Genomic DNA, 111,891 nt, shown 5'->3' on the forward strand with positions numbered 1-111,891 from the left:
CGGCCGAGCACGAGAAGATCCTGACGCAGCGCCACCTGATCGAGCTCGAGCTGCAGGCGAATGATTTTGCCAGCGAATTGAAACTCGAATATCAGCCGATCGTCGAGTTGAAGAGCGGCCGCGTCGTCGGCTATGAGGCGCTTGCCCGCTGGGACAGCGCCCGCTTCGGCCGCATCAGTCCCGATGCCTTCATTCCCGCTGCCGAGCGCACGGCGGTCATCGGCCGGATGACGCGCATCCTTTTTGCCAGGGCACTCGAAGCGCTGGCGATCATTCCACGCCATCTCCGGCTCTCCTTCAATCTCTCGGCGCGCGATATCTGCGACCATGAGACATCGATGGCACTGCTTGGCATGGTCACCCGCTCCGGCATCGATCCCCGGCGCATCGAATTCGAGATCACCGAGACGGCGCTGCTTTCCGATTTCGACACCGCCGACCAGGTCATCTCAATGCTGCGCGCCGCCGGCATCTCGATCGCCCTCGACGATTTCGGCACCGGTTATTCCAGCCTCAGCCATATCCACCGTCTCGGCTTCGACAAGCTGAAGATCGACAAGGCCTTCGTGATGAATTTCGATCGCGACGCCCGTTGCATGAACATCACCCGCTCGGTCGCCAATCTCTGCCAGAACCTCGGCATAGCCTCCGTCGCCGAAGGCGTCGAAAGCGAGACGATCGCCGAGGGCTTGAAGGCGGCGGGCGTTCGTCTGGCGCAGGGCTATCATTTCGCGCGACCGCTGCCGCTGGAACTTGCCATCGATTACGCCGCCCGCTGCGAAGCCGCCGCCTCTGCCAGCAATTCGCTGTCGGCCTGACGATCGATCCCCGACCGATCTTAAATCGACTGGAGCGATGCCTCATCGTCGGCTATTCCTAGTGGTAACAGGTGAGGTGAACCATGCAGGACGGCGAAGTCATCATTGAGCGGCGGGGTACTGCCGGCATCATCCGGCTCAACCGGCCGCGGGCGCTGAACAGCCTGACGCTGCCGATGATCCGTGTGATCGCCGAGGCTCTTCATGGTTTTGCCGGGGATGGCGAGGTGGCGAGTGTCGTCATGAGCGGAGAGGGCGAACGCGGCTTCTGCGCCGGCGGCGACATCCGTGTCTTGCACGAGAGCGCCCGCGCCGGCGATGGTCTCGCTGACGCCTTCTGGCGCGAGGAATTCCGCCTCAACCATCAGATCGCCTCCTACCCCAAACCCTATGTCGCGCTGATGGACGGCATCACCATGGGCGGCGGCGTCGGCCTGTCGTCGCACGGCCGCCACCGCGTCGTCACCGAGCGCACCCGGCTTGCCATGCCCGAAACCGGCATCGGCTACGTCCCCGATGTCGGCGCCACCTGGCTGCTGCCGCGCGCGCCGGGCGAAGCCGGAACATGGCTCGGCCTGACCGGGCTCGATATCGGTGCTGCCGACGCGATCCATGCCGGCCTTGCCGACCTGCAGCTCGCTTCGTCGCGGCTCGGCGCGGTGATCGATGCGCTGTCTGTCTTGCCGCACGGCAGCTCGTCCAGCGATGTCGATGCCCTCTTGCAGGGGCTTGCTGAGCCTGCCGGAGAAAGCCGGCTCGGGCAGAATGCCGCGATGATCGATCGCGCCTTTCGTTTCGACAGCATCGAAGAGATCCTCGCAGCACTTGCCGGGGAAGAGGGCGACTTTGCCGCCGAGACCCGCCGGGTGCTGTCGACCCGTTCGCCGACCAGCCTGAAGCTGGCTTTGGCGCTGCTCAGAGCCGGCCGCCGCAGCGCCTCGCTTGCCGAATGCCTCGGCCGCGAGCTCGGCGCCTGCCTGCAGATGCTCGACAATCCCGATTTCTTCGAAGGCATCCGCGCCGCCGTCATCGACAAGGACCGCAACCCGAAATGGTCGCCGGCAAATGTCGAGGCGGCAAAGGTCGAGCGTTTCCTGAAACCGGCCGAGCCGCCGCTTTCATTCTGACTTCGTCTGGCTATCGCCACATGCCGCGCATGCGGGCGCCGACATCGATGCGAACCTGCCGCGCCTGCGCTTGAGCGGCGGCTCCGGACTTTGCCTGCGGCCAGCTGCAGGCCTCGAAGAACTGCAGCAGGGTTGCGGGAATGAAGCGGCTGCGGGAGGCGTAGACGTGCCGGTCGCCCTGTGAATTCTGCCCATAGGTGAAGAACCGTTGCGGCACGACGAGGTCGAGACCGTCGCGAGCGCGGGTCATTGCCACATAGAGCAGCCGGCGTTCCTCCTCGATTTCGGCGGTGGCGCCGACGGCGAGATCGCTCGGAATGCAGCCGTCGACGACATTCAGCATGAAGACTTTCGTCCATTCCTGGCCTTTGGCAGAATGGATTGTGGACAGGATGAGATAGTCCTCATCGAGCAGCGGCACGCCTGCCTGGTCGCTGGTCGCATCCGGCGGATCGAGCGTCAGCTCGGTGAGAAAACGCTCGCGCGAGGCATAACCGCCGGCGATCTGCTCGAGCTGCAGCAGATCGGCCTGCCGGGTCGCTGCGTCCTCGTGCAGCCGTTCCAGATGCGGCGCATACCATTGCCGCGCCAGGCCGATTTCTGCCGGCCAGCCGGCCTTGCCGGATTTCAGCTCCTGCAGTGTGGAAACGAAACCCGTCCAGTCCTCGCCGGAGCGCGGCGGCGCCGGCATCGCGGCGAGCGCCGATATCGGGCTCGCATCCTCGGCCATCAGGTCGAGCGCCTTCTGCGCCGTCGACGGCCCGACGCCCGGCAGGATCTGCATCAGCCGGAAGCCCGCCACCCGGTCGCGCGGGTTCTGCGCGAAGCGCAGTGCCGCCAGCATGTCCTTGACATGGGCGCTGTCGAGAAATTTCAGCCCGCCAAACTTGACGAAGGGAATGTTGCGCCGGGTCAGTTCAACCTCCAGCGGCCCGCTGTGATGCGAGGCGCGGAACAGCACCGCCTGCTGCTTGAGCGTCAGGCCTTCCTCGCGATTGTCGAGCACCATGTCGGCGACATAACGCGCCTGGTCGGCCTCGTCGCGCACCGAAACCAGGCGCGGCCGCTGGGCAGATTGCCGCTCGGTCCACAGGTTCTTGGTGAAGCGCTCCGAGGCGAGATCGATGACGGCGTTGGCCGCCGCCAGGATCGGCTGCGTCGAGCGGTAGTTGCGGTCGAGGGTGACGATATTGGCGGCCGGGCTGAAGGCGGTGGGAAAATCGAGGATGTTGCGCACCGTGGCGGCGCGGAAGGAATAGATCGACTGCGCATCGTCGCCGACGACGGTCAGCCCCTGGCCGCCGGGCTTCAGCGCCATCAGGATCGACGCCTGCAGCCGGTTGGTGTCCTGATATTCGTCGACCAGCACATGGTCGAAGCGGCTGCCGATATCCTCGGCGATCATGCTCTCGCCGACCATCTGCGCCCAGTAGAGCAGCAGATCGTCGTAATCGAGCACGTTCTGGCTCTGCTTGGCCTCGACATAACAGGCGAAAAGCTCGCGCAGCTGTTTTTCCCAGGCCGCGCACCAGGGAAAGGCGTCGCGCAGCACTTCATCGAGCGCGGTTTCCGAATTCACCGCCCTGGAATAGATGGCAAGGCAGGTACCCTTGGTCGGAAACCGGCTTTCCGTTTTGGAGAAACCGAGATCGTGCCGGATCAGGTTCATCAGGTCGGCGCTGTCTTCGCGGTCATGGATGGTGAAATCGGCATCGAGGCCGATCTGCTGGGCATAGTCGCGCAACAGCCGCGCGCCGATGCCGTGGAAGGTGCCGGACCAGTTCAGCGCATCGGCCATGACCCCGGCATTCGAGCCCAACACGTCGCGGCAGATGCGCTCGACACGCCGCATCATCTCGGCGGCGGCGCGCCGGGAAAAAGTCATCAGCAGGATGCGGCGCGGATCGGCGCCCTTGACGATCAGATGGGCAACCCGATGCGCCAGCGTATTCGTCTTGCCGGAGCCGGCGCCGGCGATGACCAGCAGCGGCCCGGCAATATGACTGCCGTCGGTGAGCGTGCCGTGCTCGACGGCCATGCGCTGCTGGGGATTGAGCTTTTCGAGATACATCCAGCCGTCCGGTCGGGCTCTCGCAGAATCACTGCGGAAAATTAGATGTTCCTTGAATGTTCGCGATTGCAGCCGCTGTCAAGCCTGCGGCTCCAGCGCCACGTCAATCGGGGAAGTCCGGTCCGATCACGCGCCGCACCAGCTTCAGGCTGCGGTCCGGCTGAAGAATGTAGGTTTCCTCCACCCGCTGGCCCGTCCCATTGTAGAACTGGTTATAAACGGCGCTGCCGACCGGCGACTTGGTGAGCTTCGTTCGCGGCTGGCCGCCATAGGTGATGCTGCCGGGAATCGGGTCCAGCGCCGGACTATCGGCTGACGAGCAGCCGGCAAGCAATAGCCCGGCAAACAATGCCCCGGGCAATAAGGCGGGCAGCAGCACTTTCATCGTCGTCATCCCTCTTTCGACTGCAGCCAGATATGGAAACCCCAGCACCTTTCGCCAAGGGTACCATGCCGGCTCCTGCAGGAATTGCTCGCGATTAGCCCCACGACCGCAACGAAATGCTTCGCTACGGCGTTACCCTACATCCACCAACATCAGGAGACGGTCACGGTGCCCAGCTTTCCAGCATTCACGGCCCATGAGGAGCCCGGCCGTCAGGGCCACAGCGATGCGGCGACCCGCGCCTCGGTGACGAGCGCCCTTCACGCGGCCGGCGATATCGAAGCCGGGGAAATCATCGTCGGCCTATCCGGCTCCTATGTCGTCCTGGAAGGTTTCGTGCGCCGGCGAGGCGACGTAGAGCGGGCAATCGAGGTCGCCGAGAGTATTGTCGGCCGGGGCTACGTCCGCAGCCGGCTGCTCCGACGCTGAAACGCCTGCAAATGAGAAACTGCGCGGCGCCGGTGCTCACTTACCCTGGCCACACATCAAGGGAACCAAGTGCTCTCCCGCGTGTTGAAATGCCGGATCGAAACGCTGGAGACCCTCATGCAGTCGCTTCCTCGCCTCTCGGCAATCACCTTGATATCAGCCGGTCTCTTCGCCGGTTCCGCCCATGCCTCGCTGGAAACCGGCACCAATTATTCCGCTCTGCCGAAGGACCAGATTGCTCTCAACGAATATACCGGGTCCGTCGCCTGCACGCCGGCCGAACCGCATTATCTCCCCTCTTTCATCCGCGCCGGCGATGGCACGATCATCGGCGTCGGTTATATCGAAGTCGGGGATGAGGGCGGCGCGGACTGCTGAAAATCAAGTCCCGCTCAAACGAGGCTCGCCTGCGTTTCCACAGAGGTGACGAGCCTCTGACCATCATCATGATGGCTGGGCGTCTTCTATGAACACACCTGTACCAGGCGCAACGCCCATTGCTCCAAAACCCGGCATAAGTTCGCTGCAGGGTTAAGCAAATTAAAGCCTTGTACCGTTCCGGCACGCTTCATTTACGGAAAAGCCGATACGGTCGGCAATGCTGACCGAATACCAGTTCAACGTGATCTAGCGCCTTTGCGCGTCCTGTCGACGCGCGGCGCGTCAATGCAGCTTCAGCTTTGCTTCTTCGGCAGCCGCCAGGAATTCGGCTCTTGCCTCTTCCACGCTCTTGCGCCCGTCGAGTGCTGCCCGGCAGGTGCTGCGCGCCTTGATATAACGCAGCCCGCGCAAGTTCGGCCAGAAATCCGCCAGGCATTTCAGCGCATCGAACGGCCCGTTGACCGTTCGCGCGTCGGCATCTTCGAAACCGACCTTGACCGGGCTGTTCCATCTTTCAGTTGCCATCAATGCTCCTCCACGATTGTCGACAGAAACAAAGGCTGCAGCGCGCCTCCATATTCCTCCGTGGAGACACCGCCATGATTGCTATTCTAGCGTGATTTTCACGGCCAACAATGGTGAATCGTTCGTTGCTGATGAGGCCAAATGTCAGCATGCTCAGGAGGGATCGCGGGTCCGCGCGCCAAACCATTTTTCGCAGTCGCAAACAAGTTGTATGGCGCCAGCGCGCTACCACCGCTACCATGCCGGGAAATGAGGGCTCGACATGAGTTTAAATCGAAAATTGACCCAGGCTGCTTTTCTCTGCGGGGCGCTAGTCATGCCGGCTCTCGCTTACGGCGCAGAGATATTCGCTGAAGATGCTTTCCTCGCTCGTATTTCCACTGAGGTCATCCCACGAATGCAACGGGAATATATGCAGACCGCCATACGCCACCAGACCGAGAGTGCGATGGATGTCGCGGCCTTTCGAGCCCACATGATATTGGAACAGACATTGGAGCAATTGTATCTTGAGGGTTTATATGACGGAGTTTCTGCGCGGTTAACCGCCGAGCTGTTTGAACGGTGGGAGTTGTCGCCATCCGTGCCTTATCATCTCGAAGCAACTGACATTCCCGAGTGCGCCGATGGGAGCGTACTGCTTCCCATTTGTCGCTAGCACTCGTCGAGCCCGTGCGAGGAGATATCTGATATCTGAGAGAAAACTGGTGCTGCCGAGTGGGATTGAACCACCGACCTCACCCTTACCAAGGGTGTGCTCTACCACTGAGCTACGGCAGCAGGACCAGGACCCGTGCGAGCCGTGTGGCTCAAATCGCGGGAACGGGGCGGCTATTGCCACAGCTTGGCGGCAAGCGCAAGCAGCAAATTCCAACTTCGCGTGGATTGGGACGCAAGGGCCTTTTGGATCGGCGCGAATTCGGCTAATCCTGTCACATGAATGACAAGACCGAAACCGGCCAGCAGAGCCGCAAAGAGGCGATCGAGGCACAGGCGAAACTGCGCCGCGAGCGTGCCGCCGAAAAACTCCGGGAAAATCTTTCGAAACGCAAACAGCAGGTGCGCGCCCGCCGTTCCGGGCAAGCCGACGAAACAAATGGACTGCCTGCCGCAAAAATGGACGAATCGTAATGTTCCGTCCGCGGCGAATTGAAGCGTCGCGAAAAATCCCTTAAACACCCCACTCCTATTCCAAGGCAGTACTTTCAGGAAAGGCGGGCGCGGCCCGTAAGCGCACATGGATCGTATCAGAATCGTCGGCGGTAATGAGCTGAATGGCATCATTCCGATTTCCGGCGCCAAGAATGCCGCACTGCCGCTGATGATCGCCTCGCTGCTGACCAGCGATACGCTGACGCTCGAAAACGTGCCGCATCTGGCCGATGTCGAACTCTTGATGCGCATCCTCGGCAATCACGGCGTCGATGTTGCGGTCAACGGCCGCCGCGAACGCCAGGAAGATTCCTATTCGCGCACCATCCATTTCACCTGCCGCACGATCGTCGATACCACAGCCTCCTATGAGCTGGTCTCGAAGATGCGCGCCTCCTTCTGGGTCATCGGCCCGCTACTGGCGCGCGAAGGCCATTGCCGCGTTTCGCTGCCGGGTGGCTGTGCCATCGGCACGCGCCCCGTCGATCTGTTCATCGACGGCCTGACGGCGCTTGGCGCCACCATGGAGATCGAAGCCGGTTACATCAACGCCAAGGCGCCGAATGGCGGCCTGATCGGCGCGCGCTACACCTTCCCGAAAGTCTCGGTCGGCGCCACCCATGTGATGATGATGGCGGCAACGCTTGCCCGCGGCACGACGGTGATCGGCAATGCCGCCCGCGAGCCCGAGGTCGTCGATCTCGCCAACTGCCTGAACGCCATGGGCGCCAAAATCACCGGCGCCGGCACGGCGACGATCACCATCGAAGGCGTTACCTCGCTCTCCGGCGCTCGCCACCGGGTGCTGCCGGATCGCATCGAGACCGGCACCTATGCCATGGCCGTCGCCATGGCCGGCGGTGACGTCGTGCTCGAGAATACCGATATGGCGCTGCTCGAAACCGCGCTGGAAACGCTGCGCCGCGCCGGCGCGGAAATCTCGTCGACCAACAACGGCATGCGCATCAAGCGCAACGGTGCCGGCATCAGGCCGGTCGATATCGTCACCGATCCCTTCCCGGGTTTCCCCACAGATCTGCAGGCGCAGTTCATGGCGCTGATGACCCGCTCATCCGGCATTTCGCACGTCACCGAGACCATCTTCGAAAACCGCTTCATGCATGTGCAGGAGCTTGCCCGCCTCGGCGCCCGGATCACGCTGTCCGGCCAGACGGCGAAGATCGAGGGCGTTCAACGGCTGCGCGGCGCGCCGGTCATGGCGACCGATCTGCGCGCTTCCGTCTCGCTTGTTATCGCCGGCCTTGCCGCCGAGGGCGAAACCACGGTCTCCCGCGTCTATCACCTCGACCGCGGTTTCGAGCGGCTCGAGGAGAAGCTGACCCGCTGCGGCGCCGTCGTCGAGCGCATCAGCGAGTAAGTAGCGCTCATCCCGGTTGCGTAATTGTCCGCAGCATCTTATTTCCCTTGTCTACGCATCGCCATTCCGGCGGTGCCTGCTGGGGATTAAGCCTGAATGACCGATCTGAAGCTTGTTGCGCTCGATGACGAGGACCTCGCGATCATCTCCGCGCATATGCAGGACAGCGTCTTCAAGGTCGGCGACATCGACTGGTCGCGGCGCGACGCGCAGTTCGCCCTTGCCGTCAACCGTTTCGTCTGGGAAGGTTCCGAGCGCAAGCGCAGAGGCTTCGAGCGCCGCCGGGCTGCCCTGGTGTTCAAACGGGTGCTGGCCGTGCGGTCTCTCGGCATCGACCGTGGCAAACGCGACGAGGTGCTGTCGCTGCTGGCGCTGCGTTTCGATAAGAAGGGCGACGGACCGGAGGGTACGATCGAGCTGTCGCTGTCCGGCACCGCCTCGATTGCGCTCGATGTCGAATGCATCGAGGTGCAACTCGCCGATATCGGCGGTGCCTGGGAGGCCTCCTCCAAGCCTCGCCACCTCTAACGTTTCTGACGTCGCTGACGTTTGCAGTTTGAACATCGCAGTTTCGAGTTGGGAAGGAATATCGGCCTTGGCAATCTGGCTGGATCAGGCGTCGGAAGGTTTCGAGCAGCATTTTGCCGCCTTTCTGACGACGAAGCGTGAAGTCTCCGAGGATGTGAACGTGGTCGTTCGGGCCATCATCGATGATGTCAGGGCTCGCGGCGATGTGGCGCTTGCCGAATATTCGCTAAAGTTCGACGGCATCGATTTCGCCACCGTGCCGATGCGCGTCACGCCGGAAGAGTTCGACGCCGCGATCGAGACAGTGCCTTCGGAAGTGTTGGGTGCGCTGAAGCTCGCGGCACTGCGCATCGAGAGCCATCATCGCCGGCAACTGCCGAAGGACGATATCTACGAGGACGATCTCGGCGTCGGTCTCGGCTCGCGCTGGACGGCGATCGAAGCGGTCGGGCTTTATGTCCCGGGCGGCACCGCGAGTTATCCGAGCTCTGTGCTGATGAATGCCGTGCCGGCCAAGGTCGCCGGCGTCGATCGCATCGTCATCGCCGTTCCGGCCACCGGTGGCACGGTCAATCCGGCGGTGCTTGCCGCCGCAAAGCTTGTTGGCGTGACCGAGGTTTATCGTGTCGGCGGCGCTCAGGCGATCGCGGCTCTTGCCTATGGCACCGAGACCATTGCCCCGGTTGCCAAGATCACCGGTCCCGGCAATGCCTATGTCGCTGCCGCCAAGCGCCATGTCTTCGGCACTGTCGGGATCGATATGATCGCCGGTCCTTCCGAAGTGCTCGTCATCGCCGACAAGGACAATAATCCAGATTGGATCGCCGCCGACCTCCTGGCGCAGGCCGAGCATGATGTCAGCGCCCAGGCGATCCTGATCACCGATAATGCCGACTTCGGCAAAGCGGTGGAGCAGGCGGTCGAACGCCAGTTGAAGACGCTGAACCGCGCCGAGACGGCGGCGGCAAGCTGGCGCGATTTCGGCGCGGTCATCCTCGTTGCCGATCTGAAACAGGCCATTCCGTTGGCCAACCGCATCGCTGCCGAGCATCTCGAACTCGCCGTCGTCGATCCGGATCGGCTGCTCGACGGCATCCGCAATGCCGGCGCGATCTTCATCGGCGCCCATACGCCGGAAGTGATCGGCGATTATGTCGGCGGTTCGAACCATGTGCTGCCGACGGCGCGCTCGGCACGCTTCTCATCCGGTCTTTCGGTGCTCGATTTCGTCAAGCGCACCTCGATCCTGCGCCTCGGCCCGCAGCAGCTGCGCACCCTCGGCCCGGCGGCGATCGCCCTTGCCGTTTCCGAAGGCCTCGATGCCCATGCGCGATCGGTCGCGATCCGCCTCAACCTCGAAAGGTGAGGGCATGGCGAAGGGCGATTTCCGGCTTTGCGACGTCGTCCTTGACGATACGATCGGCCGTTCGACGCCCGATGTCGAGCATGAACGCGCCGTCGCCATCTTCGACCTGATCGAGGAGAACAGTTTTGCCCCGCTCGGCCATTCCGGCGGGCCCTATCGGCTGAACATCTCGTTGGTCGATTCGAAACTGGTTTTCGCCGTCACCACCGAAGAGGGTGGCGCCGTCGCCACCCATATCCTGTCGCTCACCCCCTTCCGGCGGATCGTCAAGGATTACTTCATGATCTGCGAGAGCTATTACCAGGCGATCCGTTCGTCGACGCCGAGCCGCATCGAGGCGATCGACATGGGCCGGCGCGGCATCCACAATGAAGGTTCGCAGACGCTGAAGGACAGGCTGACCGGCAAGATAGAGGTCGATTTCGACACCGCCCGGCGCCTGTTCACCCTTGTCTGCGTGCTCTACTGGCGCGGGTGACGGCAATGGATCGCGCCGCCGACATCGAGGAAGGAAAGAGGCCGGGCGCCATCCTCTTCATGTGCGGGATGAATTCCATCCGCTCGCCCATGGCCGAAGCGATCGCCCGTAGTATTCTGCCTGGCAATACCTATATCAGGTCGGCCGGCGTGCGCGCCGGCGAGCGCGATCCTTTCGTCGATGTCGTGCTTGAGGAGATCGGGCTTTCCCTCGGGCGCCGCCTGCCGCAGACGCTGGAAGAGCTCGAAGACGATTTTTTCGATCTGATCATCACGCTGTCGCCGCCGGCCCACCATGCCGCACTCGAGCTGACGCGGTCGAATGCAATCGACGTCGTCTACTGGCCGACCATGGATCCGACTGTTGTCAGCGGAACACGCGAGCAGATTCTGGAGAGCTACCGCGAGGTCCGCGATCACCTGGCCGGCCTCATCGAAAGCCGGCTACTCAAACGAAATGGCATTGCCGCGCAAACGGCATGAAAACAAATAAAGGAAAGGCCGTTCAACAAGGTTCACAAACCTGCGTTGATTGTGTAGTTTCCGCCCAAATTTTAAAGGCGCGCGCTGCGCTGCCTATTCAACCCACAGGAAGAAAACACTTATATGCCGAAAGAAGAAGTCCTCGAATTCCCCGGTATCGTCACCGAACTTCTGCCGAATGCGACGTTCCGCGTGAAGCTCGAAAACGAACACGAGATCATCGCCCACACCGCCGGCCGCATGCGCAAGAACCGCATCCGCGTTCTCGCCGGCGACAAGGTGCTTGTGGAAATGACGCCCTACGATCTGACCAAGGGCCGCATCACCTACCGTTTCAAGTAAATTTGCCAAAGGTCTTGCAAGGGGTTTCTCCCCGTCTGCCGATGGTCGAGGTTCCATGGCGCTGAAATACAAGCTCATTCTGGCCTCGGGCTCGCCCCGTCGCGTTGACCTGCTCAACCAGGCCGGTATCGAGCCTGCGCGCCTGATGCCGATGGATATCGACGAGGCGCCGAAGAAGTCGGAGCATCCGCGTTCACTCGCCCGTAGGCTTTCGGCTGAGAAGGCCGAGGCAGCACTCGCCGCCATCAAAGGCGATATCACCTGGAAGGGCAGCTATATCCTCGCCGCCGATACGGTGGTCGCCGTCGGCCGGCGCATTCTCGGCAAGGCCGAATTTGCCGACGAGGCGTTGAGTTCGCTGCATCTCTTGTCGGGACGCAACCATCTCGTCTATACCGGCGTTTGTCTGGTGACGCCGGATCGCAAGATCCGCCAGAAGATCGTCGAGACCAAGGTGCGCTTCAAGCGCCTCTCCGGTTTCGAGATCGAGAACTACCTGGCCTCCGGCCAGTGGCGCGGCAAGGCAGGCGCCTACGGCATCCAGGGTCTTGCCGGCACCTTCGTGCAGAAGATGGTGGGCTCCTACACCAATGTCGTCGGCCTGCCGCTTTATGAAACCATTGTGCTTCTGACCGGCGAGGGCTTCGATGTGCATAGCCGGTGGCCGGAGGGCTGAAGCCCGACGACCGATTCCTGAATTAGGACGGACCGATTATGCCTGAAGACAACAAAGCCGCCGCCAAGGTCGAACCGCTGCGCAAGGCGCGCCCTTGCCCCGAATGCGGCAAACCCTCGCACCGCGAGCATTACCCCTTCTGCTCCAACCGCTGCCGCGAGGTCGATCTCTCCCGCTGGCTGACCGGCGCCTATGCGATTCCCGTTGCCGACGACGAGACCAAGGCCGAATATCCGGATGAGGAAAACTGACGCATGGCGCCAGGAAGCGTGCAGCTTCCGGGAGTACGAGATGCATAAACAACAAGCTAAAGCGCCCACGAAGCTCTTATTTTTCCTCATGAATCCGCAAAATCGGCAAGACCGTCAAAAAAGAGTCATTTGACCGCTTGCCATGGCCGAACAAGATGCTATAACCCCGCTCGCTTCCGGGGCGCACCAAAGCCCCGCGGTTCTTTTTTCGAAAAGCACCATCGTAAGCAGGTTAGCCCAGGTAGCTCAGTTGGTAGAGCAGCGGATTGAAAATCCGCGTGTCACTGGTTCGATTCCGGTCCTGGGCACCACTCAATTCCCTAAAACTAATCTCCATGCACAGTATTGGATAGCGGGCCCAGAAGCTGGCCAACAAACCCCCCGCATTAGAAGCTAATGCCGCCCTTTCGTTGTCTTCGCCAGCATCTCGCTCAGAGTTGCCGCCGAAAGCATGGATTCGGCCAGAAGCTTCTTGAGCTTCTGGTTCTCTTCCTCCAGGGCTCTTAACCTTCTGGCATGGAGACCGACATTTCCGGGCTGCAGGGATTGCCACCGATAGAAGGTCGGCTCGCTGATGCCATATCGGTGGCAAACATCGGCCACCGTCACGCCGGCCTGGTGCTCCTTCAGAATGCCCGTAATCTGGTCGTCGTCAAATTTTCGCTTGCCCATCACCGCTTCAGTCCTCACGAAATGCTCTGTTGAAACTGTCGAGAAGCGGTCTGAGAGCATAGAGCGCAACGCTGCTTTTGCCGGTTTCGATCAGTGTTTGTGCGGGCATGCCCGCGACCAGTTCGACATCACGCATTTTCGCCAGCCGCTCGTCCGTTACGCGAATTGTCGCGGCAAAGTAGGGTTGGCCGCTCTGCGTATCGGTGAGGCGGTCGGCGGACACATACTCGACCCGACCTTTCAGCAGTGGAACGCGCCGCTGATTGTATGGAAGAAGGTGCACCTGTGCCTCCAGCCCCGCATGGACAAGATTGATGTCCTCCGGTCTGACATGGGCAGACACGATCAGCCGATCGGAGCGTGGCAGAAGATCGACGAGTGGTTCGCCCGCGCCGATCACCCCGCCTGATGTGTGGATGCGCAGGTTCATGATCGTGCCATCTTCGGGAGCCCGGATATCGGTCCTTGAAAGCTGGTCGTCGATCGCCCGCAAGCGCTCGCGCAATTGCATGATCCGGCTTTCCGTATCGCGCATGCCCAGGGCGACTTCGCTCAACCGGTCGCTGTCAAGCTTTGCGAGATCGACCTGCGACTCGCTGATCACTTGGTAGGCGCGAGCGATCTGTGCCTCGACTTGGCCCTGCTGGCCGTCAAGGTCTGCTTTTTCGCGCTCGAGGTTGAGAAGCCTGCTCCTTCGCTCCAGTCCCTTGGCAGTGAGGACCGTAACCTGATCCAGTTCTTCCTGCGAGATTGCCGCTCTGTCGCCCAGTGCCGCCTTCTGGGCGCCAAGTCCGACGATTTCCTGCCGCACCTGCGCGATTTTTTCATTGCCGATCTGAATTTCCGCCTGCATGACCCGGCGGCGGGCCTCGAAGATTTTCTGTTGCCCTGTCAGAATCGCGCTGACCGAAGGATATTTGTCCATGGCTGCGCTGAGATCCTCGGGATAGGCGACATGGTCGCTGCCCGTCTGCTCCGCAACCAGGCGGGCGCGGCTTCCTTCCGCGTCCCAAAGCTGCCCTTGGATGCTGTCGCGCTCCGAGCGGGACTTGGTGTCGTCGAGTTCTATCACGATTTGCCCGGCCATCACCGTATCGCCGTTCCTGACGAGGATCCGCCGCACAATTCCGCCTTCCAGATGCTGGATGGTCTTGCGGCTGGTCTCCGGTTCGATGACGCCCGATGCGACCGCAGCGCTGTGCAGCGGTGCCAGAGCCGACCAGATTGCCAATCCGACGACAAAGACGAGGATCAGCAAGTTCCCCGTCCAAACGACGCCTCTGAGCACCGGCATGGGCGAAGGGGCGGCGGGTCCGCGCTGTTTCTGTTCGATCACCGGCGAATAAGCCGTCCGTTGCCTGGCTGTCGCTGTCGATCGTTGAGCGAAGCGCTGGTCCATCCTTGACGAATTCGAAAATCTCGCCGGCGGCGCGTCCAGTGGAACAAGGGTCATGGCAACGTCCCTCCCTAGGTTCCCGTTCGAGCCGGTGGTTGAAGATACGTTTCATAAATCCGCTCGCTGTCGCCGAAGGCAGCCACCGTCCCGTTACGCATGATGGCAATCTTGTTGGTGACCGGCAGGATTCCCATCCGGTGCGTTATGACAACGACGGTCATCCCCCTGGATCTCATGCGCTCGATTGCCGTGAACAGCATGCGTTCGCCGTCATAATCCAGGCTCGAATTCGGATCGTCGAGAACGATAAGAGACGGATTTCCATAGGCCGCCCGTGCCAGTCCCAGTTGTTGGCGCTGAGCCCGAAGGAGCAGATTTCCCCCTTCACCGATATCGGTCTCGTAGCCCTGCGGCAGCCGCATGATCGCGTCGTGCAATCCAACCAGCTTTGCGGCGTCGATCGCCTTGCCGGGATCTCCTCCGTCCAGCCGGCCGATCACATCCTTGATTGCTCCGCCGAAGAGTTCGATATCCTGCGGCAGGTATCCGACGTGGCAGGTCCCCCCGCAAAGGCGCAGAGCCGAGATATCGACCCCGCCGAGAAGCGCATATCCGCTCGTTGCCGGCACAACGCCTGCCATGATGCGGCCCAGTGTCGATTTTCCCGATCCCGACGGACCGATGAGCGCAATGCAATCGCCAGGTGCCAGGCGCAATGTGATATCGGACAATATCGGCCGATCGGCGAATGGCTTGATATAGCTGACATTATCGAGAAGCAGGCCATTGGGTTCCGGCGGCGGCACCATGCGGGCATCGCAGTCCGATGCAATTGTTATCAGCATTCTGTTCAAGCGATTGAAGGCATTGCGCGCAAACATAAAGGAGCGCCATGCTCCTATTGCGCCCTCGATAGGGGCGAGCCCGCGCCCGAGCAGCAGGCTCGCAACGAAGATGATTCCGGGACTGCCGCTGTTGACGAGCACCAGCCAGGTCGCCGATCCCATCATCAGGATCTGCGCCAATGTGCGGATCGATTTGGAGAAACCAAGGATGATCTCCGTGCGATGCATCGCGATGTCCTGGGCCCTTCTTGCCATTTCCGCATCGCGATAGACGATCAGCGCTGCGCCGTCCTGCATGCCCATGGCCCGGATCACTTCGATGTTTTTCAGCGCGGTCGCAAATCGCAGATAGCTCCGCGAAAGGGCAAGATTGGCGTGAGCAAGCGGCGCTCGCGTCGCCAGTTCCGTCACCAACGCAAACAGCAGCAGCGCCACTGCGCAGAAAAGACCGATGGTCCCAAGCAGCGGGTGAACAAGGAAGAGCAAAAGCAGGAATACCGGCGCCCAGGGAACGTCGAATAAAAGCGAGCTGGCCGGTGAATCGAGGAACTGGCGCAATGCGGCGAGATCCCTGTAGCACTCTGAGGCGGCTCCCGTATCGGCGCGAGCGGCATATTCGAACGATGCGGTGAGCACCATGGGTCGTAGCCTGTGGTCCAGCCAGCTGCCGATGCGCGAAAGAGCTGCCCTGCGCACGATATCCAGCGTTGACCCGACCAACACGGCGATGGCGATGATCATCGTCAGCATCAGCAGCGTGTCGGTGCTTCGGCTCGATAGGACCCGATCGTAGATCTGCAGGAGATAGATGGAAGGCGTGAGAAGAAAGAGATTATAGCCGCAGCTGTAAAGGAAGACCAACCCGAAGGCCCCGGCACAAGCTCGGAGCGCAACAACGAGCTGTGTCGGTGGTCGCGGCGGTTTTATGGAAATTGTTGTCATTATCAGATCTCGCTGCACTTGATACTGACAAGAAGAGGCTGCTTACCTTGAGGGCCGCCGGCCGAAACCAGCGGCCCTTGATGTCTGAGTTCAGGAGCCGAGATGGTCGACGTCGATATGGCCGAAGGCGTTGATGAAGTGATCGAGAGAATTGGTCACCGTCGTCGTTTCGGGATCCGTGTGGACCAATGCCGACGAGATATCGCCGCCATGCGCCATGTTTCCGTTGCCGCCGTTGCCGCCGACACCGGCGAGGATGGTGGCATGCTGATCGGCCATAAGCTGCGTATATTGTGTCGCGGTCGTCGCCGCAGCCACTGCAGCCGTGTCGCCGCCGCTTGAGTTTCCTTGACTGCCGTTCGAGTTGGAATCTCCGCCCGCGCCGCCGTCGCCGTGGTTCGAGATTCTCGCCAGGAAGCCGTTCTGGGCCTCGGTAAAGCCACCGGATCCGCCATGACCGGCGTCCCAATCGGCCGTCTGCCAAACGTGATCGCCGTTGTGCACATCGGTAGTGGCCCCATAGACCTTTTGCACGGGATCGACATATGCAATCGGGTTGTAGTTGATGTTGCCATCGTTGTGGCCATCACCACCGTTGCCGGCATTCGCGTCACCCGCATCCGGATGGCTGAGATGAATCGTGTCGGATATTTGTGGAATAGGCATTGATTCACTCCTTCTACTTGGTTTCGTGCGTGTTCGTTTTTACGGCGTCCCCCTGCGGCGTGCATTCCAGCATGTCACCGCAGCCAATACGACCGCGGACGAATATTGCCTGTGATTTAAACTTCGAACTACCTAGATATTCGGCGACATTCATTCGGATGTATTCTTGATGTGGTGGAGCGTTATTTGGATTGGTGTTCGGTGATTTGGCGCGGGGCGGCATGGTCATGATCATCTTCGACCTCGCCGAAGCGACGCCAGGCCCCTTAATTCAAAGGCCGATTAAGTGCTTGCAACTGGCCCAACGGGCGTTGTGGCCATGACAGCCAAACGGCTACAGAACTAGCCGAGTGGATGTAGACGAATTGCAGGCTCTGCTTTTCCGAGGTTCAGATGCACAATGCCTGAACAATTCAGACTGCATGGCGCCGCATGCTCGGTGGACATGCGGTTGACCGCGAACGGAGACGGTAATGGCGGAACCTCGTCCCTTATTGGAAGACCTGCCCAAAACAGGCACCGATCAACACCTCGCCTCCAATGTGGCTGCGGGGCATCTGGCACTGGTGCCAACCTGGCTTCCATTGGATGTCGCTTCCGGTCCAAGTCATAATTCAGCCGGGAGCGGTGGTGACGGGATAAGCGAAGGCGTGATCAGCAGCAATGCGTTGGCCGTCTTCATGCCGTCCAATGCGGCTATTGCGGGACCTCATTCGGCTGCCGACGCTTTCCAGGGCAACGATGCGCTCATCAATCAGCATCCCACCGAAATGGCCGGGATCGGCGGGAATGGTGGAAGCGGCAATGTTGCCATCGGCAGCGGCGATGGTGCCAGTCATGCCGGCACCGGCGGCAACGGGCTGTTTTATGGCGGACTGGTCAGCACCGAAGTTGCAGTCTTTGCCCCCGTCAATACTGCTGTGGCTGCCGGCCCCGGCGCGGAGGCTCACGCCGAGCAATCGAACAACGCAATGTTCCTGCAGGGCGCAACGCAGATGGGGGGCATAGGCGGCTCCGGCGGAGACCATAATGTCGCGACCCATGGCTCGTCGATGAGCCCGGGAACAGCGCTGACATTGACAGGCGACTATTATGCGGGCCACGGCGGCGATGGATATTTCGTCGGCAGCATGGTCGACGTGAGCATAGCCATTTTCTCGCCGATCAACATCGCCATCGGCGCCGCGGGCGGCTCGGCGGAGGCTCATCAGACAAACAACGTCATTTTCGATCAGGGCACTGTGCAGATCGCAGGCATGGGCGGTAATGGCGGCGGCTTCAACCTGTCGTCGGACACGATTTTTACCGGCAACCATGCGGGTGGCGGTGGCGGCGACGGATCGTCGACCGGCGCCATGGTCGACGTCAATTTCGGTTATTTCCATCCTATCAACATTGCCGTTCCCGCCGGTGGGACGGCGGACGCCCAACAGATCGATCATGTTCTCTATGATCAGCATGCGCTTCAGCTGGCCGGCATTGCGGGCCACGGCGGAGAGGGTAACCTCACGGACGCCCACTCGGCGCTCGTCGACGATATTCTGACTTTCATGCATAGCTAAAGCATGATGCCGAAAAGCGTGAGCGGTTTTCCCAGGCAAAGCGCGAAGCGCTTTTGCCGGTAGTTGCGTGAAATAATAGACTCCCCACTCGTATCGCGCGGGCTCAACTGCACGAGATTGTTCTTAGTGCCGTTTTTTCAAGCCATATGTTGAATCGCTTCCTCCGCCCGGTTTTCGACAGAAATACCGACCATTCCCCATGACCATATCGGCATTGTCGGCGCCGGCGCGGTTCCTGAATGAGAAACGATGCCTGCTGGTATTCATGCGTCATTAGAGCGCAGTTTTCAGTAATCAAAAAGGGTAGTCGGCGAACTCAGGCTTTTGTTGCTTTTGGCGTTTGTCGTTTTGCTGTCGAGGTCTGCGACTGCTATGAATTGAGAGAGAAATAAAGCTGCATCGATCGGTGGCTCCTTATATCCAGCAGCTTTTTGCTTAATAGGTCTATAGCAGATCGGTTGGCTTTTCAGCCTTTGGAAGCTTTGTTGACCCGCTTGCCGTACGTGAATTCGGCGAAGGTTGGAAAGTCTTCAGTGACAAGTCGAATCACCGGATCACGATGAACAAGCATTTCAATGTGCTCTGCGAACTAAATTATCTTCCACGCAATCTCATAGACTATAAGAATTATCATGAGAGGTCTGAATATTAATATCCGCAATACACTCGCTTTTTCTCATGACATGTAGTGAGAACAGGCATAATATGAACAGCTGTTGGGTTGCACATCTTCTGGGGAGCACGCGAGTGTCCGACAGTGCTGGAATAAAGCGCCGGCGCAATGCACCAACTGTGATCATTATTGAGCATTCTACGCTGGCGCGCACTACCGTGGTGAAGCTTCTTGAGCGTGAACTCACCGGGTGGAACTTTATCGATTTGATCTCGACCGAGAGTCTCGATCGGGCGCTTGGAGCCGAGGTGCGTTTGATCGCATTGGATCTGGCGGGCAGAGGTGTTGAGAGCGCCAGCCTGCGGGATGATCTCGCCGCAATCGCCGCACGTTTTCCTGAGGCTCCTATCACGTTGCTCTCAAGTACGGATGACGCGATCATCGCCCGTCAGGCGCTCAAGATCGGCATTCGCGGCTTTTTCTCGACTTCACTACCCATCGACATTGCTCTTGCCGGTCTTCGTCTCGTCCTGGCAGGAGGAACATTTTTCCCACAGCTTTTGGGGGCTGTCACAAACGGCTCAAACGAGCATAGTCCGGCCAGAAACGAGGCCGAAAAAAGCTTGGATGAGAGGACACAGTACTTGGCGCTTGCCGAGTTCACTCCCCGCGAAGCGGATGTCCTCGCAGAGTTGCAATCCGGCTGTTCAAATAAGGTCATTGCAGGCAAACTCAATTTGTCGGGGCATACGGTGAAGATGCATCTGCAACACATCATGCGAAAGCTGCAGGCGCAGAACCGTACTGAAGTGGTTGCCCGCTTGATCCAAAGAGCCGCAAGCGGGCCTGACGCCTCGCCGAGTTAGGCGGTGGATCAGTAGGACCGCCCGCGCGGCAGCTGGTGGTGCATCGAGGGGAGTCTTCATGTCAGCTGGTTTTATTTCGTGAATCCATGATGGGAACCGCGAGTCCGGCCGTCCGTTACTTTAGCGAACGGAGGACATGGACATGCGCAAGAAAAAGGCCATCGTCGAGGCGGCGCTCGAGTCCGAATATGAGCGCCAGCCGCTGGGGATCATGAATACGGATCAAGCGCTCGAGCTTGAGGATTCCGACGGTCTTGTTTTCAGTCACCCGTATAAAGAGGCCGGCGTGACGGATCATTTTGTCGATCAGGATCAATTGCGCCGATTGGTGCAGTAGATCTTTTGCGCGTTTGGAAAGACGCGACGCTGTCGACTTCACGCAATCATGAAGCCGCCGTCCACCGGCATCGATATCCCGTTCACCATCGCAGCCTGATCTGAGAGCAGGAAAAGAACGACGTCGGCAATATCGCTCGGCTCGGCGAAGCGGCCGACCGGAATGCGCTGCTTCATCCCGGCGGCCTTGTCGGGATCGCTCCATGCCTTCACCGCCATTGGCGTCAACGTCACCGTCGGGTGCACGCCGTTCGCGCGGATGCCGTGCGGCCCAAGTTCCTTTGCCATGACACGCGTCAAGCCGTCCAATCCACCCTTCGACGCACAATATGCAGCGTGGTCGGGGATGCCGATAAACGACGCGACCGACGAGACGTTGACGATGGCGCCCTTGCGGCCCTCCTTGATCAGGAGGCGGGCATATTCCTGCGCCACGATCATCGGCGCACGTGTGTTGACCGCCATAAGACGGTCGAATGCTTCGACTGTCGTCTCCAGGAACGGCTGCAATTCGGTCGTGCCGGCGCAGTTGACGAGGAAATCCGCCGGCAGGGCCGCAATCGCCGCCGCCCTGGTCGCATCGGCGTCGGCGAGATCGACCTGGATGGCGCGGCAGCCGGCTTCCTCTCGCAGGGCGTCGACGTCGGCGGCACTGCGGGTGAGGGCAACGACACCAGCACCCCGCTCGACGAGCATCCGGGCAATTTCGCGTCCGATGCCCTTTCCCGCTCCGGTAACGATGACGGTCTTTCCATTGAAGTCCATGGTTGCCTCCTTACAGTCTCTGGCCCGTTTCCCGATCGAAGATATGTGCACGGCGGGGATCGATGTGGAAATAAACCGTCCGTCCGGGATCTACCTCGATACGCTCACGGATCAAGGCGTCGATCGGCACACCTTGCGTACGGCCGAAGATCAATGTCTCCGAACCCGTGGGCTCGAACACCGATACCTCAACCGGAACGCCATCGTCGCCGATCGTGATATGCTCCGGTCTTATGCCATAGGTCACGGCTCTTCCGTCATCCGCATTGGTTTTGTCCAGGGGCAGGGCGACGCCCTGGTCGGTGACGACGACTTTCCGGCCGTCGCGTGTCGCGACACGGCCCTGAAGGAAGTTCATCGATGGGCTGCCGATGAAGCCGGCGACGAAGAGGTTGACCGGGAAGTCGTAAAGATCGAGAGGCTTGCCGATCTGCTCGACCCTGCCGTCGCGCATCACCACGATCTTGTTGGCCATCGTCATCGCCTCGATCTGATCGTGGGTGACGTAGACCGTCGTGGTCTTCAGCCGCTGGTGAAGCTCCTTGATTTCAACGCGCATGGTGACGCGAAGTTTGGCGTCGAGATTGGACAACGGTTCGTCGAACAGGAAGACCTTCGGATCGCGGACGATGGCGCGGCCCATCGCCACGCGTTGACGCTGCCCGCCCGACAATTGCTTCGGATAGCGGTCGAGATAACGTGTCAGGTCGAGGATCTCGGCCGCCCTGCCAACCTTCTCGGCGATCTCGGCCTTGGACCGCTTGGCCATCTTCAGCGGAAAGCCCATGTTCTCGGCCACCGTCTTATGGGGGTAGAGCGCGTAGCTCTGGAAGACCATCGCAATGTCGCGCTCCTTCGGCGGAGCGTTGGTGACGACACGGCCGCCGATCCGGATGTCGCCGCTGCTGACGGTCTCGAGACCGGCGATCATCCGCAGCAGGGTAGACTTGCCACATCCGGAGGGGCCGACCAGCACGACGAATTCGCCGTCCTCGATGTCGACGCTGACGCCGTGCATGACCTGAAGCGCGCCATACTTCTTGGTGACGTCGCTAACCTGTACGTTTGCCAATGTCGTTCCTCCCTAAAGCTGCACGGCTTCGTGTCCTTGTGGTGTTCCTCATCGGCTCATCCCTTCCAGACGACGTAGACGCCGAGGACTGCCGAAATTGCCGCCGCGAACCATACCGAAGGCCCGAACGGCTCGATGAACCGCATCCAGAACAGCGAGAGCGCGACCCAGATCACCACCGAGATGAAGAGCCGGTCGAACCAATTCGTTTCGATCGGCAGAAATCCCGGCTTGCGTTCGTTGTTTCCTGATCGAGACGTCATGGCTTCATCCTTTCACCGCACCGAAGGTCAGGCCGGCAACGATGTGACGTTGCACCACTGAAAAGACGATGAGCGCCGGAACCAATGTCAGCATCGAGATCGCGGCCATGATGCCCCAGGCCGTGCCTGTGGTCGTCACGTATTCCGACAGGCCGGTGGTCAGTGTCCGCGCATTGAAGTTGGTGAGGGTCGCCGCCAGCAGGTATTCATTCCACGCAAATACCCAGGTCAGGATCAGCGTCACTGCAAGTCCGGGCCGCGCTAAGGGAAAGACGATGTCGTAGAGGACGGTCCATGGGCTGGCGCCGTCCATATAGGCCGCCTCGTCCAACTCCTTCGGAATTCCTTCGACGGTCGGGCGCAGCGTCCAGATGGCGAAGGGAAGGTTGAAGGAGCAGTAGACCAGGATCATGCCCATCCGGGAATCGGCGAGCGAGAAGTCGCCGATCTTGTAGACCTGCGTCAGCAGCAGGAAAAGCGGCAGCAGGAAGACCGCCGGCGGCGCCATGCGGTTGGTGATCGTCCAGAAGAAGATGCTTTCCTTGCCCGCGAGGTCGAAGCGTGTCAGCGCGTAGCAGGCAAAAAAGCCGAGCGTCGTTACCAGCAGCGCATTGCCTGACGAAATGATCATCGAGTTGAGCATGTATCCGCGCAAGGTCGGATTTGTCAGTACGTCCTGATAGTTCTTCCAGAAGAAGCTGCGGAGAACGACATCGGGCGTCGAGAACAGGTCGAAGGGCTGCTTCACCGATATCACGAACAGCCAATAGATCGGGAAAAGCGTCGCGAGGCTTATCAAGGTCCAAAGGACGACCGGAAGCCAGGGGGTCTGAGTCTTCATTACCTCAACCTCTCTTCACGCGGGGCGCAATCAGGCCGACGTAGAGCAGCCAGCAGACGACGATGGTGAGGTAAAGGACGATGACGGAGATCGCCGAACCGTAGCCGTAATTCGTCTTGGGGAAGACTTCCTTGAAAATATGGACGCCGATGTAACGGGTCGATGAACCCGGGCCGCCTCCGGTCAGCATCAGCACCTCGTCGACGGTGCGCAGCGCGTCCATCAGCCTGATGAACACCGTGGCGAGCAAGGCCGGGCGGATCAAGGGGAGCGTGATGTGCCAGAAGATCTGGCTCTTGCCGGCGCCGTCAATCTGCGCCTGCTCGAACGGGTCTGACGGGAGCGAGACCAGTGCGGCGATCAGCGAGAGGGTGACGAGCGGCGTCCAGTGCCAGATGTCCATGATCACCGTCACGGTGAAGGCCGCGGCAGCACTCTGGCCGATGTTCAGATCGTAGCCGAACCAACTCCTGAGAAGATAGGGAATGATGCCGATCGACGGTGTGGTCATCAGCTTCCAGACGGAGCCGACGATGATCGGCGCCATGATCAGCGGCAGGGTGTGGATCGTGCGAAACACCGCTTTTCCAGGAAAATCCTTCAGCAGCGCCTGGGCGAGGATGTAGCCAAGGACCAGCTCCGAGACGACCGCGAAAAAGACGAATGTGAGGGTGATGCCGAGCGAGGCCAGGAATTGGGGATCGAAGACGAGCCGCCGATAATTGTCAGCCCAATTGAAGATCATGCCCGGATTGGCCGCGAACGGGTTCCATGCATGGAACGAGACCCAGAGGACGTAGATGAACGGAAAGATCCCGAACAGCCCCAGGATCACGATGGTCGGTGACAGCAACAGCCACCCGAGCTTCTGCGAATGCATCGCCTATCCCCCATTGAACGTTGTGTCGACGTCCGCCCCATCCAGGAAGCGAAAGATGACGGGTCGTAGGACACGACCCGTCAGTTGGGGAGGATGTTTATTTGCGATAGCCGAGCGATGTCAGTTCTTCTTCGGCCTTGGCCGCCATCTGGTCGAGGCCTTCATCGGCACCGATCTTGCCGGTCAGGATGTCGTAGAAGATCGGAGCGGTCGCTTCACGCACCTGCGCATGGAAGGGGTAGGGAGGAGCGCCGGCGAAGAGCTTGCCCTCATCTTTCAGCATGGTGTAGAAGCCGCCGAGCTTGATATCCATCTCCTTCACCTTCGGATCGTCGAACGTCGCCTTGTTGGTGATGCGTGGTGCGGCGATGGCCCAGTCGGGCTGCACTTCGTTCTGACCGATGAATTCGAGGAACAGCAGCGACGCTTCCTTGTTCTTCGAGGTGATCGGCACGCCGAAGGCGCCGCCATCGTAGTAACCGATGTAGCCCTTTCCGGCTTTCGCATCGTCCAACACGCCTGGCTCAAGCGGCGGCAGAGCGAATCCGACCTTTCCGACGACCTTCGACTGCGCGGCGTCGCTGGCAATCCACGCGGCATTCTCGCCGTAGATCAGCCCCTGGGCGACACGGCCGGCGGCAAAGGTCGTTGCGGTTTCCGTCCAGGTCGACTGGGTCGATTCCGGCGGTGCGATGTCGCGCAGGTGCAGCCAATATTTCAACGCGGCCTTTGCCTTGTCGCCGTTCATCGTGCCGCCGTGTTCGACCGTCGCCGCATAATTGTTCTTGGCGTCGATGCCCCAATTGTAGACGCCGAACGTCGGCACGATGGACTCGAAGAATTCATACCAGGACGCCGGATGGCCCGTATGGGCCTGAGCGGTCGTGCCCCAGAGCTCCATGCCGTTGTCCTTGCCGTACTTCGTGAAGAATTCGGCGATCTGAGTGTATTCCTCGTGGGTGGTCGCCGGCTTCAGGTCCTTGCCGGTTTCCTTCTTGAAGGCCTCCTTGATCTTCGGATCGTCGAAGAGGTCCTTGCGATAGAGATAGGTCTTCAGGAAGGCTTCCATCGGCGTGCCGAAGAGATCGCCGCTCGCATCCTTGAAGTAATCGGCGAAGCTGGTGAAGTTCGAGTCGTCGTAGGTTGGCGCCTTCAGGTCCGGCTGATCCTTCAGCGTCTTGTTGATGTCGACGAGGAAGTTCCTGGCCAGATAGGAGTAGATGATGTCCTGCTCGATATAGACCATGTCATAGATACCGGTCTTGGCTTCCATGTCCTTGATGGCCTTGTCGTACATCTGGTCCCAGGACGTCGTCTCGATTTCGACCTTGATGCCGGTCTTCTTTTCGAATTCCGGAGCGAGCACGTTCTTGATGTAGTTCGATGGCGGGGTGCTTTCGGTGACGCCGTGCAGTGTCACACCCTTGTATTTTGCGCCGGCGTCGGACCAGAAGTCAGCCCAAGCAGGCGAAGCGGTCGTCGCGAGGCCGAGCGTCAGCGCAAGCGCGCTAGCCTTCAAAGCATAGTGCATTTCCAATCCTCCCAGAGTGCAGCGAGATCATTTCGCCGGTGCTTTGTGTAGGCGAAAAAAATCGATAGCGCAATATTTGTTGTCTAAACATGCAAATAGATCGCCTATCCTATTGATTTTCGCGGGAACAAATTTCCCCGGCGACGTGAAAGCGACGGTTATGGGTATAAAATGCTGCATTGCAAAGAAATTTTGCGAAGCAACAAAAAGAGAGCGTCTTAATTTATTTGTTGTCTTGCCAAACTAAATGGCATAGCACTGGGCGAAATCACCGGCATATCGTGGAGGAAAAACCTATGCGTCGATTGGGTATTCATTCATTTGTATGGACAAACGGCCAAACGCAGGAAGGCCTGGAAATGGCCCTCAACAAGACGGCCGAACACGGATATCGCACCATCGAATTTGCCTATCTGCGCCCCGAGAAATTCAATCTCGATCGACTGGCAAAGCTTGCGCAGTCTCTCGATCTGGAGATTGGCGTGACCATGGGCCTGCCGCTCGACAAGGACGTGTCGAGCGAGGACGCCTCTGCGGTGTCCGCCGGCAGGCAGACGCTGGCGGACGCCGTTCGTGCGGTCCGCGATATCGGCGGCAACAAGCTCGGCGGAATTCTCTATTCCGCGCACACCAAGTACAATCGCCAGCCGACGAAGAAGGGATGGGACAACAGCGTCGCCGCGATCGCCGCAACCGGGGAAGTCGCCAGGCAGGCAAACGTCGACCTCGTGCTGGAGGTGGTCAACCGGTTCGAGACGAACCTGCTGAATACCACGGCGCAGGGGCTGAAGTTCATCTCCGAGACGGGATCGCAGCATGTTCGTCTTCATCTCGACACGTTCCACATGAACATCGAAGAAGCCAATCCGGCCGCCGCCATCCGCCTTGCCGGCGACAAGATCGGTTACTTCCACATCGGCGAAAGCAATCGCGGCTATCTCGGAGACGGCGTCATCAACTTCGATCTGATCTTCGACGCCCTGCTCGACATCGGCTACAACAGAGACGTGGTGTTCGAGAGCTTCTCGACGACGGTCGTCGATGAAGGCCTGTCACTTGCCTGCGCGATCTGGCGCGATACCTGGGAGGATAATGATTTGCTTGCGGCGCATGCGAAGCGCTACATCGAGCTGAAATATGACGAGGCCAAGCGTCGCCGCGCCACAAGCGCGCGGCCCTGATTATCCTTCTGACAGCCTGTTCCAGTCGTGTAAGGGTTGGGCGACTTGGAGGGAACTGAAATATGAACGACACCGTCTCCATCGGAAGTTCGCCGCGCAGGATCCGGCAGAACAATATCGTCGCCGCCTTGCAGACGATCTACGCCCACCGACGCCTCAGCCGGGCCGACCTCGCCCGCAAGCTCGGCATGAACCGCTCATCCTCGGGAGAGATCGTCGCCGAACTGACGGAGGGTGGGTTCGTTCAGGAGTCGGAGGAGAGCGGCAAGCAGCGCCTGGAGCATTCCCGCGCCGGTCGTCCCGGCATCATGCTCGAACTGGTTCCCGATGCTGCATTTTTCGTCGGGATCGAGATCGGCGTTGAACATATATCGGCTGTGGTTGTCGATCTCTCCGCCGAGGTTCGGGCATGCCGGAAAATGGCGTTCGACACACCGTCTTCGACGGTGGAGGAGGCCGTGGCGCAGGGTATCGAATTGATTATCGGCGCCATGGCGAAGAGGATGATCGACAGGTGCAAAGGCTTGGGCCTATCGACACCATCCCACGTCCGCCCGGATGGATTTGTCACGCTGGCGCCGATCATCGGCTGGCGAGACGTGCCGTTGAAGGAGATTGCGCGGTCAGCCTTCCCGTCCGCCGTGCCGATTGCGGTCGAAAACGATGCCAATGCGTTTGCGATCGGCGACAGCTATCGTCACGGCGTCGCAGGGGTGACCCTGTTCCTGCTGATGGAAACCGGCGTCGGCGGCGGCATCATGATCGATGGCAAGCTGTTTCGTGGCGGCCATGGTCTGGCGGGAGAAATCGGCCACACCCTGGTACCGGGAAGCGGCGGTCACAAGCTCGAACAGCTGATCGGTCGCGAGGTGCTCATCGGGCAGTATCGCGAGGCTATTGGACGCGACGACGCGGATCTTCAGGATTTTCTTGGCGACGTTCGTGATCGCGTCCCGGCCGCGGTCAATATCGCCGAAGCCTGGTCGCGCCATCTCGCCTATGCATTGCTGCAGGCCTGTCGTCTGCTCGACCCGGACAGGATCGTCCTCGGCGGCTCCGTGGCATCCCTCTACCCGATGGTGGCTGCCCGCGTGGCGGTCCATATGTCGGAAGGCCAGAACATCGCTTTCCCCACGCCGGAGATCGTCGTGGACGACGATGCCGAGTTTCGTTCCGCCTTCGGGGCGGCATGCATGTTGCACCAGCGCTTTCTGTCGCTGGAAAGCGAGGAGTTCGGCAGCGAGGACGGCGCGCCGGTCCCATCGGCGATGAGTTAACGACAACAGGGATCGAAAGCAGGATTGCAAATGGCTTCAATACTGGCTCCGGACGCGCTTGGTCCCACGGTTTGCGTGGGGGAGATCCTGGTGGAGATCGTCGCCACGACGGTTGGAGACGGGTTCCTCGAAGCCCAGCCGCTCGTCGGTCCGTTTGCGAGCGGAGCGCCGGCGATCTTCATTTCGCAGTGCGGCCGCCTCGGCGGTCAGGCGGCAATGGTCGGCGCCGTCGGCGATGACGATTTCGGCCGCGTCAATACCGATCGCCTCAAACGCGACGGCGTCGATATCTCGGCCATTTCGATCGATCCGGATTACCCGACGGGAAGCGCTTTCGTTCGCTACCGGAAGGACGGCTCCAGAGATTTCGTCTACAACATCGCCACCTCCGCAGCCGCGCGCTTCGGCTGGTCTGAATTGGTCGGCAATCTGATCAACCGGAGCGGACATCTGCACGTGATGGGCTCCGCCCTGTCGGTTCCGAGTGCGCGCGCGGTGATCGACAAGGCGGTCGATATCGTCAAGGCGCGCGGTGGAACGCTCTCGGTCGATCCGAACCTTCGCAAGGAGCTGAAACTGGACGAGGACACCGAGCGCCGGTTTTCCAAGCTTGTCGCCGCCGCCGATCTGCTTCTGCCGTCCGGAGAGGAGCTTGAGCGTGCCGCGGGTGTCGAAGGCGAGGCGGAAGCGATCCGGCACCTGTTCGAGATGGGCGTCAAAGAGATCGTGCTGAAGCGCGGAGCCGGCGGCGCGACCTGCTTCGCCAGCGGCGGAGACCGCATCGACGCTCCCGCCTTCGTCGTTCAGGAGATCGACCCTACGGGCGCCGGCGACTGCTTCGGCGGTGCCTATCTCACCTGCCGGCGGCTCGGAATGTCTCCAAAGCAGGCTCTGACCTATGCCTCGGCCGCCGGCGCCCGCAACGTCACGGTGCTGGGCCCGATGGAAGGTGCGGGCAGCCGCCGGGAACTCGATGCATTCATCGCGTCAACGGAAAGGCGGCCGTGATGGAGGTGTATCTCAACGAACTGGCGAGGCTCAGGATCGAAGGCCAGCCGAGAGGCGTCACCTCCGTATGCTCCGCCCATCCGATCGTGCTGCGCGCCGCGCTGCGGCATGGGCGGCAACAGGAAAGCACCGTGCTGATCGAAGCGACCTGCAACCAGGTCAATCACCTCGGCGGCTATACCGGCATGACGCCGAGCGATTTCGCCTCTCTCGTCATGAAGATCGCGGTGGAGGAGGGGTGCCCGGAAAAACTGATCGTTCTCGGCGGCGACCACCTCGGCCCCAATCCCTGGCGCGACCGGCCGGCGGAAGAGGCCATGGCCGAGGCGGAGAAGATGGTGGCCGCCTATGTCGACGCCGGATTCCGCAAGATTCATCTCGACGCCTCGATGGGCTGCAAGGGCGAGCCGACGGCGCTCGACGACGAAACCACCGCCCATCGCGCCGCCCGGCTTGCCGCGGTCGCCGAGGCTTCGGCGAGGAAGACCGGCGGCGCAATGCCGGTTTACGTCATCGGCACCGAAGTGCCGCCGCCCGGCGGGGCCGATCATGCCCTGACGACGATCGAGCCGACCGCTGCCGCGGCGGCGCTAAAAACGATCGACGTCCACCGTCGGATTTTTGCGGAGGCAGGACTCGGGCAAGCGTTTGGACGGGCGATCGGGCTGGTCGTTCAGCCGGGTGTCGAGTTCGGCAATCAGAATGTCATCTTCTACGACCGCAGCAAGATAGACGGCCTGAAATCGGTGCTCATCGACGCGCCGCAATTCGTGTTCGAGGCTCACTCGACGGATTATCAGCGGACCAGGCCGTTGACCGCGCTGGTGAAGGACGGGTTCCCCATTCTGAAGGTCGGCCCCGAGTTGACCTTCGTTTTGCGCGAGGCGCTCTATGCGCTCGACGCGATCGCTTCGGACCTCTTGCCCGACTACGGTCAGCGTCCGCTCTATGCGGCGATGGAAGCCCTGATGCTCGATCAGCCAAGCAATTGGAGCCGCCATTACCACGGGACAAAAGCCGAGATGCGTTGGTTGCGGCATTATTCGCTGTCTGACCGCATCCGCTATTATTGGGCGTCGGCTGAAGCGCAGGATGCCGTCCGGCGCCTGTGCGGGGCGCTTCGAGGGCAATCCGTCCCGCTGCCATTGTTTTGGCAGCATATGCCGGCCGCGCAGGGTTTTGCAGATGCGCCGCTCGATCCGGATGAGGTTTTGATCTGGAGAGTGACGAACAGTCTCGCCGACTATCACGCCGCCTGCGGCGTCGGGAAGAATTAGCAATCAGGATCAAGCAGGAGGAGAAATCGATGCAGGAATTGAATGGGAAGATCGCCGCGGTCACGGGTGCGGCGTCCGGCATAGGATTGGCCTCGACGGAGGCAATGCTCGCCGCGGGCGCGACGGTCGTGCTGGTGGACCGGGATGAGAAGGCCCTTGAGACGGTTTGCAGCCGGCTTGGCGAGCGCGCTATTCCGCTCGTGATCAACCTGCTCAATCCGAACGAGTGCGCCGGACTGCTTGAGGGCGTCCTGGCGAAGACGGGCAAACTCGATATCCTGCATGCCAATGCCGGCACTTATATCGGCGGCGACCTTGTGGAAACCGACCTCGATACGATCGATCGGATGCTCAATCTCAACGTCAATGTCGTCATCAAGAACGTTCACAATGTCATTCCTCACATGATCGACCGGGGCACTGGCGACATTGTCGTCACCAGCTCCGTCGCTGGACATTCGGCGATCCCCTGGGAACCGGTCTATTCCTCGTCGAAATGGGCGATGACCTGCTTTGTCCAGACGATGCGCCGCCAGCTTCTGAAAAACGGCATTCGCGTCGGATCGGTGTCGCCAGGGCCGGTGATCAGCGCTCTGCTCGCGGATTGGCCGGAGGAAAACCTTCGCAAGGCCAAGGAGGCCGGCGCTTTGATCGAACCCAAGGAGGTTGCCGACGCGATCATCTTCATGCTGACCCGGCCGCGCAACGTCACCATCCGCGATATCGTGGTCCTCCCCAGCGCATTCGACATCTGAAGGAGCCTGATATGAGCTACCAGGAGAAATTTCGCCTCGATGGCGAACGTGCGGTGGTCACGGGGGGAGGGCGTGCGATCGGGCTGTGCTGCACCGAGGCGCTGGCGGAGGCGGGCGCCGCGGTCGTCGTCATCGAACGCAGCGAGGCCGACGCCCGGCAAGCGCTTGCGCTGCGCGATAAGGGCTACGATATCGAAGTCCGGGTGGGCGACGTCACCGACGCCGGCCGAATGGACGCAATCGCCAATGAGCTTGCCGGCGGAGCCCGGCCGGCGACGATCCTCGTCAACAATGCCGGGATCGGCCAGAACGGCATCGCGGCGGAGGATCTCACCGACGCCGATTGGCTGCGCATGATGGACGTCAATCTCAACGGCGTCTTCTGGTGCTCGCGCGCCTTCGGTCGTCACATGATCTCGATGAAGCGCGGCGCCATCGTCAACCTCGGCTCGATGTCGGGGCACATCTGCAACCGGCCGCAGCCGCAGACGGCCTACAACGTCTCCAAGGCGGCAGTCCATCACCTCACGCGTTCGCTGGCCGCCGAATGGGCGCAGCACGGTATCAGGGTAAATGCCGTCGCGCCCACCTACATCGAGACACCGATGGTAGTGGCCGTCGAAGCCAATCGCGAGCGGATTCCAATCTGGCTTGCCGACACGCCGATGGGCAGGATGGGAACGCCGGAGGAGGTGGCAAGCGCGGTCCTCTTCCTCGCCTCGGGCGCAGCCAGCCTCATGACTGGCGCCATCGTCAACGTCGATGCAGGGTTCACCTGCTGGTAGCGCTTTCGGGACGAGGCGCGAGCAGCGCCTCGTCCGAATTGGAAAACTGTCTGCCGCGAAAATCAGCGGATATGGAAACGTTACCACATCTTGTTGACTCGCATTCCTGCCCGATTTATTTGAATGTGGAAACGTTGCCATATCAGGGAGGAGCTTGATGAAGTCCGCACGGTTGAACCGACTTTTCGGCGTGTCCGGAAATTGTTTTGACGTCGCTATCGATCACGGCATGTTCAATGAACGGACTTTCCTTGCCGGCATCGAGAACATGAAGACGGCCATCGAGGTGATCGCTGAGGCCGGCCCGGATGCCATTCAGCTTCCGCCGGGCACCGCACCCCTTCTGCAGGCCATTCCCGGAAAACATCGCCCGGCACTGGTGCTGCGCACCGATATCGCCAATATCTACGGCAATCCGCTTCCCTCTCAATTGTTTTCCGAAATGATCGACAGGGCGGTGGAACAGGGCGTTGCGTTGGATGCCGCCTGTGTCGTCGTCAATCTTCTGATGCTGCCGGACCAGCCGGAAGTCTACCGCGCCTGCGTGCGCAACGTGAACAGCCTGAAGCGCGAATGCGAGATCTACGGCATGCCGCTGATGGTCGAGCCGCTCGTCATGCAGGACAATTCCAAGGGCGCCTATATGGTCGATGGCGCGATCGACAAGATCCTGCCGCTCGTGCGCCAGGCGGCCGAACTCGGCGCCGACATCATCAAGGCCGACCCGTGCGACAATGTCGAGGAATATCATCGCGTGGTCGAAATCGCCCAGGGCCTGCCGGTGCTGGTGCGCGGCGGCGGCCGCGTTTCGGATCAGGAAATCCTGATCCGCACCAAGCAGTTGATGGAGCAGGGCGCCCGTGGCATCGTCTATGGCCGCAACGTCATTCAGCATCACAATCCCGGCGGCATGACGCAGGCCTTGATGGCGATCGTCCATGACAAGGCTTCCGTCGAGCAAGCCTCGCTGCATCTTGGCTGACGCGTCTGGGAGGACATGTCATGACGAAAATATTCCGCTTCGGCGTCATCGGCTGCGGTCTGATGGGACGCGAGTTCGCCAGCGCCGCGGCGCGCTGGCTGCATCTGGCCGATGTGAAGGCGCGACCCGAAATTGTCGCCGTCTGCGATACCAATGCGACGCTGCTCGACTGGTTCAAAGATCATGTGCCGACCGTTCGCCAGTTCACCGCCGACTATAAGGAGCTTCTGGCCAATCCCGAGGTCGATGCGGTCTATTGTGCCGTGCCGCACGTGCTGCACCAGCAATTCTATATCGACGTGCTGAAGGCCGGAAAGCATCTTCTCGGCGAAAAGCCCTTCGGCATGGACGCGGCTCAGAACCGGGAGATCATGGCGGTTCTCGCCGAGGACCCCGAACTGCTGGTCCGCTGTTCGTCGGAAATGCCGTTCTTCCCCGGCGCCCAGAAGGTCATCGCGCTCGCAAAAAGCGGTGAGATGGGCGAGATCCTCGAAGTCGAGGCAGGCTTCCTGCACTCTTCGGATATCGACCGGCAAAAACCGATCAACTGGAAGCGCATGGCCGAGATCAATGGCGACTATGGTTGCATGGGTGATCTCGGCATGCATGTGCTGCACGTACCGTTGCGTCTCGGCTGGCGCCCGACGACCCTGCATGCGCAATTGGTCAAAAAGGTCACCGAACGTCCCGACGGCAAGGGCGGCATGCTGCCCTGCACCACTTGGGACAATGCGACGATCAGCAGCCGCGTGCGCGCCGGGGATCAGGATTTTCCGATGGTCCTGAAAACCTGGCGCATCGCGCCCGGCGAATCCAATACCTGGTACATCCGCGTTCTCGGCATGAAGAAAAGCGCATTCTTCAGCACAAAGTCGCCGCGTCAGTGGCAGTGGATGGATTACAATGGCGGCGCGCAGGCTTGGAGCACCGAGGATCTCGGTTATGGCTCGCTGTTTCCCGCCATCACCGGCAAGATCTTCGAATTCGGTTTTGCCGACGCCATCCAGCAGATGTGGGCGGCCTTCGTCGATGAGCTTGCCGGCGGCAATGCGAACGGGTTCGGCTGTGCGACGCCGGCGGAAGCGCAGGCGCATCATGCGGTCCTGACGGCAGCTCTGAAATCCGGCCGCGAGGACGTCGTCGTGCCGGTCGAGTATGATGGGGCGTCTCTCTGATGCAGCGCTCGCAGATCAATGCCGCGTTGCAGCGAGCAAGCGCGACCCTTGAGCGCGGGCACTGGTCCCTGCCGGCATGGGGCTATTGGACGGCGGCGGATTTTGCCCTTCATCCCGAGGCAGCGGCCTATTTGCGCAGCCATCAACTCGGGTGGGATGTCACCGATTTCGGCTCGAACCGGTTTGCCGAATGCGGCCTCGTGCTGTTTTGCCTGCGCAATGGCATCGTTGATGTCGAGGGTGAACGGACCTATGCCGAAAAGCTGCTCTTCGTCGAGGAAGGGCAGGTCACGCCGACACACCGTCATGCGGCCAAGATGGAAGACATCATCAATCGCGCCGGCGGCGATCTCGTCATCGAATTCGCCGCCACCGATGCCGATGACCATGTGCTGAAGGATGATGTGACGGTTCCGGTCGACGGGCTGCCGCGCCTGCTCGCTGCATGGGAGCCGCTGGTTCTCCGGCCTGGCCAGAGCGTGACGATCCGCACCGGGCTTTACCACCGCTTTTACGGCAGGAAAGGCGGCGGACCTGTCCTTGTCGGCGAGGTCAGCCAGGTCAACGACGACAACAGCGACAATTTCTTTCTGGAGCCGATCGGGCGCTTTGCCGCGATCGAGGAGGACGAGCCGCCGCTCAGGCCCTTGTGGAACGAAGGGGGCGGCTGATGCGAACCGGGGAGGAGGTTCACCAGCGCGACAGTCGCAAGCAGGGCGGGATCGTTTGCGCCGGAAATTTCATTGTCGATCGCGTCCACACCCTGTCCTATTGGCCCGAACAGGGCAATCTCGCACATATTCTGCACCAGGATCTGGGCGTCGGAGGCGGGGCTGCCAATGTCGTCACCGATCTGGCCTCGCTGGGATTTCCCGGAAGACTGGCGGCGGCGGGATGCATCGGTGCCGATCCGGACGGAGAGATCGTCAAGGCCAGGCTTGCGATGGCCGGCGTCGATGTCGATGGTCTCACAGCGCTCGCCGACCGGGTGACGGCGCATACGCATGTGATGAATGTGCCCGGCCAGAACCGGACCTTCTTCTATCATGGCGGCGCCAACGATGCCGTCACGGACAGACTCATTTCACCCGCGACCTTCGCCAAGGCCGGCTATCGGCTGTTCTATCTCGGTTATCTCATGCTGTTGCCGGCTCTCGACCGAATTGGCTCAGATGGTCTTTCGGGCGCCTCGCGCCTGCTCGAAGCCGCGCGCCATGCCGGGCTTACGACCTGCGTCGATTTCGTCTCCAGTGAAGACCCGGAATTTGCGGCCAAGGTCGGCGTCGCTCTGCCCTTCTGCGACTTCCTGATTATCAACGAGATGGAGGCGGGTCGGGCAACCGGCACTATCGTTCGCGATGCGAAGGGAGAGTTGATCGAGGCGGAGCTTTTGAAGGCGGGCGAGCGCCTGCTTGCCGCAGGCGTCACCAAGGGAGCGATCATCCACGCGCCGGAGATCTGCCTCTGGTTCTCGCCCGGCGCTGCCCCGATCCTGACGCGGTCAAGAGCCGTCGATCCCCATGACATCGTCAGCACTGTCGGCGCGGGAGACGCCTTCTGCGCCGCCGTGCTCTACGGCCTGCATGAGGACTGGCCTGTCGAACATATCTGCGCCGTCGCCCACGCTGCGGCTGCGTATTGCCTGACGGGCGCGACGGCCACCGACGGCATCCCCGACATGTCTGTGCTTCTGCGGGATGCGAGGGAGACGAACCCGGAATCCGCTTAAGCCCATCGAAATCGCCTGAGAATCGGCGGTTCCGATCGCCATTCAGTCAAAAGGGAGGAGCAAACATGAAGCTATCCATTATGGCCACCGCGCACCGCACCTTTGCCGGTTTGGATGCGATCAGGGAGGCCGCGCGATGACATATACAGAAAGCACGCGGCTCTCCGGCAAGGTGGCATTGGTCACGGGAGGCGCCAGCGGCATTGGCAAAGCGGTCTGCGAACGCTTCGCCGCTGATGGCGCCAAGGTTGTCGTCGCAGATCTCGACGGTGAACGTTGCGCGCGGGTGGCGCAGGCGATCGGCGCTGATGCCTGGGGTGTGGAACTTGATGTGACCAGCCAGGACAGCATCGAAGAAGCCGTGCGCTTTGCCATCGCCGCCGCCGGTAATATCGACATCCTGGTCAACGCCGCCGGCATTTACGAGGTCGAGTCGATCCTGGAAATATCCCGGGAGCGGACAGCGAAGGTGTTTCAGGTCAATATCGAAGGTGTGATCTTCATGACACAGGCCGTTGCCCGGCACATGGTGGAGAGAGGCGCAGGTGGACGCATCATTAATTTCTCCTCCCAGGCAGGCCGTCGCGGCGAAGGACCGGCGGTGGCTTACTGCGCTTCCAAGGCGGCGGTCATCAGCATCACGCAAAGCTGCGCCCTGGAGCTGATCCGCTACGGCATCAACGTCAACGCCATCGCTCCCGGCGTCGTCGATACGCCGATGTGGGACGTCGTCGATGCAAAACTCGGCAGCCGGGAAGGTTTAAAGCCCGGCGAGGTGAAGGCCCGCGTGGCCGCCGCCGTCCCCGCCGGACGATTTGGTGCCGCTGAGGAACAGGCTGCCATGGCAGCCTTCCTGGCCGGGCCTGATGCAGCCTACATCGTGGCACAGTGCTACAATGTCGATGGCGGCAATGTCATGAGCTGAGCGCTTGAGCCGTGCCGGATGGCTTGGTCACTGCGAAGCAATCGAACTTGAGGTCTGGAGGAGTGGAATGAGGGCTGTACGCTTGGAGTCGATCGGGTCATTGACCATGCGCAGCGTCGAGAAACCGGCTGCCGGGCCTGGCGAGGTGCTTGTCCGGGTCGCGGCGGCAGGCATCTGCGGTTCCGATCGTCACATGTACAAGGGCGAATATCCGACGTCTATCCCCGTCACCATGGGCCACGAATTTTGCGGCATAGTGGAAGAGATCGGCGAGGGTGTCGCCCGGTTCACCGGCGGCGAACTGGTGACGGTCGACCCGAATATCGCCTGCGGCACCTGTTCGGCCTGTGCGCAGGCGCGGCCGAATCTATGCGAGAGCCTGACTGCAATCGGCGTGACGCGGGATGGCGGCTTTGCGGAATATGTCACGGTGCCGCAGGCGCAAGCCTTCCTGCTGCCGGCCGATCTCGATCCCGTTCACGGCGCTTTCTGTGAACCGCTGGCCTGCTGTATCCACGCCATCGACAAGGCAAAGATCCGTCCGGGCGACAGCGTCGCCATCCTCGGCGGCGGCGTGATCGGCCTCTTGATGGTGCAACTGGCCCGCCTGGCTGGGGCAGGGAAGGTCATTTTGATCACGCGCCAGCAAACGAGACGCCAAACCGCTCTGTGCCTGGGGGCCACCCACGCCTTTGACCCGGCCTCTTCGGACACGATCGCGTCTGTTCGGGAGGTCACCAAAGGCGGCGCAGACGTGGTCATCGAGTGCGCCGGCGTGAGCGACACGCTGCAAAGCGGTCTGAGGATGGCGCGGCGCGGCGGCACCTTTGTGCTTTTCGGGGTGACGCCGGCAGGTGTCGAGGTGCCGGTTCTGCCCTTCGATCTGCTGATCAATGAAATCGACATAAAGCCGGCCTACCTCAACCCCTTCACACATTCGCGCGCTGCGGCACTGGTGGCAAACGGGGCATTGGAACTGGACGCATTGATCACCAAAACCATAGGTCTCGAAGAGGTCGCCGACGTGGTCGGCAACGCGCCATCGCCGGGCGAGATCAAGGTGATCGTCCGGCCCTAAAGCGGGTTTTTTGCGCTGCGGACGGGGCCGGTGGAATCGCGCGTAATCAGCGTCACCGGCACTTTGACGATCGCCCCCTGTCGAGATCCGTCCGCTGTTTGCTGTTCTAAAATCAGCGCTTCCAGCAGCCGTGCTGCCTGCTGTCCGACATTGCGGATCGGCTGCGCGACGGTTGTCAGCCGTGGGAAGACGTAGGCTGCCTCCGGCAGGTCGTCGAAGCCGACGACCGAATAATCGTTCGGAACGGAAAATCCGCGGTCCTGGATCGCATGAATTGCCGCAATCGCCGAAATATCGGTGGTGCCGATGATCGCGGTGATTTCAGGCCGAGACGCCAGCAATTCGTGCGCCAGCCGGTAGGTCTCGGCAAAGCTGTGCTCTTCCGCCATCGCCACGGCGGCAGGCGTGATGCCGTCTTTCGCCATTTCCGCCGTGATGCCCTGGAGGCGGAGCTGGATAGGCTGACTATGTGCTGGCGCCCCGACGATGGCGATCGCCCGGTGGCCGAGGCCGATCAGATGGCGCGCCATCAGCCGCCCGCCATCCTCATGATCGGCCATCACCGCGTCGTCGGCGATGCCCTTCAGCTCGCGGTCAATGGCGATGATTGGAATGCGCGCATCCCGCAGTGCCCCGAAATGCTCGATGCTGCCGAAAGCGCTTGCAACGATGACCCCATCGACGCGCTGGGCGAGCAGCATGGAGATATAGCGTGCCTCGTGATTGATATTTTCCGCCGTGCTGCAGATCAGCGTCTGATACCCGTGCTGAAACAATTCCTGTTCGATGGCATGGGCGAGGATGCCGAAGAACGGCACGTCAATCGACGGCAGCATCAATCCGATCATCCGGCTTGGTGCACCGCGCAGCATACGGGCGCCCTTGCTGGGTGTGTAGTTCAGTGTTCGGATAGCCGCCTCGACGCGGTCCCTGAGCTCGGGCGAAGCGTAACCACTATTGTTGAGCACACGCGAGACCGAAGAGACCGACGTTCCCGCGAGTTTAGCGATATGTCTGATGCTGGTCGTCACGTGCTCGCATTTCTCTTTCTCGACAGCGCAAACGTCTTTTCAGATGCTGTAGCACTTTGAATGCTGCACAACTTATCCTTAAATCGACTCCGATCTAAGGAATTCCTACGCCACAACCAAGCTTTCGAATATATGGCTATTCGGACATGGACACCTGATGAACGACACAGTCCTCCTTTTTCACGGCATTGCCCGAACGAAGAAAAGCATGGAGAAGCTCGCCGTCTTCCTGTCCGGCAACGGTTATCGGATTGTGAATGTCGGTTACCCCTCCACCAAGTTTTCGATCAGCGACCTCGTCGACATCGTTCGACCGCAGATCGACGCCGCTGCGAAGGAAGCAGGCAACGGCCGTCTTCATTTTGTCGGTTATTCGATGGGTGGGCTGCTCATCCGCGCTTTTCTCAGGAACGACCGCCCGCCCAACCTTGGAAGAGTGGTCATGGTGGGAACACCGAACAACGGCAGTCAGATTGCCGATTTCCTCAAGGCCTGGCCGCTATACAGGAAGTTCTATGGACCGGCGGGGCAGCAGCTGACGACCGATCAAACCGCAATGAGCGAGCTGTTCGGCACCGTCAATTACGAACTTGGCATCATCGCAGGCAATAGGACCATTGACCCGGTCTCTTCCCTAATCATCGGCCTCAGGGTTCCGAACGATGGCAAGGTTTCGGTAGAGAGCCCGCGTCTCGACGGCGCGGCGGCGCATATCGTCATTCCCGCCAACCACACTTTCTTACCCGTCAACAAGACCATGTGGAGCCAAGCCCTTTCGTTTCTGCAAGATGGGCGCTTCGTAAGCTGACACGGGATGTGATCGGGAGTAGATGATTTCCGAATATTCAAACATCCGCCACACCTCCTCTGCTTAAATCCCCGCTGCATCGCTATCGAAGGAAAATGCCATGCCCGCCATCCTGCGAAAGAAAATTCACGGCGCCGCGACAAGGGGGCAGGTCATCGACGGGGCCGACGATATCGGCGTCGCCTATCAGGTGTTTTCCGATACGGTGGTGGAGGACGTGATCGTCAAGAATTCGCCTCGCGGCTTCAAATTTCACAACGGCCAAAATCTCACCGTCAGGCGATGCGAAACGGAGAATGTCAGGGGCGACGGCATCTATCTCACGAAGACTGCGCATGTGTTGTTGGAGAACAACCGCATGGGCGAGGCGCCGGGCGAGGGCGCAGACTGCTGCCAGTTCGCCTACCAAAACAGTGACGACAATATCAGCTCCGATGTCACGATCCGCGGCAATCTTTTCCTTCAGTCGCCGACGAGCACATCCAACAAGGGTGCGCTGGTCTGCGACAAAACAAGACGGTACCTTGTCGAATACAACTTTATCGGCGGCAAGAATTTTTCCTTTTCGTCGATCGGCGATGATGCCGTCGTGCGCAGCAACATCATGCGCGACGGCAGGATGAATGATTATTCCTTCGGCTACGGCATCGGCGACAAGGCCGACCACAACGGCCACCACGTCTATGACAACTGGATCGAGAACACCAATCGCGGCATCAGCCTGAGCGGTTTTTCGGATCAGGAACAGGCATTTCGCAAAGACATCGATATCCACGACAACGTCATCAGCCAATGCGACATTGCATTCTTCGCCAACCGTCCGTGGTCCGGGAGCTTCCGGCGCAACATATTCCTGCGCTGCGAGCAGGATATCGTTTTGAAGGGAAAGGGCAAAGCGACTGCGGGGGATATCGATGGCAATTATTTCAATGACGGCAGCTTCCTGAACGTCACCCCGCCGCCGCTTACCTTCAAGTCGGACGGAAAAGCGTCCGTTTCGTCTGGCCAATGGTCATCCGAGCCCGATGAGATCCGCATCCAGTGGCGGGACAAGGGGATCGATATTCCAGGCGCCAACCGGCCTTCCATCACCGTTGCGCCCGGCATGGAACTGTCCTGCGTGCTGCTGGCCCGCAAGGCGCAGAATTGGATGCTGGCGATCGCCGAGACGGCCTATGACGACTTCACGCCGCGCGCATGGCAGGAGCAGAGGCTGCCTTGGCAGAAACGTTATCTCTCGATTTAAAGCCTACCGTAGGCAACGCTGGAGCTTGGGCGCCTGCCGACGCCATGCAAGCACCCAGGAGGCGCTCTAGACGTCGAGCCCTCCCCCTCAGGGCTGGTGTAGATTCCGGTTTGTCCGCAACCTGGGACGCAGTTCGGAGAGCGCCATGACCATGTGGGGCCATAGAATGAACGGTGCCAGCATCATGCCTGCCTCGGTCATGGCTCCAAGCATGATGAGGATGATGATGGCAATCTCCTTCCGCCTGGCGCCGGATTCGGCCGGGTCGGCGTCGACGATGGTCATCTTCCTGAACAGGCGGGTCAGCAAAAACAAGCTCCATGCGGCAATGCCTGGAATGCCGATATTCAGCGCTAACTCAAGATAGGTGTTGTGGGTCGAGCGGGCGTCGAAGGTAACCTTGACATATTGCTCCATGACCTCGGGCTGACGAAACATCGCAAAGCCATAACCGGTGAGGGGCCTATCCCATATCAATGGCAATAGCTGTTCCCAGATGTTGGTGCGGCCTGAGAAGGTAATGTCTTTGCCGAATGCTTCTGCAACTGCCGAGGCCACCCCGAGATAAACGAAGCTGGCGCCGAAGCCGACGATCACGAACAGCAGGAAAACGACGAAGGAGCGAAACAGACGGTTCGGGTAGATGTGAATAATGCGAACGCCGTACAGCATCATGCTGCCGAACATCGTCAAGACGACAGCTGTCGAGGACTTCGTTGCCACAATCAAGGCGAGAAGGCAAAGCATCGCAGCCCAGCGGATCAGGGTGCTGTAACGAAGCCGGCCGAGCTTCTCCGTCGATAGCAGGCAGACAAAGCTGACCGAGCAAAACTGCCCCAACGTGTTTTTATGATAAAAAGCACCTTTGACCATGCCGGCGTAGCTGCCACGCATGATGGCGAATTGTGGGAATGCGACTGTGTAGAGAACGTTGATAAATGCCGCCGCTATCGCAAAACGCCCGATTATCCGGAACGCTTCGACGTTGCCGTAGCGCGCACGGTACAGAAGAGGTGGGATTGCGAGAACGATGACCGCGGCCAATCCTTTCAAGGACGCGGCCTTGTCGATGGAGAAGACTATTGATGTCAGGCACGAAATGCCGACAACGACGATGAACGGTGAAATCCGTGAAAAGACCCGCAGGAACTGCTTTTGCTCCAACAGAAAATACAAGCCTGACAAAGGAATAAGGCTGTAGAGCAAGAGCTTCATCGGCAGTGGATCGACAAAGGCGCCGTCTTCGAAGTTTGCGGGCAGGCCGTACCACATGCTTGTGGCTCGCCAAAGAGCAGCATAAAATGCTATCGTAAGAACAAGTTTTGCCAGCACATCGCGTCTGACGCGCCACCGCGGCACAGACTGCCGGTGGTAGCCCGCCGGATAGTGGTGTCTTGCTAAAGCTGCATCTTCTATCGTCATCAAAGGCTCATATAGATCAATCTGGAAAGCTCCGGCTGTTCGCCACGATCAAGGCATGCCGGTATTCGATTGAACGGAGCCAGGAACTGATTTTCTGCATTCCTCGCCTTCCGCTCGCGAAGAACGAATTCGTTGGGGCCGTTTCGATAACGTCGTCCTAGCTTCGCAAACTGCCCGTTCCGGCGGGCGATACAGCCAGGGCAAGCCTGCCCAGTGGCCCAAACCTGTTGAAGCGGCACGTCTCACTTCGCTATGCGGCGCGACTTTAAGCGAACTCATTGCCTGAATCCAGCCGATAAAATCACGTCATGATGTCGCGCCGTTTGACTGTCCGCCAAAGAGGAATTGTCTCGCGACAGATTTAAGGCACTCGTCGCGCTCGACGGGTTTGCCGGTCTCGCTGTCGACGAATTGCCGTTCCACCCGATGGCCGGTCCTGCGGTTGATGATGTTGAAGGAGATGCGTTCGGAGGAGGAAATGGCGGAGCCCGACGGCACAGGCAAGGTCGCCCACTTTCAGATGGCCTTTCAGCCTGCCCGCGCGGACATTCCATCCTCGCTGCAGATTAAAGCCGGCTGTTGCTCTTATCGGTTTCGATTTCCTGAAATGCCCAGCCGCCGCCATCGGCTGCGGGATAGGCGAGCAGCGCGTCGCCATCGCCGATCTTCTGGCGTGACGCTGCGTCTTTGGCATGGACGATCGCCTCATCGGCCGTTGCATAGGTTTCCGAAAGCGTGTCGCCGAGCTTATAGGCCCAGCCATTGTCGTGCGGCACGACCTGATAGGTGATATCGGTCATTTCGGATCTCCTCTCTTTTCGTTTTCACGCAATTCCGAATGCAAACCGCTGCTGGAATTGCGCCTAGTTCCGATTTGGTTGCGCCGCTCGTCGAGGGCGATGATCTTCTCCAGCGAAGCGATATCCTCGCTGGTGACGACAGGAACCGGATCGGCAGCGATCGCTTCCAGCACTTCCTTCGAGACGGCGCCGTTGCGGATCGCCCATTCCAGCGTTTCGCGCGTTTCCCGCTCGGCTTTCAGCTGCGCATAGAGCGCAACGATCAGCCGATCGCGGGCATCCATGCGCCCGCTTTGACGGTCCACGTTGCGGACATCAGGCATCGCAATTCACCTTTGTCGCTGATTTCGTTCAGGTGTAATCAACTGATAGGGAATGGAAAGGTTCCGAAACCGCCGGGCGGCTCTTGCCCGTTGCGGCGCCGGCTGGAAATTGCCATCTCCAAGCGTTCGTCAAAAGGATTTCATCATGGTCGATCTCAAGGCCCGTCCCCGCCCGACCGGCGCCACCGCCGTTCTCGGCCGCACCGGTTTTCCGCATGTCACCTCCGCCACCAGGGGTGAGATCGATATCGTCACCTCGCCCTCGCAGCCGGGCTTCAATCCGCTCGATCTGCTCTATGCCTCGCTCTCTGCCTGCCTCGTGCTCAGCGCCCGCATGGCCGCCAGCCAGATCGGCGTTCTCGACAAGATCGGCGAGATCACGGCCGAGGTCACCGGCGAGAAGGCGACGGAAGGTCTTTCGCGTGTTGCCAGGTTCAATATCGCCTTTTCGATCAAGGGCGACATCGACGAGGAAACCCGGCAGAAGATCGTCCGTGCAGCCGAGGATGAAATCTGCACGGTGAGCAATACGATCCGCGGCAACCCCGATTTTTCGACGACGATATCGGTATAGATTGAATCTATATAATATTTATAGACAATTGCCGGCGGAGGATTGCGCGACCCATGCCCGGCTTCTATGCTTGGGCATCGAAAGCGATAATCCGGCCACCATGCAATCCAAGCTTTTCCCGAAGTCCGAACGGCCTGTCGTCGCCATCATCGGCGGCGGCGTCTCCGGCGCCGGCGTCGCCTATCACCTCGCCCGGGCGAATTGCGGCGAGCCTCCCGTTATCCTGGTGTTCGAGCCGCGGGCCGAGCTCGGCCGCGGCCTGGCCTACGACACGGCCGATCCCGCCCACCGCATCAATGTCCCTGCCGCCAAGATGAGCCTGCAGCCCGGCGACCAGGGCGAATTCCAGGCCTGGATCGAAGCCCGCGGCGCCGTCGCCGGCGACCCTCATGCCAAACAGCCTGATGGCTCGCTCTTCCCGCGGCGCCGGCTGTTCGGAGATTATGTCGCCTCCCTGCTGAAGCCGCTCGTGGAAGATGGTCGTGTGCGGCATTGCCGGGCGGCGGTGACCGGCGTCGAGCGCCGTGCAGGCCGCTGGACGATCCGCGACGACAAGGGCGGCGTGACCGAGGCCGATATCGTCGCGATCGCCACCAGCCATCCGCCGCCGGCAACCCCCGGGCGGTTGGCGAGCCGGCTTGCAGCCCATCCCCGTTTCGTCGCCGATACCACCAAATCAGGCGCGCTCGAGGTGATCCGGCCGCATGACCGGGTACTGGTCATCGGCAACGGCCTGACGGCCGCCGATGTCATCGCCTCGCTTGCTGAGCGCGGACATGACGGTCCGGTGACCGCCATCTCGCGCCGCGGTCTGCGTTCGCGCGGGCACGCGCCGGTGCCGCAGCCGCTCTTTGGCGACTTCGTCGTGGATGCGGCACATTCCGCCGGCTCGCTGCTGGCAAGGATCCGCGCCGCCATAAAAGCGGCGAAGGCTGAGGGCATTAGTTGGCACGGCGTGATCGATCAGGTACGGGCGCAAGGACACGATCTCTGGCAGGCGCTGCCGCTCACCGAGCGGCGCCGTCTCGTCCGCCATCTGCGCCCCTATTGGGATGTGCACCGCTTCCGCATCGCGCCGCAGGTCGAGGCCGTGCTCGACGCCGCGATTGCCATGGGCCGCCTTGAGATCCTGGCCGGTTCGGTCGCCGATGCGCGCATCGAAGGCCAATTCATTCTGTGCACTCTGCAGCCGCGTCATCAGCGCCAGCCGCTGGAGCAGCGCTATGACGCCGTCATCGTCACCACTGGCCCTGCCCATGGCGGCATCCTCGAAACCCAGCCTTGGCTTGCAGCCCTTGCCGCAAGCGGACACCTGTCGCTCGATCCAACCGGCCTCGGCCTTGCCTGCACCGAGCATTCCGAGGCAATCGGCCTGTCGGGAACGGCCGATCCTTCGCTGCTGATCTCCGGCCCGCTGGCGCGCGGCACATTCGGCGAATTGATGGGCCTGCCGCAGGTGACCGAGCATGCCTTCTTCGTCGCGTCCGAGATCGCCGGCAAGCTGCGGGCGACCTCTGAAAATATCTGCCCGGTCTGATTATCCATCGATCTGTCGCTCCTCGACTGTCGCGGGCAATCGACTTCTGATAGTTCCTCGCGGGTATTATCCCGCCGCCGAGCATCCGGGTGGCCCAGAAGAAGCATCAAGATCATGTCGCAGGCTGCCAGCACCCTTTCCGAAGCTTCGCCTCGCAATCGCCTCGCCCTCGCCGCCCTCATTCTGGGCGGGGCGGCGATCGGCGGTTCGCCAATCTTCGTCCGGCTGTCCGAAGTCGGACCGATGGCCACGGCCTTCTGGCGCGTGGGGTTGGCGCTGATCCCGATCTTCATTGTTTCGCTCATGAAAAAGGATGCGGGCCCGAAGCCGCAGAGCCTTTCCGATTACGGCATGCTGATCCTTCCGGGCGTCATGCTGTCGCTCGACCTCGCCGCCTGGCACCTTTCACTCACCATGACCTCGGTTGCCAATGCGACGCTGCTTGCCAACCTCGCACCGGTCTTCGTCACGGTGATCGCCTTCGTCTTTTTCGGGGCGAGGATCAGCGGCGTTTTCCTGCTCGGGCTTGCCCTGGCACTGGCAGGCGTCGTCGTTTTGAAGGGCGGGCCGGCAGCCATCGGCAATGGCGGCCTCAGCGGCGATGGCATCGCGATGATCGCCGCCTTCTTCTATGCCTGCTACATCCTGGCGATCGGCAGGCTGCGCAGCCGGTTCGATACGATCAAAATCATGCTGTGGAGCACGGCGTCCGCCGCCATTTTCATCTTTCCGATCGCTTTCTTCTACGAAGGTCAGATGCTGCCGGCGACCGTCTATGGCTGGTCGATCCTCTTCGGTCTCGCCTTTATCAGCCATGCCGGCGGACAGGTGGCGATCACCTATGCGCTGGCCTATCTGCCGCCGGCGTTTTCCTCTTTGACGCTGCTGCTGCAGCCGGTCGTCGCGGCAATCCTTGCCTGGGCGCTGCTTGATGAGGCGATCGGGACGATGCAGGCGCTCGGTGTTGCCGTCGTGCTCGCCGGCATCATGGTTGCCCGCGCTTCTCGCGTTCAGGTTTAGCCGTCTTCGGAAACGACGCTCAGCGATTTTCCTGCAGCAGCCATTTCTGGATGATCGGCACGTCGGCATCGCCGAGATCGTGGCCGCCGGGAATGACGTCGGAATCGACGGTGGCGCCCGAACTCTTCAGCCGCGCTTCCAGCTCGCTGGCATATTTGCCGTAGGCATCGGTCTTGCCGCTGATAACGAGCAGGTCGGTGCCTTTGAGATCGGCATGCGGATAGTCGCTGAGAACCGGCATGGAGCGCAGCAGCACCGCCTTGTGAACCAGGTTCGGGTGCAGGTAGAGCAGCGAATTCAACAGGTTGGCGCCATTGGAATAGCCGACATAGACGACTTTCTGAGGGTCGAGCCCGTAGGATTTGACGGCACCCTCGATAAACGCCGCGAAGGCCTCCGCCTCGGTCTTGATGTCGTTCTGATCGAAAGAGAAGGGGGTAAGGCGCTTGTACCAGCGCGGAAAACCTTCCTCCGTCGCGCGGCCGCGCACGCCAAGCAGCGTCGCACGCGGTGCCGCCTTGTTGAGCAGCGGCATCAGCGTCGTCTCATTGCCGCCGGAGCCGTGCAGCAGCACGAAGACGCTGCCGTCGGGATCCGGCGGCGTATAGAAGCGATGGACGAATGGCAATTCGCGGTAATTGATGCGTGGCTGGCCGGGCATCGCAAATTGCGGCAGCATGACCTTCAGGTCGTGGAGATTGGTGATCGCTTCGGGCGGCGCGAAGAGCTTGGTCCCAAGGGCGGCGTGCTCTTCGTCAACGAGCATGCCCGGCTTGTCGGTCGCCAGTTCTATCAGCGTGCCGCCGGGCTCGCGGGCGTAAAGCGAGCGGAAATATTTTCGGTCGTGCATGTTGGTCGGCGAGGCGTCGGTCGCCTCGAGTGCCGTGCGGACGGAATGCAGCGTCTCCTCGTCCGCGGCGCGGAAGGCGATGTGGTCGATCGTGCCGGTACCCGGCGCGCCGGACCAGAATCCACGTGCGTCGCGCACGTCGATGACGTCGCCGGATTGCGAAATCAGCCTGTCGATGGTGCCGCGATTGGCCAGGAAACGGTAACCGAAATGGCTCTCGATGAAGCTGCGGCTCTCAGCCGGCTTCTCCGTCAGCATGGTTGCGCCGCGCACGCGCTGGACGGCATGTTCGGCCGGGATCGAGGCGCCGTCCCAGGCCGCCGGCGATGTGAGGGTCTTTGCGCCCGCGAGCTTGAGAATGATGTTGTCGGGGTCCTTCAGCCTGAGCACAGGCTCGCCGAATTCATCGGCCGGCCCTTCCGAGCGCAGGCCGAAACTCATGGCGCGCGTCAGCCAGTAGCCGATGCTGGCGGGGTCGATCGACAGTGATATTTCGCTGATCTGGCCGAAGCCCGCCCGGCCGGGCGCACCATCTTCCCAAGCGAGGAAGGTGAGGAGCGACCCAGGCGTTCCTGCAGAATCCCCGTAAAAGAGATGAAGTTGTGTCGCGTCCTCATAGCCGGCCGTCTGCTTGACGAGCCGCATGCCGAGAAAACCTGCATAGAAGTCCACGTTCGCCTGCACCTTTCGGGTGACGGCCGTCACGTGATGTATGCCTGATACCATCGGGAGCAGTCCTGATTGAAGCGGTGTCGCCAGGAGCGCGAGTATGAGAGCTACGAAGGTCATACCGTTGCCAATGAGCACCGCTTAGTTTTGTTCCGCACAAAGCGCAAGCGAATCGCCGCGCTGCAGCAATTCCAAATGTTCAACATCTTCGAGTGCCTCTTCGAGTTGCTGCAGGGTCGGCGGCTTGACCATATAGGCGCGCGCGCCGAGATTTCTGGCCCGCTGCCGGTCGCTCTCATCGCCTGAGGTGCTGAGAATGCAGACGGGAATCTGGTTGAGGCGGATATCGGCGGAAAGCGCACGCAGCACCTCGAAGCCATCCATGATCGGCATGTTGATGTCGAGCAGCATCAGGTCGATTTGCGGCACATCGGCGATACCGGCGCGTTCTTCGAGCAGCCGCATCGCCTCGCGTCCGTTGGTGGCGACATGCAGGTGGAAATCCACCTTCTCCCGCCGCATCAGCTTGATCTTCAGAAGCTGGATGTCGGCCGGGCTGTCCTCCACCAACAGCACTTCGGCGAGCCTGCCCGCACCTTCGCCTGGCTGCTCCGCCGGCTTGCTGTTGTGCGGGATGGCCGAAACAGCGGGCGGCGCGGTGCTCGTCTCGGCGAGCGGCACGTCGAGAATGAAGGTGGCGCCCGGCCCGCTTTCCGCCTCGCACCAGATCGAGCCGCCATGCAGCTGCGCGATGCGGCGGCAGATGGCAAGGCCGAGCCCGGTGCCCTCGATGCCGCGGCCGACGAGGCGCTTGAATGGCTGGAAGATCAGTTCGCGATGCTGAGGATCGATGCCAGGCCCGTTGTCACGCACGGTGAGGCGGCAGAAATCGCCGTGCGCTTCGCCCGAGATCGTGACCTCCGGAACCTTCTGTTCGCAGTATCGGATGGCATTCGACACGAGATTCTGCAGCAGCTGGGTCAGCAGCGTCGCATCGCCCATGACCTCCGGCAACGCCCCGCGGATGATGACGGCGCCGCGGCTTTCGGTCTGTTGGCGCAGATTGTTCTCCACCTGATCGAGCACATCAGAGAGTGAGACCGGCGTCAGCACCGGCCCGCCGGAGGCCTCGAGCCTGGTGAAACCCGACACCTTGACGATCAGATCTTCCATATGGTCGGCGGCGCTGAGCACGTAGTCGAGCAGTTCCCGGTCGTCGGCCGGAAGCGCTGCAGAACCGTGCAGGATGCGGCTGAAGGACTTGATCGTCCTGAGCGGCTCCTTCAGATCATGGGCCATGGCGCGTGTGAAGATTTCGAGCGATTGCCGCTTCTGCTCCAGCTGCGCTTCCAGCATGCCGTGCATGATGGCGTTCTGGATGCAGCGATGCAGTGTTTCGGGCGACAGCGAATCCTTCGTCAGATAGTCGCGCGCGCCGCTCTTCATCACCTCTACGGCGACGGTTTCGTTGCCCTGGCCGGTGAGCATGATGACGTTGGCGGCGGGATCGTTCTCCAGGATATCGGCAAGAACGCCGAGTCCGTTGCGCCCCGGCAGCGAATAGTCGAGCAGGATGCAGTTCGGCCGTTTCCGGCCGTTCAGCGCAAGGCCCTCCTCACCCGTTTCTGCCTCCAGGACGGAATAGGCGGTGCTGGAGACGCGGCTCAATATGCGGCGATAGACCTCTCGATCGTCGATATTGTCGTCGATGATGAGAATGCTGCAGTTTTCCGCCAATCTGTCAGTCCTCGAGCGGCAGGATGGCGATTTCGAACCAGTATTCCTTCAGCCGCTGGATCGCTCCGAAGAGCCCGTCGAGATCGACTGGCTTCTGCACATAGGTATTGGCGCCGAGCGCATAGCAGCCTTCGATATCGCGTTCGTCGTCGGAGGTGGTGAGGATCACCACCGGGATTTTGCGCCAGCCGGCGTTCGACTTGATCGCCTCCAGGGTCTTGCGACCGTCAAGCCCCGGCATGTTGAGATCGAGCAGGATCAGTCCGGGTTTCGGCACCATCGCGGCAAGCATGTCGAGCGCTTCCTGGCCGGAGGAGGCCCAGCGGATCGAGTTGCGCAGGTTGGTGCGTTTGAAGGCGCGCATCGTCGCTTCGAAATCATCTTCGCTGTCCTCGACGATCAGGATGGGTTGCGTGTCACGCTGCTGCATTCTGCCCCTCGCGCTTTTTTCCCAGAGTAAAGTAGAATGTCGTGCCGGCCCCGACCTCGGATTCCAGCCAGATATCGCCATTGTGCCGCGCGATAATCTTGCGGACGAAGGTGAGGCCTGCTCCAGTGCCGTCGTCGGAATCCTGCGACTTTTCCAGCCGTTTGAAAATGCGGAAAATGTCCTCATGGAATTCCTGGGGTATGCCCTTGCCGTTATCCCTGACGAAAAACACGTTGCGGGCGACGGTACCGTCCTCGCCGACGAACCGATCGAGATAGCCGATCGAAACGAGCGGTGCCGACTTGTCATTGTATTTGATCGCATTGGTGATGAGATTGCGGAACACCTCGGTCAACCGCGGCGCGTCGCAGACCACATCAGGCAACTGGCCGTCGATGATGACCTTAGCATGCCGCTCCTCCAGCAGGAGTTCCATCGTCGCAACGACATCCTTGACGATCAGACCGATATCGGTGCGTTTGACCGCCAGCTGCTGCCGTCCGAGCCGGGAGAAATAAAGCAGGTCGTTGACGAGTTTTTCCATGCGCTGGCTGAGGCGCACCAGCCGGTTCAGTCGACGCACGCCGTCGTCGTCGAGTTTGTCCTCATAGTCTTCGAGGAGAAAACGCGAGTGGTTGTGCAGACCGCGCAGCGGTTCCTTGAGATCATGCGAGGCGATATAGGCGAATTCGTCGAGGTCGTGGTTGCTGCGTTCGAGTTCGGCTGTATAGGCCTCGAGCTGGGCGAGTGTCGTTTTCATCCGCTCTTCCTGCCGTGACCGCTCGCTGATGTCGCGCACGATGCCGACGAAGATCTTCGTATCGCCGGTGGCGACGGCGCTGATGGAAACGTCGATCGGAAAGACGATGCCGCTGTTGCGCCGTCCGGAAACCATGCGCGTCTTGCCGATGATACGCTCCTCGCCGGTCCGCCGGTAATGGGCGAGATAGCCGTCATGCTCGGAATGGTAGGGTTCGGGCATCAGCATCTTGATATTCCGGCCGATCGTCTCCTGCGGGGAGTAACCGAACATGCTTTCAGCCGCCGGGTTGAAGCTCCTGATCGCCCCACTCTCATCGATGACGATGACGGCATCGGGCGTGCCGCGAACCAGCGCGCCGAAACGGACCCGCTCGGTTTCGAGGTTGTGATTGTTGCGCATGAAATAAAAGATGAGGATCGCGATCAACCACAGCGTCGCGACCGTGATCGTGCGGTTGGCGATCTCCTGCCAGAATGCTGCCTCGTCGTGCTTGACGGCGAAAAAGCCGAGCATCAGCAGCACGGTGCAGGCAAAGGCGAAGAAAAGCGGCGCGTTCCGGTTGCCGAACCAGAGCGCCGTCAGCACCAGCGGCACATAAAGAATGCCGTTCGCAACACCGAGCGGCGTATAAAGATCGACGAGGAGGCCGGTGAAGCAAACCGCAGCCGGGATCCAGAGCGGGATCTGAACTCGGTTTGCCGGCAGCAACCACCAGGAACGAGCGAGAAGCCCCGAGCCGAAGATCACGATGCCGATCGCCGTATGCACCGCCATCGCCGCGTAAGGCCCCCAGCGGTAACCCTGTTCGGCATCGGTGACATAGCTGGCCAGCGCGATCATGCCGAGGGTGATGACGACGTAGCTCGTCAGCTCCTGCACCACCTGGCTTTTCCTCACCGCGTGGAGAGAGAGCAGCAGCGAAAGATTGGCGATCAGGAAGACCAACGCCGTGTTCGGCCCCATGCCGCCGCCGATCTGCGCGATGAAATCGGGCGGGATGACGAAGCGGGTGATCAGCAGGTCGACATTGTGGAAGGCCCGGCCGAGCGTCGCGATTTCGACGAGCCGGGCCGCGGCGACTGCCGCTGCAAACCCTGCCATGATCGTTGCCGCGATCCGAAAACGACGAGCAGCCAGCGTCGAGGTGGCAAGTCCCGCGCCTGACAGTACGAAGCAGAGCGCGGTGTTGAAGGCCATCGATGGAAAGCCGGGAACAAGCGAAATGATCACCGCGATCTGCAGCAGCCAGCCGGCAACAGCGCTCATGCCGAGCAGGACCATCAGGCCGCCAACCGCAATCGCGAAGCCACGGTAGCGCCACCGCCTCCGTTGGTCCTGCAGGTCCACGTTGGACTCATCCTGCACGCGTCGTGTCCTCCTCGGTTCGCGCGGCCATTTTTTCCGAAATCGAGGAATACTCAATAGGCAGGGGAGGGCGGTGCTGCGCTTTTTGCGAAATGATTTTTCGATAAGATGGATCGAATTTTCGTGAAATCGCGATATCGTGACGTTGAAGGACAGCGAAGATCATTCGAACAATATCCAAATCACGGTGCTGAATGCCTACCATAATTTACGTCGACGACAGCAGGGATGATCTCTTCTATCTCGACTATATCCGCAGGAAGCAGCAGATAGAGGTTGATCTATTCTGTTTTTCGACCGCCGAGACGGCGCTGGCGGCGCTGGAACAGCGCGCGGCGGAAGGCTGGGCCTTGCCGGAGCTGCTGGTCGCCGATCTCTACATGCCGCTCGACAGCGGCATTGCCTTGGTGAGCAGGCTGCGTCGGGACGATCGTTTCAAAGCGATGCGGCTCGCCGTCTGCAGCGGCTCGGATGCTGCCGAGGATCGCGCGCGCTCACTTAAGGCCGGCGCCGATGCCTATCTGGAAAAGCCGCTTGACCTCGCCAGCATTCTTCTCAATCTTGAGATGTAGGAAACGGCGAGCGCCCGGCAACCCATACTCCATTCTTTGTCCAAGCCATATGACGAACCGCAATTGACAAGGTCGAGGACGCATCACAAGATGCAACCGACGTGAAGGAAATGGTACGCAAAATAAGCGTTGAGAGAACCGATTAACCCGCGTTCGCCGCCACGAACATCAGCCAACCCCTTAGCTGAATAGGCCTGTCGGCTCTCTCGCGCTTACGTCTGGCACTGCCTTACTGCATTCATGGATGTTGAATACAGGAAGAATACGATACCCAGGTAAGAACTACTGCCCTCAGTAAAATCTGCCCGTGCATCACTTGTCGTTGAGATAATTGATGATTTCCGCCTTAGATATCGAAAGTCCCCGTTTTCGATATTCGTCATCAACCGTCTCGCAATTTTTGTAGCTCTTCGCGTTAAAGACGTATATCCCAAGATTTCGGGATTGAAGGCATTGGCGGGAGGAGAGGAAGAGTGGGAATGAACAATGCCCCGGCAATTCCCTTTCACGCCGGACCGGAGCTGAGCCGGGCGATCAACCGCACCGATTTTTTCCGGCTGCTGAAGTCGGCGGCGCAGCACTATAACTTCGATCATTTCGCGCTCGCCCGCATCTCCGAGGCTTCGGCCCCTTTCGCCGAACGCGATGTCGTCATCACCAATGTTGCCGAGCGGCGTGTCGGCCTTTTCATCACGACGTTGAAGGAAGCGCTCGGGACCGTCCGGGCAAAGTCCGCCCAGTTTCTGGCCACACCGGTTCACGGCAGGAGCGCACAGCCGAAAGACTATCGGTCCGATCTCGTTTTCAACGAGTTCCTGAGTGGCGTCTTTTTGTTCATCCCGCTGTTCACGCCGGAAGGGCGGCGCTATTGCCTCGTGCTCAGCGGCGAGCGCCAGGAGCCGGATCAGAGCGAAGTCGCCGACATGCTTCTCGACGCCATGCGCATTTTCGACAAGCTTTATGAGGAAATCTTGACGCAGGAAATGTCCGGACGGCTGACCCAGCGCGAGCAGGAAATTGTCAAATGGACGAGCGAAGGCAAGACGTCGGCTGAGATCGCCATCATCCTCGGTCTTTCCGAACATACGGTCAATTCGCACATCACCGCAGCCGCGCGCAAACTTGACGCCGTCAACCGCGTTCACATGGTGGCGATCGCCTTGAGGAATGGTTTGGTGTCGTGACGTTGGTTTCGGGATTGGGGAAATGAGACGATGACCACCGAAACGGGCCGAAGGAACGCCGTAAAGGTTCTGTTTGTCGACGACGAATTCATCGAATTCCGTGCGCTCAAGAAGAAGATCGCGGATCTCTCCGAGCCGGCCGTCGAGGTTGAATATTCGCCATCGATCGGTGACGCGCTGGAAAAGATCCGCTTGGCGCGTTTCGATCTCATCCTGCTCGACAATCGCCTCCTGCCGAACGCCGATTTCCGTGAGACGGTGCCGGAACTGCGCGGCATCGGTTACACCGGCCCGATCGGCGTCGTCTCGACCGATATATCGGGCGGCTATTTCCAGGAATTCCCGAATTACGGCGTCGATTTCCGCATCGGCAAGGATGAAATCGATGCCCAGACGCTGCAGCACATCATCCGCGAATATGTGACCTATGACGTCCCGGATTTCTGGAAGGACGACTACAGTATCTGAAACGATGCCGTAAGCTCAGGCGATCGGAAGGCGGATGGTGAAGCGGCTGCCGCTCGCATCCGAATGTTGGAGGCTGAGATCGCCGCCAAGCGCCGTCAGAAATTCCCGCGCTGTCGTCAATCCGAGGCCGGCGCCCTGGACCGCTCCCGGCTTCGGCAATTTCCAGAACGGCTCGAAGATCCGCTGCTGATGAACCGGTTCGATGCCCATCCCATTGTCGGAAATCAGGATGAACCAATCGATCCCCATTCGCTCGGCTGCAATGGCCACATGCGGCGGCGCTTCGCTGCGATAGGTGAGGGCATTGGTCAGCAGATGCCGCAGCACCAGGCCGAGCAGGGCAGGATCGGTCCGGATGGAGGGCAGGCCTTGGCTTTCAAGCGTCGCATCGCGCACCGCCATTTCGTCGGTCAGCTCGCCCCAGACATTTTCGGCCAGCGCCTGCAGGTCGACCTCCTCCGGCGTCACCTGAGGTGTTCCACCGGCAAGGCTCATCAGTGCCTTGGTCAGGCGCTGCGCGGCTTGCGCCTTCTCCATGATCATTCTGAGGCTCTGAAGCTGTTCGCCGTCGAGCGTTCCCTCAAGGTCGTCGAGCAGCAGCTCGGCATACATGGCGATATGACGCAGCGGCGATTGCAGGTCGTGCGACGCGGTTGCGAGAAAACGCTTGATGCGCTCCTCGCTATCGCCGGCAACGTTGGTTTCCTGCGGTCTCGTCGGGTCGGATGACATTGCGATTCCCGATCTTTTGGCGGAGAATTCCGAAAGCGGAATCCGGATCTGACTTATTGAAGTAGAGCATGATGCCGAAAACGCTCACATTTTTCGCCACCGCGCTTTAGCCGACAATAGAAAGAGGGCGCCGGTTCTGCAACCGGCGCCCTCTTCAAGATGCGTTTACACGCGGATTTTAGCTCGCTGACTTGCGCGGGCGACCCTGTTCCGGCGGGATGATTTCGACTGCGCCATCGGTTGCCGGTGCCTTCGCATGGCGGCGGCGCCAGTCGCCGAGGAAGAGCAGGATCGGTGCCGCGATGAAGATCGACGAGGCGCCGGCCACGAGAATGCCGAAGACCATCGGGATCGCGAAGCTTGAGACGGCGCTGCCGCCCCAGATCGCCATCGGCACTAGGGCGAGGAAGGCTGTCGCATTGGTGTAGAGGCTTCGCGCCAGGGTCTCGTTGATCGACTTGTCGATGATCTCGCGCAGCGGCATCGACTTATAGAGCCGCATGTTTTCGCGCATGCGGTCATAGACGACGACCTTGTCGTTCACCGAGTAACCGACGAGCGTCAGGATGGCGGCGATGGCCGTCAGGTTGAAGTCGAGGCCGGTGATCGCGAAGAAGCCGATCGCCTTGGTGACGTCGAGCACCAGCGTGACGATGGCGCCGACGGCAAACGGCCATTCGAACCGCACCCAGATGTAGATGAGCATCGCGAAACTGGCGATCACCACCGACAGGATGCCGGCCCAGGCAAGCTCGCCGCTGACCTTCGGACCGATGACGTCCGTGCCTTCGACGGTGGCGCCCGGATCGATCTTGGCGACTTCGGCCTTCAGCTTGGTCACCGCCGCCGTCTGCGCCTCTTCGCCGCCTTCCTGCCGTTGAGCACGCACAAGAATGCTGTTTTTGTCGCCGAAAGACTGCAAGGTGATTTCGCCGAGGCCGAGAGTGTTCAGGCCATCGCGAAATGTGCCGAGATCGGCCGGGCCGCTGGTCCTGACGGACATCTGGATGCCGCCGCGGAAATCGACGCCGTAATTCAGACCCGGATGAATGAAGAGGATAACGGAGGCAATCGAAAGCAGCGCCGAAACGGTGACCCCGAAGAAGCGCGCCTTCATGAACTGAATGTGCTTGTCATAGGGGCTGAACGGGATCAGCGGCCGGATGTTCAGCACCTTGAGCTTGCTGCGGCGGGTGATCTCGATCATCGCGACGCGCACGAAGGCGACCGAGGTGAACATCGAGATGATCAGGCCCAGCGCCATGGTCACGGCGAAGCCGCGAACCGGCCCGGAGCCGAAATAAAACAGGATGGCCGCAGCGATCAAGGCCGTCATATTGCCGTCGATAATGGTCGAATAGGCACGGCGGAAGCCGGTATCGATGGCGGCGAAGGCACTCTTGCCCTTGCGCGTTTCCTCGCGGATGCGCTCATTGATCAGAACGTTGGCGTCGACGGCAAGACCGATGCCAAGCACGACACCGGCAATGCCCGGCAGCGTCAGCGTCGCACCCACCAGCGTCAGGGCCGAAAAGGTCAGGATCGTGTGGATCAGCAGCGCGATATTCGCCAGCACACCCCAAGAGCCATAGAGAACGAAGATGAACAGTGCGACGAGCGCAAAGCCGACGAGGCCGGAGTAAATGCCCATCTTGATAGCATCGGCGCCGAGGTCGGCGCCGACGGTGCGTTCTTCGATGACCGTCAGCTTGGCGGGCAGGGCGCCGGCGCGCAGCATGGCGGCAAGCGTCGTTGCGCTGTCGGCCGAGAAGCTGCCGGAGATCTGGCCGGAGCCGCCGGTGATCGGTTCGCGGATATTGGGTGCGCTCAGCACCTTGTCGTCGAGGACGATGGCGAAGGGATTACCGACATTCTGGCGGGTGATTTCGGCAAAGCGGGTGGCGCCGGCGCTGTCGAAGCGGAAACTGACGACCGGCTCGTGCGTGTTCGGGTCGAAGCTGACGCGGGCATCGGAAAGGCGGTCGCCGGAGAGTTCGACGCGGTCGAGAACAGCATAGGACCGGCCTTCTTCATCCTGCATCATGGTGATGCCCGGGCCGGGCTGGTTGTTCGGCGCCACCATGTGGAACGACATCTTTGCCGTGGAGCCGAGAAGTTGGCGCAGCCGCGTCGGATCCTGTGCGCCGGGCAACTGCACGAGCACGCGGTTGGCGCCGATGCGCTGGATGGTCGGCTCGGAGACGCCGACCTGGTCGACACGCTGGCGGATGACTTCAAGGCTCTGCTGGACGGCATTGTCGACATTGGTCGAGATGCCGGCCCGGGAGAAGCCGATGGTGATCGTGGCGCCGTTCGCGGTGACATCAAGATCCGTCTGGCCGGCGCTGATGCCGGTGCTGATCGGATTGGCGAGCGTCTTGAGGTCGGTGACGGCGGCATCGCTCTGCGCGGCATCGGCGAGCGTGACGACGATCTGGTTCTGGCTGCGGACGACGGCCTTCGGCTGGATGCCCTTTTCGCGCAGCACGCGGCGTGCGTCCTGAAGCAGCGATTGCAGCCGCTCCTTGGTCAGGTCCGCTTCGTCGACTTCCAGAACGAGATGCGAGCCGCCGCGAAGGTCGAGGCCGAGCGACACCTGTTCATGCGGCAGCCATGCCGGAACGCGCTGAAGGACGGATTGTGGCAGGACGTTCGGCAGGGCGATCAATAGGCCGAGAAAGATGATCACCGAATAGGTGAACACCAGCCATGGTGAAGTACGCATGTTGTATTCCTTAGATAATCGGGGGCCGGCGCTCGGGCGCTGGCGGCATGTCGTCAGATGTCGGAAGCGCCTCGGCGCAAACGTCAGGCAGCAGCCGGCGGTGCGCGCGGCTGATGGGTCCTGGAGACCGCGGCATGAAGCGGAGCTTCGGATGCCGGAAAAGCGGCCGATATGTTCCATCCGGCGAAATCGACAACCGGGGCAGCGACAAGGGCGGGCGATCCGGCATCATGAGCTGCCTGCTTCGGCGCAAGCCTGCGCTCGGTGGCGAGCAGCCCGCGCACGGCATCGCGCGCAGTCAGCTGCGGCGGCTGCGGATCACGGCCGGAGGAGGAAAGCGTATTGACGGCAGCGGCCGGCGAGATGACCAGATTGCCGCCGAAAAGCAGGCCGAGATAGGCAAGGATGGCGACGAGGAGAGAAGCGGCGACACGGTTGGTCAGACGGTGCTGATCCAGCTCCATCCTCTCCGTCCCGGCGATGTCACTCCCGTATCGGCTCAAAAGCGCGCCAATCTCTCATTCTCTTTGCGGCGGAGCGTTATCCGCCGGGATAATTGTATCAGGCCCACGCTCGTCTTCATAGGGCACACTCTCATGATGCACTTGGGCGAGCCGGTCAACCATTCCAAGCGCGATTTCACGCTCGCCCATGATGACGGTGTCGGCGCCATAGTGCTTCAATTCATCGACCTCGGCGTCGGAATGGGCGCGGGCGACGATGAGGATCGACGGATTGACGCTGCGCGCCTGCTCGGCGATGCGGCAAGCCTCGAAGGCGTTCGGGATGGCGATGGCAATGCTGCGGGCGCCGGAAAGGTTGGCGAGGTCGAGCGTTTCCCGCATCACCGCATTGCCCATCAGGGTTTCAATACCCTGAGCCTTCAACTCACCGATGCGCTTGTCGGAATCCTCGATGACGAGGAAAGGTGTGGCTGACGATTTGAGATTCTGCCCGACGATGCTGCCAACCCGCCCGTAGCCGACGAGGATGGCGTGGCCGCTGAGAGCGGTCGGGTGCACCTCGTCGTCTTCCGGCGGCACCTCTTCCTGGGCTGCGATCGCATCTGCAGCGGGAGGAGCGGCCGCCGCCTCTTCCCGCTTTGCCCCGTCCCGCGGCGGCCGCACGCGGTCGCAGAGGAAGAACAGCAGCGGATTGAGGATGATCGAGATGATGGCGCCGGCAAGGATCAGATCACGGCCTTCCTCCGGCAGTAGCCCGAGTTCGACGCCGAGGGCGGCGAGGATGAAGGAGAATTCGCCGATCTGGCCGAGGCTGGCCGAAATCGTCAGCGCCGTGCTGAGCGGCTTCTTGAAGGCGAGCACGATCAGAAGGGCGGCGACGGATTTGCCGATAACAATGATGAAGAGGGTGGCGAGGATCGGCAGCGGCTTGTCGATCAGGATGTTCGGATCGAACAGCATGCCGACCGAGACGAAGAAGAGCACGGCAAAGGCGTCGCGCAGCGGCAGGCTTTCCTGTGCGGCGCGATGGCTGAGCTCGCTTTCGGCAAGCACCATGCCGGCAAAGAAGGCGCCGAGCGCCAGCGACACGCCGAAGAGCTTTGCCGCTCCGAAAGCGACGCCGAGCGCGATCGCCAGCACACCGAGCCGGAACAGCTCGCGCGACCCGGTATGGGCGATGCGGTGCATCGTCCATGGAATGAGCTTGCGGCCGAAGATCAGCATCAGCGCCACGAACAGCGCCACCTTCACCAGCGTCATGGCGATCATGCCGCCGATGCCGAGATCGAGGCCCAACAGGCGGTTCAGCCCGGCCGAGAGCGGCTCGACAGGCGCGTGACCCTCACCGCCGATGCTGGCTGCGGCCGGGATCAGCACCAGCGCCAGCACCATGGCGAGATCCTCGACGATCAGCCAGCCGACGGCGATCCTGCCGCGCTCCGTTTCGACCAGGCGCCGCTCCTGCAGCGCTTTCAGCAGCACCACGGTTGAAGCGACCGAAAGCGCCAGGCCAAAGACCAGGCTGCCGCCGGTCGGCCAGCCCATGAAGGCGCCGAGCCCCCAGCCGAGCAGCGTCGCAAAGGCGATCTGCGCAATTGCGCCGGGCACGGCGATGCCGCGCACCGACAGCAGGTCTTTCAGCGAAAAGTGCAGGCCGACGCCGAACATCAGCAGGATGACGCCGATTTCGGCAAGTTCCGGCGCCAGGCTTTGATCCGCCACATAACCCGGCGTATGTGGTCCCACAAGCACGCCGGCAATCAGATAGCCCACCAGCGGCGGCATCCGCAGCCGATGGGCAAGCGCGCCGAAGACGAAAGCCAGCACGAGGCCGCCGACGATTGTCGAAATCAAGGGCGTATCGTGTGGCATTGCTGTCTCCCGATCTGGAAATCCCGTTTGCAATATGACATATATGGTCTATGTCGACCAATATGGGTAAATTAGGATTATGGGTCAAGGCGCAAGGGAAACAATTCTCACTCCCGCACTCTGCCGCGCGGCGCGCGGATTGCTCGATTGGACCCAGACCGATCTTGCCGACAGAGCCGCCGTCTCGCGCAGTACCATCCGCGATTACGAGGGGCGCCACCACGATATCCACCGCGCGACGGAGGCGCAGCTGCGCCTCGCCTTCGAGGACGGCGGCGTCAAATTCGTCGAGATTGATGGGGCGGGTACCGGCCTCTGCCTGTCCACGCCATAATTCCTCAAATCGGAATCGATCGACTCAGGGCGCCAGGCAGGTGGCGGAGACCCTGTAGACGGAGAGCGACTTGCCCCTGTAATAGCCCTCCGTGGGCTGCCAGTTCTTCAGAACCTCGGGCGTTTCCGCGGCGCAGGTCAGGGACCCATCCGTCAGGAAAAGCACTTTGCCGGTGATGTCGGCAGGGAGAGCGAATTCCTGTTCGTAATAGCTTTCCGGAAGGCCGGTCGGCGCCCGTGCATAGATCCGGTAGGATGCATCGCGCAGCGTATAGAAAAGATCGGCGACCATGTCGCGATTGTCGGTGACGATGATGTCGGTGCCGGCCTGAGCCGCGAGTGCGGCAGCCTCGCGGCTGACCTCGGCGCGGCCGAGATAGCGCTTCATCAACTCGTCGCCGTTCGGCAGCAGCAACTGCTGCGGAAAGATCGTCGCCAGCGGAAATAGCAGACTCGCGATGCCGTTGATGGTGAGCGATAGTCTCAGGCCCTTCGGCCACATCCGGTAAAGCAGCCAGACGGCAAGGATGGTGCCGGCGACATAGGCGGTCACCGCCCAGTTGGCATAGGCCTTGGCGACCGTTGCCTGCAGCGTGATCAGCACCACCACCGGCATCGACAGCCAGACCAGCATCTCTTCCCGATCGTCGCTCCTGCTCTTGATCATGCGATAGACTGCCCAGAGCATCGCAAAGAAGATGATCGGCCCGACGACGCCGAATTGGGCGGAGAAGAATTCAAACCCGCGACGGAGATTGATGCCGAGTTCGCTCCAGTGGGCGATGTCCTGCGTATGCCGCACCGTCGTATTGTTGTGCTGCAGGTTCCACCAGAGGTTTGGCAAGGCAACCACCGCCGCGACCGCGACCGCAATGATGAAATCCCGGATGGCGATGCGCGCCGCCGGAATGAAGAGGAGAGCAAGCGCGCCGCCCGGAACGACGAACAGCACGGCATATTTCGTCAGGAAGGCGAGGCCGACGCCGAGGCCCATGACGAGCGCGAGCCCCACCGAGCGACGCTGCGTCAAGCCGAAATAGGCAAGCAAGGTGATTGCGGTGAAGAACAGCAGGATCACGTCGGTCGAGAAGAATACCGAGGAAAGCGCGACGCCCGGGAGGGTAATGTAGGTCGCCCCCGTCCAGCCTTCGATCTCCGGGCCGACGAAACGCTTTGCGACCTTCATCAGAACCAGTGCCGCCGCCATGTGGATCAGCGGTCCGGACAGCCTGATCCAGTAGATGGCGTTGGAGCCGGAAAGCTCGGTCATTCCACGGATCACCCAGGCGATCATCGGCGGTTTGGAATAATAGCCGAGATCGAGATTCTGCGCCCAGAACCAGTACTGCGCCTCATCGACGAACAGGTCCGTCCGATCGAAAGCTAGCGTGACGACGCGCCAGAGCGTGAAGCCAAGAACGATGAGGAGACCGGATCTGGGGGACATAAGCGAGTGTTCCGCTGACATGAAAGGCGCCAGTGCGATACACCAAAGGTGCCGGACTGCCAACGGGCAGGTGAGGCTTTTAGAACACCCGAAGCGCGCGGATATCGCGGTTTGCAGCGAGGAAATCGAGGCGTGCGACGGCGGCGAGCAGCGTCATTGCAATCAAGCAGGAACCCAATCCGAGAACAATCATTGCTCTGTCCTTGTCGACGTCATGTCTTGGTCATCGACCGGCGTATATCACGGGGCTTGCGTGTGCCTTGTAGCAGCCGTGCAACTCTTCGGCAGTATTTGCAGTGAACGGCCTTGAATTGCTTCAAAAGCCGGCGCTGCCAAAGGCTTATTAACCTTCAAGCAAGGAATTAACCATAAACATTGGCTTACACGTCGGAATGGGAAGATTCACTCGTTCCCACCAGGCATGACGCCGTCCCGCCGTACCGGGTTGATCCGGTATCCATCTCTTCAGACAGCTCCGAACCTAGCTGATCAGGGGGCTTCGATCCGCCGGTTGTGACCGGTGGTGAGGACCGTCTCCAGACCTGCGATTCACCGGATGCTGCAAAAGTTTTTGGCCGGGCTTTCGCTCGGAATGTGGTCGGGGACAGGCGTTGAGGCAGGACATGCCATCAGATCAGGCTCGTGGAGCGCAGGCAGGCAGCTTGCGCGACCGCCTGCGCTTTGTCGGTCTCGATGCCGACCAGTGCGAGCTGGTGCGCCGCAACCGGCCGGCCCTCGAAGCGCATTTGAAGGCAGGTCTCAGAGATCTGTTCCACAGGTTCCAGTCATTCCCCGACGCCGCGCGCAATTTCGAGAGCGAGCGCCAGGTCGAGCGCCTGCATGATCTGCAGTCCTCGCACTGGGATGTGCTGACCGATGCGCGGTTCGACAGTCTCTATGCCGAGCGCGTCAAGGTTCTCTCCGATACCGAAAGCAAGATCGGCCTCGATCCGCGCTGGCACGTGGCCGGCCACGGCGTCATGCTCGAGCACGTCGTTTCCGGTCTCGCCGAGCAGATCGCCGGCCGCCCGCTGCTGCCGTCCGCCAAGCGTCGCACCCGCGAAATCTCCGATCTGATGACAGCGATCATCCGCATCGTCATGGTCGATGTGGAAATCGCCGTCTCGCTCCGCTTCAACGCCCAGCGCGCCGCCGAACAGCGCGCGCTTGCCGATCAGCGCGCCGATAACGAGGCCGAGATCGTCAGGATCTTCGGCGATGTCATCGAAGGCCTGTCGGCACGCGACCTGACGCAGCGCGCGCCCGTCGACGGAGCCCATGCCCCGATCGCCGCCGCGCTGAACGGCGCATTGGATGGCCTCCAGGCCGAGTTCACCGCCATCACCGAGCGCACGCTCAAGGCCGAAGCGGCGACAGGCGCGCTTGCCGGCCTGTCCAGGCAGTTCGCCGGCACGGCTTCGGGCCAGGCCGACCGGCTGCAGCTTTCTGCCGCTGCCCTTGCCGGTATCGCCGGCAGTGTCCGCGACGGTGCTGCCGACAGCCGCACTGCCGAACAGGCCGCCGCCTCGACGCGCGCCGCCGTCGAACAAAGCGGCGAGGTCGTCGGCCGCGCGATCAGCGCCATGGCCGACATCGAGCAGTCAGCCGAAAAGATCGGCCAGATCATCGGCGCGATCGATGAGATCGCCTTTCAGACCAATCTTCTGGCGCTGAACGCCGGCATCGAGGCCGCTCGCGCCGGCGATTCCGGCCGCGGTTTTGCCGTCGTCGCCCAGGAAGTCCGGGCGCTGGCCCAGCGCTCGGCCGAAGCCGCCCGCGAGATCAAGACGCTGGTGACGACGACCAAGGCCCAGGTCGACGCCGGCGTGCAGATGGTCGGCCGCACACAGGATTCGATTGGCAGCATCGTGCGTCAGGTCACCGACATCAATGCCGCCATCGCAGGCATCGCCACCCGAACCGGCGAACATGCCGCAAGCCTCGACAGCGTGACTTCAGACATCAAGGGCCTGGGTGGCGAGGTGGCGGGCAGCGCCGGTCTTGCCGAGCGCTCCGCCGAAGGTGCCGACCACCTCCACACCGTCATTCTGGAACTCGGTCAGACGATTCGCGAATTCCGCATCGCCCGGGAAAACGCCAGTGCCGGGCGCCCGGCGCCGGCTCGTGTGACGCCGCCGCGCGCCATCGAAGCAGCCGCGCGTCCGGCTGTGACCGAAGACGAATACGAAAATGATGATTTTAGCCTTCCGCAGGCCTTCGCGAGCGTCGGAGGTGGGCGGAATGTTTACTAACCTATCGGATGATTGCCTCAGCTCGTCTTCTCGGGCCGGCGACAAGGGGACAAGGAAAAGCTGATGGCAGCAAAGAAGAGTGGCAAAACGCTGGATTTGACAGCGGTGCTCGACCTCAACGAGGCTTCCGCCTTGCGCGATAAACTCCTCTCCCTCAGGGGCAGCGGTCTGTCGATCGACGCCTCAGGCGTCGAACGGATCGGTGCTCTTTGTGCCCAGGTTCTGATGTCCGCCGAGAAGACCTGGGCGCTGGACAAGCAGCCATTCACCTTCTCCAAGGTGTCCGACGCATTTCAGAAAACCATGCAGCTGGTTGGTGTCAACTTTGATCACCTGCTTGCCAAGGAGATTCGGCAATGAAGAAAAAAGTTCTTACCGTGGATGATTCCCGCACCATCCGAAACATGCTTCTCGTGACGCTGAACAATGCCGGCTTCGAGACGATCCAGGCGGAAGACGGCATCGAGGGTCTCGAAGTTCTCGAAGAGTCCAATCCTGACGTCATCGTGACTGACATCAACATGCCGCGGCTCGACGGTTTCGGTTTCATCGAAGGTGTCCGCCGCAACGAGAAATATCGGGCGATCCCGATCCTGGTCCTGACCACCGAGAGCGACGCGGAAAAGAAGAACCGCGCCCGCCAGGCCGGTGCCACGGGCTGGATCGTCAAGCCTTTCGACCCGGCCAAACTGATCGATGCCATTGAGCGTGTAACCGCTTAAACCCAGGATTTGCACCGATGGATATGAACGAAATCAAAGAGATCTTTTTCCAGGAGTGCGAGGAACAGCTCGCCGAGCTGGAATCCGGTCTGCTGAAATTGAATGATGGCGATCGCGATCCGGAAACCGTCAATGCGGTGTTCCGTGCCGTGCATTCGATCAAGGGTGGCGCCGGCGCCTTCGGCCTTGATGATCTGGTCGCCTTCGCCCATGTTTTCGAGACCACTCTCGATTGCGTTCGATCCAACAAGCTTGAGCCGACCCAGGACGTCCTGAAGGTGATGCTGAAGTCGGCCGACGTGCTCGCCGACCTGACGAATGCTGCGCGCGACGGCGGCAGCGTCGATGAAAGCCGCAGCCGAAGCCTGGTCAAGGAGCTCGAGGCGCTGGCCAACGGTGAGTTGCCGTCTCCCTCGGCATTGGCCGAGGCGCCGGCCGCAAAGCCCGTAGCCAAGGCCGTTCCGGCCGCTGCGGCGCCGACAGCCAAGCCCACCGACGAGAGCGGCTTCCAGCCGGTCCCCTTTTCCTTCGACGATTTTGGCGGCGAGGGCGATGCGGGTTCCGACATGCCGGCCTATGAAATCACCTTCAAGCCGCGCTACGAACTCTATTCCAAGGGCAATGACGCCACGCTGCTGCTGCGCGATCTCTCGCGCCTCGGCGAAATGACCATCTATTGCAATACCGATGACCTGCCGGGCCTCGAGGAACTTGATCCGGAAGGCGCTTATTTCTTCTGGAACGTCACGATCAAGACGGACAAGGGCGAGGACGCCATTCGCACCGTCTTCGAATTCGCCGAGTGGGATTGCGAATTGTCGGTGAAGCCGGTCGAGGACGCAAGGGCCGACGCGACCAGCAACGACGAACTGCCGATGGTGCCGGTTCCCTTCGATCTGTCGATCCTGGATGAGAGCGGCGCAACGGAAGAGGTTTCCGCCTCCGCAAGGGCCGAGGAGACGGCCGCAGCCGTTGCCGCCGCCGAGATCGCCTCCAACGTCACGCAGATGGCCTCAGCCGCCGCCCGTGTCGAGAAGAAGGAATCGGCCGCCGCAGCAGCCGCGGCTGCAAGTGCCGCCGCCCAGAACAACGCCGCCGCCGGCGCCGGCCAGACGATCCGCGTCGATCTCGACCGTGTCGACCGCCTCATCAACCTCGTCGGCGAACTGGTCATCAACCAGGCGATGCTGTCGCAGAGCGTCATCGAGAACGATACGACCGGCACCTCCTCGATCAATATGGGTCTGGAAGAGCTGCAGCAGCTCACCCGTGAGATCCAGGACTCGGTCATGGCGATCCGCGCCCAGCCGGTGAAGCCGGTGTTCCAGCGCATGTCGCGTATCGTCCGCGAAATCGCCGACATGACCGGCAAATCGATCCGCCTCATCACCGAAGGTGAAAATACCGAAGTCGACAAGACTGTCATCGACAAGCTGGCCGAGCCGCTGACCCACATGATCCGCAATGCCGTCGACCACGGCATTGAAACGCCTGAAAAGCGCGCGGCCGCCGGGAAGAACACCGAGGGCACGGTCCGCCTGACCGCCAAGCATCGTTCGGGACGCATCCTGATCGAGCTTGCCGATGACGGCGCCGGCATCAACCGCGAGAAGGTCCGCCAGAAGGCGATCGACAACGACCTCATCCCGGCCGATTCCAACCTGTCTGACGAAGAAATCGACAACCTGATCTTCCTGCCGGGTTTCTCGACGGCCGACAAGATCTCCGACATCTCCGGCCGCGGCGTCGGCATGGACGTCGTCAAGCGCTCGATCCAGGCGCTCGGCGGTCGTATCAACATCACCTCGAAGCCCGGCCACGGCTCGGTCTTCACCATGAGCCTGCCGCTGACGCTCGCCGTCCTCGACGGCATGGTGGTCACCGTCGCCGGCCAGACCTTGGTCGTGCCGCTGACTGCGATCGTCGAAACCTTGCAGCCGGAAGCGGCCGCGATCCACTCCTTCGGTGCAAACCACCGGCTAATCTCGATTCGCAACAGCTTCTGCCCGCTGGTCGATGTCGGCCGCATCCTGAACTTCCGTGCGACCCAGGCCAACCCGGTCGAGGGCGTGGCGCTTCTAGTGGAGTCCGAAGGCGGCGGCCAGCGCGCCCTGATGGTCGACGCCATCCAGGGTCAGCGCCAGGTGGTCATCAAGAGCCTGGAAGCCAACTACACCCATGTGCCGGGCATTGCCGCCGCGACCATTCTCGGCGACGGGCGCGTCGCTCTCATCCTCGATGTCGACGCGGTTGTCGGCGCCTCGCGCGGCCAGTCGCTCAAAGCGGAAATGTCGTTAGCAGCGGTAGGATAAGGCAATGTCGTACGCCGTGAAAAATCTGAACGAGGGGGACCGCGAGCTGATCGCGTTCCGCATCGGGGATCAGGAATTTTGCGTGAACATCATGTCGGTTCGTGAGATCCGGGGCTGGACCCCGGCGACCGCGATGCCGCACTCGCCTGCCTATATGCTTGGAGTTATCAACCTGCGCGGCGCGGTGCTGCCGATCATCGACCTTGCCGCCCGGCTTGGCATGAAGCCGGCCGATCCGACCGCCCGTCATGTGATCATCGTTGCCCAGGTGCGGCGCAAGGTCGTCGGCCTGCTGGTCGATGCCGTGTCCGATATCCTGACGGTGACCGACGAAACCGTCCAGCCGACGCCAGAGATCTCCTCCGAACTCGAGCGTCAATTTGCCCGCGGCATTCTTGCCATCGACAAGCGCATGATCTGCCTGATCGAACTCGAAGCCCTCTTTCCCGAGACCGAAAGCGAAGCCGCATGAACCCAATGGGCGCAAAAGATCAGAGGCAGGGATCCGACGAGGTCCTGGCGAGTGGAGAATATCCGCTAACGCGCCGCGACCTCACGGAGATCGCCGCGATGATCTATTCGGATGCGGGCATCTTCCTCAACGAGACGAAGGCGTCGCTCGTCTATTCGCGCCTGTCGAAACATATCCGCAATCTCGGTCTGTCCGGCTTCCGGGAATATTGTGACCTCGTCGCCTCGCCGGCGGGTGCTGCGCCGCGCCGCGAGATGCTCTCGCATCTGACCACCAATTTCACCCGCTTCTTCCGCGAAAACCATCATTTCGACCACCTGCGCGACCATGTCCTACCGGAACTTCTGCAGCGGGCGAGATCGGGCGGCAGGGTGCGCATCTGGTCGGCCGCTTCCTCCGACGGGCAGGAACCCTATTCGATTGCGCTGACGGTGCTGTCGCTGATGCCGAATGTCGCCGATTACGATTTCAAGATCCTGGCAACCGACATCGACCCGAAGATCCTGGCGATTGCCCGGGCCGGCGCCTATGACGAAAGCGCGCTCGAAACCGTTTCGCCCGCCATGCGCAAGCAATGGTTCAGCGAAGTCGAGGTCCAGGGCCGCAGGAAGTTCCAGGTCGACGACCGGGTCAAGCGGCTGATCACTTACAACGAGCTGAACCTGATGGCGCAATGGCCGTTCAAGGGCAAGTTCGACGTCATCTTCTGCCGCAACGTCGTCATCTATTTCGACGAGCCGACGCAGATGAAGATCTGGCAGCGTTTCGCCGGCCTGCTGCCGGAGGGCGGACATCTTTATATCGGCCATTCCGAGCGTGTGTCGGGCGAGGCAAAACACGTCTTCGACAATATCGGCATTACGACCTATCGCTATACCGCCAAAGGTCTCGGGAGGAAGGCATGAGCGCGCCGGCAAGGGTTCTCGTTGTTGACGACTCCCCGACGATGCGGGGTCTGATCACCGCCGTCTTGAGTTCTGACCCCGAGGTCAACGTCATCGGCCAGGCCGGCGACGCGCTGGAAGCGCGCGAGGCGATCAAGCGGCTGAACCCCGACGTCGTGACGCTCGACATCGAGATGCCGAATATGAACGGTCTCGATTTCCTCGAAAAGATCATGACGCTGCGTCCGATGCCTGTCATCATGGTCTCGACAATGACCCATCGCGGCGCCGAGGCGACGCTTGCAGCACTTGAGATCGGGGCGTTCGATTGCGTCGGCAAGCCGGGGCCGGGCGAACTCAGGCCCTTTGGCGACCTCGCCGAGAAGGTCAAGGCTGCCGCGCGCACGCAGCGCCAGTTCTCCCATCCGGTTGCTCCCGCAGCACCTCCGCCCTCGGTTGCCGATTTCCGCGTCGGCCGCAAGATCGTCGCGATCGGCTCGTCCACAGGCGGCGTCGAGGCGCTGATCGCCGTGCTGCAGAAGTTTCCGGCCAATTGTCCGCCGACGGTTATCACCCAGCATATGCCGCCGACCTTTACAAAGAGCTTCGCCGAACGGCTGAACCGCCTCTGTGCGCCGGTGGTGCAGGAAGCAACCGACGGTGCCCGCCTCGAAATCGGCAAGATCTATCTGGCGCCCGGCGGCGAGCGCCATCTCCAGGTCAGCAGTGCCTCGGCGCCGTGCTGCCGTCTCGTCGACCGGGCGCCGGTCAACGGTCACCGGCCATCGGTCGACGTGCTGTTCGATTCGGTCGCGGAGTTGGCGGGCCGTAACGCCGTTGGCGTGATTTTGACCGGAATGGGCCGCGATGGTGCCGCCGGATTGTTGAAAATGCGCCACGCCGGCGCCAGAACACTCGGCCAGAACGAAAAAACCTGTGTCGTTTACGGAATGCCAAGGGTTGCCCATGAACTTGGCGCCGTTGAGCAGCAGTTGCCCCTGTCTGCCATCGGGGAAGAAATATTGAAAATGACAGCCGCCCGAAAGGAAGGGACCGAATAAAATGTCGATCGCGGAGAAAATCAAAGTTCTGATCGTCGACGATCAGGTAACGAGCCGGTTGCTGCTCAGCGACGCGCTGACCCAGCTCGGTTTCAAGCAGATCACGTCCGCAGGCGACGGCGAGCAGGGCATGAAGATCATGGCCGAGCAGCCGCACCACCTGGTGATCTCGGACTTCAACATGCCGAAGATGGATGGCATCGGCTTCCTTCAGGCCGTGCGCACCAACCCGAACACCAAGAAGGCGGCCTTCATCATCCTCACCGCCCAGGGCGACCGCGCACTGGTGCAGAAGGCAGCCCAGCTCGGCGCCAACAACGTGCTCGCCAAGCCGTTCACGATCGAGAAGATGAAAGCGGCTATCGAAGCCGTGTTTGGAGCCCTGAAATGATCACTGAGGGGGCAGCCCGCCGCGTGCACATCATTCAGGGCGAGTACAAGGTTCTGAACGATCCGAATGCGGTCCTCTCGACCATTCTCGGTTCCTGCGTGGCTGCGTGCCTTCGAGACCCTGTCGCCGGCATCGGCGGCATGAACCACTTCTTGCTGCCCGGTTCGGCGACGTCGCCGACATCAGGCGGCGATGCCACCCGTTACGGCGTGCATCTGATGGAACTGCTGATCAACGGTCTCCTGAAGCAGGGCGCCCGGCGCGACAGGCTGGAGGCCAAGATCTTCGGCGGCGCCAAGACGATCTCGACATTCTCCAATGTCGGTGAGCAGAACGCGGCCTTCGCCATGCAGTTCCTGAGGGATGAAGGCATTCCGGTGGTCGGTTCCTCCACAGGCGGAGACCATGGACGCAAGCTTGAATTTTGGCCCGTCTCCGGTCGTGCCCGGCAGTACCCCCTGACCGGCGCCGAAACGCAGAGAACCGTCGCTCTCGAGCAGCGTCCCGCCGCTCCGCCGAAGCCCGTCGAAACCAGTATCGAATTTTTTTGATGGCGAGGATTTTCATATGACATTTAACCCGGTGATGGAGCCGCCCGCGCCTGTCGAGGCGTTGAGCGACATCCTGATGCGCATCGTTTCCGAACTGCACGATGTCGCCTATCTCATCGAGCGCATCGAGCCGCAGCTTCTCGATCTCGGCGGCGCCGAAATCCTGAATTCGCCGGATGCCATGAAGGTCATGCAGGGCATCGATCTCGCCGTGCAGAAATCGCGTGGCCTCGCCGAGTTCATCGACACCATCACCGGCGAAATCCCGCACGGCTGGGCAGTCGACGTCGCCACCGCGCTCAGCCTCGTCAAGCTGGCGGAAATGCAGAAGGCATTGGGCGGCGCCACACGCCACGGCCATTCCCAGCCATTGAGCAAGGCAGCCGGCGACTTCGATTTCTTCTAAGGCGCATCGCGTCAAGCCGGATTCATGCGGCGCTTCAAGTCTTGATTTGGGCACGTCGTTTCCCAAAACCGCTGCGACGTTTTGGGAGGCATTCGTTCGGGCTTTTTTGCTCCCGCCCGCGCTTCACGAAACGCTCGCACAAGTTTCGCCGACTATTCGTCAGATGAGGCAATAAGCCTGCTTTGTCTTTGACGAATCGTGCGAGAACAGAATGAATCTGTTAAATCAATTAGTTCAGATCTTTAAGAACTTCAGTTCCCTTGGCCGAACACGCCTGATGATTCTCGGAGGCGTCGGTGCCGTCTCCATCGCAATCGTCCTTGCGGCCGCTCTTTTCGTCAACAAGCCGGCACAGGAAACACTCTATGTCGGTCTGGATGCGCCGGATCTCAACCAGATCAGCATGGCGCTTGCCGAAGCCAACGTCAATTTCCAGGTCGGTACGGACGGCACCAGTATCAGCGTCCCCGCAGGGATGACGGGCAAGGCCCGGCTGTTGCTTGCCGAGCGCGGCCTGCCGAACAGCGCCAATGCCGGTTACGAACTCTTCGACAATGTCGGCTCCCTCGGCCTGACCTCCTTCATGCAGGAGGTGACGCGGGTTCGAGCGCTGGAAGGCGAAATCGCTCGCACCATCCAATCGATCTCGGGCATAACAGCCGCGCGCGTGCATATCGTCATGCCGGAGGTTGGAAACTTCCGAAAGGCGGAGCAGAAGCCGACCGCCTCCGTCATGATTCGCGCCAGCGCCACCACCGGGCGCAGTGCAGCGACCTCGATCCGCCACCTCGTCGCCTCGGCCGTGCCGGGGCTTGACGTCGATGACGTGACGATCCTCGATTCCGCCGGCCAGTTGCTCGCTTCCGGCGACGACGCGAGCAACAGCTCGCTGAACCGCTCGCTCAGCATCGTCCAAAACGTCCAGCAGGAAGTCGAATCCAACATCGACAAGGCGCTGGCGCCCTTCCTCGGCATGGACAACTTCCGTTCCAGCGTGACCGCCGATCTCAACACGGACGCCCAGCAGATCCAGGAAACGACCTACGATCCCGAATCCAAGGTCGAACGCTCTGTCCGCTCGACCAAGGAAGCCCAGCAGTCGCAGCAGAAGCAGTCGGACAGTGCGACGACGGTCGAGCAGAACATTCCGCAGGCGGCTCCCGAGGCCGGCGGTTCCGCCGGACCTGAATCGCAGGACAAGTCCGACAAGCGCGAAGAGCAGACCAATTACGAAATCAACAGCAGGACGACGGCGACGACCCGCAACAGCTACAAGGTCGAGAAGCTCTCGATCGCCGTGGTGGTCAATAAGGGCCGCATCGCCAAGATGGTCGGCGAGCCCGCCGACCAGGCCAAGATCGATGCCTACGTTGCCGAAATGCAGAAGATCGTCGCTTCGGCCGCCGGCATCGACGCCAAGCGCGGCGACGCCGTCACCGTCACGGCGATGGACTTCCTCGAGAACCAGCTGCTCGAAGACGCCACCGGTGGTGTCCGCGTCATGGATATACTGAGCCGCAATCTCGCCGGCATCATCAACTCTCTCGCCTTCGTCGCGGTCGCCTTCGTGGTGGTCTGGATGGGCCTGCGGCCCCTGGTGCGCAGCGTCAGCGGCAATGGCAGCTCGCCGGTCCTCGGCGACGCCACGCCGGAGGCGGCGGGCCTCGAGCTTCCGGACTTCGCGCCTTCCGCAGGCGCGCCCGGAGGAGCTCTTATGGACGGCTTCGGCTCCGACTTCGGCTTCGACAGCACCGAGGATCTGCTCAGCCTCGGCGACGACGACGGAAATTTCAATCGCCGCGTCAAGGAAGGCCCGGAGCGCAAGCTCTCCCGCATGGTCGAGATCAACGAGGAACGCGCCGCGAAAATCCTCCGGAAATGGGCGATCGACGAGGCAGCATAAGAAAAAAGGCCGGGCAACCGGCCTTTTTCACGTCGGTACCATGGTTGATTTCCTGTAACGGGATCGTTGTCAGATCCCGCAAACAAATGACGAACCGCTCTGGAAGCCGTGACGGTAATGTCGGGCATTCGGCATGAAAACAGGAACAGATCCGACCGAACCAGAGGATGATGCCGAAATGTGTCGCTGTCGAGAAATTTAATAAGGCGAACTCGCGTAAAACGCGAATGAAGTTGCGATACCCCCAGAATCACCTTAGCCTCCCCTATATCTTGAGGGGTGGAATTGATCATCGAATCAGGGCATGGGCGACAGCGAAAGTAAATCCCTAGAAGTCGGAGATGGTGATTTGCATCGGCTGGCTTACCCTTGGGTGATTCGAAATGGGATTCGAACGGAACTTGAATTGAATCCCTTACAGAAAAATCGCTGTTGCACCGAGTTCGATCGTTTCTCAGCCGCAGGACATTGCCAATGGATATGAACGTAATTCAGGCGAGCAAAGGCGAGAGGCAGATGGCGAATTTCGCAAGCGCGGTGGTGCCGGATCTGTTGCCGCGCGATCAACTCCTCCAGCGCCTGCACGGCGTTGCCAACACTGGCAGGTTGCAGTCCGGTCTGCGGGCGCTGACGGAGTATGTGGGGGCTTCCCACTACCTCCTGGCGCGCTGTGATCTCCTCCAGGAAAGCGGTCTCGATTTCATTGTTTCATCGGATTGGCCCTTTGACCTGGTCAGGGATATCGCCAATGATCTGGTTCGCGGCTATGCCCGTTCGACGGAGCTGGAAAAATGCATGCAGGTCTTCCAGCCGAATTTTGCTCTTATGCCTGATACTGCCGACGTGCCCGACGGCGCCAGCCGTCAATATTGTTCTCTCACCTTCAATGTCGGCCGGTCGCGGCTTGCCCTGATGTTCCTGTTCGGCGAGGGGTTCATCCTGTCGCCGGAGCGCCTGCGAGATGTCGGCCTGCTTGCAGGTTATGTCGCGAGTTTCCTCCGCTGCGGTGGTACGAGGGTCGACCGCGATTTCGAATTGACGGACCGCGAGCTGGAATGCCTCTTCTGGATCGCCGAGGGCAAGACCAGCGACGAGATCGCCATGATCCTCGGAATCTCCCGCAATACCATCAACAACTACATCACCAGCGTGATGCGCAAGACGGCGACCAAGACCCGGTCCGAGGCGATTGCCTTCGCCGTCCGCAATAATCTCGTATAGGGGGATCCATGGGGCATTCATCAGCCAGGACGATGAGCAGCGCCGAGCAGCTGCGCATGGTGCGTGTGAACAGGATTTCCAGCCGGTCCGATCTTTTCCCGCGGCTGATTGCGATGCAGAAGCTTGCCGATGCTCAAGGGTTCGCGATCTTCCGCGTCAGCGGTTCGGGTCTTCCGGCAAAGCAGCGCCTCGTCTGCGAACTCGAGAACTGGGGATCTTCCAATGCCGGCTTCGGCAAGGCCTTCACGGATGCCTATGGCGATATCCTTCTCGACCATATCGAGAAGTCTTTGTTGCCGCTCTCATGGGCCGGCGGTTACGACCGTGCGGCACCTAGTCCTGCGGACTTCGCCCCGTTCATGACGCGGCTGCAGGACGGTATTTTGCCTTTTTCCGGCCTTGCCTTTCCAGTGCGGCTCGGCACCGTCGGCAACGGGTTCATCCTTTTCACCGGCGATGAGATTGATCCCTCGAGCGATACGATCGTCGAGCTGCACGGTCGCTGCTGCCACATTATGATGGATCTGCTCTCGCTCGACGAACGCCGCACGGCCACCGCCGAGGCGCTCAGCGAACGCGAGATCGCCTGTCTCCAACTCGCCGGCGACGGCCGCATCAGCGAAGAGATCGCCGACAAGCTCGGCCTGTCCGTGCACACCGTGAACGCCTATCTCGGCTCGGCGACCATCAAACTCGATTCCGTCAATCGCATCCAAGCGATCGCCAAGGCGATCCGGCTCGGCTACATCAGCTGAGGCCCAGCGGGCCGGGGCTCTTTCATTTTAAGATTGCGTTTGATGCGTGTCGCCCGGAACTGTGCAGTGGTTCCGGGTCAACGACCCGCCTCGTTGCATGAATCAAGTTCGATGCGACGCGCCTGAGTGCGCTGTCGAAGGACGGATGAAGCGCGGTTGTCCTGAGAGATGTCAGCCCGCCAGGGCCTGGGGCGATTGATTGACGTTGTAGCGCGATTCCCGAAGGCTCTTTTCGAGGAAGCGGGTGTTTTCATCGGGATCGGCCGAGGGATCCTGGAACGCGATATGGTTGATCTCGATGCCGGCGTGATCTTCGGCAAGCGTCAGCTGCGCATAGACGGTGACGCCGCGCGGCTTGATTTCCAGATCGAGGACGACTTCGGGCTTGCCGCCCCATTCCAGCGTATAATTGCCGCCCAGGCCGAAATTCACCGTGCCCGGATGAAAGAAAAGCTCTGCCGCCGAAGCGACGAGATCGGAAAGGTTGCCGTAATACTCGAAGCGCAGCAGTGAAATAAGGTCAGAAGCATCCAGAAGGCGCAGTTCCGTGGCGACCGGGCTGATCGCAACTGCGAGGATTTTTTCACGCTGGGTAGAGTGGGGGCATTTTTTCATTCGGCTTATCTTACCCGTTTGTTCTTGGCATCGGCGGCGTAGACCCGGTGGATCAGCTCCGCAACGGCCTTATAGAAGACTGACGGTATGACACTATCGATCGAGACTTGCGCAAACATGGAGCGTGCAAGCGGCGGATCCTCGAACACCGGGATGCCGTTTTTTTCGGCAATCTCCCTGATCTTGAGCGCAATAAGGTCCTGGCCCTTGGCCAGCACCACCGGCGCATCGTTTTCTTCGCGGGCATAGCGTAGCGCCACCGCATAGTGCGTCGGGTTGGCGATGACGAGCGTCGCCCGGTCCACATTGGCGATCATGCGCCGGCGCGCGCGGTCGCGCATCAGCGAGCGCTGCCGGCCCTTGACGAAGGGGTCGCCCTGCGCCTGCTTGTTTTCTTCCTTGATTTCGTGCCGCGTCATCTTCAGCTCGGTGAACCAGTGATGGCGCGTCCAGAAGACATCGGCGATCGCCACGATCGCGGTGGCGATCAGCACGACGATGATGATCTTGCGCATCGCCGTCGAGATCCGCACCAGAATCGTCTGCGGGTCCGAGAACATCGCGTCGATCGAGCTGAAATATTCGCTTCTGAGCACAAAAAACAGGATCACCCCGACGACGACGACCTTGAACAGCGATTTTCCGAACTCGACGAGGCCCGGCAGGCTGAAGAGCCGTTCCCAGCCTTTGGCGGGAGAGATGCGCGAGGCCTGCGGCCGGATGCGTTCGAGGACCGGCGTCGGCAGGTTCTGAAAGACGGAGGAGGCGATGCCGAACACCATGAACAGGATAAAGGCCGGCGCCAGCAGCGCCGCGGTGGCCCAGCCGAGCTTGACGAACAGCGAGAGGACGTCGGGACCCGTCTCGATCTTCCACTGGTCGGGTTGCTCGAAGATGTCGCGCAGGGTTTCGGTCATGCGCCCGACGCCGTCGGGGAGGAAGAACACAAGATAGATATAGGTGGCAAGGATGGTCGCAAAGATCGACAGCTCGCGCGAAGACGGCAAGTTGCCTTTCTCAGCCGCGTCGCTTTGCTTTTTTGCGGTCGGGGCTTCTGTTTTGCTGTCCTTGTCATCGTCTGCCAAGTCGCGGCCCTCCGTCAAAGAAATGGGCAGCAGCTACTGCATGTCGCCCAAAAGTGTGCAGCGGTTCTGGAATGACGACATGCATCAAAACAAAGAGCTAAAGCGCGCCGCGGAAAGCGGGTTCCCTGCGACGCGCCTTAGAGCGCGGCCTATCGTTGGAAGGGTAGTCGCCTGTGGCATGACGATCAACAGCCGCCTTGCGGGCGGCTGGATTTGTCAACAGTCTGGCAGTGCCATGCATGTCGCCCGGAAGCGGGCAGCCGGAATCCGCCCGCGTTAGGCGGCTGCCGAAGCGTCGCCTTCCTTCTCCTTGAGCTCGATCTGGCCTGAGTTGGCCAGGCGAATCGCTTCCTGCGCCACGGCGCGGCGGGCAATGGCAATCTCGCGCGGATTGACGCCGCCCATGCCGCTCTGCAGATCCGATTCGATCATGCGGCGCTGGCGCGGGCTGATGGCGGAGAGAACCGATTCGCGGATCTCTGGCGGCGAACCGCGCAACGCGACGGTGAGCACATCCGTCGAGATGTCGTTGAGCAGCAAGACGCGGCTGCGCTGCGGCATGTACATGAGGTCCTCGAACAGGAAGATCTTCGGGCGGACCTTGTTGACGGATTCGCGGCTGATCGATTCCAGCGAGGTGAGCAGCGTGTCGACCTGCGGCTTGTCGAGTTCGTTCATGAGATCGGCGACCTTCGTCGAGCCGGCGGCATTGCGCTCTGCCTCGACCTCGGCAAGCAGCGTCATGACCTGGTTCTCGATGATCTGCGCAGCCTTCGGGCTGACGGTCTTCATGTTGACCGTTCGGTTCATGATGTCGGCGCGGCGGTTGTCAGGGAGCTGCAGCAGCACCTTGGCGCCAAAGTTGGAAGGCATCATCGAAAGAATATAGGCGACGGTCTGCGGATGTTCGCGCAACAGGAACTGGGCGACAAACGTCGGCTCTGCCTCGCTGAGACGATCCCAGATCGAGGTTTCGTAGGCCTGGAATGCCGTGCGGCGGCCGAGCAGGCTGTCGACCTCGTCGGGCGTCAGGCCTTCTTCCAGAATGGCCTCGATCGCCTTGGCATTGTCCATCAGTCCGGCGCCCTCGGTGAAGAGGTCTTCGAATTCGCCGACGAGCATCAAAAGTTCATCCGGCGGGATGGCGCGCAGCGACTGCGCGGATGAGATAATGGTCTGCAGTTCGGCCTGGGTGAAATATTTCAACAGCCGGCCGGCGACTCCCTTTCCCATGGCGAGAAGAACAGCCGCCGCCTTTTCAGCCTGGGTCAACGGTTTCCCGGCTAGCGCGCCGCCGAAATCGTCAAAGTCCATCATGGTCTAACCTCTCCGTCCCACACAGGGATCAGGCTTTTTTCGTACTCAAAACTTCTATCAGTTTCACACCGAATCGCGTGTCGTCGTTATCAAGCACCGTAATCTCGCCGCGTGCAATCCTGCGGCCATTCACCATGATCTCGACCGGTTCGCCGATCTTCTTATCGAGGGCGATCGTCGCCCCTTCATTGAGGTTCATCAGGCCGGAGACCTGCATGCGGCTGGTGCCGAGCATGATCTGGACATCGATCGGGATGTCCATGATCAGGTCGAAGTTCGAATTCAGCGCGCTGCCGAGCGGAGCCGGCGACGCGTCGAAGGAGGAGCTGCCGCCGAAATCCATGCCGGCCGCCGGGCTGGCATTGCCGGCGCCGAAATCGCCGCCGAAATCGTCGCCGCCGAACGGGGTTTCCGACATCTCGCCGCCGAAGGCCGCCAGGTCGGTTCCTGCTGCGAAGGCGTCGTTCTGCAGGTCGTCGCCAAACTGCGGCAGGTCGCCATCGGCATCCTGCTTCAGCACGCCGCGCAGATCGTCGATCGCCTGGTCGAGATCCGCTTCGCTGCCCGGAAGATCCAGGGAGAGGTCGCTGTTCTGCTGTGTTTTCTTCGTAGCCATGAAATCACTATTCCAGTTGAAACTTGCCTCAAACTGCCTTTGCAGCCCGAAAGCCAGAGAACCGATTAATTCATTAAATGACGGATGAGTTCGTCATCCGAGTTCATCGTATCCTTGACGCGGACCATGTAGTTTTCGCCTGAACGCCCGAACTCGCACACATACAATTCCTTGCTGTTGGCGCTGACCTCGACGCGCACGTCGCCGCTGTCGCGGAACGGAATGACGTCGCCGACCATCAGCTTCGATATCGTGCGCAGCGTCAGGTCCTGCAGCCTGATCTTGGCCTCGAGCGTGACCTGCGAGCGGCGGACCTGGTCGCCCAGCTGTTCGGTCCACTCCGCCGACTTGCCGGTCGCCTGGCGCTTCGGCTTCGGCGGCGTCACCTTGGTTTTGAGCAGCGCCGTCTGCGGAACCATCAACGAAAATTCCGAAACGATGCCGGCCAGCGTGATCGACATATTGATGGCGGCGGCGAATTCGTCCGGGCGGTCTTCCGGCGGCCGGACGCGCATCTCAAGGGCGTGCGGGGCCGTAAGGCTCGGTTCGAAACCGCCGGGCGCGTTGACGGCCGAGCGCAGCACCTTGGCGATCTTGTCGAAAACCATCACCGCAAGGTCGATTTCGATGATCGAGAGCAGCCGGTCGGCCGGCTCCTCAATCGTATCGGCGGTGGCGCCGAGCAGGTGCTCCATCAGCGTGATGACGAAACCGTTGCCGCAGGCAAGCGTGATGTTCTGCGACCAGTTGCGCAGTGTCACGTCGACGAGCGTGACGTTCGAGTTCAAGTCGTCGATCAGGTGGTTCTTATAGCCGATCTCGCAGCCGAGATAGTTGACCGTCACGTCGAGGCCGGTCTCGCTCTTGATGACGTCGGGAAAGAATTCGCTGTAGACTTCCCCGAAGGAACTGCAGATCTTGGCGACCCTGCCTCTGTCGCCAAGCCCGCCTGTCAGCTTGGCGAGAAGGGCAGGATCCATTGCCGGTTTGTCTTGCGAAGCATTGCTCATAGTCATTTAAGCCGCCTTGTTTTCGCCGCCTGGGTTCATCATTTCCTGTTCGACCGCGTCGATGGACGGACGCTCGTAAGCCGAAATCGTCTTGCGGCCGTATTCGAGAGCGACCTGCGGCACCGAGCCGTTCATGTAGGCAAGCAGCGTCTGCTTGACGATGACGTAGAGGCGGTGCTGCTTGTTGCGCACGACTTTGATCTGGGAGACCAGCGGCGAGCAAACGCAGTAGGACAAGAGGATGCCGAGGAAGGTGCCGACGAGCGCCGAGCCGATCAGGTGGCCGAGCACCTCAGGTGAATCGTTGATGTGGGCCATCGCCTTGATGACGCCGAGAACCGCGGCGACGATACCGATCGCCGGGAAGGAATCGCCCATGATCTGGATCGCGTGGTAAGGCTTCATCTTGTCGTGCATGATGGTGTTGAGTTCTTCGTCCATCAGCGCCTCGATTTCGTGGCTGCGGGCATTGCCGATGATGATCAGGCGCACGTAGTCGCAGATGAACGCCGTCAGTTCCTTGTTCTTCAGCACCGTCGGAGCCGACTGGAAGATCGTCGATTCGGCCGGATTGTCGATATGGGCTTCGATTTCGTTTCGCGACTTGGTGCGCAGGTCGCGCATCAGCGAATAGAGCACGCCGAGCGTGTCGAGATAATTGCGTTCCTTCGGCACGGCGTGCTTGAAGGCTTCGCCGAGCGCCTTGCCGGAATCCTTCACCACCTTCATTGGGTTCGCCATGATGAAGCTGCCGAGACCGGCGCCGCCGATGATGACGAATTCGAAGGGCTGGAACAGGGAGTCGACGTGGCCGCCCATCGCCATGAAGCTGCCGATGATAGAGCCGCAAACAACTACAAATCCAATAATAATGTTCATCGTCAGCCCAATCTGAACGTTACTTTTCTTTGAGACGGATAGGGTTTCTGCCTTGCGTGAGGCTGATGAAAGCCCGCCGGCAAGGCATTTTCGCGTGCCAGCTTCGCGCAAGCATATGCCGTCAGGCTAAAGGAGACGAATGGGTGTCCGCACCCGTTTCTGAGATGCCGCCTCAGCGAAATCCCGGCCGAACCACAAAGACGACGCCAGGCTTTTCGTTCCGTTCATCGCCAATGCTTGGAGCTTACCGACATGCAATCCGGTCTTTATGTTTCACTGTCGTCGCAGATGGCGCTCGAAAAGCGCCTGACCACCATCGCAGACAACATGGCGAACGTGAACACGACCGGCTTTCGCGCCACCGAGGTGAAGTTCGACGAGATGGTGGCGAACACCAAAAATAAGACCAACACCAAGGTCGCCTTCGTTTCCCAGGGCAACGACTATCTCAACGAGGGAAATGGCGAACTGCAGCACACCGGCAACATGCTCGATTTCGCCATCAAAGGTGATGCCTGGTTCTCGCTCGATACGCCGGCCGGCCGGGTACTGACGAGGGACGGCCGCTTCACGCTCAAGGATACCGGCGAACTCGTGTCGATCCGCGGATATCCCGTTCTCGACGCCGGCGGCGCGCCCATCCAGCTCAACTCGAAGGGCGGCGAGCCGGCTGTCGGCACCGACGGCATCATCTACCAGGGCGACCGCCAGGTCGCCTCGCTCGGGCTGTTCGAGGCCGATGTCAGCAAGGGTTACCTACGCTACGAAAACAGCGGCATCATGACCACTGACCAGCCGCGCGCCGTCGTCGACCGCTTCAATGTCGGCGTCGAGCAGGGTTACCTCGAAAACTCCAACGTCAATGCCATGCGCGAGATCACCCAACTGATCGAAGTCAACCGCGCCTTCGAAAGCGTCTCGTCGCTGATGCGCGACAGCGAGGATTCCTTCAAGGAAGCCGTGCAGACGCTTGGGGGTAGCCGCTAATGCATGTCGCCCAAAAGTGTGCAGCGGTTTTGGGCGACATGCATAAGAACAGAGACCGAAAATGCGTCGCATTTTCGGGTGGGATTGAAGCATGAGCACCACACTACTGTCCGAGGACAATCTTTCCCCAAAACTGGCGCATCTGGCAGATCTCGCCGACCGATACGCATCGCCGGAGTTCGCGGTTGCCCATGGCGGTCGCGTGCAGACCATCGCCGCAGGCCACTACACGGTTCGCGGTCTCTCCCGCCATGTTCGCCTCGGTGAGTTCGTCGCCCATAAATCGGCGACCGGCGTCCATCTCGGTGAGGTTGTTCGCGTCGAGCCGGACCTGATTTACGTCTGCCCGATCGAACCCGGCGAGCCGATCGGCATCGACGATACGGTCATCCGCAAGGGTGCGTTCCGTATCTCACCGTCTGACAGCTGGTGCGGGCGCACCGTCAACTCGCTCTGCGAGCCGATCGACGGGCTGGGTCCGATCACCGAGGGCCTCGATCGCCGTTCGATCGCCAATACCGCGCCCCCCTCGATGACCCGCAAGCGTGTCCAGACCGGCTTCAAGACCGGCGTACGCGCGATCGACATCTTCTCGCCGCTCTGCCTCGGGCAACGTCTCGGCATCTTTGCCGGTTCCGGTGTCGGCAAGTCGACGCTTCTGTCCATGCTCGCCCGCGCCGACGCCTTCGACAAGGTCGTCATTGCGCTTGTCGGCGAACGCGGCCGCGAAGTGCGCGAATTCATCGAGGACACGCTCGGCAGCAATATGAAGAAGGCGATCGCCGTCGTTGCAACCAGCGACGAGAGCCCGATGCTGCGCAAGATGGCGCCACTGACGGCCGTCACCATCGCCGAACATTTCCGCGACAAGGGCGAGAATGTTCTCTTCATCGTCGACAGCGTCACGCGTTTCGCCCATGCGATCCGCGAGGTGGCGACTGCCTCCGGCGAGCCGCCGATCGCGCGCGGTTACCCGGCTTCCGTGTTCACCGAGCTGCCGCGCCTGTTGGAGCGCGCCGGTCCCGGCCCGGAGGGTGCCGGCACCATCACGGCGATCATCTCGATTCTCGTCGACGGCGACAACCACAACGACCCGATCGCCGATTCGACGCGCGGCATCCTCGACGGTCATATCGTCCTGCAGCGCAGCCTCGCCGAAGAAGGGCGTTACCCGCCGATCGATCCGCTTGCCTCGATTTCGCGTCTTGCCCGCAAGGCGTGGACGCCGGACCAGGAAAAGCTGGTCTCGCGGCTGAAGGTGCTGATCCATCGCTTCGAGGAAACGCGCGACCTGCGCCTGATCGGCGGTTACCGCCAGGGTGCCGATCCCGATCTCGATATGGCGGTCAAGCAGGTACCGATCATTTACGACGTCCTGAAACAGTCGCCGGGCGACCGCGACTCGGCCGATGCCTTCGCCGATCTCGCCGGCGCGCTCAAAGCTGCAGCCGGCATGGGCAATCAGGGCGCACCCATTCAGAGGAGATAGACGTGGCTGAATTCGACGACGAACGCATCGCTTCCCTGAAGCAACGCCGGAAGACCGTCATCCTGGATCGGCTTCTGACCTTCACCGGCCTGGCGCTTGCCGGCGCTTCCGCCTTCTTTCCCTGGTATGTCTTCTTCAACGAAGATAAGTTCGGCATCAATGTTGCCGCCAGCGACAATTCGCGCGAACTGCCGGATTGGCCGGCCCGCAACGTCTTCAGCGTCTCGCCGCTTGCCATGGTCAACAAGAACGAGCCGGACAAGAAGGCCCCGCCGATCGATCCGCTGACGACGGCAACGGTCTCCGACCTCGGCAAGGAGCGCAATGGCGGCCCCATACTCGAGGATCAGCCTTTCCCCGGCAAGTCTTCCTTCCGCCTGCTGCACGTTTCCAACGGCCGGGCGCTGATCGAGGATCCCTCGGGCATGTATGTGGTGCGCATCGGTTCGATCCTGCCCGACGAGAGCCGCCTAGCGACACTCGAGCAGCGCGACGGCAAATGGGTGATCGTTACCTCCAAGGGCGATACTTACCAGAACAATTGAACCAGTCGGCCAAATCGGAAAGCAACAGGGGCTCCACCGCGAACCGGCCGGAGCCCCGCTCTTTTGAGCGTGCGCTGCCCGAAAAGCGCCTTGAAACCTGAATTCCCGTAAGTCCCACGCAAGATTACCGCACTAGGTTCGGGACAGTAAAAACGGAGAGTCTCATGCAACCGATCCAACTTTTCGACTTGGCTTCGCGACAGGCGGAATGGCTGACGATCCGTCAGCAGGTTGTTGCCGGCAACATCGCGAATGCCAACACCCCGAAGTTCCGCGCCAAGGACGTCACGCCCTTCGACGCCGTGCTTGATAAGTCCGACATCACCATGGCGCGCACCAATCCGGCCCATCTCAGCGGCAATGATTTCAGCGCCAGCGGCGATATCGACGTCAAGGACGCCACGCTCGACCAGGAAATCGGCGTCCAGGAATCCGGCAATACGGTCGGTGTGGCCGAGGAGCTCTCCAAGTCGGGCGATATCAAGCGCCAGTACGATCTGAACACCTCGCTGGTCAGTTCCTTCAACCGCATGATGTTGATGACCGTCAGGAAGTAAAAATCATGGATCCGCTTTCAGCAGCAATGAAAATCGCCGGTTCCGGGCTCGAGGCGCAGTCGACGCGCCTGCGCATCGTTTCGGAAAACATCGCCAACGCCCGCTCGACCGGCGACACGCCCGGAGCCGACCCCTATCGCCGCAAGACGATCACCTTCGGCCAGCAGATGGATCGCGCCAGCGGCGTCGAGACGGTCGATGTCAAGAAGGTCGGCGTCGACGAAGGCGACTTCAGCACCGAATTCGACCCCAGCAATCCGGCTGCGGATCAGAAGGGTGTCGTCAAGCTGCCGAACGTCAACATCCTCGTCGAGATGGCCGACATGCGCGAAGCCAACCGCTCGTATGACGCCAATCTGCAGACCATCAAGCAGACCCGCGATCTCATCTCCTCCACGATCGACCTCCTGAAGAGCCAATAATAATGATCAGCAGCGTCCAGAATGTCAGCAACCTTTCCATGACCCGAGCGCTCGGCGCCGTCGACACCGAAAATTCCGCCTCGTCGTCTGCCGCCACCATGCCGCGCACCGCAGGTGCGGCCAACGGCATGAGCTTTGCCTCCGTCATGGGCAACATGGCGACCGACGCGGTCACCAGCCTGAAGGGTGCGGAAAGCATGTCCTTCGCCGGCATCAAGGGCACGGCGACGACGCGTGAAGTCGTCGATTCCATGCTCCAGGCCGAGCAGACGCTGCAGACCGCCATCGCCATCCGCGACAAGGTCGTCTCGGCCTTTCTCGAAGTCACCAAGATGCAGATGTAACTGATTTGAGGACGAACACATGAGAGCGCTCGCCATCGCAGCAACGGGCATGGATGCCCAGCAGACCAATCTGGAAGTCATCGCGAACAATATTGCCAACATCAATACGACGGGTTTCAAGCGCGCTCGCGCCGAATTCTCCGATCTTCTCTACCAGACCGAACGCGCCAAGGGTGTCGCCAACCGCGCCAACCAGGCCGTCGTCCCGGAAGGCGCCAATATCGGCCTCGGCGTCCAGACCTCGGCAGTGCGCAATCTGCATCTCCAAGGCGAACTGACCCAGACCGGCAACGACCTCGACGTGGCGCTGATCGGCAAGGGCTTCTTTCAGATCCAGTCGACCGACGGTACGACGCTCTACAGCCGTGCCGGCGCCTTTAACAAGAACGAGCAGGGTCAGCTCGTCACCATCGACGGCTACGAGGTCCTTCCCGGCATCACCATTCCGACGGGCTCGACCGAGCTGACGATCAGCCGCTCCGGCCAGGTTTCGGCCAAGCTGCCCGGCGCGACCACCGCGACCACGCTTGGCCAGTTGACGCTTGCCGATTTCGTCAATGAGGCCGGCCTCCAGCCGATCGGCGACAATCTCTTCCAGGAAACGGCTGCCTCCGGCGAAGCCGTCGTCGGCAATCCCGACGAGGAGGGTTTCGCCTACATGAAGCAGGGTTATCTGGAATCCTCGAACGTCGACCCGGTGAAGGAAATCACCGAGCTGATCTCGGCCCAGCGCGCTTACGAAATGAATTCCAAGGTCATCACCACCGCTGACGAAATGGCCACCGTCGTCAGCAAGAACCTGAAGTAGAGGGAAGGGCCGAAACATGATGTTTTGCCGGGCAGGACACATCTCAGGATGGGTGGCGGCAGCCACGATCGCAGTCGCGGGCATTTTCTTGCCCGCGGACGCGGGTGCCGGCATGGGTTATGCCGTCGTCCCGACGACGATCATCTACCCCGGCGACACACTGTCGGCGAGCCAGCTTCAGGAGGTCGAGGTCACCAACCCCAATCTCGCCGGAGATTTTGCCAAATCCATTTCCCAGGTCGAAGGCCTGGTCTCCAAGCGCACGCTGTTGCCGGGCCGGACGATTTCGGTTTCGGCTCTGCGCGAAGCCTACACGGTGACTCGCGGATCTTCGATCCGCCTGGTTTTTTCGCTCGGCCCGATGACGATCTCGGCTGCCGGCTCGCCGCTCGAAGACGGCTCAACCGGGCAGGTCGTGCGCGCACGCAATATGGATTCCGGCGTTATCGTCAGCGGCACGGTGCTTGCGGACGGCACGGTCCATGTGAGGGCAAAATGAAATTGTTCTTCCGTCTCTTGACCCTTGTCGCGGTCCTCGCCATGAGCCTGGCCGACGTCGCGCCCGCCTGGGCGCTGACCTCCCGCATCAAGGATATCGCTTCGCTTCAGGCCGGCCGCGACAATCAGCTGATCGGTTATGGCCTGATCGTCGGCTTGCAGGGAACCGGGGACGGCTTCCGCGCCTCGCCTTTCACCGAGCAGTCGATGCGGGCGATGCTGCAGAATCTCGGCATCTCGACCCAAGGCGGCCAGTCCAACGCCAAGAACACCGCGGCCGTCATGGTCACCGCCAACCTGCCGCCCTTCGCAAGCCCGGGCAGCCGCATCGACGTGACGGTGAGCTCGCTCGGCGACGCAACGTCGCTGCGCGGCGGCACACTCGTCATGACCTCGCTTTCCGGCGCCGACGGCCAGATCTACGCCGTCGCGCAGGGCGCTGCCATCGTCACCGGCTTCCAGGCCCAGGGCCAGGCCGCGACCGTGACTGAAGGCGTCACCACCGCCGGCCGCGTGCCGGGCGGCGCCATCATCGAACGCGAACTTCCGTCCCGCTTCAAGGATTCGGTCAATCTCGTCCTGCAGCTGCGCAACCCCGACTTCTCGACGGCAATCCGCATCGCCGACATCGTCAACGGTTATGCCTCGGCACGCTTCGGCGGCCCGGTCGCCGAAGCCAAGGATTCGCAGGAAGTGGTGATCCAGAAGCCGCGCACGGCCGATCTCACCCGGCTGATGGCCGACCTCGAAAATCTCATCGTCGAAACTGATACGCCGGCCAAGGTGGTCATCAACGAGCGCACCGGAACGATCGTCATCGGCTCGGACGTCCGCGTTTCGCCGGTTGCCGTCAGCTACGGCACACTGACGGTTCAGGTTACCGAGACGCCGCAGATCATCCAGCCCGAACCCTTCTCGCAGGGCCGGACCGCCGTCCAGCCGCAGACCGATATCGCGGCTGAGCAGACCGGCGGGCGCGTTGCCATCATCGACGGTCCCGACCTCAGGACCCTCGTCGCCGGTCTCAACAATATCGGCGTGAAACCGGATGGCATCATCGCCATTCTCCAGGGCATCAAGTCGGCAGGCGCCCTGCAGGCGGAGCTTGTGCTGCAATGATAAAGATCATCAACTCTGACATGACGGTCCTGCAATTGCTGCGCCGGCTGGCGCTGCCGGCAGCAGGCCTCGTCCTTCTGTCGATCCCGGGCGCCTTCGCGCAGGAGCATGCGCCGGCGGGAGACATCATCTCCCAGGACGAGGTCAAGCAGTTCTGCACCAACATCGCCGACCCCGCCCGCGACCAGCGTTACCTCCTGCAGAAGCAGGAGCTGGAAAAGCTTCGCGCCGACATCGACGCCCGCATGGCGGAAATGGACAAGCGCAAGGCCGAATACCAGGACTGGCTGAAGCGGCGCGACGATTTCCTGAAGCAGGCGGAAGCCGGCCTCACCGAGATCTACAAGAAGATGAAGCCGGATGTGGCCGCACTCCAGCTGCAGGATATGAAGATCGAGGTGGCCTCCGCCGTGATCATGCGGCTCGGACCGCGTCAGTCGAGCCTCATCCTCAACGAGATGGACGCGAAGAAGGCCGCGGCCATCGCCAGCGTCATCGCCAGTGCGTCCGATCCCAATACGTCGAAGGATCCTTCATGAATATGCGTCTCCCGGCCGCGATTGCCGCCCTCGCACTCCTTGCGGGTTGCCAGTCTCCGACGGCAGTCAGCGAAATCGGCCGTGCGCCTGCCATGAGCCCGATCGGCAGCGGCCTTGCCTACGGCCAGACGCCGCAGATGGCGCTTTATCCGAAGCAGCCGCGCGCTGTGGCGCAGGGTTATTCGCTGTGGAGCGATTCGCAGGCGGCGCTCTTCAAGGATGCGCGCGCGCTCAACGTCGGCGACATCCTGACCGTCGACATTCAGATCAACGACAAGGGCTCTTTCGACAACGAGACCAACCGCAGCCGCAAGAATTCGAGCGGCATGAACTGGGACGTCAACGCCCAGATCTTCGGCTGGACGCCTGAGTCCAAGACCGACCTGACCTATGGCTCCGACACCAGCACCGACGGCAAGGGCAAGATCGAGCGCACCGACAAGCTGACGCTTCTGGTCGCCGCCGTCGTCACCGGCATTCTCGAAAACGGCAACCTCGTGATATCGGGCTCGCAGGAAGTCCGATTGAACCAGGAACTGCGTATCCTGAACGTCGCCGGTATCGTTCGTCCGCAGGACGTCAATGCCGAAAACCAGATCTCCTACGACAAGATCGCCGAAGCCCGCATCTCCTACGGTGGCCGCGGCCGTCTGATGGAAGTGCAGCAGCCTCCGCGCGGCCAGCAGGCCGTCGATCTTTTCTCGCCGCTTTGAGGCTGAACGACGATGGCAGAGCCAGACGCAAGCGCAGATCAATCAAAGAAGAAATCCGGCGCGCTGATGACGATCATCGGCGTTGCTGTCCTGACGCTGCTCGGCGCCGTCGGCGGCTGGGCGGTCGGCACGATCGTCGCGCCCAACATCAAGGGCGCCAAGGAGGCCGAGCAGGCCAAGGACGCCGAAGCTAAGAAAAAGGGCGAGGAAGGCCTGGCCCACATCTCGACGGAGGCCAACAACGTCGTCCAGCTCGAGCCGATCACCTCCAATCTGGCTTACCCCTCCGAAAACTGGGTCCGACTCGAGGTCGCGCTGCTCTTCAACGGGCCGCCGGATGTCAAGGTTTCCGAGGATATTCATCAGGATATCCTCGCATATATCAGGACCGTTTCCCTGCAGCAGATCGAGGGGCCGCGGGGCTTTCAATATCTCAAGGATGACATACAGGAACGTGTTGACCTTCGCTCGCAAGGGCGCGTATCGAAGGTCATGTTCAGGACCTTTGTCATCGAATGATTCGTCTCATAGTTTTCCTTGCCGCCATGATAGCGGTACCGGAACTGGCGGTGGCACAGCAGCTGCCGACTAACCTGTTGAACGTGCCGGTCGATGGCTCGGTCGCCGCCTGGATCATCCGCACCTTCGGCCTGCTGACCATTCTTTCGGTCGCGCCGGGCATCCTGATCATGGTGACGAGCTTCCCGCGCTTCATCATCGCCTTCTCGATCCTGCGCTCGGGCATGGGGCTCTCCTCGACCCCCTCCAACATGATCCTTCTGTCGCTGTCGCTGTTCATGACCTTCTACGTCATGTCGCCGACCTTCGATCAGGCCTGGCAGAACGGCGTGCAGCCGCTGCTTGCCAATCAGATCAATGAGACCGAGGCGGTCCAGCGGATCGCCGAACCGTTCCGCACCTTCATGTCGGCCAATACCCGCGAAAAGGATCTGGCGCTCTTCGTCGATCTGGCGCGTGAGCGCGGACAGAATATTCAGACAACCGACCCGATCGACTACCGCGTTCTGATCCCGGCCTTCATGATTTCCGAGATTCGCCGCGGCTTCGAGATCGGCTTCCTCGTCGTCCTGCCGTTCCTCGTCATCGACCTGATCGTCGCCACCATCACCATGGCGATGGGCATGATGATGCTGCCGCCGACCTCGATCTCGCTGCCGTTCAAAATTCTCTTCTTCGTGCTGATCGACGGCTGGAACCTGCTTGTCGGCAGCCTGGTGCGCTCATTCAACTGAGCGGCTGCTGCCCCTGCCTTTTCCCAAAACGTGAAAACCCGCCGGATCGCTCCGGCGGGGTTTTTCATGGCAGTTATGAGCCTCACTCCGCCGCGAACGGCGCGGTGCGCGGCGGCAGCGCCGCAATGTCCATGTGGTCGGGTGCGAGACCCTGCTTGGCGCGCGCGGCCATGATTTCATAGGCCTGCTCCAGATGGTCGCAGAACCGTTCGGCATCGAAGAGCGGCGCGATATAGCGCTTCTCCTTGAGATGTGTCTTGTATTCGGCGATCCGCCCGGGATTCTCGGCCAGTTCGACGGCGATATCCTCATAGTCCTGCAGGTCGCTTGCGACGAGGTCGGGTAGATCGATGGCCCGCAGCAGGCTCTCGCTGACGCGTGAGGCGAAGTTGGTGCCCTTGACGGTCAGGACCGGCAGGCCGCCCCAGAGCTGCTCCGAGGTGGTCGTGTGGCCGTTGACGGGGAAGGTGTCGATGCCGAGGTCGGCCGCCTGCTGACGGTCGATGTGCTGTTCGTAGGGAGCGCGCGGACAGAAGATGATCCGCTTGGGCGAAATGCCCGCCGCCTGGAACTGCTTCAAGAGGTTTGCCTGGTTGCGCGGCGTGTTCGCCATCAGCCAGAGCACGCTGTTCGGCGCGCGCTTGAGGATCCGGCACCAGCTGTCGATTACCTCAGGCGTAATCTTGCGGTTGCCGTTGAAGGAGGCGAAGATGAAGGCATCTTCCGGCAGGCCGAGCTGCTCACGGGTGACGGCGCGCGGCTTCGGACGATGCATCGGATCGTTTGGCTGGTAGCTTTCCGGCAGCCGGCAGAATTTCTCGTGATAGAAAGGTTTTGCCACCTCGGGCAGCACGGAATGGTCGCCGATCACATAGTCCAGGTCGATGTTGACGGTGCTGCCGGGAAAGCCGAGCCAGCCGACATGCACCGGTGCGAGCGGCATGTTGAAGGCCGCCGCGCGGCTGCCTGATGTATGACCCTTCAGGTCGACCATGATGTCGATATTGTGCTCGCGCACCGCCTCCAGCATCGCCGGGTCGGAGAAGCCGTGAACGTCGACGATCCGGCCCCAGCGGCTACGATCGGTATCGTTATGCTTCAGGAATTCCGGGCCTGTATGGCAGAAGAGCGTCACCTCGAACCGCTCCCTGTCATGCAGTTCGAGAATGCGTTGCAGCAGCTTCATCGTCGCATGGCGATCCCAGAAGTCCGACGACATGTAGCCGATGCGGATCTTGTCCGACCAGATGTGCGGCTGGTTGCGGCGGAAGTTCACCCGTTCCTGGTTGAGGGGCGTGGTGCCGATCGTCGCATAGCGGTTGAAGTCCTCGTTGCCGCACCAGTGCAGGTGATAAAACGGGTTGTCCCTGCGTAGGATCTCGATATCACCCTTTGCAAGGGCCGCGTCGATCACTGCCTGATGCTTGGCTGCTTCTTCGAATTCGTTGAATTCGCGGGCAAAAACGAGGTGGAGAAAGCGGAAGGCGTGATTGCCTGGAAAGCGCTTGAAGAGATTGCGCGCCAGCTTCTGGTTGGTTGCGTCGTTGAGATCGTCGCTGAGCAGCAGGCCCGCCAGGCGCATGTGATCGGGATTCATGCTTTCCGACAGCACGGTCTTGAACGGACGGATGATATCGCGCTGCTGGCGCTTCAGATAGATCGCGGTGATGATGAAGGCGAGTTCCGCATCTTCCTGCGCCTTGGCGAGGTTTCGCATGGCGATCAGCAGCGCGTCGTCCTCGTTGCCGGTCTCATAGTGCAGCTTGGCAGCCTGTTTCTGATATTCGTAGGCGTTCGGTCCTTCGCAGTTGCCAGCCAGACCATAGGCTTTCGCGGCGTCGGCCTTGAAGCCGAGCTGCACGAGGTTCTTGGCTAGCAGCGCATAGGTCTTGGCGTCCTGCTGGATATCCATCAGCTGGTTGAGCGTTGCCAGGGACTGTGTGTAGCGGCCCAGCTGGTAATCCTTGGATGCCGCAGAGAACGAAATTTTGCTGTTCAAAACCCAACTCCGTGAAGGAAATGTTTTGGCATGGCTGTCGATCGCCCGGCGCGCGCACGGACAGTCCTCCCCGGAAACGGGTGGATCGGTCTGATGGTGCTATCCCGGCGCCTGCCACATTGCCATGCGAAGCTTGCTTGAAACCGGTGCGCCTCATGAAACGCTTCATTCCCTGAGAGAAAACGGTTTCTTTCCCTGTATGTTAGCATGCGAAGAAATAGATTCAGCCGGCATTAACTATGCGATGTAAGGAGCCGGCACGGACCCTCTGTTTTTAAGAAGTTGGCAAGCATTGGCTGCGAGATTGCCCTGGACATGACGGGTTTGGGCCAAACAAATAAAGGCGCCGAGTAGCATGAAGCTGGTCCGTCATCGCCGGTACTTAGTCCGGTATGTCCTCCTTTTTGTATCTAGTTTCCAGGGGACAGATTTATGACTAGCATTAACACGAACACTTCCGCACAGGCCGCTCTTCAGACGCTGCGCAGCGTCAACCAGGGTCTCCAGTCAACCCAGGCTCATGTTTCGTCCGGCTATCGCGTCGGCAAGGCATCCGACAACGCGGCTTACTGGTCGATCGCAACGACCATGCGCTCGGACAACAAGGCACTTTCCGCCGTCTCCGACGCTCTCGGCATGGGTGCTGCGAAGGTCGACACCGCTTACACCGCCATGGACAGCGCCATCGACGTCGTCGGCGACATTAAGGCCAAGCTCGTTGCCGCCACTGAAAACGGCGTCGACAAGGCCAAGGTCCAGGAAGAAATCGGCCAGCTGCAGCAGCAGCTGCTCAGCATCGCTCAGTCGGCTTCCTTCAACGGCGAAAACTGGGTGGCCGGCGCTTCCGGCACCAAGAGCGTTGTCTCCTCCTTCGTCCGCGATGGCTCGAACGCCGTTTCGGTCACCACGACCGACTATGCTCTCGACGACAGCTCTGCGGGCAACGTTCTGTTCGGCATGAGCGGCGGCTCGGTCGACACCGCTACGGGTATCCTCGGCACGTCGAATGGTTCAAACGCTTCTATCTACGCGATGGACATCACAAGCTTCACTTCCGGCCAGATCCAGACGGCTCTGACCAGCGTCGAATCGGCTCTGAAGTCCATGACCAGCGCCGGTGCTGCTCTCGGCTCGCTTTCCAAGCGCATCGACAACCAGGACACCTTCGTCAACGCCCTCAGCGACTCGATCGACTCCGGTATCGGCCGTCTCGTCGATGCCAACATGGAAGAGGAATCCTCCAAGCTCAGCGCCTTGCAGACCCAGCAGCAGCTGGCGATCCAGTCGCTGTCGATCGCGAATTCCTCTTCGCAGAACATCCTGTCGCTGTTCCGCTAAGACCGGTCGGCACAAGGCTTCCAAGTTTCGCGGCCGGGTCATCCCCGGCCGCGAAATGTTTTAACATAAGGTTAATAAAAACTCTTCTAAGTGTCAGATATTTTTAAGTAATTTCCAATTTGGATTTAGCTTTCCTTAACCATCTTGGTGTTTTCTAGGCCCATCGAAACGGCGAGTTAACCTTAACAAAAAATGGTTAGCAGGCATGATGCTGATCGCTGTGGGCCGGCCGAAAATCCGGAATGTCCCTTCTTAAAATCTGCCAACAAGGGGCAAGCAAACTATGACGAGCATCAACACCAATAATGCTGCAATGGCAGCCCTCCAGACTCTCCGTGGCATCAACCAGGGTCTCCAGGAAACCCAGGCTCACGTTTCGTCCGGCTATCGCGTCGGCAAGGCATCCGACAACGCGGCTTACTGGTCGATCGCAACGACTATGCGTTCGGATAACAAGGCACTTTCTGCCGTTTCCGACGCTCTCGGCCTCGGCGCCGCCAAGGTCGACACCGCTTACTCCGCCATGGACAGCGCCATTGACGTCGTCGGCGACATCAAGGCCAAGCTGGTTGCCGCCACTGAAAACGGTGTCGACAAGGCCAAGGTCCAGGAAGAAGTCAGCCAGCTGCAGCAGCAGCTGCTCAGCATTGCTCAGTCGGCTTCCTTCTCCGGTGAAAACTGGGTGGCCGGCGCTGACGGCACCAAGAACGTCGTTGCCTCCTTCGTCCGCGACGGCTCCAACGCCGTGTCGGTCGTGATGACCGACTACGTTCTCGACGACAGCTCTGCGGGCAACGTTCTGTTTGGCATGAGCGGCGGGGCGGTCGATACCGCCACGGGTATTCTCGGCACCTCGAATGGTTCGAACGCCTCTATCTACGCGATGGACATCACCAACTTCACCCTCGGTGACATCCAGACGGCTCTGACCAGCGTCGAATCAGCTCTGAAGGCCATGACCAGCGCCGGCGCTGCTCTCGGCTCGATCTCTAAGCGCATCGAACTGCAGGAAAACTTCGTGTCCGCACTCAGCGACTCGATCGACTCCGGTGTCGGCCGTCTCGTCGACGCCGACATGGAGGAAGAATCTTCCAAGCTCAGCGCCTTGCAGACCCAGCAGCAGCTGGCCGTCCAGTCTCTGTCGATTGCGAACTCCTCTTCGCAGACCATCCTCACGCTGTTCCGCGGCTAATAACCGCAGAAAACATCGGCCCGCCGGTCTCCGGCGGGCATCCAGCAACAAGCCGCGCTTCTATGGAGCGCGGTTTTTTTAATGTCCGTTAACGATCGATTAACCATAATGCTGTCTTCTCAGGTCAACGAGACGGTGGGTTAACCAAATCTAAGAATCGGTTAACAGGCATGAGGCTGGTCCCCGTTCCCGGTAACGTTCCGGAATGTCCCTTTTTTCCATCTGCCGACAAGGGGCAATCATTTCATGACCAGCATTTTGACCAACGTCGCGGCCATGGCCGCGCTTCAGACACTCCGCGGAATCAATGACGGCCTCGAGGCTACGCAGAACCGCGTATCGTCGGGCTACCGTGTCGAAAAAGCGTCCGACAACGCCGCTTATTGGTCGATCGCAACGACCATGCGTTCCGACAACAAGGCGCTCTCCGCCGTCTCCGACGCTCTCGGTCTCGGCGCCGCCAAGGTCGACACCGCGTACTCCGCCATGAGCAGTGCTATCGACATCATCAGCGAAATCAAGGCGAAGATCGTTGCCGCTACCGAAAAGGGCGTCGACAAGGCCAAGGTCCAGGAAGAAATCGGCCAGTTGCAGCAGCAGCTGCTCAGCATTGGGCAATCGGCTTCCTTCTCCGGGGAAAACTGGGTTGCCGGCGCCGACGGCACCAAGAGCGTCGTTTCCACTTTCGTACGCGACGGCAGCGGCAATGTCTCGGTCAAGACGACGGACTACGTCCTCGACACGAGCTCTCAGGGCAACGTTCTCTTCGGCATGACCTCGACCGGTACGATCGAGACGACCTCCGGGATTATCGGCACATCATACGGCACAATCGGTTCGATCTACTCGATGGACATCACCACCTTCGGCTCGGTTGAGATCTCCATGGCGCTGACGTCGATCGAGGCCGGCCTGGACTCGATGACCAAGGCTGCATCGCAGCTCGGCTCGATTTCCACGCGCATCGAACTGCAGGAAAATTTCGTCAGCTCCCTCAGTGATTCGATTGACTCGGGCGTCGGCCGCCTCGTTGACGCCAATATGGAAGAGGAATCGAGTAAGTTGACGGCGCTTCAGACACAGCAGCAACTGGCCATTCAGTCGCTGTCGATCGCCAACTCCAGCGCGCAGAACATCCTCACGCTATTCCGCAGCTAAGCCAGGCGCTGAAGCTGGACCGAATCTTGCGCCATCGTTCGGCAGCAAGCAAAAAGCCTCCCGGACCGCGCCCGAAACGGCGCGGTTCTTTCTTTTATATCAACAGCTTGCCTGCTATCGTGATCAGTGCGGCGAGTTCGGCGCCGCGCTCTTGCCGAACGGGTTGATATCGAGTTAACCTCGCTTTGAGTTGATTTGCTTTGCGACACGCCGGTAGAAACGCTGCCGGAGGCATGACGCCATTTTAGTCGCCGCCGGCAATCCGGCCTGCCCTTTTACCTTACTCCGAGAGCCTGTCGATGACCGTTAAGATTACCAGCGCGGCCGCGGTGAATGCGCTTGCGGTGCTGCGCAGCATCAACAAAGAAGCCGGCCAGACCCAGCAGCAAGTGTCCTCGGGATATCGTATCGAGACGGCCGCCGACGATGCATCCTACTGGTCGGTTGCGACCGTCATGCGCTCGGACAGCACCAATCTCGGGACGATCGGGGATGCGCTCGGTCTCGGCGCGGCCAAGGTGGACTCGACCTACACGGCGATGAATTCGGCGATCGATCTCATGGGCCAGATTCGCGCCAAGCTGGTGTCGGCAAGAGAGCCGGGCACCGACAAGGACAAGATCAACGCCGAGATCAGCGAATACAAACAGCAACTGCAGACGGTCGTTGAATCGACCTCGTTTGCGGGCGAGAACTGGCTGCTGAACGGCAATACCACCGCGCCCCCGACATGGTCGGTGATCTCAAGCTTCGTGCGCGCTCCGACCGGCGAATATCAGGCCCGGACCATCGATTTCCCGTCGTCGCAGACCATCCTCATCGACGAGAACAATGCGAGCGGTGGCCTGTTTACCAAGGCGGTCGACGCCAATGCGATCAACAACAGCGGCGCGACGGCGCGCAACTACTACTTGCTGAACGCCAACTCGGCCACGCCGGCGGCAGGGACGGAAATTGCGATCGGCCAGAATACGACCGATGCGCAGCTCACCGATATGCTTGATGTGACCGACTCGCTGCTCTCCTCGCTGACGACGACGGCTGCTTCGATCGGCGTGATGAAGACGCGTATCGACGATCAGATAGATTACACGGCCGATCTCGCCGATTCGATCGACAAGAGCGTCGGTGCGCTCGTCGATACCGACATGGACGAGGCTTCGATCCGGCAGAAGGCGATCGAAACCCAGAAGCAGATGGCTGTCGAAGCAATCTCGATCCTCAACACGGCTTCGAGCAAGATTCTGATTCTGCTGGAATAAAGGTGAGCGCGATCGCGGGTGGCGGCGCCATTCATCCTCGCGCAAGTTTGACTTCCTAGTTTCCGGCATGAAGGCATCGTCCGAATCCGTGCCGGCGCAAGGTGAAGCCCTTGCCCGTTTCGAAGCGACATGCCGGCGCGCAAGGTCGTTTTGAGCGGGGGTGGATATGCTGCATGCCTCCCGAATGCTGGATGGTTTCTTATGAGCATTACGCTTTCCCGGTATTTGAAGGATTTCGGTGAACCGGAACCGTCAGCGCCGATTATCGACATCGACGATTTCGGCGGCGACGGCTTTCCCGAAATGCCGAGCGAACCGCCAATCGACGTCGAGGTGGAGCGTCGCGAAGCCTATGCGCAAGGTCATGCCGCGGCCACCGCTGATTTGACCGAGAAATACCAAGCCGAAGTGCGGACGTTGGCCGAGGTCCATGCACGTGAGCTCGAGGAGCTGAAGCTTCGCTACGAAGTCGAGGCGGCGGCGGTCATTGGCTCCCGAATCCGCGATATCGCCGAAGAGGTCGCACAGCTGGTCAGCGCCGGCGCCGCCGTTGCCTTAGCGCCTGTGATGACCGAAGCGCTGGCCGCCAAGGCTGCCGAAAGCCTCGCCGTTCTGCTGCGTGACGCGATCCTCGAGGGGGCTGCCGGCCCGATTGTCGTCCGCGGGCCGACCCGGCTTTTCGAACTCCTAACGGCCGAACTCGGCGAACATGCCGGGGCGGTTCGACACGTTGAGACTGACGATATCGATCTTGCCGTCGAAATCGGTGAATCCGTCATCGTCACCCGTATGTCCGCCTGGGCGGCCAGCTTGAAGAAAGTTCTCGAATGAGCGAAGGCGAAAACCACCACCACGGCAAGAACGAGATCATCATCGTCAAGAGACATGGCGGCGGTGATCACGATGGCGCCCATGGCGGTGCGTGGAAAATTGCCTATGCCGACTTCATGACGGCGATGATGGCGTTCTTCCTGGTCATGTGGCTGGTCAACGCCGCCAATGAGGAGACCAAGGCCTCGGTCGCGACCTATTTCAATCCGATCAAGCTCTCCGACGAAAAGCCGACCGAAAAGGGACTGAAGAAGCCCGTCGACAACGCCGAAGGCGAGGAGAAGCAGGAAAAGTCGAAACAGAAGGAAGAAAATCCGAACGACGGCAAATCGGCGGCGGACGGTGACGACCAGACATCGACATCAGGCGACCAGACCAATTATTCCGAGGCCGATTTCTTCGAAAATCCTTATTCGGTTCTCGCCGAAATCGCGCAGGAAGTCGGCCAGCAGGCCAATGTCAGCGCCAAGGGCGATGGCGGTGCCGCCGATTCCGGCCCGGCCACCGGCGCCGATGGCGGCGAGGCCTATCGTGATCCCTTCGATCCGGATTTTTGGACGAAGCAGGTCGAGGTCACGACAGCCGGCAAGTCCGCCCCTCCGGGCAAGAACGACGAGCAGGCGGCCGAGAGCGGGACAACCGAGATCGCCAAGGTCGAGGATATGAAGCCGATACCGCTGACCACCGATCAGAAGGTCGTCGCTCAGGAAACCAAGGAAAACAAAGACTTGGTCGAGGCCAGGGACGGCAAGGCGCCGGATGACAAAAAGCCCGGCGACAAGAAGGCTGGGGATAAGAAGGCTGGCGATAAGAAGGCCGAAGCGCAAAAGGACGCCGATCATCAGAAGGATGCCGACAAGAGCGCGGCCGAGACCGAGCAGCAGCAGAAGGAAGCCGAGCAGTTGCAAGAGCAGATCGCCCAGCAGATCGGCGGCGTCGCCGGCAAGCTTGCCGAAGGCCTGACTGTGACGGCATCCGAAGGCGGATTGCTGGTCAGCATCTCCGACCAGAACGACGATTCGATGTTCAATATCGGTTCTGCGGTTCCACGCCAGGAGATGGTGCTCGCCATGGAAAAGATCGGCGCGATCCTCAAGGAGAGGGGTGGCGCGGTCGCCATCCGCGGCCACACGGACGGGCGCCCCTACAAGGGCGGACAGAATGAGAACTGGCGGCTTTCGATGGACCGCGCCCAGAGCGCCTATTACATGCTCGTGCGCGGCGGGTTCGACGAGAAGCGCATCTCCCAGGTCTCGGGCTTCGCCGACCGTCGGCTGAAGCTGCCGTCCGACCCGTTCAATGCGACCAACCGCCGGATCGAGATTCTGGTGCAGGCGGATCATGGATAACAGGATGGCGCGTCGGCAGCATCGCTATGTCGGATTTGTGGCCCTCGGCTTGGCGTTGCTTTCGTCGGCCGCAGGCAGGGCGCAGGATCAGGACGATCTCGAGCCGTACAAGATGATGCGGTCGCTGCAGTTCGTGCAGGATTCCGTGGTCTCCGGCGATCATTCGGCCGGTGAGATGCAGCGCTTCATGCTGAGCACGATCGACGAGCGGTTGCGCAGCGTCGATACATCGGTCTTCGATGACGACCGCAATGTCGACGCAGCGCTGATCTACGCGATGAGCGGCGGCAATCCGCAAACGCTGGAATATCTGATCGCCCACGACGTCAACGGATATTTCGACAACCGTGTTACCGATGTGCTCAGAAAATATCTGAGCGGCAAGGGGCTGCTCGTCGCCAAGACGCTGGAGGAAACCGCCAGGGAATACCGCGACAAGAAGATCGGCCCTTACCTCGCACTGATCGGCGGCAACGTGCTGATTGCGACGAAGCCGACTGATGCACTGGATCTCTACGACCAGGCGCGCCTTGCTGCGCCGGGTACGATCGTCGAGGAAGCGGCGCTGCGCCGCTCGGTCGCCATCTGCGTCGACAAGGGCATGCTCGACAGGGGAATGGCCTATTCTCAGCGTTATATCAGGCGCTTCCTGCATTCGCCCTATGCCAGCCAGTTCGCCGATCTTTTCGTCACGCTCGTCGTCGGCCACGATCACGACGTGAAGCCACAGGATGTCATCGACATCCTGTCCTTCATGGACCCGCCGCGCCAGCGCGAGGTCTATCTGCGCATCGCCCGCGCTGCCGCGATCGCGGGTAAGCCGGAGCTGGCCCACATGGCGGTCGAGCGTGTGCAGTCGCTTGGCGGCGGCACCGACAATGCCTTCGGTCCGCTGGCGAATTTCTATGGCGGCATGGCCGGCCTTCCCACCGAGGATATCGACCGGGCGGCGAAGAATGTCAGCGACATCGCCGGCAACACGCTTTCACCGCGCGATCAGGCGCTGCAGGACGCGGCGCGATCGGTTGCCGAGCAGATCCTGCGCGCTCCCGACCCGGCAAGCCTGACGCAAGTCTCAAACCCTAACACATCTAATCAAGAAATCACTTCTGAAAAGGCTGCGGCTATAGTGACGCAACCGGGAGCGCCAGGCGCGCTTCCCGAGCCTGTTCCGGGAGGTGTGGCATCGACTGGCCAGAGCCAGGGTACCGACCCCTCATTCAACGCATTTGTGACGACCAATCGGTCCAAGCTCGACGAGATCGACGGTCTTCTGGCGCAGGAAGGCAACGAACAATGATGGATATGAGCGTTTCCGGCGGAGCCGCCGGTGCGGAGTCCGCCGCGATTGCGAAATCTGCGCGACCGACCGGAAAAGACGATGCGGCCGGCCAAAAGAATGGCTTCTCCGACGCGCTTGCCAAGGCAAGCGGCGGTACCGCCAATGACGACGCCGACGATGCGCAGCCGGATCAGAGTGCGGTTGCTGATGGCAGCGCCGAGAAAGTGGCGCGGACGATCCGCGGCCGCAACAGCGCAAAACCGTTGATCGATCTCGGCGACGCCGCGCTGAAGGCGCAGGCTGGGGTGCAGCCGGAAACGATCGCCAATGCCGAAAAGGTCGCGGCAAAGCCTGGAAAGGCCGCGGTCAAAATGCCGGCGGATCTTGCCTTCGGCAAGCTCGACCCAAAGGACCGCTCGGCAGACGAGGTCGTTCAGGCAGCCAAGGGCGGCAAACACGCTAGGGCCGACGCGTTGGACACCGACACGGACAAGGACGGCGACGATGATGACGGCGGCATTTCCGATGTCCTCGGCTTGCTGAAGCAGGAACCGACCGACGGGGCGGTCGCTTTATCGACGGCAGCAGGCGCGCATCACACCTCCGCCAAAGCCGGTGAAGTCAAACCTGACGGCAAGAAGCTCGATGGTATCGAAGCCAAGGCAGGCGGCCATGCGTCGGACGCCCTGGCGGCCGTCAGCGGCAAGGCGGATGACGTCAAGGTTCCCGGATCGGAGAATGCCGAAGCCGCCGACGGCAGGACGTTCAGGATCAGCCGCGCCGATGGCCGAGGCGTGTCGATGGATGTGCACCTCGGCACCGATCAGGCCGGGCCGAAGGACGGCTCGAAGAAGGCCGATGTTGAAAATGTTTCGGTCCTTGAATCGCGCCGCTATATCGGCCTGATGCAGAATTCGAATTCCGCGTCCGTCACTGCCGCTCTCTCCGGAGATTCCGAATGGGCGCGTGCCATGGAGCCGAGCTCGGCACTCTCCAACGCGGCTGAATGGACGAGCACCGGCAAGGTGGTCAATACGTTGAAGATCCAGATGAACCCGCTCGATCTCGGCTTGGTGACGGCGACCATGCGCCTGTCCGGTGATGCCCTCAACATCGACCTCAAGGTCGAAACCGGCGCGGCGTATCGTCAGATGAAGGAAGATCACGGCAAGATTCTCGAAGCTCTGCGCAGCCAAGGCTACGCCGTCGACAACGTCACCATCAGCATGGCGCCGGTCGAGCGTAGCGACGCCGGCAACCAGGCCGGCAGCCAAAGCCAGGCCTCCCAGCAGCAGTCGCTCCCTCAGCAGGGGCAGGGCGGCGAGGCGCGCGAGCGCCACAATCAGACGACACAGCGGACGGATGGGGGCTTCAATGGCGCAGGCGAGACCGGTATTGAAGACGCTTCTGCTGGCCGTAGCGGCGGCGCTGGCGGCGTTTACCTCTGAGGCGGTCGCCTCTACCGGTGCCTGCGAGCGCGAAATCCAGTCCGCAGCTGCCAAGTACGGCATCCCGGAGGGCATCCTCTATTCGGTCGGGCTGACGGAGACCGGACGCAAGGGCTCGCTTTATCCCTACGCCATGAACGTCGAAGGCAAGGCGATCTTTCCGCCCTCGGAGCAGGATGCAATGAGGCAGTTCGATGTCGCCCGCAGCGGCGGCGCCAAGCTCATCGACATCGGCTGCATGCAGATCAACCACTATTATCATGGCGAAAATTTCGGCTCGGCCGAAGATATGTTCGACCCGCATCGCAATGTGGAGTATGCGGCGAAATTCCTGCGCAACCTGCATGACCGTCACGAGACATGGACAATGGCGGTAGCAAGATACCACGCAGGCCCCAACAACGACCCCGCGCAGAAGCAATATGTCTGCCGCGTTATCGCCAATCTGGTCGCTACGGGCTACGGCAAGTGGACTCCCAATGCGAGTAACTTTTGCCGAAATTGACTCAACTAAAGATGGAAGTGGCCTATTGTGACGAAACTGTGTCACAATATGGCAGGAATCCGGCATGAATCACCTGCGCAAGTCTTAATTAAGAGACCGTTAACTTTTCCACGAAATTTTGGTGTGCATAAACCGTTCCACCCACTAGATATAGATCAAATCGCCACACGGATCTTAATCAATTATTAGTTTCTGCCATTAACTTTAACGAGTTGTCGCCGATTCGTGCGATTCGTACCCATGGATCATCGAAGTGCCACACTGATTCGGAGGCGGACGAATGATCGTCGTGGTTGATGAGCGTGAGCTCGTAAAAGATGGATACACATCTCTGTTTGGCCGTGAGGGCATTCCCTCCACCGGCTTTGATCCGACGGAATTTGGCGAGTGGGTACAGACCGCTGCCGATTCCGATATAGCGGCAGTCGAGGCCTTCCTGATCGGTCAGGGTCAGCGTAACTACGAACTGCCCCGGGCGATCCGGGACCGGTCGATGGCGCCGGTGATTGCGGTCAGCGACCAGCACTCGTTGGAAAACACCCTTGCACTGTTCGATTGCGGCGTCGACGACGTGGTGCGCAAACCGGTGCATCCTCGCGAAATCCTCGCAAGGGCGGCTGCGATCCGGCGCCGGCTGAAGGCGATCGCCAACTACACCGAGATCGGCGGGATCCGTGTTTTCTCGGATGGTCGTGACCCCGAGATCAACGGCGAAGTCTTCGCGCTTCCCCGGCGCGAGCGCCGTATCCTCGAATATTTGATCGCCAATCGCGGTCGCCGGGTTACCAAGACCCAGATCTTCAACGCCATCTACGGCATCTTCGATGAAGAGGTCGAGGAGAACGTCGTCGAAAGCCACATCTCGAAGCTGCGCAAGAAGCTGCGCAAAAAGCTCGGCGTCGATCCGGTCGATTCCAAGCGCTTCCTTGGTTACTGCATCGATTGGTCCTGATTTTTCCGGCCGGGCGGCGGCGCCCGGCTGAACCTCGATATTGGCCTCGCAGCGCGCCATCACAGACAGCTTCACGCAAGGCCCGACAAATACTCTCGAGCTTAACAGGTAAAACGAGGTTTTCAGATGAGCATTTTCGGCAGCATGAAGACGGCAGTATCGGGGATGAACGCACAGGCGAACCGCCTCAGCACCGTCGCCGACAATATCGCCAACGTTAACACCTCCGGCTACAAGGCGGTGTCGACGAGCTTCTCGTCGCTGGTCCTGCCTTCCTCGGGCGGCAACTACAACTCCGGCGGCGTTCAAAGCTCGGTCCGCCAGGCCGTCTCCGACCAGGGCGATATTTCCTACACCACTTCGAGCACCGACCTTGCGATCTCGGGTGACGGCTTCTTCATCGTCCAGGGCGCTGACGGCACGCCGGTTCTGACCCGCGCCGGCGATTTCCAGAAGGACGATGAAGGCAATCTCGTCAACGCCGCCGGCTTCCAACTGATGGGCTATTCCTACGACTCTGGCTCTCCAGCCGTCGTCGTCAACGGCTTCGACGGCCTCGTTCCCATTAACGTTACTCAGGATGGCCTGACCGCCATCGCCTCGACATCAGGGGTCTTCAAAGGCAACCTCGATTCCAACGCCAAGGTCGCTCCGGTTGCTCCTGCGACGCTGCCGAGCGCCAACCTCGCCACCACGACAACCGACACCAAGAAGGTCTCGATGGTGGCCTATGACCGCCTCGGCAATAAGGTGATGTACGACTTCTATTTCACCAAGACCTCAGTCGCAGCAGCCCCGCCGCCGGCACCTCCGGCTACGGCTGCCAGCTGGCAAGTGTCGATGTTCCGTAACGCCGATGCTGCGGTGGGCGGCAACACCTCTTTCCCCTACACGACTGCCTCTGTCGGCACCGGAACACTCAACTTCGACGCCAACGGCAAATTGACCACGGGCGGCGCCGTTAACATCGTCGATCCGGTGACCGGACAGACGATCGCCATGGATTTCTCCGCTTTCACGCAGCTCGGCGCCGACTTTTCCGGTACCGGTACGCCGAACGGCCAGGCGGCGACGCCGGTCAAGGATGTCACGATCGACGGCGACGGCATCGTCTATGCCAAGTATGAAGACGGCAGCACCAAGCCGCTCTACCGTATCCCGCTGGCAAACGTGGCAAGCCCCGACAAGCTGACGCTGATGAGCGGCAACGTCTACAGCGCCAACGGCCAGTCGGGCGTGACCGTCACGGGCTTCCCGCAGACCAACGGCCTCGGCACAATCAAGTCGGGCGCTCTCGAAGGTTCGAACGTCGACCTCGCCGGCGAGTTGACCGAGATGATCGAATCGCAGCGCAGCTATACCGCCAATTCCAAGGTCTTCCAGACGGGTTCCGACATCATGGACGTTCTCGTCAACCTCAAGAGATAAGCAGGGGTAACGAGTAAGCCATGTCGCTCACATCCGCACTTAATACCGCGCAGAACATATTCAACAATACCGGCACGCAGAGCAGTGTCGTATCGAACAATATCTCGAATGTGGGCAACAAAGATTACGTGCGCCGGCAGGCGATGCTCACCACGTCCTTGAACGGCGCGCAGGTCGTCAAGATCGACCGGGCACAGGAAGATGCCCTGTTGCGGCAATATCTGAAGTCCTCCTCTCAGGACAGCGCCCAGCAGGCCCTGCTCGGCGGTCTCGAGGACCTCAAGTCGATCATGGGTGGCAACGACTATGAAACGTCGCCATCCACCTATCTCGGGGTTTTCCAGCAGAAGCTTCAGGCTTTTCGCACGACGCCGGGCAGCACCGTCGCCGCCCAAGGCGCCATCACTGCCGCCCAGGACGTTGCCACCTCGCTGAACAACGCGTCGAGTTCCGTTCAGGACGTCCGCGCCAACGCCGACAAGCAGATCGCCACCAATGTCGATACGCTGAATACGCTGCTTAGCCAGTTCGAGAAGGCCAACAATGCGGTGAAGACCGCCACGGCCTCGGGTGCGGATGCCTCAGGCGCTCTCGACGAACGTGAGAAGGCTCTCAAGCAGATTTCGCAGATCGTCGGCGTCAACACGACGACACGCGACAACAATGACATGGTGCTGAGCACCTCCGACGGGACAATCCTTTTCGAGACGGTCCCGCGAAAGGTGACGTTCAAGTCTCAGGATGTCTATACCGCCACCACTCTCGGCAATTCGGTTTATATCGACGGTGTCGCACTTCCGCGCGGCAGCGGATCGACGACGACGGCGCAGGGGAGCCTCCAGTCGCTGCTCCAAGTCCGCGATGAGATCGCCCCGAACTTCCAGAAACAGCTCGACGAAATCGCCCGAGGCATGGTTTCGCTCTTCAAGGAGCAGAACACGGCAGCCGGGCCGACCTATGTGCCCGGCCTCTTTACCTGGAGCGGCGGCACGGTCGATACCGGCGCCACCGCGGTTGCAGGCATGGCGGCGACCATCACCGTCAGCAGCCGCGTTATCACCTCGCAGGGCGGCGATCCCATGCGCCTGCGCGATGGCGGCGTCAACGCCAACGGCCTCGTCCTCAATCCCACCGGCCTCAGCGGTTATACGACGGAACTCGATCGCCTCTATACGGCGCTGGGCTCTGACATCGATTTCGACCCGGCAGCAGGACCGGCGGTCGGTTTCGACGCTACGACGGGCATCGATTCCAACGTCAGCATCATGGAATATGCCACCAATTCCCTCGGCTGGCTCGAACAGTACCGCAGCAACGCCACGACGGCGGCGGAGAACACCTCGGCGGCGCTGTCGCGCTCCGACGAAGCCTATTCCAATGAGACCGGCGTCAATCTCGACGAGGAACTGACGCTGCTCCTCGACATAGAGCAGTCCTACAAGGCAGCGACCAAGATCCTTAACGCTGTCGACGAAATGCTGAAGTCATTGCTGGATATTGCGAGTTAAGCCATGAAGAGCTCATTTATTTCAAGTTCGGCCATTCAGAACGCGATGCGGTTGACAATCCGTCAGGCGCAGAACCAGATGACCAAGGCAACGATGGAAGCAACGACGGGAGTCTATGCGGATATCGGTGTCTCGCTCGGCGGCAATGCCGCCAGAAGCGTCGACTTCAGCCGCGAGGTCGACAGGATAGACTCGATCAAATCAAGCAATTCCCTGGTCACCGCCCGGATGGAATCCTCGCAGCTCGGCCTTTCCAAGATGAAGGACGTCGGCGACGGGCTCGTTTCGAAGCTGACAGCGCTCCAGGGCAGCCATGATCCCGGCAGCATCACCGTCGCCATCCAATCGGCGACCAGCGCTCTGTCCACCATGATGGACACGGCCAATACCATGGTGAACGGCGAATATCTGTTCTCGGGCATCAATACCGATGTGCAGCCGCTGACGGACAAGACGGCGGCGACGAGCGCGGCCATCGTTACACAGTTGAACACCTATGCGACGGGCCTCGGCAAGCCGGTCAGCGCTCTCACCGGCACCGAGATGAGCACCTTCATCACGACGACGGTGGAGCCGATGTTCAGCCAGGCAAACTGGACCAATGCGACGACCGGTTGGTCGCAGGCATCGAACCAGAACATGACGAGCCGGATCAGCAACTCCGAAGTGATCGAATCCTCGACCAACGCCAATTCCGAAGGCATGCGCTACATGGCGCTCGCCTCGGTGATGACCTCGGCGCTGCTCGGCCAGAACCTCAGCAGCGATGCGATGAGCACGGTGTCGAAGCAGGCGATCACCTACACGACGAAGGCGACCAGCGGCCTCGTGACCCAGGCAAGCCAGCTCGGCCTTTCCCAGGAGCGCGTCAAGAAGTCCAACGACGCCCTCGACGCCCAGTCGAACATCATCAAGAACAAGCTCGTCGATCTTCAGGGCGTTGATCCCTACGAAGCCTCGACCCTCGTCAAGACTTTGGAAACACAGCTTGAAACGGCTTACACGATCGTCTCGAAGATCCAGCAGTTGAGTCTCGTAAACTACCTTTGATGAGCAAAGGCGCGCAGTATAAAGAAGGATGCATGAATGTATCAGTTCTCATATGCCGAAGTCATGCAGGACTCGGTGGCCGACGCGAAAGAGCGGGAATGGCAGGTTCTTGACCGGTCCATAGACCTGCTGTCGTTGGCGCGCGAAAAGGAAAAATACGGCCGAGAAGCCATCGAAGCGCTGTTCTATACGCGCCGAGTGTGGATCAGTTTCATCGAAGATTTGAAACATCCCGACAATCAGCTGGAGATCCAGCTCAGGGCCAACCTCATCTCGATCGCGATCTGGATATTGAAGGAATGCGACAGGATCCGAAAACGTCTGTCGAATAACTACCAGGGCATCATCGACGTTACCACCATCATCAGGGATGGACTTAAATGAAAAGTACACTTCGCATTTCTCTGAAAGCCGGAGAAAGAATCTTCATCAACGGCGCCGTCCTGCGCGTCGACCGCAAGGTCGCGCTGGAATTCCTGAATGATGTGACGTTCCTTCTCGAAAACCACGTCCTCCAGCCGGAAGCGGCCACCACGCCCCTACGTCAGCTCTATTTCATCGCGCAGATGATCCTCATCAATCCCGAGGGCAAGGACCACTCGACGGCGATGTTCCGCAAGTCGATTACCATGCTGCTCAGTTGCTTCAAAAACGAGGAAATCCTCGCGGAACTGAAGCGCATCGATGCGCTCGTCTCGACCGGCCGCGCTTTTGATGCGTTGAAGGCGATCCGCGGCCTCTATGCGATCGAAGACAATATCCTCAACAACCACGAAATGCCGCCGACGATGGTCGAGCAGATTCGCAGGGAGATTGCACCATGGCGGTAGATGCAACATCAAGCGTGACCAACACGAGCACGACGAGCACGACGAATTCGGCCCAGCAGAAAGCGACGCTGAACTACGACAATTTCCTTCAGCTGCTTATCGCGCAGATGAAGAACCAGGATCCGACCGACCCGGTCGATGCCAGCCAGCAGATGTCGCAACTGGCAAGCTTCTCGCAGGTCGAGCAGACGATCCAGACCAACACCAAGCTGGACACATTGCTATCCAGCTCCAGCCTTACCCAGGCCAGCAGCTACGTCGGCAAATACATGGAAAGCGCCGACGGCACCGTCAAAGGCATCATCGATTCCGTCAAAGTTTATTCCGACGGCGTCATTGCGACGACTAAGGATGGGGGTAAGATACTCGTGCAGGCGGGAATCACTGTTGCCAGCCAGGCGCCGGCCACGACGACCACGACCAGCGACAGCACTGATACCTGATACCGCGGCGCCGTCGCGTCGGGTGATACCAACCAACAGCGGCCCGGCCATGGCGGGGCTGCTTCGAGGCGATATGAGGTTGCCTTCAGATGAATGAAGCTGATGCATTGGATCTGTTTCAGGCCGCGATCTGGACCGTCCTGATTTCCGCCGGTCCCGCCGTCATCGCCGCAATGGTGGTGGGTCTTATCATTGCCTTGATCCAGGCGCTGACCCAAGTGCAGGAAGCGACGCTGACCTTCGTGCCGAAGATCGTCGCGGTGCTGATCACCGTCGGCGTCACAGCACCCTTCGTCGGCTCGCAGATCTCAATTTTCACCAATCTGGTCTTCTCGCGCATCCAGTCCGGCTTCTGAGCCACCTTCGCGCAAGCTTCGCCATTTAACTCTCGATCCGAATTGGGCGGACTGTAGTCCTCCTCCTCTCATGAAGAGACGGAATCGTTATGGCGCAACCACCTGCATTACCCCTTCCGAAAGTCGCCCCGGGCCTGCGCGATGTCGGTTTTGCCCTCGGCATCATCTTCATCATCTGCATTCTCTTCCTGCCGATCCCGCCATTCCTCATCGACATGGGGCTGGCCTTCTCGATCGCCTTCTCGGTGCTGATCCTGATGGTTGCGCTGTGGATCCAGAAACCGCTCGATTTCTCCTCTTTCCCGACCATTCTGCTGATCGCGACGATGACCCGGCTGGCGCTGAACATCGCGACGACCCGCGTCATCCTGTCCCACGGCAATGAAGGCCACGACGCGGCGGGTGGCGTCATCGCTGGTTTCGCAAGCCTGGTGATGTCTGGCGACTTCGTCATCGGTCTGATCGTCTTCCTGATCCTCATCACCATCAACTTCATCGTCATCACCAAGGGCGCCACGCGCATCGCCGAAGTCGGCGCTCGTTTCACGCTCGATGCCATTCCCGGTAAGCAGATGTCGATTGACGCCGATCTTTCGGCCGGCATCATCGACGAGAAGGAAGCCCAGCGCCGGCGCAGGGAGCTCGAAGAGGAAAGCTCCTTCTTCGGTGCGATGGACGGTGCTTCGAAATTCGTGCGTGGCGATGCCGTCGCCGGCCTTATCATTACCGCCATCAACGTCTTCGGTGGCATCATCATCGGCTATTTCCGCCACGGCATGCCGATCGGCGAAGCGGCCGACGTCTTCGTCAAGCTCTCCGTCGGCGACGGCCTCGTCTCGCAGATGCCGGCTCTGATTGTCTCGCTCGCCGCCGGCCTTCTCGTTTCTCGCGGCGGCACCACCGGCTCCACCGACCAGGCAGTCGTCAATCAGCTCAGCGGTTACCCTCGTGCGCTTTCCGTCTCGGCCGTGCTGATGTTCATCCTGGCGTTGATGCCGGGCCTGCCGTTTGTCCCTTTCACGATCCTCGGCGGTCTTCTCGCCTTCGGCGCCTGGTTCATACCGCGTAAGGTCGAGGCTGAAAACAAGCTTCGCCGCGAGCAAGAGGAAAATAAGGTCGTCCAAAGCAAGGAACTGGAAAAGGATTCGGTCAAGGCGGTACTGCGCACCTCGGAGATCGAGCTCGCACTCGGCAAGATGGTCTCGACGCGCCTGCTCGGCGCCCACCAGGAACTCGCCTTCCGCGTCGGCAAGATGCGCAAGAAGTTCGCCACGCAATACGGCTTCGTTGTGCCAGAGATCAAGGTCACCGACGATATTGCCATCGCCGAGAAGTCGTACCAGATCCGCATTCACGGCACGACGGTTGCCTCCAACCTGCTGCGCGTCGGCGAAGTCCTCGTCGTCACCGGTGCCGGCCGCCGGCCGAGCATCCCCGGCGACGAAATCCGCGAACCCGCCTTCGGCATGCCTGCCGTCTCGATTCTCGAAAACTTCACCGATGATCTGAAACGCGAGGGCTTCCAGCCGATCGACAATGTCTCTGTCGTGCTGACCCATATGAGCGAGGTCATCCGCAACAACCTTCCGCAGCTTCTGTCCTACAAGGACGTCAAGGTTCTGATCGACCGGCTCGATCCCGAATACAAGAAGCTCGCCGACGAGATATGCTCGTCGCACATGTCCTATTCGGGCCTGCAGGCGGTGCTCAAGCTTCTGCTTGCCGAACGCGTGTCGATCCGCAACCTGCACCTCATTCTCGAAGCAGTGGCCGAGCTCGCGCCGCATGTCAGAAAGACCGAGCAGATCGTCGAGCATGTCCGCATCCGCATGGCCCAGCAGCTCTGTGGCGACCTCGCCGACAACGGCGTGCTGCGTGTCCTCCGGCTGGGTAGCAAATGGGATCTCGCTTTCCACCAGGCATTGAAGCGCGACGCCAAGGGCGAAGTGATCGAATTCGACATCGATCCGCGCAGCCTCGAGGAGTTCAGCGAGCAAGCCACCAAAGTTATCCGTGAGTTCATGGATCGCGGCCTGCCATTCGTACTTGTCACGTCGCCGGAAACACGCTCCTATGTGCGCATGATCATCGAACGGCTGTTCGCCACGCTCCCGGTCCTGTCGCATGTCGAACTGGCCAAGGGCATCGAGATAAAGATTTTGGGCTCTATTTCATGATAACAGACCCGCAAGGGACCGTTCTCGCGCTGTTTCTGGTTTTCTGCCGGATCGGTGGCTGTGTGCTGGCTCTTCCGGGTTTTTCCTCGGCGCGCGTGCCCGACCAACTGCGCGTCTTCATTGCCGGCGCGCTCTCGATCTCTGTCATGCCGCTGCTCTGGGACACTGTCTATCCGGCCGTTCACACCGGTTCCGGAACCTATATCGGCCTGATCGTCAGCGAATCGCTGATCGGCGTGATGTACGGCATGCTGGCAAGGATCTACACGCTCGGCATGCAGTTCGCCGCCTCGATCCTCGCCATGATGGTAGGCTATTCCCAGCCGGGCTCCGCCGACATCCTCGAAGATACGCCTGAGACCAGCCTTTCTGCCTTCGTCACCTTTGCCGGCATCATGATCCTGTTCATCATGGATTTTCATCACATCGTCTTCCGCGCGCTGATCGATTCCTACACGACCATGCCGTTCGGCGGCCTGATGCAGATGCGCGCGACGCTGATCTCCTTTGCCGACACGCTGGAGCAGACCACCTACATCATGCTGCGGCTGTCGAGCCCGTTCTTGATCTACGGCCTGATCTTCAACGTCTCGATCGGCTTCATCAACAAGTTGGCGCCGCAGATCCCGGTTTACTTCATCTCAACGCCCTATCTGCTGATGGGCGGGCTCTTCCTGATATATTTCTCGATTGCGGCGATGGTCAGCCAGTTTGGCCAGTCCTTCGGCTCGATCTATATCGGGCGATGAGGCTGTCATGATCGAAAGGAACCGCTCCCAGAAGCTCAAGCGATTGCTCTCGGTGCAGCGGCATATCGAAAGGATGGCCGAGAACGATCTGGCAGAAACCAGCCGCCAGCGCGTCGAGGTCAATG

At 60.7% G+C, this 111,891-nt stretch carries 118 protein-coding genes, 2 tRNA genes and 2 pseudogenes (2 of these 122 only partly in view); 85 read left to right on the forward strand and 37 right to left on the reverse strand.

The features are described 5' to 3' along the window. Both GR197_RS02570 and GR197_RS02575 read left to right on the forward strand, forming a co-directional pair. On the forward strand, window positions 1-818 hold the 3' portion of the coding sequence (locus GR197_RS02570; RefSeq protein WP_164006457.1) for a putative bifunctional diguanylate cyclase/phosphodiesterase. It extends 1,144 nt beyond the left edge of the window; 818 of the gene's 1,962 nt are visible here — the last part of the coding sequence; its start codon lies beyond the left edge, outside the window; its stop codon occupies window positions 816-818. 83 nt (window positions 819-901) lie between these two features. Further along, window positions 902-1,945, forward strand: coding sequence for an enoyl-CoA hydratase/isomerase family protein (locus GR197_RS02575; RefSeq protein ID WP_164006458.1), 1,044 nt, complete (start codon window positions 902-904; stop codon window positions 1,943-1,945). Between the two features lie 10 nt (window positions 1,946-1,955). On the opposite strand, the gene GR197_RS02580 is transcribed toward GR197_RS02575, so the two are convergent. After that, entirely contained in the window at window positions 1,956-4,016 is a 2,061-nt protein-coding gene (locus tag GR197_RS02580; protein WP_164006459.1) for an ATP-dependent helicase, read from the reverse strand. Window positions 4,017-4,119: 103 nt separating this feature from the next. After that, on the reverse strand, window positions 4,120-4,410 hold the full coding sequence (locus GR197_RS02585) for a hypothetical protein (protein ID WP_432444190.1): 291 nt from the start codon (window positions 4,408-4,410) through the stop codon (window positions 4,120-4,122). A gap of 159 nt (window positions 4,411-4,569) precedes the next feature. Here GR197_RS02585 and GR197_RS02590 point away from each other — a divergent pair, with 159 nt between their 5' ends. Beyond that, the gene (locus GR197_RS02590; RefSeq protein ID WP_164006460.1) at window positions 4,570-4,830 is read left to right on the forward strand and encodes a BON domain-containing protein; all 261 of its coding nucleotides are present in this window, start codon (window positions 4,570-4,572) and stop codon (window positions 4,828-4,830) included. A gap of 117 nt (window positions 4,831-4,947) precedes the next feature. Continuing rightward, window positions 4,948-5,208 carry a hypothetical protein gene (locus GR197_RS02595; protein ID WP_164006461.1) on the forward strand — a complete coding sequence of 87 codons (261 nt, stop codon included), beginning with the start codon at window positions 4,948-4,950 and terminating at the stop codon, window positions 5,206-5,208. Between the two features lie 285 nt (window positions 5,209-5,493). Here the strand turns inward: GR197_RS02595 and GR197_RS02600 are convergent, their stop codons facing one another. Beyond that, window positions 5,494-5,736 (reverse strand): DUF982 domain-containing protein, encoded by a 243-nt coding sequence (locus GR197_RS02600; RefSeq protein ID WP_164006462.1) that lies wholly within the window; start codon window positions 5,734-5,736, stop codon window positions 5,494-5,496. A gap of 262 nt (window positions 5,737-5,998) precedes the next feature. Between GR197_RS02600 and GR197_RS02605 the strand changes: the two genes are divergently transcribed. Then, the gene (locus GR197_RS02605; protein ID WP_164006463.1) at window positions 5,999-6,394 is read left to right on the forward strand and encodes a hypothetical protein; all 396 of its coding nucleotides are present in this window, start codon (window positions 5,999-6,001) and stop codon (window positions 6,392-6,394) included. Window positions 6,395-6,441: 47 nt separating this feature from the next. On the opposite strand, the gene GR197_RS02610 is transcribed toward GR197_RS02605, so the two are convergent. Next, window positions 6,442-6,516: transfer RNA gene (locus tag GR197_RS02610), tRNA-Thr, on the reverse strand. 156 nt (window positions 6,517-6,672) lie between these two features. On the opposite strand from GR197_RS02610, the gene GR197_RS02615 reads away from it, so the two are divergent. From GR197_RS02615 to GR197_RS02660, 10 genes are all read left to right on the forward strand, one after another. Then, entirely contained in the window at window positions 6,673-6,867 is a 195-nt protein-coding gene (locus GR197_RS02615) for a hypothetical protein (RefSeq protein WP_164006464.1), read from the forward strand. Between the two features lie 106 nt (window positions 6,868-6,973). Beyond that, window positions 6,974-8,266 (forward strand): UDP-N-acetylglucosamine 1-carboxyvinyltransferase, encoded by a 1,293-nt coding sequence (gene murA, locus GR197_RS02620; protein ID WP_164006465.1) that lies wholly within the window; start codon window positions 6,974-6,976, stop codon window positions 8,264-8,266. Window positions 8,267-8,362: 96 nt separating this feature from the next. Then, window positions 8,363-8,794, forward strand: coding sequence for a DUF2948 family protein (locus tag GR197_RS02625; RefSeq protein ID WP_164006466.1), 432 nt, complete (start codon window positions 8,363-8,365; stop codon window positions 8,792-8,794). A 67-nt stretch (window positions 8,795-8,861) separates the two neighbouring features. Next, the gene (hisD, locus tag GR197_RS02630) at window positions 8,862-10,160 is read left to right on the forward strand and encodes a histidinol dehydrogenase (protein WP_164006467.1); all 1,299 of its coding nucleotides are present in this window, start codon (window positions 8,862-8,864) and stop codon (window positions 10,158-10,160) included. Between the two features lie 4 nt (window positions 10,161-10,164). Beyond that, on the forward strand, window positions 10,165-10,638 hold the full coding sequence (locus GR197_RS02635) for a UPF0262 family protein (RefSeq protein ID WP_164006468.1): 474 nt from the start codon (window positions 10,165-10,167) through the stop codon (window positions 10,636-10,638). 5 nt (window positions 10,639-10,643) lie between these two features. Continuing rightward, window positions 10,644-11,120 carry a low molecular weight phosphatase family protein gene (locus tag GR197_RS02640; protein ID WP_164006469.1) on the forward strand — a complete coding sequence of 159 codons (477 nt, stop codon included), beginning with the start codon at window positions 10,644-10,646 and terminating at the stop codon, window positions 11,118-11,120. A 123-nt stretch (window positions 11,121-11,243) separates the two neighbouring features. Further along, window positions 11,244-11,462 (forward strand): translation initiation factor IF-1, encoded by a 219-nt coding sequence (infA, locus tag GR197_RS02645; protein ID WP_003545338.1) that lies wholly within the window; start codon window positions 11,244-11,246, stop codon window positions 11,460-11,462. Between the two features lie 55 nt (window positions 11,463-11,517). Beyond that, a complete protein-coding gene (locus GR197_RS02650; protein ID WP_007633452.1) occupies window positions 11,518-12,138 on the forward strand; it encodes a Maf-like protein in 621 nt (206 codons plus the stop codon). Between the two features lie 38 nt (window positions 12,139-12,176). After that, a complete protein-coding gene (gene yacG, locus GR197_RS02655; RefSeq protein WP_003588672.1) occupies window positions 12,177-12,389 on the forward strand; it encodes a DNA gyrase inhibitor YacG in 213 nt (70 codons plus the stop codon). Between the two features lie 235 nt (window positions 12,390-12,624). After that, window positions 12,625-12,700: transfer RNA gene (locus tag GR197_RS02660), tRNA-Phe, on the forward strand. An 82-nt stretch (window positions 12,701-12,782) separates the two neighbouring features. Here the strand turns inward: GR197_RS02660 and GR197_RS02665 are convergent. The 5 genes from GR197_RS02665 to GR197_RS02685 form a co-directional block, all read right to left on the reverse strand. Then, a complete protein-coding gene (locus GR197_RS02665; protein ID WP_164006470.1) occupies window positions 12,783-13,079 on the reverse strand; it encodes a transposase in 297 nt (98 codons plus the stop codon). After that, window positions 13,069-14,514 (reverse strand): HlyD family type I secretion periplasmic adaptor subunit, encoded by a 1,446-nt coding sequence (locus tag GR197_RS02670; RefSeq protein WP_164006471.1) that lies wholly within the window; start codon window positions 14,512-14,514, stop codon window positions 13,069-13,071. Before GR197_RS02670 ends, GR197_RS02665 begins: the two co-directional genes overlap by 11 nt. A gap of 14 nt (window positions 14,515-14,528) precedes the next feature. After that, window positions 14,529-16,244 carry a type I secretion system permease/ATPase gene (locus GR197_RS02675; protein WP_164006472.1) on the reverse strand — a complete coding sequence of 572 codons (1,716 nt, stop codon included), beginning with the start codon at window positions 16,242-16,244 and terminating at the stop codon, window positions 14,529-14,531. 90 nt (window positions 16,245-16,334) lie between these two features. After that, a complete protein-coding gene (locus GR197_RS02680; RefSeq protein ID WP_164006473.1) occupies window positions 16,335-16,910 on the reverse strand; it encodes a PE-PGRS family protein in 576 nt (191 codons plus the stop codon). A gap of 13 nt (window positions 16,911-16,923) precedes the next feature. Next, on the reverse strand, window positions 16,924-17,139 hold the full coding sequence (locus GR197_RS02685; protein ID WP_164006474.1) for a hypothetical protein: 216 nt from the start codon (window positions 17,137-17,139) through the stop codon (window positions 16,924-16,926). Window positions 17,140-17,383: 244 nt separating this feature from the next. Between GR197_RS02685 and GR197_RS02690 the strand changes: the two genes are divergently transcribed. From GR197_RS02690 to GR197_RS02700, 3 genes are all read left to right on the forward strand, one after another. Continuing rightward, window positions 17,384-18,472, forward strand: a complete 1,089-nt coding sequence (locus GR197_RS02690; protein WP_164006475.1) for a hypothetical protein — start codon at window positions 17,384-17,386, stop codon at window positions 18,470-18,472. A 705-nt stretch (window positions 18,473-19,177) separates the two neighbouring features. Next, window positions 19,178-19,951, forward strand: a complete 774-nt coding sequence (locus tag GR197_RS02695) for a response regulator transcription factor (protein ID WP_164006476.1) — start codon at window positions 19,178-19,180, stop codon at window positions 19,949-19,951. 136 nt (window positions 19,952-20,087) lie between these two features. After that, window positions 20,088-20,288 carry a hypothetical protein gene (locus tag GR197_RS02700; RefSeq protein WP_204330007.1) on the forward strand — a complete coding sequence of 67 codons (201 nt, stop codon included), beginning with the start codon at window positions 20,088-20,090 and terminating at the stop codon, window positions 20,286-20,288. Between the two features lie 38 nt (window positions 20,289-20,326). On the opposite strand, the gene GR197_RS02705 is transcribed toward GR197_RS02700, so the two are convergent. The 6 genes from GR197_RS02705 to GR197_RS02730 form a co-directional block, all read right to left on the reverse strand. Continuing rightward, on the reverse strand, window positions 20,327-21,052 hold the full coding sequence (locus GR197_RS02705; RefSeq protein WP_164006478.1) for an SDR family oxidoreductase: 726 nt from the start codon (window positions 21,050-21,052) through the stop codon (window positions 20,327-20,329). Between the two features lie 10 nt (window positions 21,053-21,062). After that, a complete protein-coding gene (locus GR197_RS02710) occupies window positions 21,063-22,124 on the reverse strand; it encodes an ABC transporter ATP-binding protein (protein ID WP_164006479.1) in 1,062 nt (353 codons plus the stop codon). Between the two features lie 56 nt (window positions 22,125-22,180). Then, on the reverse strand, window positions 22,181-22,387 hold the full coding sequence (locus GR197_RS02715) for a DUF2160 family membrane protein (protein WP_164006480.1): 207 nt from the start codon (window positions 22,385-22,387) through the stop codon (window positions 22,181-22,183). Between the two features lie 4 nt (window positions 22,388-22,391). Further along, window positions 22,392-23,228, reverse strand: a complete 837-nt coding sequence (locus GR197_RS02720) for a carbohydrate ABC transporter permease (RefSeq protein ID WP_164006481.1) — start codon at window positions 23,226-23,228, stop codon at window positions 22,392-22,394. 4 nt (window positions 23,229-23,232) lie between these two features. After that, window positions 23,233-24,108, reverse strand: a complete 876-nt coding sequence (locus GR197_RS02725) for a carbohydrate ABC transporter permease (protein WP_164006482.1) — start codon at window positions 24,106-24,108, stop codon at window positions 23,233-23,235. Window positions 24,109-24,205: 97 nt separating this feature from the next. Beyond that, window positions 24,206-25,639, reverse strand: coding sequence for an extracellular solute-binding protein (locus tag GR197_RS02730; protein ID WP_164006483.1), 1,434 nt, complete (start codon window positions 25,637-25,639; stop codon window positions 24,206-24,208). Window positions 25,640-25,935: 296 nt separating this feature from the next. On the opposite strand from GR197_RS02730, the gene GR197_RS02735 reads away from it, so the two are divergent. From GR197_RS02735 to GR197_RS02790, 12 genes are all read left to right on the forward strand, one after another. Then, window positions 25,936-26,820, forward strand: coding sequence for a sugar phosphate isomerase/epimerase family protein (locus tag GR197_RS02735; RefSeq protein ID WP_164006484.1), 885 nt, complete (start codon window positions 25,936-25,938; stop codon window positions 26,818-26,820). Window positions 26,821-26,882: 62 nt separating this feature from the next. Then, a complete protein-coding gene (locus GR197_RS02740; protein WP_164006485.1) occupies window positions 26,883-28,097 on the forward strand; it encodes an ROK family transcriptional regulator in 1,215 nt (404 codons plus the stop codon). A 30-nt stretch (window positions 28,098-28,127) separates the two neighbouring features. Further along, window positions 28,128-29,105 carry a tagatose kinase gene (locus GR197_RS02745; protein WP_164006486.1) on the forward strand — a complete coding sequence of 326 codons (978 nt, stop codon included), beginning with the start codon at window positions 28,128-28,130 and terminating at the stop codon, window positions 29,103-29,105. Beyond that, window positions 29,105-30,382: a D-tagatose-bisphosphate aldolase, class II, non-catalytic subunit gene (locus tag GR197_RS02750; RefSeq protein ID WP_164006587.1), complete on the forward strand. Its 1,278-nt coding sequence runs from the start codon at window positions 29,105-29,107 to the stop codon at window positions 30,380-30,382. The genes GR197_RS02745 and GR197_RS02750 overlap by 1 nt, the downstream gene beginning before the upstream one ends. A gap of 29 nt (window positions 30,383-30,411) precedes the next feature. Then, window positions 30,412-31,137: an SDR family oxidoreductase gene (locus GR197_RS02755; protein ID WP_164006487.1), complete on the forward strand. Its 726-nt coding sequence runs from the start codon at window positions 30,412-30,414 to the stop codon at window positions 31,135-31,137. An 11-nt stretch (window positions 31,138-31,148) separates the two neighbouring features. Then, window positions 31,149-31,922 carry an SDR family NAD(P)-dependent oxidoreductase gene (locus GR197_RS02760; protein WP_164006488.1) on the forward strand — a complete coding sequence of 258 codons (774 nt, stop codon included), beginning with the start codon at window positions 31,149-31,151 and terminating at the stop codon, window positions 31,920-31,922. A 157-nt stretch (window positions 31,923-32,079) separates the two neighbouring features. After that, window positions 32,080-32,904, forward strand: coding sequence for a class I fructose-bisphosphate aldolase (locus GR197_RS02765; protein ID WP_164006489.1), 825 nt, complete (start codon window positions 32,080-32,082; stop codon window positions 32,902-32,904). Between the two features lie 20 nt (window positions 32,905-32,924). Next, a complete protein-coding gene (locus tag GR197_RS02770; protein WP_164006490.1) occupies window positions 32,925-34,079 on the forward strand; it encodes a Gfo/Idh/MocA family protein in 1,155 nt (384 codons plus the stop codon). Further along, entirely contained in the window at window positions 34,079-34,750 is a 672-nt protein-coding gene (locus GR197_RS02775; protein WP_164006491.1) for a D-lyxose/D-mannose family sugar isomerase, read from the forward strand. Before GR197_RS02770 ends, GR197_RS02775 begins: the two co-directional genes overlap by 1 nt. Beyond that, entirely contained in the window at window positions 34,750-35,808 is a 1,059-nt protein-coding gene (locus tag GR197_RS02780; RefSeq protein WP_164006492.1) for a carbohydrate kinase family protein, read from the forward strand. Before GR197_RS02775 ends, GR197_RS02780 begins: the two co-directional genes overlap by 1 nt. Window positions 35,809-35,944: 136 nt before the next feature. Beyond that, window positions 35,945-36,733: an L-iditol 2-dehydrogenase gene (locus tag GR197_RS02785; RefSeq protein ID WP_164006493.1), complete on the forward strand. Its 789-nt coding sequence runs from the start codon at window positions 35,945-35,947 to the stop codon at window positions 36,731-36,733. 67 nt (window positions 36,734-36,800) lie between these two features. Beyond that, window positions 36,801-37,811: a zinc-dependent alcohol dehydrogenase family protein gene (locus GR197_RS02790; RefSeq protein WP_164006494.1), complete on the forward strand. Its 1,011-nt coding sequence runs from the start codon at window positions 36,801-36,803 to the stop codon at window positions 37,809-37,811. Here GR197_RS02790 and GR197_RS02795 read toward each other — a convergent pair. After that, on the reverse strand, window positions 37,808-38,842 hold the full coding sequence (locus tag GR197_RS02795; RefSeq protein WP_164006495.1) for a substrate-binding domain-containing protein: 1,035 nt from the start codon (window positions 38,840-38,842) through the stop codon (window positions 37,808-37,810). The two genes, GR197_RS02790 and GR197_RS02795, sit on opposite strands and share 4 nt — an antisense overlap. 157 nt (window positions 38,843-38,999) lie before the next feature. Between GR197_RS02795 and GR197_RS02800 the strand changes: the two genes are divergently transcribed. Both GR197_RS02800 and GR197_RS02805 read left to right on the forward strand, forming a co-directional pair. Further along, window positions 39,000-39,650: an esterase/lipase family protein gene (locus GR197_RS02800; RefSeq protein WP_164006496.1), complete on the forward strand. Its 651-nt coding sequence runs from the start codon at window positions 39,000-39,002 to the stop codon at window positions 39,648-39,650. Between the two features lie 100 nt (window positions 39,651-39,750). After that, complete coding sequence (locus GR197_RS02805) at window positions 39,751-40,896, forward strand: right-handed parallel beta-helix repeat-containing protein (RefSeq protein ID WP_164006497.1); 1,146 nt, start codon at window positions 39,751-39,753, stop codon at window positions 40,894-40,896. A gap of 87 nt (window positions 40,897-40,983) precedes the next feature. On the opposite strand, the gene GR197_RS02810 is transcribed toward GR197_RS02805, so the two are convergent. From GR197_RS02810 to GR197_RS02825, 4 genes and pseudogenes are all read right to left on the reverse strand, one after another. Next, on the reverse strand, window positions 40,984-42,318 hold the full coding sequence (locus GR197_RS02810; protein WP_164006498.1) for an O-antigen ligase family protein: 1,335 nt from the start codon (window positions 42,316-42,318) through the stop codon (window positions 40,984-40,986). 360 nt (window positions 42,319-42,678) lie between these two features. Beyond that, window positions 42,679-42,867 (reverse strand): annotated as a pseudogene (locus tag GR197_RS02815) (Ku protein); the annotation flags it as partial. A gap of 17 nt (window positions 42,868-42,884) precedes the next feature. Further along, complete coding sequence (locus GR197_RS02820; protein WP_164006499.1) at window positions 42,885-43,118, reverse strand: DUF2188 domain-containing protein; 234 nt, start codon at window positions 43,116-43,118, stop codon at window positions 42,885-42,887. Between the two features lie 63 nt (window positions 43,119-43,181). Next, a pseudogene (locus GR197_RS02825) lies at window positions 43,182-43,441 on the reverse strand (hypothetical protein). A gap of 145 nt (window positions 43,442-43,586) precedes the next feature. Between GR197_RS02825 and GR197_RS02830 the strand changes: the two are divergent. The 3 genes from GR197_RS02830 to GR197_RS02840 all read left to right on the forward strand — a co-directional run bounded on the left by GR197_RS02830 (window position 43,587) and on the right by GR197_RS02840 (window position 46,572). Then, complete coding sequence (locus GR197_RS02830) at window positions 43,587-44,015, forward strand: OsmC family protein (protein ID WP_164006501.1); 429 nt, start codon at window positions 43,587-43,589, stop codon at window positions 44,013-44,015. Between the two features lie 100 nt (window positions 44,016-44,115). Further along, window positions 44,116-45,552, forward strand: coding sequence for an FAD/NAD(P)-binding protein (locus GR197_RS02835; protein ID WP_164006502.1), 1,437 nt, complete (start codon window positions 44,116-44,118; stop codon window positions 45,550-45,552). A gap of 114 nt (window positions 45,553-45,666) precedes the next feature. Continuing rightward, window positions 45,667-46,572 (forward strand): DMT family transporter, encoded by a 906-nt coding sequence (locus GR197_RS02840; RefSeq protein ID WP_164006503.1) that lies wholly within the window; start codon window positions 45,667-45,669, stop codon window positions 46,570-46,572. Window positions 46,573-46,591: 19 nt separating this feature from the next. On the opposite strand, the gene GR197_RS02845 is transcribed toward GR197_RS02840, so the two are convergent. Genes GR197_RS02845 through GR197_RS02865 form a run of 5 tightly spaced genes read right to left on the reverse strand, consistent with a single transcriptional unit; the run spans window position 46,592 to window position 52,552 of the window. Next, on the reverse strand, window positions 46,592-48,211 hold the full coding sequence (locus GR197_RS02845; RefSeq protein ID WP_204330008.1) for a VOC family protein: 1,620 nt from the start codon (window positions 48,209-48,211) through the stop codon (window positions 46,592-46,594). 21 nt (window positions 48,212-48,232) lie between these two features. Next, complete coding sequence (locus tag GR197_RS02850) at window positions 48,233-49,828, reverse strand: response regulator (RefSeq protein WP_164006505.1); 1,596 nt, start codon at window positions 49,826-49,828, stop codon at window positions 48,233-48,235. Window positions 49,829-49,832: 4 nt separating this feature from the next. After that, window positions 49,833-50,258 (reverse strand): response regulator, encoded by a 426-nt coding sequence (locus tag GR197_RS02855; protein ID WP_164006506.1) that lies wholly within the window; start codon window positions 50,256-50,258, stop codon window positions 49,833-49,835. After that, a complete protein-coding gene (locus tag GR197_RS02860) occupies window positions 50,245-52,386 on the reverse strand; it encodes a PAS domain S-box protein (RefSeq protein WP_164006507.1) in 2,142 nt (713 codons plus the stop codon). Before GR197_RS02860 ends, GR197_RS02855 begins: the two co-directional genes overlap by 14 nt. Next, window positions 52,376-52,552, reverse strand: coding sequence for a hypothetical protein (locus GR197_RS02865; RefSeq protein ID WP_164006508.1), 177 nt, complete (start codon window positions 52,550-52,552; stop codon window positions 52,376-52,378). The genes GR197_RS02860 and GR197_RS02865 overlap by 11 nt, the downstream gene beginning before the upstream one ends. 28 nt (window positions 52,553-52,580) lie before the next feature. Between GR197_RS02865 and GR197_RS02870 the strand changes: the two genes are divergently transcribed. From GR197_RS02870 to GR197_RS02880, 3 genes are all read left to right on the forward strand, one after another. Next, window positions 52,581-52,958: a response regulator gene (locus GR197_RS02870; RefSeq protein WP_164006509.1), complete on the forward strand. Its 378-nt coding sequence runs from the start codon at window positions 52,581-52,583 to the stop codon at window positions 52,956-52,958. A gap of 479 nt (window positions 52,959-53,437) precedes the next feature. Then, the gene (locus GR197_RS02875) at window positions 53,438-54,142 is read left to right on the forward strand and encodes a helix-turn-helix transcriptional regulator (protein ID WP_164006510.1); all 705 of its coding nucleotides are present in this window, start codon (window positions 53,438-53,440) and stop codon (window positions 54,140-54,142) included. Between the two features lie 30 nt (window positions 54,143-54,172). After that, on the forward strand, window positions 54,173-54,610 hold the full coding sequence (locus GR197_RS02880; protein ID WP_164006511.1) for a response regulator: 438 nt from the start codon (window positions 54,173-54,175) through the stop codon (window positions 54,608-54,610). 15 nt (window positions 54,611-54,625) lie between these two features. Here the strand turns inward: GR197_RS02880 and GR197_RS02885 are convergent, their stop codons facing one another. From GR197_RS02885 to ybaL, 4 genes are all read right to left on the reverse strand, one after another. Then, the gene (locus GR197_RS02885; protein ID WP_164006512.1) at window positions 54,626-55,342 is read right to left on the reverse strand and encodes a sensor histidine kinase; all 717 of its coding nucleotides are present in this window, start codon (window positions 55,340-55,342) and stop codon (window positions 54,626-54,628) included. A 178-nt stretch (window positions 55,343-55,520) separates the two neighbouring features. After that, window positions 55,521-58,067: a protein translocase subunit SecD gene (gene secD / locus GR197_RS02890; RefSeq protein WP_164006513.1), complete on the reverse strand. Its 2,547-nt coding sequence runs from the start codon at window positions 58,065-58,067 to the stop codon at window positions 55,521-55,523. Window positions 58,068-58,150: 83 nt separating this feature from the next. Next, the gene (locus GR197_RS02895) at window positions 58,151-58,531 is read right to left on the reverse strand and encodes a hypothetical protein (protein ID WP_164006514.1); all 381 of its coding nucleotides are present in this window, start codon (window positions 58,529-58,531) and stop codon (window positions 58,151-58,153) included. Between the two features lie 54 nt (window positions 58,532-58,585). Then, window positions 58,586-60,403 (reverse strand): YbaL family putative K(+) efflux transporter, encoded by a 1,818-nt coding sequence (ybaL, locus tag GR197_RS02900; protein WP_164006515.1) that lies wholly within the window; start codon window positions 60,401-60,403, stop codon window positions 58,586-58,588. Window positions 60,404-60,482: 79 nt separating this feature from the next. On the opposite strand from ybaL, the gene GR197_RS02905 reads away from it, so the two are divergent. Continuing rightward, window positions 60,483-60,737 (forward strand): helix-turn-helix transcriptional regulator, encoded by a 255-nt coding sequence (locus GR197_RS02905; protein WP_164006516.1) that lies wholly within the window; start codon window positions 60,483-60,485, stop codon window positions 60,735-60,737. A 24-nt stretch (window positions 60,738-60,761) separates the two neighbouring features. Here the strand turns inward: GR197_RS02905 and GR197_RS02910 are convergent, their stop codons facing one another. Beyond that, window positions 60,762-62,183: an ArnT family glycosyltransferase gene (locus GR197_RS02910; protein ID WP_164006517.1), complete on the reverse strand. Its 1,422-nt coding sequence runs from the start codon at window positions 62,181-62,183 to the stop codon at window positions 60,762-60,764. Window positions 62,184-62,806: 623 nt separating this feature from the next. On the opposite strand from GR197_RS02910, the gene GR197_RS02915 reads away from it, so the two are divergent. From GR197_RS02915 to visR, 13 genes are all read left to right on the forward strand, one after another. After that, window positions 62,807-64,435 (forward strand): globin-coupled sensor protein, encoded by a 1,629-nt coding sequence (locus GR197_RS02915; RefSeq protein ID WP_164006518.1) that lies wholly within the window; start codon window positions 62,807-62,809, stop codon window positions 64,433-64,435. 63 nt (window positions 64,436-64,498) lie between these two features. Continuing rightward, window positions 64,499-64,795, forward strand: a complete 297-nt coding sequence (locus GR197_RS02920; RefSeq protein ID WP_164006519.1) for an STAS domain-containing protein — start codon at window positions 64,499-64,501, stop codon at window positions 64,793-64,795. Beyond that, window positions 64,792-65,157, forward strand: coding sequence for a chemotaxis response regulator CheY1 (gene cheY1, locus GR197_RS02925; RefSeq protein ID WP_003545492.1), 366 nt, complete (start codon window positions 64,792-64,794; stop codon window positions 65,155-65,157). Before GR197_RS02920 ends, cheY1 begins: the two co-directional genes overlap by 4 nt. A gap of 17 nt (window positions 65,158-65,174) precedes the next feature. After that, entirely contained in the window at window positions 65,175-67,469 is a 2,295-nt protein-coding gene (locus GR197_RS02930) for a chemotaxis protein CheA (protein ID WP_164006520.1), read from the forward strand. Window positions 67,470-67,473: 4 nt separating this feature from the next. Continuing rightward, window positions 67,474-67,941, forward strand: a complete 468-nt coding sequence (locus GR197_RS02935; RefSeq protein WP_164006521.1) for a chemotaxis protein CheW — start codon at window positions 67,474-67,476, stop codon at window positions 67,939-67,941. After that, a complete protein-coding gene (gene cheR / locus GR197_RS02940; RefSeq protein WP_164006522.1) occupies window positions 67,938-68,846 on the forward strand; it encodes a protein-glutamate O-methyltransferase CheR in 909 nt (302 codons plus the stop codon). Before GR197_RS02935 ends, cheR begins: the two co-directional genes overlap by 4 nt. Then, window positions 68,843-69,886, forward strand: coding sequence for a protein-glutamate O-methylesterase CheB (cheB, locus tag GR197_RS02945; protein ID WP_164006523.1), 1,044 nt, complete (start codon window positions 68,843-68,845; stop codon window positions 69,884-69,886). The genes cheR and cheB overlap by 4 nt, the downstream gene beginning before the upstream one ends. Window position 69,887: 1 nt before the next feature. Beyond that, window positions 69,888-70,277: a response regulator gene (locus tag GR197_RS02950; RefSeq protein WP_003556488.1), complete on the forward strand. Its 390-nt coding sequence runs from the start codon at window positions 69,888-69,890 to the stop codon at window positions 70,275-70,277. After that, window positions 70,274-70,828 (forward strand): chemoreceptor glutamine deamidase CheD, encoded by a 555-nt coding sequence (gene cheD, locus GR197_RS02955; protein WP_007633342.1) that lies wholly within the window; start codon window positions 70,274-70,276, stop codon window positions 70,826-70,828. Before GR197_RS02950 ends, cheD begins: the two co-directional genes overlap by 4 nt. A 16-nt stretch (window positions 70,829-70,844) precedes the next feature. Beyond that, the gene (cheT, locus tag GR197_RS02960; protein WP_003584234.1) at window positions 70,845-71,234 is read left to right on the forward strand and encodes a chemotaxis protein CheT; all 390 of its coding nucleotides are present in this window, start codon (window positions 70,845-70,847) and stop codon (window positions 71,232-71,234) included. 211 nt (window positions 71,235-71,445) lie between these two features. Beyond that, window positions 71,446-73,137: a flagellar basal-body MS-ring/collar protein FliF gene (gene fliF / locus GR197_RS02965; protein ID WP_164006524.1), complete on the forward strand. Its 1,692-nt coding sequence runs from the start codon at window positions 71,446-71,448 to the stop codon at window positions 73,135-73,137. A gap of 474 nt (window positions 73,138-73,611) precedes the next feature. Further along, a complete protein-coding gene (gene visN / locus GR197_RS02970; protein ID WP_164006525.1) occupies window positions 73,612-74,358 on the forward strand; it encodes a transcriptional regulator VisN in 747 nt (248 codons plus the stop codon). 8 nt (window positions 74,359-74,366) lie between these two features. Then, window positions 74,367-75,113, forward strand: a complete 747-nt coding sequence (visR, locus tag GR197_RS02975; RefSeq protein WP_164006526.1) for a transcriptional regulator VisR — start codon at window positions 74,367-74,369, stop codon at window positions 75,111-75,113. Window positions 75,114-75,284: 171 nt separating this feature from the next. Here the strand turns inward: visR and GR197_RS02980 are convergent, their stop codons facing one another. The 6 genes from GR197_RS02980 to motA all read right to left on the reverse strand — a co-directional run bounded on the left by GR197_RS02980 (window position 75,285) and on the right by motA (window position 80,635). Continuing rightward, a complete protein-coding gene (locus tag GR197_RS02980) occupies window positions 75,285-75,728 on the reverse strand; it encodes a hypothetical protein (RefSeq protein WP_164006527.1) in 444 nt (147 codons plus the stop codon). Window positions 75,729-75,733: 5 nt separating this feature from the next. Next, window positions 75,734-76,813: a flagellar biosynthesis protein FlhB gene (flhB, locus tag GR197_RS02985; RefSeq protein WP_164006528.1), complete on the reverse strand. Its 1,080-nt coding sequence runs from the start codon at window positions 76,811-76,813 to the stop codon at window positions 75,734-75,736. 276 nt (window positions 76,814-77,089) lie between these two features. Beyond that, entirely contained in the window at window positions 77,090-78,130 is a 1,041-nt protein-coding gene (fliG, locus tag GR197_RS02990) for a flagellar motor switch protein FliG (protein WP_164006529.1), read from the reverse strand. Between the two features lie 28 nt (window positions 78,131-78,158). Continuing rightward, window positions 78,159-78,746 (reverse strand): flagellar motor switch protein FliN, encoded by a 588-nt coding sequence (fliN, locus tag GR197_RS02995; RefSeq protein ID WP_164006530.1) that lies wholly within the window; start codon window positions 78,744-78,746, stop codon window positions 78,159-78,161. 65 nt (window positions 78,747-78,811) lie between these two features. Further along, window positions 78,812-79,762 carry a FliM/FliN family flagellar motor switch protein gene (locus GR197_RS03000; RefSeq protein ID WP_164006531.1) on the reverse strand — a complete coding sequence of 317 codons (951 nt, stop codon included), beginning with the start codon at window positions 79,760-79,762 and terminating at the stop codon, window positions 78,812-78,814. After that, window positions 79,763-80,635 carry a flagellar motor stator protein MotA gene (motA, locus tag GR197_RS03005; RefSeq protein ID WP_164006532.1) on the reverse strand — a complete coding sequence of 291 codons (873 nt, stop codon included), beginning with the start codon at window positions 80,633-80,635 and terminating at the stop codon, window positions 79,763-79,765. It abuts the gene before it with no gap. A gap of 252 nt (window positions 80,636-80,887) precedes the next feature. Here motA and flgF point away from each other — a divergent pair, with 252 nt between their 5' ends. The 13 genes from flgF (at window position 80,888) to fliP (ending at window position 89,909) form a co-directional block, all read left to right on the forward strand. Further along, window positions 80,888-81,622, forward strand: coding sequence for a flagellar basal-body rod protein FlgF (gene flgF, locus GR197_RS03010; RefSeq protein ID WP_164006533.1), 735 nt, complete (start codon window positions 80,888-80,890; stop codon window positions 81,620-81,622). A 91-nt stretch (window positions 81,623-81,713) separates the two neighbouring features. Then, window positions 81,714-83,111 (forward strand): flagellar protein export ATPase FliI, encoded by a 1,398-nt coding sequence (gene fliI / locus GR197_RS03015; RefSeq protein ID WP_164006534.1) that lies wholly within the window; start codon window positions 81,714-81,716, stop codon window positions 83,109-83,111. A 2-nt stretch (window positions 83,112-83,113) separates the two neighbouring features. Further along, a complete protein-coding gene (locus GR197_RS03020; protein ID WP_164006535.1) occupies window positions 83,114-83,656 on the forward strand; it encodes a flagellar protein in 543 nt (180 codons plus the stop codon). Between the two features lie 164 nt (window positions 83,657-83,820). Then, window positions 83,821-84,213, forward strand: a complete 393-nt coding sequence (gene flgB, locus GR197_RS03025; RefSeq protein ID WP_164006536.1) for a flagellar basal body rod protein FlgB — start codon at window positions 83,821-83,823, stop codon at window positions 84,211-84,213. Window positions 84,214-84,218: 5 nt separating this feature from the next. Further along, window positions 84,219-84,635, forward strand: a complete 417-nt coding sequence (flgC, locus tag GR197_RS03030; protein ID WP_007633309.1) for a flagellar basal body rod protein FlgC — start codon at window positions 84,219-84,221, stop codon at window positions 84,633-84,635. 2 nt (window positions 84,636-84,637) lie between these two features. Then, on the forward strand, window positions 84,638-84,979 hold the full coding sequence (locus GR197_RS03035) for a flagellar hook-basal body complex protein FliE (protein ID WP_164006537.1): 342 nt from the start codon (window positions 84,638-84,640) through the stop codon (window positions 84,977-84,979). A 19-nt stretch (window positions 84,980-84,998) separates the two neighbouring features. Further along, window positions 84,999-85,787: a flagellar basal-body rod protein FlgG gene (gene flgG / locus GR197_RS03040; protein ID WP_164006538.1), complete on the forward strand. Its 789-nt coding sequence runs from the start codon at window positions 84,999-85,001 to the stop codon at window positions 85,785-85,787. Between the two features lie 16 nt (window positions 85,788-85,803). Continuing rightward, the gene (flgA, locus tag GR197_RS03045; protein WP_164006539.1) at window positions 85,804-86,286 is read left to right on the forward strand and encodes a flagellar basal body P-ring formation chaperone FlgA; all 483 of its coding nucleotides are present in this window, start codon (window positions 85,804-85,806) and stop codon (window positions 86,284-86,286) included. Next, on the forward strand, window positions 86,283-87,404 hold the full coding sequence (locus GR197_RS03050) for a flagellar basal body P-ring protein FlgI (protein ID WP_164006540.1): 1,122 nt from the start codon (window positions 86,283-86,285) through the stop codon (window positions 87,402-87,404). Before flgA ends, GR197_RS03050 begins: the two co-directional genes overlap by 4 nt. Continuing rightward, complete coding sequence (locus tag GR197_RS03055) at window positions 87,401-87,943, forward strand: MotE family protein (protein WP_164006541.1); 543 nt, start codon at window positions 87,401-87,403, stop codon at window positions 87,941-87,943. Before GR197_RS03050 ends, GR197_RS03055 begins: the two co-directional genes overlap by 4 nt. Beyond that, a complete protein-coding gene (flgH, locus tag GR197_RS03060; RefSeq protein WP_007633287.1) occupies window positions 87,940-88,656 on the forward strand; it encodes a flagellar basal body L-ring protein FlgH in 717 nt (238 codons plus the stop codon). Before GR197_RS03055 ends, flgH begins: the two co-directional genes overlap by 4 nt. Before the next feature lie 12 nt (window positions 88,657-88,668). Then, window positions 88,669-89,175, forward strand: a complete 507-nt coding sequence (locus tag GR197_RS03065) for a flagellar basal body-associated FliL family protein (RefSeq protein ID WP_164006542.1) — start codon at window positions 88,669-88,671, stop codon at window positions 89,173-89,175. Further along, entirely contained in the window at window positions 89,172-89,909 is a 738-nt protein-coding gene (gene fliP, locus GR197_RS03070; protein ID WP_164006543.1) for a flagellar type III secretion system pore protein FliP, read from the forward strand. Before GR197_RS03065 ends, fliP begins: the two co-directional genes overlap by 4 nt. Before the next feature lie 82 nt (window positions 89,910-89,991). Here the strand turns inward: fliP and GR197_RS03075 are convergent, their stop codons facing one another. Then, window positions 89,992-91,908, reverse strand: a complete 1,917-nt coding sequence (locus GR197_RS03075; RefSeq protein ID WP_164006544.1) for a glycosyl transferase — start codon at window positions 91,906-91,908, stop codon at window positions 89,992-89,994. 432 nt (window positions 91,909-92,340) lie between these two features. Between GR197_RS03075 and GR197_RS03080 the strand changes: the two genes are divergently transcribed. The 20 genes from GR197_RS03080 to GR197_RS03175 all read left to right on the forward strand — a co-directional run. After that, a complete protein-coding gene (locus tag GR197_RS03080; RefSeq protein ID WP_164006545.1) occupies window positions 92,341-93,246 on the forward strand; it encodes a flagellin in 906 nt (301 codons plus the stop codon). Window positions 93,247-93,529: 283 nt separating this feature from the next. Then, entirely contained in the window at window positions 93,530-94,438 is a 909-nt protein-coding gene (locus tag GR197_RS03085; protein ID WP_164006546.1) for a flagellin, read from the forward strand. Between the two features lie 246 nt (window positions 94,439-94,684). Next, window positions 94,685-95,596, forward strand: coding sequence for a flagellin (locus GR197_RS03090; RefSeq protein ID WP_164006547.1), 912 nt, complete (start codon window positions 94,685-94,687; stop codon window positions 95,594-95,596). A gap of 299 nt (window positions 95,597-95,895) precedes the next feature. Then, complete coding sequence (locus GR197_RS03095; protein ID WP_164006548.1) at window positions 95,896-96,858, forward strand: flagellin; 963 nt, start codon at window positions 95,896-95,898, stop codon at window positions 96,856-96,858. 201 nt (window positions 96,859-97,059) lie between these two features. Further along, on the forward strand, window positions 97,060-97,689 hold the full coding sequence (locus GR197_RS03100; RefSeq protein ID WP_164006549.1) for a hypothetical protein: 630 nt from the start codon (window positions 97,060-97,062) through the stop codon (window positions 97,687-97,689). Continuing rightward, on the forward strand, window positions 97,686-99,038 hold the full coding sequence (locus GR197_RS03105) for a MotB family protein (RefSeq protein ID WP_164006550.1): 1,353 nt from the start codon (window positions 97,686-97,688) through the stop codon (window positions 99,036-99,038). Before GR197_RS03100 ends, GR197_RS03105 begins: the two co-directional genes overlap by 4 nt. A gap of 4 nt (window positions 99,039-99,042) precedes the next feature. Then, window positions 99,043-100,338, forward strand: a complete 1,296-nt coding sequence (motC, locus tag GR197_RS03110) for a chemotaxis protein MotC (protein WP_164006588.1) — start codon at window positions 99,043-99,045, stop codon at window positions 100,336-100,338. Further along, window positions 100,335-101,768 carry a flagellar hook-length control protein FliK gene (locus GR197_RS03115; protein ID WP_164006551.1) on the forward strand — a complete coding sequence of 478 codons (1,434 nt, stop codon included), beginning with the start codon at window positions 100,335-100,337 and terminating at the stop codon, window positions 101,766-101,768. Before motC ends, GR197_RS03115 begins: the two co-directional genes overlap by 4 nt. Further along, window positions 101,716-102,273, forward strand: a complete 558-nt coding sequence (locus GR197_RS03120; protein WP_164006552.1) for a lytic transglycosylase domain-containing protein — start codon at window positions 101,716-101,718, stop codon at window positions 102,271-102,273. The genes GR197_RS03115 and GR197_RS03120 overlap by 53 nt, the downstream gene beginning before the upstream one ends. 280 nt (window positions 102,274-102,553) lie before the next feature. After that, window positions 102,554-103,225: a transcriptional activator Rem gene (gene rem, locus GR197_RS03125; RefSeq protein ID WP_164006553.1), complete on the forward strand. Its 672-nt coding sequence runs from the start codon at window positions 102,554-102,556 to the stop codon at window positions 103,223-103,225. Between the two features lie 126 nt (window positions 103,226-103,351). Continuing rightward, a complete protein-coding gene (locus tag GR197_RS03130; protein WP_164006554.1) occupies window positions 103,352-104,653 on the forward strand; it encodes a flagellar hook protein FlgE in 1,302 nt (433 codons plus the stop codon). Between the two features lie 20 nt (window positions 104,654-104,673). Then, a complete protein-coding gene (gene flgK, locus GR197_RS03135) occupies window positions 104,674-106,161 on the forward strand; it encodes a flagellar hook-associated protein FlgK (protein WP_164006555.1) in 1,488 nt (495 codons plus the stop codon). Between the two features lie 3 nt (window positions 106,162-106,164). Next, window positions 106,165-107,211 (forward strand): flagellar hook-associated family protein, encoded by a 1,047-nt coding sequence (locus GR197_RS03140; protein WP_164006556.1) that lies wholly within the window; start codon window positions 106,165-106,167, stop codon window positions 107,209-107,211. 36 nt (window positions 107,212-107,247) lie between these two features. Next, a complete protein-coding gene (gene flaF, locus GR197_RS03145; protein WP_164006557.1) occupies window positions 107,248-107,595 on the forward strand; it encodes a flagellar biosynthesis regulator FlaF in 348 nt (115 codons plus the stop codon). After that, complete coding sequence (gene flbT / locus GR197_RS03150; RefSeq protein ID WP_007633262.1) at window positions 107,592-108,041, forward strand: flagellar biosynthesis repressor FlbT; 450 nt, start codon at window positions 107,592-107,594, stop codon at window positions 108,039-108,041. Before flaF ends, flbT begins: the two co-directional genes overlap by 4 nt. Next, the gene (flgD, locus tag GR197_RS03155) at window positions 108,032-108,484 is read left to right on the forward strand and encodes a flagellar hook assembly protein FlgD (protein ID WP_164006558.1); all 453 of its coding nucleotides are present in this window, start codon (window positions 108,032-108,034) and stop codon (window positions 108,482-108,484) included. Before flbT ends, flgD begins: the two co-directional genes overlap by 10 nt. Window positions 108,485-108,573: 89 nt before the next feature. After that, the gene (fliQ, locus tag GR197_RS03160; RefSeq protein ID WP_164006559.1) at window positions 108,574-108,840 is read left to right on the forward strand and encodes a flagellar biosynthesis protein FliQ; all 267 of its coding nucleotides are present in this window, start codon (window positions 108,574-108,576) and stop codon (window positions 108,838-108,840) included. A gap of 89 nt (window positions 108,841-108,929) precedes the next feature. Continuing rightward, the gene (flhA, locus tag GR197_RS03165) at window positions 108,930-111,017 is read left to right on the forward strand and encodes a flagellar biosynthesis protein FlhA (RefSeq protein WP_164006560.1); all 2,088 of its coding nucleotides are present in this window, start codon (window positions 108,930-108,932) and stop codon (window positions 111,015-111,017) included. Then, on the forward strand, window positions 111,014-111,766 hold the full coding sequence (locus GR197_RS03170; RefSeq protein ID WP_164006561.1) for a flagellar biosynthetic protein FliR: 753 nt from the start codon (window positions 111,014-111,016) through the stop codon (window positions 111,764-111,766). The genes flhA and GR197_RS03170 overlap by 4 nt, the downstream gene beginning before the upstream one ends. 7 nt (window positions 111,767-111,773) lie before the next feature. Beyond that, window positions 111,774-111,891: the start of a hypothetical protein gene (locus tag GR197_RS03175; protein WP_164006562.1), read on the forward strand. It continues 296 nt past the right edge of the window; only the first 118 of its 414 coding nucleotides appear in the window; it begins with the start codon at window positions 111,774-111,776; its stop codon lies beyond the right edge, outside the window.

It is taken from the genome of Rhizobium phaseoli, assembly GCF_010668805.1.
Classification (GTDB): domain Bacteria; phylum Pseudomonadota; class Alphaproteobacteria; order Rhizobiales; family Rhizobiaceae; genus Rhizobium; species Rhizobium phaseoli_A.

What these genes read in the sequence shown, in the direction of transcription:
- flgK (WP_164006555.1), top strand. Translation starts at nt 104,674, where the DNA reads ATGTCGCTCACATCCGCACTTAATACCGCGCAGAACATATTCAACAAT.
- GR197_RS02780 (WP_164006492.1), top strand. Translation starts at nt 34,750, where the DNA reads ATGCGAACCGGGGAGGAGGTTCACCAGCGCGACAGTCGCAAGCAGGGC.
- GR197_RS02705 (WP_164006478.1), bottom strand. Translation starts at nt 21,052, where the DNA reads ATGGACTTCAATGGAAAGACCGTCATCGTTACCGGAGCGGGAAAGGGC.
- GR197_RS02640 (WP_164006469.1), top strand. Translation starts at nt 10,644, where the DNA reads ATGGATCGCGCCGCCGACATCGAGGAAGGAAAGAGGCCGGGCGCCATC.
- fliI (WP_164006534.1), top strand. Translation starts at nt 81,714, where the DNA reads ATGAGCACCACACTACTGTCCGAGGACAATCTTTCCCCAAAACTGGCG.
- GR197_RS02840 (WP_164006503.1), top strand. Translation starts at nt 45,667, where the DNA reads ATGTCGCAGGCTGCCAGCACCCTTTCCGAAGCTTCGCCTCGCAATCGC.
- GR197_RS02950 (WP_003556488.1), top strand. Translation starts at nt 69,888, where the DNA reads ATGTCGATCGCGGAGAAAATCAAAGTTCTGATCGTCGACGATCAGGTA.
- GR197_RS02930 (WP_164006520.1), top strand. Translation starts at nt 65,175, where the DNA reads ATGGATATGAACGAAATCAAAGAGATCTTTTTCCAGGAGTGCGAGGAA.
- GR197_RS02745 (WP_164006486.1), top strand. Translation starts at nt 28,128, where the DNA reads ATGGCTTCAATACTGGCTCCGGACGCGCTTGGTCCCACGGTTTGCGTG.
- GR197_RS02785 (WP_164006493.1), top strand. Translation starts at nt 35,945, where the DNA reads ATGACATATACAGAAAGCACGCGGCTCTCCGGCAAGGTGGCATTGGTC.
- flgB (WP_164006536.1), top strand. Translation starts at nt 83,821, where the DNA reads ATGCAACCGATCCAACTTTTCGACTTGGCTTCGCGACAGGCGGAATGG.
- fliP (WP_164006543.1), top strand. Translation starts at nt 89,172, where the DNA reads ATGATTCGTCTCATAGTTTTCCTTGCCGCCATGATAGCGGTACCGGAA.
- GR197_RS03140 (WP_164006556.1), top strand. Translation starts at nt 106,165, where the DNA reads ATGAAGAGCTCATTTATTTCAAGTTCGGCCATTCAGAACGCGATGCGG.
- GR197_RS02775 (WP_164006491.1), top strand. Translation starts at nt 34,079, where the DNA reads ATGCAGCGCTCGCAGATCAATGCCGCGTTGCAGCGAGCAAGCGCGACC.
- GR197_RS02695 (WP_164006476.1), top strand. Translation starts at nt 19,178, where the DNA reads ATGAACAGCTGTTGGGTTGCACATCTTCTGGGGAGCACGCGAGTGTCC.
- GR197_RS02830 (WP_164006501.1), top strand. Translation starts at nt 43,587, where the DNA reads ATGGTCGATCTCAAGGCCCGTCCCCGCCCGACCGGCGCCACCGCCGTT.
- flbT (WP_007633262.1), top strand. Translation starts at nt 107,592, where the DNA reads ATGAAAAGTACACTTCGCATTTCTCTGAAAGCCGGAGAAAGAATCTTC.
- flgC (WP_007633309.1), top strand. Translation starts at nt 84,219, where the DNA reads ATGGATCCGCTTTCAGCAGCAATGAAAATCGCCGGTTCCGGGCTCGAG.
- GR197_RS02625 (WP_164006466.1), top strand. Translation starts at nt 8,363, where the DNA reads ATGACCGATCTGAAGCTTGTTGCGCTCGATGACGAGGACCTCGCGATC.
- infA (WP_003545338.1), top strand. Translation starts at nt 11,244, where the DNA reads ATGCCGAAAGAAGAAGTCCTCGAATTCCCCGGTATCGTCACCGAACTT.
- GR197_RS02905 (WP_164006516.1), top strand. Translation starts at nt 60,483, where the DNA reads ATGGGTCAAGGCGCAAGGGAAACAATTCTCACTCCCGCACTCTGCCGC.
- GR197_RS02720 (WP_164006481.1), bottom strand. Translation starts at nt 23,228, where the DNA reads ATGAAGACTCAGACCCCCTGGCTTCCGGTCGTCCTTTGGACCTTGATA.
- GR197_RS02790 (WP_164006494.1), top strand. Translation starts at nt 36,801, where the DNA reads ATGAGGGCTGTACGCTTGGAGTCGATCGGGTCATTGACCATGCGCAGC.
- GR197_RS02675 (WP_164006472.1), bottom strand. Translation starts at nt 16,244, where the DNA reads ATGACAACAATTTCCATAAAACCGCCGCGACCACCGACACAGCTCGTT.
- yacG (WP_003588672.1), top strand. Translation starts at nt 12,177, where the DNA reads ATGCCTGAAGACAACAAAGCCGCCGCCAAGGTCGAACCGCTGCGCAAG.
- flgF (WP_164006533.1), top strand. Translation starts at nt 80,888, where the DNA reads ATGCAATCCGGTCTTTATGTTTCACTGTCGTCGCAGATGGCGCTCGAA.
- cheY1 (WP_003545492.1), top strand. Translation starts at nt 64,792, where the DNA reads ATGAAGAAAAAAGTTCTTACCGTGGATGATTCCCGCACCATCCGAAAC.
- GR197_RS02810 (WP_164006498.1), bottom strand. Translation starts at nt 42,318, where the DNA reads ATGACGATAGAAGATGCAGCTTTAGCAAGACACCACTATCCGGCGGGC.
- GR197_RS02725 (WP_164006482.1), bottom strand. Translation starts at nt 24,108, where the DNA reads ATGCATTCGCAGAAGCTCGGGTGGCTGTTGCTGTCACCGACCATCGTG.
- GR197_RS02580 (WP_164006459.1), bottom strand. Translation starts at nt 4,016, where the DNA reads ATGTATCTCGAAAAGCTCAATCCCCAGCAGCGCATGGCCGTCGAGCAC.
- fliN (WP_164006530.1), bottom strand. Translation starts at nt 78,746, where the DNA reads ATGGCTACGAAGAAAACACAGCAGAACAGCGACCTCTCCCTGGATCTT.
- secD (WP_164006513.1), bottom strand. Translation starts at nt 58,067, where the DNA reads ATGCGTACTTCACCATGGCTGGTGTTCACCTATTCGGTGATCATCTTT.
- GR197_RS02920 (WP_164006519.1), top strand. Translation starts at nt 64,499, where the DNA reads ATGGCAGCAAAGAAGAGTGGCAAAACGCTGGATTTGACAGCGGTGCTC.
- visR (WP_164006526.1), top strand. Translation starts at nt 74,367, where the DNA reads ATGGGGCATTCATCAGCCAGGACGATGAGCAGCGCCGAGCAGCTGCGC.
- rem (WP_164006553.1), top strand. Translation starts at nt 102,554, where the DNA reads ATGATCGTCGTGGTTGATGAGCGTGAGCTCGTAAAAGATGGATACACA.
- GR197_RS02770 (WP_164006490.1), top strand. Translation starts at nt 32,925, where the DNA reads ATGACGAAAATATTCCGCTTCGGCGTCATCGGCTGCGGTCTGATGGGA.
- GR197_RS03130 (WP_164006554.1), top strand. Translation starts at nt 103,352, where the DNA reads ATGAGCATTTTCGGCAGCATGAAGACGGCAGTATCGGGGATGAACGCA.
- fliF (WP_164006524.1), top strand. Translation starts at nt 71,446, where the DNA reads ATGAATCTGTTAAATCAATTAGTTCAGATCTTTAAGAACTTCAGTTCC.
- GR197_RS02615 (WP_164006464.1), top strand. Translation starts at nt 6,673, where the DNA reads ATGAATGACAAGACCGAAACCGGCCAGCAGAGCCGCAAAGAGGCGATC.
- GR197_RS03055 (WP_164006541.1), top strand. Translation starts at nt 87,401, where the DNA reads ATGATAAAGATCATCAACTCTGACATGACGGTCCTGCAATTGCTGCGC.
- GR197_RS02820 (WP_164006499.1), bottom strand. Translation starts at nt 43,118, where the DNA reads ATGACCGATATCACCTATCAGGTCGTGCCGCACGACAATGGCTGGGCC.
- visN (WP_164006525.1), top strand. Translation starts at nt 73,612, where the DNA reads ATGGATATGAACGTAATTCAGGCGAGCAAAGGCGAGAGGCAGATGGCG.
- ybaL (WP_164006515.1), bottom strand. Translation starts at nt 60,403, where the DNA reads ATGCCACACGATACGCCCTTGATTTCGACAATCGTCGGCGGCCTCGTG.
- GR197_RS02690 (WP_164006475.1), top strand. Translation starts at nt 17,384, where the DNA reads ATGGCGGAACCTCGTCCCTTATTGGAAGACCTGCCCAAAACAGGCACC.
- GR197_RS03115 (WP_164006551.1), top strand. Translation starts at nt 100,335, where the DNA reads ATGATGGATATGAGCGTTTCCGGCGGAGCCGCCGGTGCGGAGTCCGCC.
- GR197_RS03105 (WP_164006550.1), top strand. Translation starts at nt 97,686, where the DNA reads ATGAGCGAAGGCGAAAACCACCACCACGGCAAGAACGAGATCATCATC.
- flgA (WP_164006539.1), top strand. Translation starts at nt 85,804, where the DNA reads ATGATGTTTTGCCGGGCAGGACACATCTCAGGATGGGTGGCGGCAGCC.
- flgG (WP_164006538.1), top strand. Translation starts at nt 84,999, where the DNA reads ATGAGAGCGCTCGCCATCGCAGCAACGGGCATGGATGCCCAGCAGACC.
- motC (WP_164006588.1), top strand. Translation starts at nt 99,043, where the DNA reads ATGGCGCGTCGGCAGCATCGCTATGTCGGATTTGTGGCCCTCGGCTTG.
- GR197_RS03035 (WP_164006537.1), top strand. Translation starts at nt 84,638, where the DNA reads ATGATCAGCAGCGTCCAGAATGTCAGCAACCTTTCCATGACCCGAGCG.
- GR197_RS03050 (WP_164006540.1), top strand. Translation starts at nt 86,283, where the DNA reads ATGAAATTGTTCTTCCGTCTCTTGACCCTTGTCGCGGTCCTCGCCATG.
- murA (WP_164006465.1), top strand. Translation starts at nt 6,974, where the DNA reads ATGGATCGTATCAGAATCGTCGGCGGTAATGAGCTGAATGGCATCATT.
- fliG (WP_164006529.1), bottom strand. Translation starts at nt 78,130, where the DNA reads ATGATGGACTTTGACGATTTCGGCGGCGCGCTAGCCGGGAAACCGTTG.
- GR197_RS02730 (WP_164006483.1), bottom strand. Translation starts at nt 25,639, where the DNA reads ATGCACTATGCTTTGAAGGCTAGCGCGCTTGCGCTGACGCTCGGCCTC.
- GR197_RS02865 (WP_164006508.1), bottom strand. Translation starts at nt 52,552, where the DNA reads ATGATCTTCGCTGTCCTTCAACGTCACGATATCGCGATTTCACGAAAA.
- GR197_RS02575 (WP_164006458.1), top strand. Translation starts at nt 902, where the DNA reads ATGCAGGACGGCGAAGTCATCATTGAGCGGCGGGGTACTGCCGGCATC.
- cheD (WP_007633342.1), top strand. Translation starts at nt 70,274, where the DNA reads ATGATCACTGAGGGGGCAGCCCGCCGCGTGCACATCATTCAGGGCGAG.
- GR197_RS03095 (WP_164006548.1), top strand. Translation starts at nt 95,896, where the DNA reads ATGACCGTTAAGATTACCAGCGCGGCCGCGGTGAATGCGCTTGCGGTG.
- GR197_RS02585 (WP_432444190.1), bottom strand. Translation starts at nt 4,410, where the DNA reads ATGACGACGATGAAAGTGCTGCTGCCCGCCTTATTGCCCGGGGCATTG.
- flgH (WP_007633287.1), top strand. Translation starts at nt 87,940, where the DNA reads ATGAATATGCGTCTCCCGGCCGCGATTGCCGCCCTCGCACTCCTTGCG.
- GR197_RS02755 (WP_164006487.1), top strand. Translation starts at nt 30,412, where the DNA reads ATGCAGGAATTGAATGGGAAGATCGCCGCGGTCACGGGTGCGGCGTCC.
- GR197_RS02880 (WP_164006511.1), top strand. Translation starts at nt 54,173, where the DNA reads ATGACCACCGAAACGGGCCGAAGGAACGCCGTAAAGGTTCTGTTTGTC.
- GR197_RS02800 (WP_164006496.1), top strand. Translation starts at nt 39,000, where the DNA reads ATGAACGACACAGTCCTCCTTTTTCACGGCATTGCCCGAACGAAGAAA.
- GR197_RS02855 (WP_164006506.1), bottom strand. Translation starts at nt 50,258, where the DNA reads ATGCAGCAGCGTGACACGCAACCCATCCTGATCGTCGAGGACAGCGAA.
- GR197_RS03090 (WP_164006547.1), top strand. Translation starts at nt 94,685, where the DNA reads ATGACCAGCATTTTGACCAACGTCGCGGCCATGGCCGCGCTTCAGACA.
- GR197_RS02870 (WP_164006509.1), top strand. Translation starts at nt 52,581, where the DNA reads ATGCCTACCATAATTTACGTCGACGACAGCAGGGATGATCTCTTCTAT.
- GR197_RS02650 (WP_007633452.1), top strand. Translation starts at nt 11,518, where the DNA reads ATGGCGCTGAAATACAAGCTCATTCTGGCCTCGGGCTCGCCCCGTCGC.
- GR197_RS03000 (WP_164006531.1), bottom strand. Translation starts at nt 79,762, where the DNA reads ATGACTATGAGCAATGCTTCGCAAGACAAACCGGCAATGGATCCTGCC.
- GR197_RS02980 (WP_164006527.1), bottom strand. Translation starts at nt 75,728, where the DNA reads ATGAAAAAATGCCCCCACTCTACCCAGCGTGAAAAAATCCTCGCAGTT.
- GR197_RS02765 (WP_164006489.1), top strand. Translation starts at nt 32,080, where the DNA reads ATGAAGTCCGCACGGTTGAACCGACTTTTCGGCGTGTCCGGAAATTGT.
- GR197_RS02750 (WP_164006587.1), top strand. Translation starts at nt 29,105, where the DNA reads ATGGAGGTGTATCTCAACGAACTGGCGAGGCTCAGGATCGAAGGCCAG.
- GR197_RS03100 (WP_164006549.1), top strand. Translation starts at nt 97,060, where the DNA reads ATGAGCATTACGCTTTCCCGGTATTTGAAGGATTTCGGTGAACCGGAA.
- GR197_RS02595 (WP_164006461.1), top strand. Translation starts at nt 4,948, where the DNA reads ATGCAGTCGCTTCCTCGCCTCTCGGCAATCACCTTGATATCAGCCGGT.
- fliQ (WP_164006559.1), top strand. Translation starts at nt 108,574, where the DNA reads ATGAATGAAGCTGATGCATTGGATCTGTTTCAGGCCGCGATCTGGACC.
- GR197_RS03085 (WP_164006546.1), top strand. Translation starts at nt 93,530, where the DNA reads ATGACGAGCATCAACACCAATAATGCTGCAATGGCAGCCCTCCAGACT.
- cheT (WP_003584234.1), top strand. Translation starts at nt 70,845, where the DNA reads ATGACATTTAACCCGGTGATGGAGCCGCCCGCGCCTGTCGAGGCGTTG.
- GR197_RS02895 (WP_164006514.1), bottom strand. Translation starts at nt 58,531, where the DNA reads ATGGAGCTGGATCAGCACCGTCTGACCAACCGTGTCGCCGCTTCTCTC.
- GR197_RS03065 (WP_164006542.1), top strand. Translation starts at nt 88,669, where the DNA reads ATGGCAGAGCCAGACGCAAGCGCAGATCAATCAAAGAAGAAATCCGGC.
- GR197_RS02910 (WP_164006517.1), bottom strand. Translation starts at nt 62,183, where the DNA reads ATGTCCCCCAGATCCGGTCTCCTCATCGTTCTTGGCTTCACGCTCTGG.
- GR197_RS02605 (WP_164006463.1), top strand. Translation starts at nt 5,999, where the DNA reads ATGAGTTTAAATCGAAAATTGACCCAGGCTGCTTTTCTCTGCGGGGCG.
- GR197_RS02835 (WP_164006502.1), top strand. Translation starts at nt 44,116, where the DNA reads ATGCAATCCAAGCTTTTCCCGAAGTCCGAACGGCCTGTCGTCGCCATC.
- motA (WP_164006532.1), bottom strand. Translation starts at nt 80,635, where the DNA reads ATGAACATTATTATTGGATTTGTAGTTGTTTGCGGCTCTATCATCGGC.
- GR197_RS02715 (WP_164006480.1), bottom strand. Translation starts at nt 22,387, where the DNA reads ATGACGTCTCGATCAGGAAACAACGAACGCAAGCCGGGATTTCTGCCG.
- GR197_RS02600 (WP_164006462.1), bottom strand. Translation starts at nt 5,736, where the DNA reads ATGGCAACTGAAAGATGGAACAGCCCGGTCAAGGTCGGTTTCGAAGAT.
- flgD (WP_164006558.1), top strand. Translation starts at nt 108,032, where the DNA reads ATGGCGGTAGATGCAACATCAAGCGTGACCAACACGAGCACGACGAGC.
- GR197_RS02740 (WP_164006485.1), top strand. Translation starts at nt 26,883, where the DNA reads ATGAACGACACCGTCTCCATCGGAAGTTCGCCGCGCAGGATCCGGCAG.
- GR197_RS02700 (WP_204330007.1), top strand. Translation starts at nt 20,088, where the DNA reads ATGGACATGCGCAAGAAAAAGGCCATCGTCGAGGCGGCGCTCGAGTCC.
- flaF (WP_164006557.1), top strand. Translation starts at nt 107,248, where the DNA reads ATGTATCAGTTCTCATATGCCGAAGTCATGCAGGACTCGGTGGCCGAC.
- GR197_RS02670 (WP_164006471.1), bottom strand. Translation starts at nt 14,514, where the DNA reads ATGACCCTTGTTCCACTGGACGCGCCGCCGGCGAGATTTTCGAATTCG.
- GR197_RS02635 (WP_164006468.1), top strand. Translation starts at nt 10,165, where the DNA reads ATGGCGAAGGGCGATTTCCGGCTTTGCGACGTCGTCCTTGACGATACG.
- GR197_RS03080 (WP_164006545.1), top strand. Translation starts at nt 92,341, where the DNA reads ATGACTAGCATTAACACGAACACTTCCGCACAGGCCGCTCTTCAGACG.
- cheB (WP_164006523.1), top strand. Translation starts at nt 68,843, where the DNA reads ATGAGCGCGCCGGCAAGGGTTCTCGTTGTTGACGACTCCCCGACGATG.
- GR197_RS02885 (WP_164006512.1), bottom strand. Translation starts at nt 55,342, where the DNA reads ATGTCATCCGACCCGACGAGACCGCAGGAAACCAACGTTGCCGGCGAT.
- GR197_RS02915 (WP_164006518.1), top strand. Translation starts at nt 62,807, where the DNA reads ATGCCATCAGATCAGGCTCGTGGAGCGCAGGCAGGCAGCTTGCGCGAC.
- GR197_RS02935 (WP_164006521.1), top strand. Translation starts at nt 67,474, where the DNA reads ATGTCGTACGCCGTGAAAAATCTGAACGAGGGGGACCGCGAGCTGATC.
- cheR (WP_164006522.1), top strand. Translation starts at nt 67,938, where the DNA reads ATGAACCCAATGGGCGCAAAAGATCAGAGGCAGGGATCCGACGAGGTC.
- GR197_RS02875 (WP_164006510.1), top strand. Translation starts at nt 53,438, where the DNA reads ATGAACAATGCCCCGGCAATTCCCTTTCACGCCGGACCGGAGCTGAGC.
- GR197_RS02760 (WP_164006488.1), top strand. Translation starts at nt 31,149, where the DNA reads ATGAGCTACCAGGAGAAATTTCGCCTCGATGGCGAACGTGCGGTGGTC.
- flhA (WP_164006560.1), top strand. Translation starts at nt 108,930, where the DNA reads ATGGCGCAACCACCTGCATTACCCCTTCCGAAAGTCGCCCCGGGCCTG.
- GR197_RS02685 (WP_164006474.1), bottom strand. Translation starts at nt 17,139, where the DNA reads ATGACCATGCCGCCCCGCGCCAAATCACCGAACACCAATCCAAATAAC.
- GR197_RS02735 (WP_164006484.1), top strand. Translation starts at nt 25,936, where the DNA reads ATGCGTCGATTGGGTATTCATTCATTTGTATGGACAAACGGCCAAACG.
- GR197_RS02680 (WP_164006473.1), bottom strand. Translation starts at nt 16,910, where the DNA reads ATGCCTATTCCACAAATATCCGACACGATTCATCTCAGCCATCCGGAT.
- GR197_RS02805 (WP_164006497.1), top strand. Translation starts at nt 39,751, where the DNA reads ATGCCCGCCATCCTGCGAAAGAAAATTCACGGCGCCGCGACAAGGGGG.
- GR197_RS02845 (WP_204330008.1), bottom strand. Translation starts at nt 48,211, where the DNA reads ATGACCTTCGTAGCTCTCATACTCGCGCTCCTGGCGACACCGCTTCAA.
- GR197_RS03170 (WP_164006561.1), top strand. Translation starts at nt 111,014, where the DNA reads ATGATAACAGACCCGCAAGGGACCGTTCTCGCGCTGTTTCTGGTTTTC.